Source organism: Weizmannia agrestimuris, assembly GCF_943193165.1.
GTDB lineage: Bacteria > Bacillota > Bacilli > Bacillales > Bacillaceae_C > Weizmannia > Weizmannia faecalis.
This window is the reverse complement of the sequence record NZ_CALPDC010000005.1, coordinates 1-106,398: the sequence shown is the minus strand read 5'-3', so window position 1 is coordinate 106,398 and position 106,398 is coordinate 1. Positions and strand designations below refer to the sequence as shown.

103 protein-coding genes, 1 pseudogene and 1 other annotated feature are annotated in these 106,398 nt (G+C 47.5%); of the genes and pseudogenes, 64 read left to right on the top strand and 40 right to left on the bottom strand.

Features of this window, described 5'->3' with window-relative positions; genetic code table 11:
• The 3 genes and pseudogenes from NFR98_RS04475 to fumC form a co-directional block, all read left to right on the top strand.
• Nucleotides 1-312: pseudogene (locus NFR98_RS04475) on the top strand (DUF4351 domain-containing protein); the annotation flags it as partial.
• Nucleotides 309-584 (top strand): hypothetical protein, encoded by a 276-nt coding sequence (locus NFR98_RS04470; RefSeq protein ID WP_014095817.1) that lies wholly within the window; start codon nucleotides 309-311, stop codon nucleotides 582-584. The pseudogene NFR98_RS04475 and the gene NFR98_RS04470, both read left to right, overlap by 4 nt.
• Nucleotides 585-1,054: 470 nt before the next feature.
• Nucleotides 1,055-2,443 (top strand): class II fumarate hydratase, encoded by a 1,389-nt coding sequence (fumC, locus tag NFR98_RS04465; protein ID WP_014095816.1) that lies wholly within the window; start codon nucleotides 1,055-1,057, stop codon nucleotides 2,441-2,443.
• Nucleotides 2,444-2,498: 55 nt separating this feature from the next.
• On the opposite strand, the gene NFR98_RS04460 is transcribed toward fumC, so the two are convergent.
• The 7 genes from NFR98_RS04460 to NFR98_RS04430 form a co-directional block, all read right to left on the bottom strand.
• Nucleotides 2,499-2,705: an alpha/beta-type small acid-soluble spore protein gene (locus NFR98_RS04460; RefSeq protein ID WP_014095815.1), complete on the bottom strand. Its 207-nt coding sequence runs from the start codon at nucleotides 2,703-2,705 to the stop codon at nucleotides 2,499-2,501.
• Between the two features lie 222 nt (nucleotides 2,706-2,927).
• Nucleotides 2,928-4,022 (bottom strand): ABC transporter ATP-binding protein, encoded by a 1,095-nt coding sequence (locus NFR98_RS04455; RefSeq protein ID WP_014095814.1) that lies wholly within the window; start codon nucleotides 4,020-4,022, stop codon nucleotides 2,928-2,930.
• Nucleotides 4,023-4,331: 309 nt separating this feature from the next.
• Entirely contained in the window at nucleotides 4,332-5,219 is an 888-nt protein-coding gene (locus NFR98_RS04450; RefSeq protein WP_014095813.1) for a helix-turn-helix domain-containing protein, read from the bottom strand.
• 65 nt (nucleotides 5,220-5,284) lie between these two features.
• A complete protein-coding gene (locus NFR98_RS04445) occupies nucleotides 5,285-6,466 on the bottom strand; it encodes a YheC/YheD family endospore coat-associated protein (RefSeq protein ID WP_014095812.1) in 1,182 nt (393 codons plus the stop codon).
• Complete coding sequence (locus NFR98_RS04440; RefSeq protein WP_251459771.1) at nucleotides 6,463-7,824, bottom strand: YheC/YheD family endospore coat-associated protein; 1,362 nt, start codon at nucleotides 7,822-7,824, stop codon at nucleotides 6,463-6,465. The genes NFR98_RS04445 and NFR98_RS04440 overlap by 4 nt, the downstream gene beginning before the upstream one ends.
• Nucleotides 7,825-7,858: 34 nt before the next feature.
• Nucleotides 7,859-8,956, bottom strand: coding sequence for a YheC/YheD family endospore coat-associated protein (locus tag NFR98_RS04435; protein WP_251459770.1), 1,098 nt, complete (start codon nucleotides 8,954-8,956; stop codon nucleotides 7,859-7,861).
• Nucleotides 8,946-10,289, bottom strand: a complete 1,344-nt coding sequence (locus tag NFR98_RS04430; RefSeq protein WP_035182110.1) for a YheC/YheD family endospore coat-associated protein — start codon at nucleotides 10,287-10,289, stop codon at nucleotides 8,946-8,948. Before NFR98_RS04430 ends, NFR98_RS04435 begins: the two co-directional genes overlap by 11 nt.
• Before the next feature lie 282 nt (nucleotides 10,290-10,571).
• Here NFR98_RS04430 and NFR98_RS04425 point away from each other — a divergent pair, with 282 nt between their 5' ends.
• The 5 genes from NFR98_RS04425 (at nucleotide 10,572) to NFR98_RS04405 (ending at nucleotide 14,345) form a co-directional block, all read left to right on the top strand.
• Nucleotides 10,572-11,705 (top strand): DUF445 domain-containing protein, encoded by a 1,134-nt coding sequence (locus tag NFR98_RS04425; protein ID WP_017550233.1) that lies wholly within the window; start codon nucleotides 10,572-10,574, stop codon nucleotides 11,703-11,705.
• Between the two features lie 193 nt (nucleotides 11,706-11,898).
• On the top strand, nucleotides 11,899-12,246 hold the full coding sequence (locus NFR98_RS04420; RefSeq protein WP_026684714.1) for a YlbF family regulator: 348 nt from the start codon (nucleotides 11,899-11,901) through the stop codon (nucleotides 12,244-12,246).
• Nucleotides 12,247-12,363: 117 nt separating this feature from the next.
• Complete coding sequence (locus NFR98_RS04415; RefSeq protein ID WP_026684713.1) at nucleotides 12,364-13,230, top strand: Cof-type HAD-IIB family hydrolase; 867 nt, start codon at nucleotides 12,364-12,366, stop codon at nucleotides 13,228-13,230.
• A 142-nt stretch (nucleotides 13,231-13,372) separates the two neighbouring features.
• Nucleotides 13,373-14,155, top strand: coding sequence for an enoyl-CoA hydratase (locus NFR98_RS04410; RefSeq protein WP_046720966.1), 783 nt, complete (start codon nucleotides 13,373-13,375; stop codon nucleotides 14,153-14,155).
• A 4-nt stretch (nucleotides 14,156-14,159) separates the two neighbouring features.
• A complete protein-coding gene (locus tag NFR98_RS04405; protein ID WP_014095804.1) occupies nucleotides 14,160-14,345 on the top strand; it encodes a YhzD family protein in 186 nt (61 codons plus the stop codon).
• 60 nt (nucleotides 14,346-14,405) lie between these two features.
• Here NFR98_RS04405 and NFR98_RS04400 read toward each other — a convergent pair whose 3' ends face one another.
• Nucleotides 14,406-15,185: a TerC family protein gene (locus NFR98_RS04400; RefSeq protein ID WP_104851297.1), complete on the bottom strand. Its 780-nt coding sequence runs from the start codon at nucleotides 15,183-15,185 to the stop codon at nucleotides 14,406-14,408.
• Nucleotides 15,186-15,415: 230 nt separating this feature from the next.
• Between NFR98_RS04400 and NFR98_RS04395 the strand changes: the two genes are divergently transcribed.
• The 6 genes from NFR98_RS04395 (at nucleotide 15,416) to NFR98_RS04370 (ending at nucleotide 23,040) form a co-directional block, all read left to right on the top strand.
• Nucleotides 15,416-16,309 carry a permease gene (locus NFR98_RS04395; RefSeq protein WP_179234808.1) on the top strand — a complete coding sequence of 298 codons (894 nt, stop codon included), beginning with the start codon at nucleotides 15,416-15,418 and terminating at the stop codon, nucleotides 16,307-16,309.
• A 12-nt stretch (nucleotides 16,310-16,321) separates the two neighbouring features.
• The gene (locus NFR98_RS04390; RefSeq protein WP_017550232.1) at nucleotides 16,322-17,176 is read left to right on the top strand and encodes a TIGR03943 family putative permease subunit; all 855 of its coding nucleotides are present in this window, start codon (nucleotides 16,322-16,324) and stop codon (nucleotides 17,174-17,176) included.
• A gap of 157 nt (nucleotides 17,177-17,333) precedes the next feature.
• On the top strand, nucleotides 17,334-18,569 hold the full coding sequence (locus tag NFR98_RS04385) for a metallophosphoesterase family protein (protein ID WP_225620974.1): 1,236 nt from the start codon (nucleotides 17,334-17,336) through the stop codon (nucleotides 18,567-18,569).
• Nucleotides 18,566-21,553, top strand: coding sequence for an ATP-binding protein (locus tag NFR98_RS04380; RefSeq protein ID WP_017550230.1), 2,988 nt, complete (start codon nucleotides 18,566-18,568; stop codon nucleotides 21,551-21,553). The genes NFR98_RS04385 and NFR98_RS04380 overlap by 4 nt, the downstream gene beginning before the upstream one ends.
• Before the next feature lie 211 nt (nucleotides 21,554-21,764).
• Entirely contained in the window at nucleotides 21,765-22,709 is a 945-nt protein-coding gene (yhaM, locus tag NFR98_RS04375; protein WP_014095797.1) for a 3'-5' exoribonuclease YhaM, read from the top strand.
• A gap of 136 nt (nucleotides 22,710-22,845) precedes the next feature.
• Nucleotides 22,846-23,040: a sporulation YhaL family protein gene (locus tag NFR98_RS04370; RefSeq protein WP_013858718.1), complete on the top strand. Its 195-nt coding sequence runs from the start codon at nucleotides 22,846-22,848 to the stop codon at nucleotides 23,038-23,040.
• A gap of 48 nt (nucleotides 23,041-23,088) precedes the next feature.
• On the opposite strand, the gene NFR98_RS04365 is transcribed toward NFR98_RS04370, so the two are convergent.
• Complete coding sequence (locus tag NFR98_RS04365; protein ID WP_017550229.1) at nucleotides 23,089-23,961, bottom strand: peptidylprolyl isomerase; 873 nt, start codon at nucleotides 23,959-23,961, stop codon at nucleotides 23,089-23,091.
• Between the two features lie 299 nt (nucleotides 23,962-24,260).
• Here NFR98_RS04365 and NFR98_RS04360 point away from each other — a divergent pair, with 299 nt between their 5' ends.
• Nucleotides 24,261-24,353 (top strand): YjcZ family sporulation protein, encoded by a 93-nt coding sequence (locus NFR98_RS04360; protein WP_017550228.1) that lies wholly within the window; start codon nucleotides 24,261-24,263, stop codon nucleotides 24,351-24,353.
• 549 nt (nucleotides 24,354-24,902) lie between these two features.
• Entirely contained in the window at nucleotides 24,903-25,232 is a 330-nt protein-coding gene (locus NFR98_RS04355) for a YhaI family protein (RefSeq protein ID WP_014095795.1), read from the top strand.
• Between the two features lie 14 nt (nucleotides 25,233-25,246).
• Here NFR98_RS04355 and NFR98_RS04350 read toward each other — a convergent pair whose 3' ends face one another.
• Nucleotides 25,247-25,813: an HTH-type transcriptional regulator Hpr gene (locus NFR98_RS04350; RefSeq protein ID WP_017550226.1), complete on the bottom strand. Its 567-nt coding sequence runs from the start codon at nucleotides 25,811-25,813 to the stop codon at nucleotides 25,247-25,249.
• 144 nt (nucleotides 25,814-25,957) lie between these two features.
• Nucleotides 25,958-26,320, bottom strand: a complete 363-nt coding sequence (locus NFR98_RS04345) for a YtxH domain-containing protein (RefSeq protein ID WP_014095793.1) — start codon at nucleotides 26,318-26,320, stop codon at nucleotides 25,958-25,960.
• A 468-nt stretch (nucleotides 26,321-26,788) separates the two neighbouring features.
• Here NFR98_RS04345 and yhzF point away from each other — a divergent pair, with 468 nt between their 5' ends.
• Nucleotides 26,789-26,977, top strand: coding sequence for a membrane protein YhzF (gene yhzF / locus NFR98_RS04340; RefSeq protein ID WP_013858725.1), 189 nt, complete (start codon nucleotides 26,789-26,791; stop codon nucleotides 26,975-26,977).
• A gap of 44 nt (nucleotides 26,978-27,021) precedes the next feature.
• Here yhzF and NFR98_RS04335 read toward each other — a convergent pair whose 3' ends face one another.
• Nucleotides 27,022-27,546, bottom strand: a complete 525-nt coding sequence (locus tag NFR98_RS04335) for a tryptophan transporter (RefSeq protein WP_014095792.1) — start codon at nucleotides 27,544-27,546, stop codon at nucleotides 27,022-27,024.
• A 232-nt stretch (nucleotides 27,547-27,778) separates the two neighbouring features.
• Entirely contained in the window at nucleotides 27,779-28,192 is a 414-nt protein-coding gene (locus tag NFR98_RS04330) for an HIT family protein (RefSeq protein WP_014095791.1), read from the bottom strand.
• Nucleotides 28,193-28,684: 492 nt separating this feature from the next.
• Here NFR98_RS04330 and NFR98_RS04325 point away from each other — a divergent pair, with 492 nt between their 5' ends.
• Nucleotides 28,685-29,431 carry an ABC transporter ATP-binding protein gene (locus NFR98_RS04325; RefSeq protein ID WP_014095790.1) on the top strand — a complete coding sequence of 249 codons (747 nt, stop codon included), beginning with the start codon at nucleotides 28,685-28,687 and terminating at the stop codon, nucleotides 29,429-29,431.
• Nucleotides 29,418-30,632, top strand: a complete 1,215-nt coding sequence (locus tag NFR98_RS04320; RefSeq protein WP_014095789.1) for an ABC transporter permease — start codon at nucleotides 29,418-29,420, stop codon at nucleotides 30,630-30,632. The genes NFR98_RS04325 and NFR98_RS04320 overlap by 14 nt, the downstream gene beginning before the upstream one ends.
• A gap of 308 nt (nucleotides 30,633-30,940) precedes the next feature.
• Here the strand turns inward: NFR98_RS04320 and NFR98_RS04315 are convergent, their stop codons facing one another.
• The 3 genes from NFR98_RS04315 to NFR98_RS04305 form a co-directional block, all read right to left on the bottom strand.
• Nucleotides 30,941-32,122 carry a M20 metallopeptidase family protein gene (locus NFR98_RS04315; RefSeq protein WP_017550224.1) on the bottom strand — a complete coding sequence of 394 codons (1,182 nt, stop codon included), beginning with the start codon at nucleotides 32,120-32,122 and terminating at the stop codon, nucleotides 30,941-30,943.
• 222 nt (nucleotides 32,123-32,344) lie between these two features.
• Nucleotides 32,345-33,739, bottom strand: coding sequence for a hypothetical protein (locus NFR98_RS04310; protein ID WP_026104489.1), 1,395 nt, complete (start codon nucleotides 33,737-33,739; stop codon nucleotides 32,345-32,347).
• Nucleotides 33,740-33,888: 149 nt separating this feature from the next.
• Nucleotides 33,889-34,401, bottom strand: coding sequence for an antibiotic biosynthesis monooxygenase family protein (locus tag NFR98_RS04305; RefSeq protein WP_251459769.1), 513 nt, complete (start codon nucleotides 34,399-34,401; stop codon nucleotides 33,889-33,891).
• Nucleotides 34,402-34,809: 408 nt separating this feature from the next.
• Between NFR98_RS04305 and hemE the strand changes: the two genes are divergently transcribed.
• The 6 genes from hemE to NFR98_RS04275 all read left to right on the top strand — a co-directional run bounded on the left by hemE (nucleotide 34,810) and on the right by NFR98_RS04275 (nucleotide 43,255).
• Nucleotides 34,810-35,865: a uroporphyrinogen decarboxylase gene (gene hemE, locus NFR98_RS04300; protein ID WP_014095785.1), complete on the top strand. Its 1,056-nt coding sequence runs from the start codon at nucleotides 34,810-34,812 to the stop codon at nucleotides 35,863-35,865.
• The gene (gene hemH / locus NFR98_RS04295; protein WP_014095784.1) at nucleotides 35,865-36,815 is read left to right on the top strand and encodes a ferrochelatase; all 951 of its coding nucleotides are present in this window, start codon (nucleotides 35,865-35,867) and stop codon (nucleotides 36,813-36,815) included. Before hemE ends, hemH begins: the two co-directional genes overlap by 1 nt.
• Before the next feature lie 67 nt (nucleotides 36,816-36,882).
• The gene (gene hemY / locus NFR98_RS04290; protein ID WP_014095783.1) at nucleotides 36,883-38,313 is read left to right on the top strand and encodes a protoporphyrinogen oxidase; all 1,431 of its coding nucleotides are present in this window, start codon (nucleotides 36,883-36,885) and stop codon (nucleotides 38,311-38,313) included.
• A gap of 324 nt (nucleotides 38,314-38,637) precedes the next feature.
• On the top strand, nucleotides 38,638-39,210 hold the full coding sequence (locus NFR98_RS04285; RefSeq protein WP_251459768.1) for a TetR/AcrR family transcriptional regulator: 573 nt from the start codon (nucleotides 38,638-38,640) through the stop codon (nucleotides 39,208-39,210).
• A gap of 29 nt (nucleotides 39,211-39,239) precedes the next feature.
• Entirely contained in the window at nucleotides 39,240-41,918 is a 2,679-nt protein-coding gene (locus NFR98_RS04280) for a YhgE/Pip domain-containing protein (protein ID WP_251459767.1), read from the top strand.
• Nucleotides 41,919-42,280: 362 nt separating this feature from the next.
• On the top strand, nucleotides 42,281-43,255 hold the full coding sequence (locus NFR98_RS04275) for a PTS sugar transporter subunit IIAB (RefSeq protein WP_251459765.1): 975 nt from the start codon (nucleotides 42,281-42,283) through the stop codon (nucleotides 43,253-43,255).
• 36 nt (nucleotides 43,256-43,291) lie between these two features.
• Here the strand turns inward: NFR98_RS04275 and NFR98_RS04270 are convergent, their stop codons facing one another.
• Nucleotides 43,292-44,050: a DeoR/GlpR family DNA-binding transcription regulator gene (locus NFR98_RS04270; protein WP_026683736.1), complete on the bottom strand. Its 759-nt coding sequence runs from the start codon at nucleotides 44,048-44,050 to the stop codon at nucleotides 43,292-43,294.
• A 233-nt stretch (nucleotides 44,051-44,283) separates the two neighbouring features.
• On the opposite strand from NFR98_RS04270, the gene NFR98_RS04265 reads away from it, so the two are divergent.
• The 3 genes from NFR98_RS04265 (at nucleotide 44,284) to NFR98_RS04255 (ending at nucleotide 46,191) form a co-directional block, all read left to right on the top strand.
• Nucleotides 44,284-44,445, top strand: a complete 162-nt coding sequence (locus NFR98_RS04265; protein WP_157660070.1) for a hypothetical protein — start codon at nucleotides 44,284-44,286, stop codon at nucleotides 44,443-44,445.
• 3 nt (nucleotides 44,446-44,448) lie between these two features.
• Complete coding sequence (rhaM, locus tag NFR98_RS04260; protein WP_014095778.1) at nucleotides 44,449-44,763, top strand: L-rhamnose mutarotase; 315 nt, start codon at nucleotides 44,449-44,451, stop codon at nucleotides 44,761-44,763.
• 87 nt (nucleotides 44,764-44,850) lie between these two features.
• Complete coding sequence (locus tag NFR98_RS04255; RefSeq protein ID WP_026683737.1) at nucleotides 44,851-46,191, top strand: MFS transporter; 1,341 nt, start codon at nucleotides 44,851-44,853, stop codon at nucleotides 46,189-46,191.
• Nucleotides 46,192-46,232: 41 nt separating this feature from the next.
• Here the strand turns inward: NFR98_RS04255 and NFR98_RS04250 are convergent, their stop codons facing one another.
• On the bottom strand, nucleotides 46,233-47,201 hold the full coding sequence (locus tag NFR98_RS04250; RefSeq protein ID WP_026683738.1) for a DMT family transporter: 969 nt from the start codon (nucleotides 47,199-47,201) through the stop codon (nucleotides 46,233-46,235).
• Nucleotides 47,202-47,732: 531 nt separating this feature from the next.
• Between NFR98_RS04250 and aldA the strand changes: the two genes are divergently transcribed.
• Nucleotides 47,733-49,181 carry an aldehyde dehydrogenase gene (gene aldA / locus NFR98_RS04245; RefSeq protein ID WP_014095775.1) on the top strand — a complete coding sequence of 483 codons (1,449 nt, stop codon included), beginning with the start codon at nucleotides 47,733-47,735 and terminating at the stop codon, nucleotides 49,179-49,181.
• A 33-nt stretch (nucleotides 49,182-49,214) separates the two neighbouring features.
• Here the strand turns inward: aldA and NFR98_RS04240 are convergent, their stop codons facing one another.
• On the bottom strand, nucleotides 49,215-49,778 hold the full coding sequence (locus NFR98_RS04240; protein ID WP_014095774.1) for an SCO family protein: 564 nt from the start codon (nucleotides 49,776-49,778) through the stop codon (nucleotides 49,215-49,217).
• 100 nt (nucleotides 49,779-49,878) lie between these two features.
• On the opposite strand from NFR98_RS04240, the gene NFR98_RS04235 reads away from it, so the two are divergent.
• Nucleotides 49,879-50,268, top strand: a complete 390-nt coding sequence (locus tag NFR98_RS04235; protein WP_035182088.1) for a FixH family protein — start codon at nucleotides 49,879-49,881, stop codon at nucleotides 50,266-50,268.
• 52 nt (nucleotides 50,269-50,320) lie between these two features.
• Here the strand turns inward: NFR98_RS04235 and yhfH are convergent, their stop codons facing one another.
• Nucleotides 50,321-50,458: a protein YhfH gene (gene yhfH / locus NFR98_RS04230; RefSeq protein WP_014095772.1), complete on the bottom strand. Its 138-nt coding sequence runs from the start codon at nucleotides 50,456-50,458 to the stop codon at nucleotides 50,321-50,323.
• Between the two features lie 193 nt (nucleotides 50,459-50,651).
• Between yhfH and lplA the strand changes: the two genes are divergently transcribed.
• From lplA to NFR98_RS04205, 5 genes are all read left to right on the top strand, one after another.
• A complete protein-coding gene (lplA, locus tag NFR98_RS04225) occupies nucleotides 50,652-51,638 on the top strand; it encodes a lipoate--protein ligase (RefSeq protein ID WP_017550211.1) in 987 nt (328 codons plus the stop codon).
• Nucleotides 51,639-51,759: 121 nt separating this feature from the next.
• Nucleotides 51,760-53,307, top strand: coding sequence for a fatty acid--CoA ligase family protein (locus NFR98_RS04220; protein ID WP_251459762.1), 1,548 nt, complete (start codon nucleotides 51,760-51,762; stop codon nucleotides 53,305-53,307).
• A 379-nt stretch (nucleotides 53,308-53,686) separates the two neighbouring features.
• Nucleotides 53,687-54,400 (top strand): AzlC family ABC transporter permease, encoded by a 714-nt coding sequence (locus NFR98_RS04215; RefSeq protein WP_035189409.1) that lies wholly within the window; start codon nucleotides 53,687-53,689, stop codon nucleotides 54,398-54,400.
• Nucleotides 54,397-54,699, top strand: coding sequence for an AzlD domain-containing protein (locus NFR98_RS04210; RefSeq protein WP_014095768.1), 303 nt, complete (start codon nucleotides 54,397-54,399; stop codon nucleotides 54,697-54,699). The genes NFR98_RS04215 and NFR98_RS04210 overlap by 4 nt, the downstream gene beginning before the upstream one ends.
• A gap of 81 nt (nucleotides 54,700-54,780) precedes the next feature.
• Nucleotides 54,781-56,028, top strand: coding sequence for a M48 family metallopeptidase (locus NFR98_RS04205; protein WP_251459760.1), 1,248 nt, complete (start codon nucleotides 54,781-54,783; stop codon nucleotides 56,026-56,028).
• Between the two features lie 128 nt (nucleotides 56,029-56,156).
• On the opposite strand, the gene NFR98_RS04200 is transcribed toward NFR98_RS04205, so the two are convergent.
• A complete protein-coding gene (locus NFR98_RS04200) occupies nucleotides 56,157-56,390 on the bottom strand; it encodes an IDEAL domain-containing protein (protein ID WP_026683745.1) in 234 nt (77 codons plus the stop codon).
• Nucleotides 56,391-56,581: 191 nt separating this feature from the next.
• On the opposite strand from NFR98_RS04200, the gene NFR98_RS04195 reads away from it, so the two are divergent.
• The 4 genes from NFR98_RS04195 to addA all read left to right on the top strand — a co-directional run bounded on the left by NFR98_RS04195 (nucleotide 56,582) and on the right by addA (nucleotide 65,602).
• The gene (locus NFR98_RS04195) at nucleotides 56,582-57,109 is read left to right on the top strand and encodes a competence protein ComK (RefSeq protein ID WP_035182076.1); all 528 of its coding nucleotides are present in this window, start codon (nucleotides 56,582-56,584) and stop codon (nucleotides 57,107-57,109) included.
• Nucleotides 57,110-57,236: 127 nt separating this feature from the next.
• On the top strand, nucleotides 57,237-58,028 hold the full coding sequence (locus NFR98_RS04190) for a TIGR00266 family protein (protein WP_035182074.1): 792 nt from the start codon (nucleotides 57,237-57,239) through the stop codon (nucleotides 58,026-58,028).
• A gap of 361 nt (nucleotides 58,029-58,389) precedes the next feature.
• Nucleotides 58,390-61,893, top strand: coding sequence for a helicase-exonuclease AddAB subunit AddB (addB, locus tag NFR98_RS04185; protein WP_035182069.1), 3,504 nt, complete (start codon nucleotides 58,390-58,392; stop codon nucleotides 61,891-61,893).
• Nucleotides 61,871-65,602 carry a helicase-exonuclease AddAB subunit AddA gene (gene addA / locus NFR98_RS04180; protein WP_251459758.1) on the top strand — a complete coding sequence of 1,244 codons (3,732 nt, stop codon included), beginning with the start codon at nucleotides 61,871-61,873 and terminating at the stop codon, nucleotides 65,600-65,602. Before addB ends, addA begins: the two co-directional genes overlap by 23 nt.
• Before the next feature lie 117 nt (nucleotides 65,603-65,719).
• Here addA and NFR98_RS04175 read toward each other — a convergent pair whose 3' ends face one another.
• The 6 genes from NFR98_RS04175 to NFR98_RS04150 all read right to left on the bottom strand — a co-directional run bounded on the left by NFR98_RS04175 (nucleotide 65,720) and on the right by NFR98_RS04150 (nucleotide 68,085).
• On the bottom strand, nucleotides 65,720-65,938 hold the full coding sequence (locus NFR98_RS04175; protein WP_013858756.1) for a spore germination protein: 219 nt from the start codon (nucleotides 65,936-65,938) through the stop codon (nucleotides 65,720-65,722).
• A 21-nt stretch (nucleotides 65,939-65,959) separates the two neighbouring features.
• On the bottom strand, nucleotides 65,960-66,397 hold the full coding sequence (locus tag NFR98_RS04170; protein ID WP_035189370.1) for a spore germination protein GerPE: 438 nt from the start codon (nucleotides 66,395-66,397) through the stop codon (nucleotides 65,960-65,962).
• A 4-nt stretch (nucleotides 66,398-66,401) separates the two neighbouring features.
• On the bottom strand, nucleotides 66,402-66,581 hold the full coding sequence (locus NFR98_RS04165; protein WP_014095760.1) for a spore germination protein GerPD: 180 nt from the start codon (nucleotides 66,579-66,581) through the stop codon (nucleotides 66,402-66,404).
• A complete protein-coding gene (locus NFR98_RS04160; protein WP_251459756.1) occupies nucleotides 66,556-67,182 on the bottom strand; it encodes a spore germination protein GerPC in 627 nt (208 codons plus the stop codon). The genes NFR98_RS04165 and NFR98_RS04160 overlap by 26 nt, the downstream gene beginning before the upstream one ends.
• A gap of 437 nt (nucleotides 67,183-67,619) precedes the next feature.
• Nucleotides 67,620-67,850: a spore germination protein GerPB gene (locus NFR98_RS04155; protein WP_035182062.1), complete on the bottom strand. Its 231-nt coding sequence runs from the start codon at nucleotides 67,848-67,850 to the stop codon at nucleotides 67,620-67,622.
• Nucleotides 67,851-67,863: 13 nt separating this feature from the next.
• Entirely contained in the window at nucleotides 67,864-68,085 is a 222-nt protein-coding gene (locus NFR98_RS04150) for a spore germination protein (RefSeq protein WP_013858760.1), read from the bottom strand.
• Nucleotides 68,086-68,204: 119 nt separating this feature from the next.
• Here NFR98_RS04150 and NFR98_RS04145 point away from each other — a divergent pair, with 119 nt between their 5' ends.
• Genes NFR98_RS04145 through NFR98_RS04135 form a run of 3 tightly spaced genes read left to right on the top strand, consistent with a single transcriptional unit; the run spans nucleotide 68,205 to nucleotide 70,678 of the window.
• Nucleotides 68,205-69,371 (top strand): DUF418 domain-containing protein, encoded by a 1,167-nt coding sequence (locus NFR98_RS04145; RefSeq protein WP_251459754.1) that lies wholly within the window; start codon nucleotides 68,205-68,207, stop codon nucleotides 69,369-69,371.
• A 10-nt stretch (nucleotides 69,372-69,381) separates the two neighbouring features.
• Entirely contained in the window at nucleotides 69,382-70,257 is an 876-nt protein-coding gene (locus tag NFR98_RS04140; protein ID WP_026683752.1) for a fumarylacetoacetate hydrolase family protein, read from the top strand.
• Between the two features lie 49 nt (nucleotides 70,258-70,306).
• Nucleotides 70,307-70,678: a YisL family protein gene (locus NFR98_RS04135; RefSeq protein WP_014095756.1), complete on the top strand. Its 372-nt coding sequence runs from the start codon at nucleotides 70,307-70,309 to the stop codon at nucleotides 70,676-70,678.
• A gap of 74 nt (nucleotides 70,679-70,752) precedes the next feature.
• On the opposite strand, the gene NFR98_RS04130 is transcribed toward NFR98_RS04135, so the two are convergent.
• The 6 genes from NFR98_RS04130 to NFR98_RS04105 form a co-directional block, all read right to left on the bottom strand.
• Complete coding sequence (locus NFR98_RS04130; protein ID WP_251459752.1) at nucleotides 70,753-71,310, bottom strand: DUF2777 domain-containing protein; 558 nt, start codon at nucleotides 71,308-71,310, stop codon at nucleotides 70,753-70,755.
• A 233-nt stretch (nucleotides 71,311-71,543) separates the two neighbouring features.
• Nucleotides 71,544-72,416 (bottom strand): SDR family oxidoreductase, encoded by an 873-nt coding sequence (locus NFR98_RS04125; protein WP_014095754.1) that lies wholly within the window; start codon nucleotides 72,414-72,416, stop codon nucleotides 71,544-71,546.
• Nucleotides 72,417-72,546: 130 nt separating this feature from the next.
• Nucleotides 72,547-73,404 (bottom strand): DegV family protein, encoded by an 858-nt coding sequence (locus NFR98_RS04120; RefSeq protein ID WP_014095753.1) that lies wholly within the window; start codon nucleotides 73,402-73,404, stop codon nucleotides 72,547-72,549.
• Between the two features lie 286 nt (nucleotides 73,405-73,690).
• The gene (locus tag NFR98_RS04115; RefSeq protein WP_014095752.1) at nucleotides 73,691-73,888 is read right to left on the bottom strand and encodes a DUF3813 domain-containing protein; all 198 of its coding nucleotides are present in this window, start codon (nucleotides 73,886-73,888) and stop codon (nucleotides 73,691-73,693) included.
• Entirely contained in the window at nucleotides 73,888-74,034 is a 147-nt protein-coding gene (locus tag NFR98_RS04110) for a hypothetical protein (protein WP_017550193.1), read from the bottom strand. Before NFR98_RS04110 ends, NFR98_RS04115 begins: the two co-directional genes overlap by 1 nt.
• Nucleotides 74,035-74,119: 85 nt before the next feature.
• Nucleotides 74,120-74,941, bottom strand: coding sequence for a Cof-type HAD-IIB family hydrolase (locus tag NFR98_RS04105; protein WP_014095751.1), 822 nt, complete (start codon nucleotides 74,939-74,941; stop codon nucleotides 74,120-74,122).
• Between the two features lie 164 nt (nucleotides 74,942-75,105).
• Between NFR98_RS04105 and NFR98_RS04100 the strand changes: the two genes are divergently transcribed.
• The 3 genes from NFR98_RS04100 to clpB all read left to right on the top strand — a co-directional run bounded on the left by NFR98_RS04100 (nucleotide 75,106) and on the right by clpB (nucleotide 78,405).
• The gene (locus NFR98_RS04100; protein WP_014095750.1) at nucleotides 75,106-75,414 is read left to right on the top strand and encodes a metal-sulfur cluster assembly factor; all 309 of its coding nucleotides are present in this window, start codon (nucleotides 75,106-75,108) and stop codon (nucleotides 75,412-75,414) included.
• 111 nt (nucleotides 75,415-75,525) lie between these two features.
• The gene (locus tag NFR98_RS04095) at nucleotides 75,526-75,705 is read left to right on the top strand and encodes a YjzC family protein (protein WP_017550192.1); all 180 of its coding nucleotides are present in this window, start codon (nucleotides 75,526-75,528) and stop codon (nucleotides 75,703-75,705) included.
• Between the two features lie 114 nt (nucleotides 75,706-75,819).
• Nucleotides 75,820-78,405 (top strand): ATP-dependent chaperone ClpB, encoded by a 2,586-nt coding sequence (gene clpB, locus NFR98_RS04090; protein ID WP_017550191.1) that lies wholly within the window; start codon nucleotides 75,820-75,822, stop codon nucleotides 78,403-78,405.
• Between the two features lie 61 nt (nucleotides 78,406-78,466).
• On the opposite strand, the gene NFR98_RS04085 is transcribed toward clpB, so the two are convergent.
• Entirely contained in the window at nucleotides 78,467-78,649 is a 183-nt protein-coding gene (locus NFR98_RS04085; RefSeq protein ID WP_017550190.1) for a YjzD family protein, read from the bottom strand.
• Between the two features lie 218 nt (nucleotides 78,650-78,867).
• Here NFR98_RS04085 and NFR98_RS04080 point away from each other — a divergent pair, with 218 nt between their 5' ends.
• Complete coding sequence (locus NFR98_RS04080; protein ID WP_017550188.1) at nucleotides 78,868-79,629, top strand: NADP-binding protein; 762 nt, start codon at nucleotides 78,868-78,870, stop codon at nucleotides 79,627-79,629.
• 6 nt (nucleotides 79,630-79,635) lie between these two features.
• Here NFR98_RS04080 and NFR98_RS04075 read toward each other — a convergent pair whose 3' ends face one another.
• On the bottom strand, nucleotides 79,636-79,902 hold the full coding sequence (locus tag NFR98_RS04075) for a hypothetical protein (RefSeq protein ID WP_026104486.1): 267 nt from the start codon (nucleotides 79,900-79,902) through the stop codon (nucleotides 79,636-79,638).
• Nucleotides 79,903-80,216: 314 nt separating this feature from the next.
• Between NFR98_RS04075 and NFR98_RS04070 the strand changes: the two genes are divergently transcribed.
• The 9 genes from NFR98_RS04070 (at nucleotide 80,217) to NFR98_RS04030 (ending at nucleotide 90,484) form a co-directional block, all read left to right on the top strand.
• A complete protein-coding gene (locus NFR98_RS04070) occupies nucleotides 80,217-81,155 on the top strand; it encodes a beta-ketoacyl-ACP synthase III (protein WP_017551890.1) in 939 nt (312 codons plus the stop codon).
• A gap of 69 nt (nucleotides 81,156-81,224) precedes the next feature.
• Nucleotides 81,225-82,466 (top strand): beta-ketoacyl-ACP synthase II, encoded by a 1,242-nt coding sequence (gene fabF / locus NFR98_RS04065; protein ID WP_017551889.1) that lies wholly within the window; start codon nucleotides 81,225-81,227, stop codon nucleotides 82,464-82,466.
• 367 nt (nucleotides 82,467-82,833) lie between these two features.
• Nucleotides 82,834-83,625, top strand: coding sequence for a DUF2268 domain-containing putative Zn-dependent protease (locus tag NFR98_RS04060; protein ID WP_017551887.1), 792 nt, complete (start codon nucleotides 82,834-82,836; stop codon nucleotides 83,623-83,625).
• Between the two features lie 151 nt (nucleotides 83,626-83,776).
• Nucleotides 83,777-84,808, top strand: coding sequence for an ABC transporter ATP-binding protein (locus NFR98_RS04055; protein ID WP_017551886.1), 1,032 nt, complete (start codon nucleotides 83,777-83,779; stop codon nucleotides 84,806-84,808).
• Nucleotides 84,795-85,721, top strand: coding sequence for an ABC transporter ATP-binding protein (locus tag NFR98_RS04050; protein ID WP_046720957.1), 927 nt, complete (start codon nucleotides 84,795-84,797; stop codon nucleotides 85,719-85,721). The genes NFR98_RS04055 and NFR98_RS04050 overlap by 14 nt, the downstream gene beginning before the upstream one ends.
• 16 nt (nucleotides 85,722-85,737) lie before the next feature.
• Nucleotides 85,738-86,706, top strand: coding sequence for an oligopeptide ABC transporter permease (gene opp4B / locus NFR98_RS04045; RefSeq protein WP_017551884.1), 969 nt, complete (start codon nucleotides 85,738-85,740; stop codon nucleotides 86,704-86,706).
• Between the two features lie 14 nt (nucleotides 86,707-86,720).
• Complete coding sequence (locus tag NFR98_RS04040) at nucleotides 86,721-87,629, top strand: ABC transporter permease (RefSeq protein WP_017551883.1); 909 nt, start codon at nucleotides 86,721-86,723, stop codon at nucleotides 87,627-87,629.
• Nucleotides 87,630-87,647: 18 nt separating this feature from the next.
• Nucleotides 87,648-89,435, top strand: a complete 1,788-nt coding sequence (gene opp4A / locus NFR98_RS04035) for an oligopeptide ABC transporter substrate-binding protein (RefSeq protein WP_251459750.1) — start codon at nucleotides 87,648-87,650, stop codon at nucleotides 89,433-89,435.
• A gap of 296 nt (nucleotides 89,436-89,731) precedes the next feature.
• The gene (locus NFR98_RS04030; protein WP_014095736.1) at nucleotides 89,732-90,484 is read left to right on the top strand and encodes a YjbA family protein; all 753 of its coding nucleotides are present in this window, start codon (nucleotides 89,732-89,734) and stop codon (nucleotides 90,482-90,484) included.
• A 36-nt stretch (nucleotides 90,485-90,520) separates the two neighbouring features.
• Here the strand turns inward: NFR98_RS04030 and trpS are convergent, their stop codons facing one another.
• A complete protein-coding gene (gene trpS, locus NFR98_RS04025) occupies nucleotides 90,521-91,513 on the bottom strand; it encodes a tryptophan--tRNA ligase (RefSeq protein ID WP_014095735.1) in 993 nt (330 codons plus the stop codon).
• Between the two features lie 61 nt (nucleotides 91,514-91,574).
• Nucleotides 91,575-91,817, bottom strand: a binding site (T-box leader).
• A 112-nt stretch (nucleotides 91,818-91,929) separates the two neighbouring features.
• Nucleotides 91,930-92,268, bottom strand: coding sequence for a DUF3899 domain-containing protein (locus tag NFR98_RS04020; RefSeq protein WP_014095733.1), 339 nt, complete (start codon nucleotides 92,266-92,268; stop codon nucleotides 91,930-91,932).
• A 405-nt stretch (nucleotides 92,269-92,673) separates the two neighbouring features.
• Here NFR98_RS04020 and NFR98_RS04015 point away from each other — a divergent pair, with 405 nt between their 5' ends.
• The 9 genes from NFR98_RS04015 to pepF all read left to right on the top strand — a co-directional run bounded on the left by NFR98_RS04015 (nucleotide 92,674) and on the right by pepF (nucleotide 103,485).
• The gene (locus NFR98_RS04015) at nucleotides 92,674-94,344 is read left to right on the top strand and encodes a peptide ABC transporter substrate-binding protein (protein WP_104851314.1); all 1,671 of its coding nucleotides are present in this window, start codon (nucleotides 92,674-92,676) and stop codon (nucleotides 94,342-94,344) included.
• Nucleotides 94,345-94,472: 128 nt separating this feature from the next.
• Entirely contained in the window at nucleotides 94,473-95,405 is a 933-nt protein-coding gene (gene opp3b, locus NFR98_RS04010; RefSeq protein ID WP_046720953.1) for an oligopeptide ABC transporter permease, read from the top strand.
• On the top strand, nucleotides 95,402-96,421 hold the full coding sequence (opp3C, locus tag NFR98_RS04005; RefSeq protein WP_026683766.1) for an oligopeptide ABC transporter permease: 1,020 nt from the start codon (nucleotides 95,402-95,404) through the stop codon (nucleotides 96,419-96,421). The genes opp3b and opp3C overlap by 4 nt, the downstream gene beginning before the upstream one ends.
• Before the next feature lie 18 nt (nucleotides 96,422-96,439).
• Entirely contained in the window at nucleotides 96,440-97,501 is a 1,062-nt protein-coding gene (locus NFR98_RS04000) for an ABC transporter ATP-binding protein (protein WP_014095729.1), read from the top strand.
• 1 nt (nucleotide 97,502) lies between these two features.
• Nucleotides 97,503-98,444, top strand: a complete 942-nt coding sequence (locus tag NFR98_RS03995; protein WP_013858788.1) for an ABC transporter ATP-binding protein — start codon at nucleotides 97,503-97,505, stop codon at nucleotides 98,442-98,444.
• Between the two features lie 279 nt (nucleotides 98,445-98,723).
• The gene (gene spxA, locus NFR98_RS03990; RefSeq protein WP_013858789.1) at nucleotides 98,724-99,119 is read left to right on the top strand and encodes a transcriptional regulator SpxA; all 396 of its coding nucleotides are present in this window, start codon (nucleotides 98,724-98,726) and stop codon (nucleotides 99,117-99,119) included.
• 359 nt (nucleotides 99,120-99,478) lie between these two features.
• The gene (mecA, locus tag NFR98_RS03985; protein ID WP_014095727.1) at nucleotides 99,479-100,138 is read left to right on the top strand and encodes an adaptor protein MecA; all 660 of its coding nucleotides are present in this window, start codon (nucleotides 99,479-99,481) and stop codon (nucleotides 100,136-100,138) included.
• 282 nt (nucleotides 100,139-100,420) lie between these two features.
• Nucleotides 100,421-101,605, top strand: coding sequence for a competence protein CoiA (locus NFR98_RS03980; RefSeq protein WP_235430809.1), 1,185 nt, complete (start codon nucleotides 100,421-100,423; stop codon nucleotides 101,603-101,605).
• Between the two features lie 65 nt (nucleotides 101,606-101,670).
• Complete coding sequence (gene pepF, locus NFR98_RS03975) at nucleotides 101,671-103,485, top strand: oligoendopeptidase F (RefSeq protein ID WP_017551875.1); 1,815 nt, start codon at nucleotides 101,671-101,673, stop codon at nucleotides 103,483-103,485.
• A gap of 273 nt (nucleotides 103,486-103,758) precedes the next feature.
• Here the strand turns inward: pepF and NFR98_RS03970 are convergent, their stop codons facing one another.
• The 3 genes from NFR98_RS03970 to NFR98_RS03960 form a co-directional block, all read right to left on the bottom strand.
• Nucleotides 103,759-103,947, bottom strand: coding sequence for a hypothetical protein (locus tag NFR98_RS03970; protein WP_014095724.1), 189 nt, complete (start codon nucleotides 103,945-103,947; stop codon nucleotides 103,759-103,761).
• 460 nt (nucleotides 103,948-104,407) lie between these two features.
• Entirely contained in the window at nucleotides 104,408-105,265 is an 858-nt protein-coding gene (locus NFR98_RS03965) for a ClpXP adapter SpxH family protein (RefSeq protein WP_014095723.1), read from the bottom strand.
• Nucleotides 105,262-105,663 (bottom strand): globin domain-containing protein, encoded by a 402-nt coding sequence (locus NFR98_RS03960; RefSeq protein ID WP_014095722.1) that lies wholly within the window; start codon nucleotides 105,661-105,663, stop codon nucleotides 105,262-105,264. Before NFR98_RS03960 ends, NFR98_RS03965 begins: the two co-directional genes overlap by 4 nt.
• Nucleotides 105,664-106,398: the final 735 nt, after the last annotated feature.

Below are 106,398 nucleotides of genomic sequence, written 5' to 3'. Positions count from 1 at the left end.
GGTTTCTTTGATTATTATTTAAAATTGAACGAAAAAGAGGAGGCGGAAGTAATGGAAAACATTAAAATGCTGGATCCGGACGAAGCGGAGCAAGTATTGAAGCTGCCGAATTCCTATTTTGACCGCGGGTATAAGAAGGGGAAAGAGGAAGGCAGAGAAGAAGGAAGGGAAGAAGGGGAAGAAAGGTTAAGAAGATTTATTGTTAACTTGTTGAAAAATCAAGTGGATGTGAAGGTCATTGCCCAAGCATCCGGCTTGAGTGAAGATGAGATCATGAAAATCAAAAGGCAGATAGAAGGGGAAAAGCCTTGAACCCGAGTTATGACGAAGCAGAGCAAGTATTAAAGCTGCCGAATTCTTACTTTGATCGCGGGTATAAGAAAGGAATTGAAATAGGAGTAGAGAAGGGAAGAGAAGAAGGAAGGGAAGAAGAAAGAAAAGAATTGTTACAAACGATTCCAATTGCCATCAAAATGTTGCTGGCAGGTACGGAGCTTCAATTAATTGTAGAAAAAACCGGCCTGAGCCAGACAGAAGTGGAAAAAATAAAACAGCAACTGGAGACAAAGCAGGACAAGTATTGAAGCTGCCGAATTTTTATTTTGATTTCGCGAATATATGAAATAAAATAAATGCACACCATTGCGAACAGGCTGCTCAGGGCGGTAGCGACCCGCAATGCATTGAAAAAACGGCCGGCCTGAGTCAGCAGGGGTGCCGTTCAAGCGGTCGTTAGCGGGGAATGATGTCTGTTACAATCCGGCAAATCCGGAGAGTGGCAGGCATTTTTTCAGGACTGTGATACCGGCAAACGGTAAATGTACGGCATTGGCCGGCTCGTGAACGGATATGCCGCTTTTTTGGTGCAAGTTTCATTCCTGAAAATTGTTTTCAAAAAGGAATTGATCAGCGACTCGCGAGCGTTGAGGTGTTGCTTTGCGGGAATTTATAGTAAAATAAACTTGCAGCTACATACCGGCAAGTTTTTTAGGCTTGCCACCGTTTCCACCGTTTTGCAAAACTCAATTGTAAGCACATACAGGAGGGGAAGAAAGTGGAGTACCGAATTGAAAAAGACACACTCGGAGAAATGAAAGTGCCGCGGGACAAATATTGGGGGGCACAAACGCAGCGCAGCAAGGAAAACTTCCCGATCGGCGGGGAAAAAATGCCGATGGAAGTGATCCGCGCTTTTGCCCATTTGAAAAAGGCGGCTGCCGTCAGCAACAATCGCCTCGGCAAATTATCGGATGCCAAAATGAAGGCCATTGTCCAGGCTTGTGAAGAAGTGCTGGACGGGAAATTTGATGAACATTTTCCGCTTGTTGTCTGGCAAACAGGCAGCGGCACCCAGTCAAACATGAATGTGAATGAGGTGGTGGCAAGAAGGGCAAACGAAATTCTTTCCGGAGAAAATAGTGCTGAACACGTCCATCCGAACGATGATGTGAATATGTCGCAAAGCTCGAACGATACGTTCCCGACTGCAATGCATATTGCCGCCTACCATGAACTACAGACAAGGCTGTTGCCGCCGCTGGAACAGCTGAAAGAAACGCTGCTTGAAAAAGAAAAAGCATACATGAAAATCATCAAAATCGGGCGCACGCATTTGCAGGATGCAACCCCGCTTACTCTCGGCCAGGAAATCAGCGGCTGGCGTGCCATGCTGGAAAAAAGCGAACGCATGATCAAAGAAAGTGCAAAACATATTTTGAACCTGGCGATCGGCGGCACGGCTGTTGGTACCGGCATTAATGCGGACCCGACTTTCGGTGATAAAGTTGCGGAAGAACTGGAAAAACAGACCGGCTACCCGTTTGTTTCTTCTGATAACAAATTCCATGCGCTCACAAGCCATGACGAAATCGTTCATGTCCACGGGGCATTAAAAGGCCTTGCTGCAGATTTAATGAAAATGGCCAATGATGTCAGATGGCTTGCAAGCGGGCCGAGAAGCGGAATCGGTGAGATTACGATCCCGGCCAATGAACCGGGCAGCTCGATTATGCCTGGCAAAGTCAACCCGACCCAGTGCGAAGCGTTGACGATGGTAGCGGTCCAAGTATTCGGGAATGATGCCGCAATCGGGTTTGCCGCGAGCCAGGGCAACTTTGAATTAAATGTATTTAAACCGGTAATTATATACAACTTCCTGCAGTCCGTCCATCTGCTCGGCGATGCGATGAAGTCATTTGGTGAAAGATGCGTGCGCGGCATCGAACCGAATGTAGAAACGATCCGGGAAAATGTCAATCGTTCCCTCATGCTGGTGACGGCCTTAAATCCGCATATCGGTTATGAAAAAGCGGCCCAAATCGCGAAACTTGCTTTCAAGGAAGGTACGACGCTGAAAGAAGCCGCCATTAAAACAGGTTATGTAACCGAAGAACAATATGAGGAGTGGATTGTGCCGGAAAAAATGGTCAATTTAAATCACTGAAAAAAAGGGAGGCGATTGCCCCCCTTTTTTTCAGCCATTTTATTGGTTTGTTTTATTACGAATGGAAAGTACCACCAAGTTGTTGTTCAGCCATTTGCACAAGGCGTTTTGTAATTTCTCCCCCGACAGATCCGTTCGCGCGGGATGTCGTATCTGCGCCGAGGTTTACGCCGAATTCTTGTGCAATTTCGTATTTCATTTGGTCGAGAGCCTGCTCAGCACCGGAAACTAACAATTGGTTTGAATTGCTGTTGTTTGCCATCTGTGTCATCTCCTCGTTGTAAGTTTTTGGTTGGGTCGGCTGGAATTGCACCAGCAAGCGGGGAATTCCCCGCCACCTTCTTGGTTGAACCCAGCGGAATTTGATCGATGTACTACGTATTATGGAGGAAAAAATTTTAATTATACTGGTTCCTGGATGGTAATCGCTGGTGATTTTTGCAGTGAAAAAATGCCGGCTGCAACCAGCAGCCGGCATTTCTATTCACCCAATCCTTAATTCTGTTTCAGCATCAAAGAAATGGGCTTTGTTCATATCAAGCCCGAGCGTAATTTCGTCACCCGGTTTGACAACCGTCCTGGAATCGATGCGGGAGATAAACTCTTGCCCGTTGATTCTGGAATAAAGCATTGTTTCAGCGCCATGAAGTTCGGAAACATCAATCGTGGCTTTGATGGTAGCGCCCGGCATTGTCTCAATGAAAACAGGTTCATCGTGGATGTCTTCGGGGCGGACGCCGAGGATGACATCTTTCCCGATATGGCTTTTCAAGTGTTTCATTTTTCCTTCCGGCACATCAATCTGAACCGATTCGTTTAAGTGGAATTTGCCGTTATCCAGTTTACCGCGGAAGAAGTTCATCGCTGGTGAGCCGATAAAACCGGCGACGAACAGGTTAGCAGGTGAGTCGTATACTTCACGCGGCGTTCCGACTTGCTGGATGACACCATCTTTCATGACGACAATCCTCGAAGCCATCGTCATTGCTTCCGTCTGGTCATGCGTCACATAAATGGTCGTCGTTTGCAAACGCTGGTGAAGCCGGGCAATTTCGGCCCGCATTTGCACCCGCAATTTTGCGTCCAGATTTGATAAAGGTTCGTCCATGAGGAAGACTTTTGCATCCCGTACAATCGCGCGGCCGAGGGCAACCCGTTGCCTTTGTCCGCCTGATAAAGCTTTTGGTTTCCGTTTTAAATATTCTTCAAGGCCAAGAATTTTTGCGGCTTCCTGTACCCGCTTGTCAATTTCCGCTTTCGGCACTTTGCGGAGTTTCAGCCCGAATGCCATATTGTCGTATACCGTCATATGCGGATAAAGCGCGTAGTTCTGGAATACCATCGCGATATCACGATCTTTCGGCGCGACATCGTTCACCCGTTTGCCATCCATGTATAAATCGCCTTTTGAAATTTCTTCAAGCCCGGCAATCATCCTGAGCGTCGTCGATTTCCCGCAGCCGGAAGGACCGACAAATACAATGAATTCCTTGTCATTAATATGTAGATTAAAATCGGATACAGCGGTTACATTATTGTCGTAAATCTTATAAATATGCTCAAGCGCAAGTTCTGTCATCGTAAAATCCTCCCCCGTTATAAGTTGTCTTTATTATAAAGAAAACCATTTCATAATGGGAACGTCAGGATGCACAAAAAATTCAGGGCGATTTTCGGCACTCTGCCCACACGATTTTCCCGGTTGACGCAGTGAAATGAGAGAGCCGGGATCCTGGCAATGTAAAAGCAGCTCGTTTTCCATTCTTCTGGTTGCCGCATTCATTACAACATGGGAGCTGATGCCGGCATGCCACTCTTGATACAACCATTTTTTGTAAAATAGGCCTATTCCATCTCAAGGCAGATCACGTAAGACTTATCGGAAGGGTTAGCCGCCAAAGGTTTCGAGACAGGCGAAATACGCAAAGATCGCATCTGTAAAATGTTTTAAATTCAAACCCGTTTTTTCTTCGAATTTTTCAATCCGGTACTGCAAGGAATTGCGGTGGATGAATAATTGTTTTGCCGTCAGGCTGGCATTCGCAAAATTTTCAAGATACCGTTTGATCGTTTGCCCCATTTCCCGGTCTTCTTCAAACAGCCCGTGCAGGGATTGAAAGAGCAGGCCCTTTTCACTTTCAGGCAAATTAGACAGCAAATAAAGGGGAAGCAGGGAATGAACCGTGAACAAAGCGGACGTTTTCCGGCGGCTTTTGGCAAATTCGAAAAGCCGGCGTTCGAATGAGAAGTGGTGCTTTAATGCTGCCATTTCCTGAAATTCGCCTAAATACAGCAAAACAGGGGTGTAGAAATCCCCTTCAAACGCACGGAGGGATGCCGTCAGATCGTCTTTGGTTGCAATTGTTTCACTTTTTTCTTCAATCACAATGCCTTCCAGCTGATTGGTCACAATCACCAAGACATCAGGCACAAACATGTTTTTGATAGCTTCCTGAACGCCGGATACATCCGACCCTGCTTTTGCCAGCGCAAATTGTGTAACGCGATATACGCCGTCATGGACAGGGGCATCGGCATCCGGCAAAAACAGGTAGTCATACCATTTGGATGCTTCGCTCGTCGTGCCGGCAGTATTTTCTTGAAATTTTGGGAATAATGTCTTTAACAGCAGCGTTTCTTCCGGTGTCAATTCGACCGGATCAATCCCGAAATACTTTTTTTCTTCTTCCATCCAAAACCACAACAAAGGTTTCGCCGCAATCGGTTCATTTGCAATGCAAGCATTTGGATACCTCGTTTTTAATCTTTCCAGCATGTTTGGACCCCTCAGTTTTTCATTGGATATAGTCTATTTTACTCAATTTTTTTAAAGGGAGGGAATCATTTTGCCAAAAATCCGGTAACGGCATAAAACAAATCGGCAAGTTTCTGGGTTTTTGCTGTTTCAATTTCAGGTTCATCAAAGGACATTGGTTTCGCATTCAGTTCAAACAAATAAAAGCTGTCTTCATTGCCGGGTGCGATGTCAGCGGTAAATTCCCCGAAAAAGCCGTATGATTCCGCTAAAGCATTGCCGCATGCTGAAATGAGCGGTGCAAGCTTTTTTTCAATCTCCGTTTTTTCCCGGGAAGATAGCACCAGCGTTTCCCCGCCCTTTGCCGTATGGGTTGTCATGCCGCCGGGGCGGGCAACCCGCACGCCGATGCCGGTAACCCGGTAACCTGTTCCGTCGTAATGGACGTGGACACGGTAGTCATATTTCCGACCATCAAGCAATAATGTTGGCACGGTTTCTTGGACAATGTACGTTTCTTTTTCCGCAAGCAGGCCAATCTCCTGCCACACATCCGAAAAGCTGGCGGGCAAGCGGGCGGATTGGGGCGTGTAAAATGTCCATGTCTCACAGGGTCCCTCTACAATGCGGCGGATGCCGTATCCTTGCGAACGGGCGGCGGGCTTGATATAGACATCCTTGTGCGTCAATAAAAAAGCGTGCAAGCTGTCTTCATCAGAAATAAGCGCCGTTTCCGGAAGAAAACCAGCAATCGCCGGGTCCTGCTTCAATTTTTCGTACACATCATATTTATTTAAAAAATGCGGGTTGAAAAAAGGAATCCTTTTTTGCCGGAGAAGCGTGGTGAAGCGGTGGAAATCTTCGCCCGATTCTTCCTCCCGCTTCCGGATCCGGTTATAAACCACGTCCGGAAGCGGGAACATTGCCCTGTGCCATTTTTCTTGTTTTATATCCCAAAACACACCGGTAATATGTGCTGAAATATCGGCAAGGCTGAATAAAAAAGACAGACCGCCCTGTTTTTCCTGCAATGCTTGTTGAATGGCGATAAAAAAATCACGATCTCCGCTGATGGCTTTCTTTGATTTACTGATAAGTATCCCGATAAGGGGGCCGGCCGATGCTCCTTTTAACATCAGGCGGTGAGGCGTTTCCTCACCGGGTTTCGCGGAGAAAGGAATCAGTTCCGCTTCTTTTCCCCAAAAAAGCGGGGACGGGGTAGTGCGCTTAAACATTTTTTCCTTGCGGTCAAACCAGATGACGGTCATGGGAACATTTCCCCTGGTGACTGCACCTGCCGTTCCGTCAAATAAACGGCAAATGATAAGCTCATTTTGCGCGTCAATAAATCGCACGCCTTCATGAACGGATGGTTGAAAATGGAGCGCCCGGGCTTTGAATTGGCTTCAAACAGCCATACTTTTCCGTCCGTACTGATGCCGAGGTCAAACCCGATTTCTCCAATGATTCCTTCGACATGTTCATCGATGGCACGGGAAAGTTTGAGGGCGGCTGTTTCCAGTGCATGCCGGTACATCTCCTGTTGTTCCGGGTTTTCCGTAAGCTCGGGAAGTGTTTTAATTAATCCGCCGCTTCTCACATGCGTTGTCGGGCTTCCCGGGCCGGCCACTTTTGCCGCGATTGCTGTAACGACCCAGTTTCCATCCCCGTCTTTATTGGTATGGACCCGGAAATCAACCGGCCGCCCTCCGTCTGTTACGAGAAAAATGCCCTGCTGGACAAGCAGCCGGTTCCATTGCTTTTTGGAAAAAACACGGTTCATTAAGTTTTCAAGGCTGCTGAATTTTAACAATCGGTTGCCAGTGTCCCGGTACCGGCAATAATACGCACCGGAAGCATGGTGGTAAAGGATTTGATGGACGCCGAGGCCAAGGCTGCCATTCACCGGTTTGATATAGACCATCCCGTAGTCAGACAGCATCCGTTCAATTTGATGAAAAGAGGTGAGCGGGTTTGTTTCCGGCAAATATGGGCGCACATCCGGATCTTGAAACAGCCGCTCGTTAATTTCTAGTTTGTTGAAAAAACCGGGATTGTACCATGGAATGAAATATTCATTTTCCAATTTTTCTTTAATTTTCTGCGCATTTACAAGTTTTTCACTCTTCCGGTTCGGGAGCCGGTCGTAAATGGCATTGGGAAATGGAACTTCCTGTTTTTCCCAGCCCGCTCTCCCGTAAAAGTAGCCGGTGATCACACCCTGTTCCCAATCTATATGCTGTTCGCCGAATAAAAACGGCACAACACCGGCGTCCGGCTGGGCGGAAAGAAGTTTTGCAAACCACGCCGACCTTGTGCCGGCCGGCCGGTTTTCAAAAGGGGTGAAGCCGGCCGTAAAAATGCCGACAAGCGGGCCGAGCATCAGGATATCGCTGTTTTGGAAACAGTGAAGAACCGTTAAAAAGGCGGGCATTCTTAGCTCACCGGCAAGTGCGCTTGAGACGGAAAAAACATTGCGGCCATTTGGATGCGGTTCGATTTTTGCGGCAGCGATTTTAGAGCCGAATGCCACTTTGCCGGTGTGTTCAAGTATCGGAAGGCTTTGCGGCGTGTACAGGATCGGGTCGGATGCCTCAAAAAACTCGATTTTATATTTTTGGGCCATTTGCAAAACACCTCGTTTCATTTTCAGCTTCGTGCTATACAGTTTCGATATTTGCCCGCGCACGGCTTTCGGTTTCCTGTAAATGCCGGCAATAGGCAAGCGGGGCTTCAGCCATTTGCCCGGTTTTTTCCGGATGGAGAAGGCTGACCATTTTCCTGCCCGGTTTCGAATTGATGTCGAGTATCCAGATCGATTGGTCTCCCGCAATGAGCAGATCGATCCCCAGCTCAAACAGCGGTTGAAAAGTTTCTTCTAAAACAGCCGGCAAGGTGCTGATGATGTCAGAGATTTCCTGGCTGATATAAACGTGATTAAAATGCGGCGTTTCGCGTTGCCAGTTCTCGTATGTTGAGAGGCTTGCCCCTGCGCTCAAATTGGTTAGAATGCCGTTTTCCATGCCGGTACGGATGCCCCGCGCCACTTCCTGCCACTCGCCGCGGCTGTCTTTTTGCAAAAAGATGCGCAGATCAAAAGGCCGGTTTTTCCGGTCCATATTGTCAATCCTTGCCTGAATGAGAAAATCATGCTTTCCAAGCAGCGTGTTGAGCCACGCTTGAAATGGATCCAAACGGTCGAAGTTCCGCGATATAAGACTGCCGTTTTTCGTCGTACTTACAAGCAGGCCGCCCGTTCTCTTTTCGAGGGAGTACACTGCATATCCATGCGCACCGTTTGTCGGTTTTAAAATAATGGAGAGGTATTTGTTCAGCTCTCGCAAAACCGTTCCTGTGCTGTCCGCCTTTACTGTCTCCGGCAAATACGGAGAGATCTCCGGAATTTCCTTCAGGCGGTCATAAATCATGGTTTTATTCGGCAGCCCGTATCCGAGAAAGGTAAGGTCTTTCCGTTCTTTCAGCCATGCGACAATTTTTTTGGCATCTTTTGATGGCTGGTCTTCACCGTAAAAGCAGCGGTCATAAAGGAATTCCGGAATTTGGAAAACTTCTTCTTTCCATATGCCGCTTGCAGTGTCAAAATGGAGTCCTTTTGCTTTCTGCGTGCCGGGCAGTAAATCAAGGGGGGAGAATGAATAAAGATCGGTCCCGTATTTTTTTGATTCATGTGCCATTTGGTCAAAATATTCCTGCCGGGAAGCAGGATCCAGCGTTAGAATGCCTAATTTATCCGGCATGTTCCATTCCCCTTTCAGTCCATAGAAATAAACCGTAACGGTAAAGTGCTTTTACGGATGGGCGGATGCCGCCGCGGGATACGCCAAACGCGGCCTTAGACGGCTTAACGTTTGCTTCAATTACCCACGGTTTTCCTTCCCGGTCCACGCCTATATCGATCCCGAATTCCGCAAAATGCCCGTTTCCGGCAGAACAGAGCGTGATGGCGGCGGCTTCCGCCAGCTCGTGCATGAGTTCCAGCGCAAGCCGGCCTTTTTCCTTTCCGAAATGATGGAAGATCAGCGGCGCCGGTTTTGCCGGAAGCCCTCCTTGTGAGAGGTTTGATACAATCGCATCATCTGCCGCTGTTCTTGCGAGGGATGACGCGATCTGCCAATCGTTTTTTGCGCCGGTTCTCCAGACAAGAAACCGGAAATCGGTTTGCCTTCCATCTGCCGAAAGCAATGGAATGCCTTGTTGAAGGATATACGGAAGGTTTCCGGTGAGTTGGTCCATTTTTTTAACGGTGTCTTCCACATTTTCCGCAACTTCCGGCAAACTGTTTTCCTTGTGCGTATTATGGTCAAGGAGGAACCGGCCTTCTTTTTTTTCAATCCGGATGATGCCGCGCCCCTGGCTTCCGTTTTCGGGCTTGACATACAGGACGCTTGATGCCTCAAGTTTTTCCGCAAGGCACGCTGGCCCGTACCGGCAAGTTTCCGGTAAATACGGCCGCAAAAATCGGTTTGCATAAAGGCATTCGTAAACTTCCATTTTTGTTAAATACTTGGCGTTAAAAAAATCGATTCCCTTTTCTTTGTACGCCGCTGTTTTTTTCTCAAACTGACGGCTTTTTTCAGCCAGCCTGGAGTGAATGCGGTTATAGACGATGTCCGGTTCCGGCACTTCCCTTGTTTTCCAACGGTCGTCGGAAAACGTGCAGCCGGTACCGGCACGGGAATCCAAGCCTTCTACAAAAAGGTAGCCGCCTTCTTTTTCGAGCAGGTTGTGCAGTTCTTCGCAAAATGGCCGAATGTTTTCGGAAGGGGCACTTCCAGTGAGTTCTGTTAGGACGGCAATTACCGGGCCAAGTTCAAGCGCTCCCTGCCGGCAGAAGGCTCTCATCCGTGCGGGCGGAACAGGGAGCTTCAGATGTTTGTAACCATCCGCAGAGAGCATCATCACCGTTTTGCCGGATGCATCGGTTTCTACTTTTGCCGTGGCTGTTTTTCCCCCGAACCGGATGGTGAGCTCGCCGTTTGAAATGTGCAAAAAGGAAAGGAGCGCCCGTGGAATTTCCGCCGCCGCGCCTTTCGTTTCATCATCATGCCGGAATGCAATGGTTGATGCCAATCCGTTCCCTCCCTTCCTCCTGAAAACACGGGCACGAACACGGTCCATTTTTGACTTTATTGGGCTTTTGCTGATATCTTATGATTAGTACAGAAAATCGGTTCAAAAAAAATAGCTGATTTTAGAAATACCCGGCCGCAAAAAAGGGTATTTTTTCATTAAGTTTGCGGTTTTCCGCAGCATAGAACCAAAATCAACGGTTGTGTCCGCATAGCGGGCTGGAAACTTCCCGTGCTTCTTTGGAAAAAATTTCACAACGAAAACAATGAGGGATGATTGTGTATGCATGCATTTTTGGAAATTTTGTTTATGACTGTCGTGGGGGCAGTGATCGGCGGATTCACAAATTATCTGGCCATTAAAATGCTGTTTCGGCCGTATGAGGCGATTTATATTAAAAATTGGCGGCTTCCGTTCACGCCCGGGTTGATTCCGAAAAGGCGCGAAGAAATTGCGAAACAGCTCGGCGAAATGGTGGTGCGTCATCTGGTCACCCCGGAAAGCATCGAAAAAAAGCTGTTGTCGCCCGGGTTTCGGAAAGAGACGGCCCGATGGATGACGGATACTTTTTTGAAATGGCTGGAGATGAGTTGGACAGCCCCGCAAATGGCTCGTTTTTTTAAAGTGGATTTGTCGGCGGAGCGTGTGCAAACCGGGATCAAAGCATTCATCCGCACCCGTTACGGGCAGGCAAAACAACATATCGCACCTCAAACGCTTGAAGCACTGCTGCCCGAAGCCGTGATCAAAAAAGCCGAAGAAAAAATCCCTGTTTTGGCGGATTTGATCATTGCAAGGATTAGTGAATACATTTCGAGCCCTGCAGGCCGCACGAAAATTGAAGGGATGATTAGCCATTTTCTCGATGACCGCGGCATGATCGGCGCGATGGTGAAACGTTTTATCGGAAATACTTCGATTGCCGATAAAATTCAGCCTGAGATCATCCGGGCGCTCCAGGAACCTGGAATGAAAGCAACCATGGCGGAAATGCTGGAAAGGGAATGGAACGGCCTGAAAGCAAAACAGGCCGGGGAACTTTTGCCGGATTTGCCGGATGAAGAAATAAGCGGATGGCTGGAGAAAAATGTATTGTCTCTCCTCCCTGTCGAACGTTTTTTGGACACACCCGTCCAGGCATTTGTTGCCCGGTACCGGAATAAAATTGAAGAAGAATGGATCCCTGTATTGGCGGAAAAAGCGCTGCACCTTATTAGCGAAAACGTGCATTTGATCATCCGGAAGCTGCAGGTAGCGGATCTTGTGCGCCAGGAAGTGGAATCTTTTCCGATTGAGCGCCTGGAAAGTCTGATTCTTGGCATTACCGCCCGCGAATTTTCAATGATTACGTATCTTGGCGCGTTACTGGGCGGCCTGATTGGGATCGTTCAGGGGGTGATCGTGCTGCTTGTATAAAGGAAGCAAGCTCCGGCGCATTGTTGGCATAAGGCCGGCCTGATCCTGCTTTTCGTGCAGGAAAGAGAAAACAGGAAACCTATGTATTCCGGCATTTCTGTGACAGGTTTCAGGCGGCCCGGCCGCTGCTTGTGTAACGCGTCAAAACCGTGAAACCATCCGTGACGAATAAAATTTGATAAGGAGGAGTTATATGCCATCCCATTTAAATGAGTACGCGCGTATGCTTGAAAAAGGAATTCGGGAAAGCCATGAATTTGCTGCATTGAAGCAGGCGTACGAAAATGTTCGGTCAAACGGCCAGGCGAGAGCATTGTTTGACCGTTTCAGGCAGCTTCAACTCAATTTGCAAGATAAACAAATGCAGGGGCTTCCGGTTACAGAAGAAGATGAAAAACAGGCGCAGGCTGCCATGCAAGCGGTCCAGTCAAATCCCGCCATTATGCAGTTGATCGGCGCTGAACAGCGGCTAAGCGATCTGCTCAGCGAAATCAACCAGGTGCTGATGAGGCCTGTCGAAGATTTGTACGCCGGAAAATAGAAGAATGGAGCCGGAAAGTTCTATTTCCCCCTTTTTTCTCATACATCTGTAAAAGAAAGCAGGCTGTGTGAGAAATCAGCCCGGCAGCCGGGAGCATCATGAAGAGGGGGAGCATCCATGATCTATAAAATGCTGGCGTTAAATATTGAGGGAACATTGCTGCAGGATAACGGCCGGCTCGGCAAAACAACGAAAGAAGCAATCGAATATGCAGGTGCAAAAGGCATTGCGGTGACGCTCATTACGTCAAAAAATTTCGCTTCGGCCCACCGGATTGCCAAATGGCTGAAGCTGCATTCTTCCTTAATCACGCACCAGGGCGCTTATATTGCCAGTGAACTGGATAAACCGATTTTTGTCAGAAGGATCAGCGAAGAGGCCACCCGTGACCTTGTGCGCTTTTTGGAAGGGTTTCACGCCCAAATCCGCCTTGTTTCCGAGCGGTTTACATTGTCTAACAGAGTGAAGCATCCGAATAAGTTGATGGGAAAAGTCATTTATCAAACGTCCAATCCGTTTTCTTATGCAGAACAATATGTGGACGATTTATCGGCAAAACTGGAACAAACGCCGCTTTCCCCGCCCAAAATCGAAGTGATTTTTTCTGACGGAGAGGACATTCAGGCAGCTAAAAAAGCGATTGCCAATATGTTCCATGAAGTGGATTGTATTTTTTGCGGAAACGGGAAGCTGGATATTGTGCCGGCTGGTATTTCCAAGCTTCGCGGGCTTTTATATGTATGCGACCGGATGAACATCCGTCGTGAGGAAGTGGTCGTAATCGGTTCGGGCCTTGATGATCTCCCGCTTGTCGAGTGGGCTGGGCTCGGCGTTGCGATGGGAAATGCGCATCCCGCTGTCAAAAACGCGTCAGACTGGGTGACCCGTTCTAACAATGAAAACGGGGTGTCTTATATGGTAAAAGAGCATTTCCGGAAACAGCAGCCGATCGACTTTTTGAAAAAAATGAAACTGCTGAAATAAGGATGGAAGGGGCTGTTTGCTTTAGGCGGCAGCCTCTTTTTTTTGATGAATTTTTAAAAAAGCTGTCATTTTGTATTGGAAATTGCCGAATATTTCGCTATCCTAGTAATAGGAAGAATAAAACAAAGGGAGAGGGATCTCGGTGATTTCAACATATGAGACGATCAAAGTGGAGGAAAAAGACGGGGCAGCCTATTTGTATTTCAACCGCCCGGACGCAATGAATGCGCTGAACTTGGAGATGATTAAGGAACTGGCGGACACGTTGAAAGCGATTGCGATGAAGGATGACATTCACATTCTCGTCTTGTCCGGAAACGGCAAAGCATTCTCCGCAGGCGGGGACATTAAAGCCATGCTGGCGATGGAGGAAGAGAAAGGGTTCACCTCTTTTATGAACCAAATAAATGAAGCCGTTTCCATTCTTGTGGGCATGCCGAAACTCACCATTGCGGCGATTAATGGGGCTGCTGCAGGATTGGGCTTAAGCCTTGCCCTAGCCTGTGATACCATTATCAGTGATTTGGACAGTAAAATCGCGATGAACTTCATCGGGATCGGCCTTGTGCCGGACGGTGGCGGCCACTATTTGCTGCAGCGCCGGATCGGCCAGGAAAAGGCGAAAAAAGTGATTTGGGAAGGAAAAGTCATGTCCGCTGAAGAGGCAGCCGAAACGGGCATTATCGATGAAGCGGTGCCCGATCTTGCGCTTGCCGTTGACCAAAAAATTACAGAATGGCAGAAAAAACCGGTCCTCGCGATGATCAAAACGAAAAAAATCTATACGGAACTGAACCGCCCTGATTTCAATAAATCATTGGAACTGGAAAAACATGCACAGTGGAAAATGCGCCAGACGAAAGACCACAAGGAAGGCATCCGCGCTTTTGTAGAGAAGCGGGCGCCGCAATTCAAAGGGGAGTGAAAACATGCGCGACTATAAACTGACTGCCTTTGAACCGACAGGAGAAAAGATTCTCGATGAAGGTTTTGAAGCACAGGATGATACGGAAGCGAAGAAAAAAGGGGAGGCGCTTTTAAAAGAAAAAGGCGTCGATGAGAAAACGCACCGTTGCGTATCGCCTGAAGGAAAACTGATTTTGTTCCACCGCTAAAAAGAACCCGGGCCAACCTAGCCCGGGTTCTTTTAATGGGAACGGCGCATGCGCTCGCCATTAATGGATATGGACACGCTGCTGCACATCCTGCTTTACATCCTTTTTTATATCCCGTTTTACTTGCTTAACCTGCTTTACCGCCGCCCGACGGTTCGAAAGCCAACCAAGGAACAACACCAAAACCGTAAGTATGCCGCCGATCGTATACGTTACCGGCCCGTGTGAGATATTCAGCCATTTCAGGATTTGTTCATCTTTAAAGAGCATTTCTGCTGCCGTCCAGGCGAGGATGCCGGACCCGACATAGGCAATCCAGCTGTAACGGTTCATCGCTTTTACAATCATCTTTGAACCGAAGATCATGACCGGAATACTGATGGCAACGCCGAGCGCAATCATGCCGATATGCCCGTTTGAAGCACCGGCCAGCGCCACCACATTGTCAAGGCTCATAATTGCATCCGCCATAATAATCGTACCAATCGAAACCAGCAGCCCATTTTTTGCCTTTACATGGACATTTTCATCTCCGCCGCCGAGCACTTTATATGCGATCCATAGAAGCAAAAGCCCGCCAATGACATTTACATAAGGAATTTTCAGCAAAGCAACGATTGCCATTGCCAGCAGAATTCTTAAAATCACCGCACCGGCTGTCCCCCAGAAAATCGCTTTGTTTTGTTGTTCGCGCTGCAGTTTCCGGGTTGCCATGGCGATCACAACCGCATTGTCGCCCGATAAAATGATATCGATCATAATGATCTTAAGCAGCGCAACAAAAGCTCCGGCAGAAACAACCAACCCAAAGTCAAATATAGATACCGGCAATTGCTTCATTCCCTTCACGTTCTCAATACTAGTTCATTTGACACTATCATAACACAGTCCGATCCGAAAAGTAATAGAATCGCATCGATTTCATCAAATTGGAAATCATTTTTTTCCATCGTTTCCCTGCTTACCCGCCATTTCCTGGTTTTCTTCATTTACGCCAATGAAGACTTATAGTATCCTTATTGGGAGAGTTTTTTGTGAGTGTGATAGAAAAAGGAGTGCGATATGCCGTTATGGTCCAGTCCTTATTGCAAATGAATACCATTTTTATCAGCATTATCATCGAGGCGTTGCCTTTTATTGTGCTGGGTGTGTTCATTTCAGCGGTGATCCAGATGTTTGTCACTGAGGAAATGATTGCAAAAGTTATGCCGAAAAACCGCTTTTTATCCATTGCGTTCGGCACCGGGATGGGCGCGCTTTTTCCAGCCTGTGAATGCGGCATTGTCCCGATTACGGAAAGGCTTGTCCGGAAAAATGTCCCGCTTTCTGCCGCCATCGCTTTTATGCTGACGGGGCCGATTATCAACCCGGTTGTCATTTTTTCTACGTTTGTCGCGTTTGGCGATTCCTGGAAAATGGCACTGCTTCGCTGCGGACTGGCGATTTTTACTGCTGTTTTAACCGCGATTGCGATTTCATATTTTTTTTCCGAAAACCAGCTTCGCGAATTTGTGGAGGCCAAATTGCACCACCACGGGCATGACCACGAAGCACATGATAAACCGAATTTTCTGCAAAAAATCACCGGTACGATCGACCATGCGATTGATGAGTTTTTTTCCGTCGGGAAGTTTCTCGTGTTTGGCGGCCTGATTTCTGCCGCAATGCAGACCTTCTTCCGGACGAGCACGCTGCTGTCGCTCGGGCAGACAAAAATGGCGGCGATTCTGATTATGATGCTGCTTGCTTTTATTATGTCGATCTGTTCCGAGGCGGATGCCTTCATTGCTTCGTCTTTCAACGGGATGTTCGGGACGTCGGCCATCCTTGCGTTTTTAGTATTTGGCGCGATGGTGGATATAAAAAATCTGCTCATGATGATGCATTCCTTTAAAAGAAAATTTGTCTTTTCGATGATTGGGCTGATTATTGTTTTTGTGTTTACGGGTGCATTCTTGATATAGAAGGTGTTTAAAATGTTGCGATTTATCGTTTTGTTCGGCTTCGCGTATTTTTTTATGAAGCTGCACGCGACAGGAGATATTAGCAAATATATTAATATGAAGTATGCGTATTTGTCGTTTTCCATGATTTTTGCGATGGGTTTTTTATGTTTGTACCAGCTCGTGAAATGGGTCAGGGCGGGAAACGAGGCGCATGACCATCATCACGCCGCCCACCACGGCCATTCGCATGAAACGGATGAAAATACATGGTACAAAAAAATGTTTACGTACGGTATGATTTTAATCCCGGTTGTAACGGGCATTTTTCTTCCGGTGGCCACCTTGAATTCCACCGTTGTCAAAGCAAAGGGCTTCCACTTTTCGATGATTGACAATGACAAGGACCAATATGCCAATCACCAGATTTTACGGCCGAATTCCAGCCTTTACTATGATAAGGACCAGTATACAGAAATGGAAAGTTCGGATTTGAAAAAGTACAGTAAATTGCAAAGCATCGTCCTCGATGATGACCATTATTTCCACGGGCTTGAAACGATTTATAATTATCCGGGGAATTTTATCGGCAAAAAAGTGGCGATTAAAGGGTTTGTCTACCGGACGGATGATATTAAAGCGAATCAGCTGTTTGTGCTCCGGTTCGGCATTATCCACTGCATTGCCGATGCCGGCGTATACGGGATGCTCGTTGATTTTCCGGACAATATGGCAAACGTGAAAGAAAATACATGGATTGAGGTTGAAGGAAAACTGGATACGACGTACTATACGCCGTTTAAAGAGAATATCCCGTATTTAAAAGTAACAAGTTACCATAAAAGCAGCGAGCCGAAAGATCCATACGTATACCGGCAATACAATTAAAAAGGTTTGGCATGTTCAGCCATTTTTTTGTTGCCTGAACGTGCCAAACCTTTTATAATGAAGATAGAACATATATTCTATGAAATGCGTTTGATTACGAACAGGTTGGATTTCACAAAAAATGGAAAAATGCCGGTTATTTTTTTACGAAAGAGGGATGTCGTTGAAAAGGATTCGCTTTGTCCATGCGGCCGACCTGCACCTTGACAGTCCGTTTGCGGGGCTCCGCAAGCTTCCGCCGGCGCTGTTTGAACGGGTAAAGGAGAGCACTTTCCGGGCATTTAAAAATCTATGTGACCTTACAATTGAAAAAGAAGCGGATTTCCTGCTGATATGCGGGGATTTATACGACGGGGAAGACCGCAGCCTGAAAGCCCAGGTGAGGCTGAAGAAGCAGTTTGAGCGGCTCCAAGAGGCTGGCATTTCCGTATTTGTGCTGCATGGCAATCACGACCATCTAAGCGGGTCATGGACAAAATTGGACATGCCCGCAAATGTCCGGATATTTTCCGAGCGTGTTGAAGCCAAATCTTTTACAGCTAAAAACGGGTCGAAAGTCCATGTGTACGGGTTCAGTTACCCGAAGCGGCACGTGCTGGAGAACAAAACGGATGAATACAGGAAAACAGGAGATGCTGATTTTCACATCGGCATGTTGCACGGTTACCTTGAAGGCGGGACGAAAATGCACCAGCCTTATGCGCCTTTTGCCTTGCAGGATTTGCTGGAAAAAGGGATGGATTACTGGGCGCTTGGCCATATCCACAAGCAGCAGATTTTACATACGCATCCCTATATCATTTATCCCGGGAATATTCAGGGGAGAAACCGGAAAGAAACGGGTCCGAAAGGCTGTATGGTTACCGAAATGGATCCGCTTGGTACGCATACCGCATTCTATGAGACGGCGGACATTTTATGGGAAAAACGTACCGTTTCCGTAAAAGGCGCAAATGATTTTAATCGTCTGTACACAGTTTGCCGCAATGCCCTTGAAGAAGAAAGGAAAGAGGCACAGGGCGTATTTTTGCAATTGGATATAAAAGATCCGGATCTGCTCGATGATGAAGCGCTTGGAAAAGTGAAAAACGGCGAACTGATGGAAGTGCTACAGGAAGGCGAAGAAGCAGACCGCAATTTTGTCTGGGTACACCGCATCACACTGCCTGAAGATGCCTTTGTCTCCGCACGGGATGACGGCTTTATTTTGCAGGAAATGAAGAAAACGCTGGCACAATTGGAAGAAACCACAGTAGATGAAGCGGTCTCCCCGTTGTACAGCCATATGGTTGCGGGCCGCTACCTGGACTTGGACGGAGATGAAAAGCAGCGGCTTCTGTTGGAAGCGGAAGCGGCTGTTTTTGAGAAGTTGAAAGGCAGGGGGAAACGATGAAAATACGGGAGGTCCATATTTACGGTTTTGGCCGGCTTGTTGATTTTCATATGGAAAATCTTTCGGATCTGCAGGTCATTTACGGGGAAAACGAAGCCGGCAAATCAACCTTCATGGCTTTTATCGAAGCCGTTTTATTCGGGTTTCCTTCAAGACAGCAAAACGGGCAGCACTATGAGCCAAAATTTTCACCGGTGTACGGCGGGAGGCTTGTCCTCGAAACAGAAAAAGACGGAAAAATAACGGTGGAACGGATAAAAGGAAGAGCAGCCGGAGAAGTGTCCGTCACTTTTGCAGATGGCAGAACAGGCGGCGAAGAGGTACTTGCACAAGTTTTAAACGGGCTGAACCGGCAAATGTTCCAGTCCATTTATTCTTTTAATCTGCAAAGCCTCCAGGAAATCCGCAAATTAACAGGCGATGATATCAGCCGCTATTTATTTGCTGCAGGGACAATCGGGACGGATGCGCTGCTTTCGGCGGAACGGGAACTCGAAAAGGAAATGGAGGCGCGTTTTAAACCGAACGGGCGGAAGCCGGTCTTGAACGTGCAACTCCGGAAACTGCAGGCCATGGAAAAAGAACTGAATCACCTGAAAGCGGAAAACGGCCGTTATGGCGAATGGAAAGCCCGGCTGGCAACGATTGAAGCAGCACAGGAAGAAGCGGAGGCGGAGCTGGAAGCCTTAAGGGGAACGGTTCAGCAGTATGAACATCTCACAAGCCTTTGGCCGCTTTATGCAGAAAGAAAGCATATCAAACTGCAGCTGGCGGAAATCGGTCCCGTCCGCTTTCCCGCTGACGGAATCCGGCGCCTCGACGCGCTGATGTCGGAATGGCGCGCTTCTACCGGGCGCCTGTCAGCCGTTAAAAAACAAAAACAGGTACTGGTGGAAAAAATGGAAGGAGAGCAGCCGGATCCGCTTTTCGTCCGGCATGAAGGGGAGATTAAAAAGCTGCTCGATGACTGGCCGCAATACCGCGGGTGGCAGGCGGAAGCAGAGCGCCTTCAATCTGAACGCGAAATCCTAGACAGCCAAATCTCCGAATTATCGGGCATGCTGCATCTTACGGCATCGCAAGTTGAAAAAGTACCGCAGCTTGACTTAAGCATTGCGGCAAAAGAAAGGCTCAGCACCCTTATCAAGGCGTATGACCATCACCGTTCCCGCAACGATGCTTTACAGGCACAGCTTGAGGACTTGCGGGCTCGGATGAATGCTGTTGAGCAGCAATGCGCACTTTTGGAAAAAGAGCTCGTATCCGAAGAGGCTTTTCGCGATTTATCGGCAAAGCGGCAGGAAAAGGAAAAAAAATCATTGCTTGAAGCCGATATCAGGCGCGGGAAACAGCAGCTTTCCCGCCTGAAAAAAATGGCGGATGAGGCCCGGAAGCCCCCGGTCCTGTTTTTTGGCCTTGCATTATTGTTTCTGATGGCCGGCGTGTGGAGTTTGCTCACAGGGCAATACCTGTTTCTGGGCGTTTTTGTGCTTGGTGCAATCGTGTCAGGCTACCATGCTTTGAAGGGAAAGCGGAACCCGTTTGAAGAAGAAATCCGAGCGCTCGAACAGGAACTGGAGGAAGAGGAAAAAGAGCTGCGGAATTGGAAAGACGGGGACACGGATTGGCATGAATATGAACGGCAGAAACAGCTGCGCGAAAACTGGAAACAGCTCATTCTGAAGCTTGAGGAAGGCGAACAGAACGGCCGGCAAATGCAAAACCGGAAGCAGCGTCTGGAAGCGGAAGAAAGACAGCTGCTGGCAGAAATCAGCCATTTCAGGCAAACTTTGCAATTGGGTGATGGCTTCCGGCCCGGACAGCTGCCCGATGCGTTCCAACTTTTGACGGACTTAAGCGGGAAATTGCGCGAGCGGTCGCGTATCGAAAAGAAACTGGCGCAGCTTTCCGCCTCTCAGTCGGCATTTGCAGAAAGGATGGAAAACCTGTGGTCCCGGCTCCACGTCAACTGGCCATTACGCCAGGAGGGTATCTTGCTGTTGCAGCAGGCGTGTGCGGAACAACAGGAAAGAAAAATCCGCCTGCAGGAATGGGAAAAGAAATGTGCCGAGCTGGAAGAACAATTGCAGCTGCTTGAATCGGAAGCGGAAGCAACAGATAAGGAGATTAAAAAACTTTTTGCCCTTGCCGGTGCCGCGAATGAGGAAGATTTCCGGAAAGCCGGTAGCCTTTTTCAGCAATACGAAAAGTTGACCGGTCAGCTCGAAATCATAGATTTACGGATCAGCCGGGAAGACCTAGAACGGCTCGAAAGGATAGAAGATGTATCCATATTTGAGCAGGAAAAGCAAAAGCTGGAAGAGAAAATTGCGGAAAAGGCGAACGCGCTTCGCAGTATGAGAAAAGAAGCGGCGGAAATCCGGTTTGAACTGGACAGGCTGGAAAAAGGCGGGACGTTTACCGAAAAACTGCATGAATATTACAGCGCGCTTTCAGATTTCCGGGAAGAAGCTTTCGAATGGGCACGGTTTGCCACGGCGAAACGTTTGCTTTCCGGCATGATGAAGCGGCTCCGGGAAACCCGCTTTCCGCAAGTCCTGAATAAAGCCGAAGCGTATTTGCAATCTTTAACAAACGGATCGTATGTCTCCCTCCATATGGGCGGGGAGGATGGCCGTTTTTACGTTAAACGGCGTGATGATGTGCTGTTTGCTGCAAATGAGCTGAGCCAGGCAACGGCGGAACAGCTGTATATTGCTTTGCGTTTTTCCCTTGCGGAGGCGCTCGGCGGAGAATTCCCGTCACCGGTTGTCATTGATGACGGTTTTGTTAATTTTGATATTTACCGGACAGAGAAAATGGCCCGCTTGCTCGACCAGGTGAGCGAATCGAGGCAGGTGCTGCTTTTTACATGCCAGCAGCCGATGCTCCGGTTTTTTAAAGGCCATGAGGTGAAAACCTTGGGGGCTATACACGGTCAAGAGCTGACAGGTTCTGGAAACATCAGCCGTATTCAGCCGTAAATAAGAGGGGCGGGCCGAATGTCTGTATTTCGACACGGTGGTGAAACGCACAAGCAGTAAACCAGTTTGTCCTGGCCGTAGTCGTCTTTTTCCTAATTTCAACACGGCGGTGAAACGCACAAGCAAAGCCGGTTTAGATCAAAAGCGGATTCCGGCCGGATTATGGTATACTTTAAGACAAATCAATCAGGGGTTAGATCGGAGGATTATTATGGCAAAAGGGCTACTCTACTATGAGGTGGGCGAACAGTTTGACGCGTTTTTGCTCATCAAACACGCAACAAAAGGAATTGCGAGCAACGGCAAACCTTTTTTAACATTGATTTTGCAGGACCGGACCGGGGATATCGAAGCAAAACTCTGGGATGCGACCGAACAGGACGAACAAACATATAAACCGGAGACGATTGTAAAAGTAACTGGGGACATTTTAAATTACCGCGGGCGGCTGCAGCTGAAAATCCGCCAGATCCATCCGGCACAACCGGGGGACGGTGTCCGGATTTCCGATTTTATCGAAACGGCCCCGTTATCGCAGGAAGAAATGATGGGGAAAATCACCCAGTACATTTTTGATATGAAAAATCCAAATATCCAGAGGCTGACCCGGCATCTGCTGAAAAAATACCAGAAGCGGTTCCTTGTCTATCCAGCTGCAACGAAAAACCATCACGAATTCGTATCGGGGCTGGCGTACCATGTTGTCTCCATGCTCGACCTTGCCAAGGCAATCGCGGGCCTTTATCCTTCACTCGACCGGGATTTGTTGTATGCCGGTGTCATTTTGCATGATTTGGGAAAGGTGCAAGAACTGTCCGGCCCGATCTCAACAACTTATACGGCTGAAGGGAATTTGCTCGGCCATATCTCGATTATGGTCACAGAAATTGCAAAAGCAGCGGAGGAACTCGGAATCCACGGGGAAGAAGTCATGGTGCTGGAACATATGGTGATCTCCCACCACGGAAAAGCGGAATGGGGAAGTGCCAAGCCCCCGATGATTAAAGAGGCGGAAATTCTCCACTATATTGATAATATTGATGCGAAAATGAATATGCTTGACCGTGCGCTCCGCAATGTCAAACCGGGCGAGTTCTCGGACCGGATTTATGCACTTGATAACCGTTCTTTTTACAAACCAACGTTTCATCAGTGAGATTCATAGAAACGCAAACGTTTGGAAAGCGCCCGTCTGGTGAAAAACTTTTAAAATGCCTTTCAAAATGAAAGGCATTTTTTAATGGATTCTGCCATACATTATAGCAGGGACAAACCGAAAAGGAGGGGAAAACATGGATTTCCCAATCTGGATTTATTTTGTTGTGGCAGGCATTGTCATATGTGCGTTTATGGCGGTGAAAACAGCCCGGGAAGAACACGAACAGGAACAGGAATGGATTGAAAAAGAAGGGGAAGTTTTTATTGAAAGGATGCATAAAGAAAAAGAATTGCGCAGCGGTGAAGCTGAAAAAGCCCATGAAGCATAACGGCCGTAAAAAAACCGCCCCTAACCGGAAGGGCGGTTTTTTGCGGCATTATTTGCTTGATGAAGTCCCAAGCAGGGTGTCAAAAGTTGTTTTCAAATCTTCATCTTTTACTTTTATGTCAGCCGCTTTTAATTCTTTCTTCAAAACGGACTGGATTTTTTCTGTTGTCACTTTTGATTCTTTATATTGTTTGACGACGTCTTTTTTCATTTCGCTGTACGGTTTTTTCTGTTTTTCACCGGTCAGCTGAATAATATGGTAGCCGTAAGAAGTCTTAACAGGGCCGCTGATTTCATTGACTTTCAGTTTATAAGCAGCATTTTCAAAATCGCTGTCCATTTCGCCTGCACCGAACCAGCCGAGGTCTCCGCCTTTAGAAGCAGTTGCGGTATCGGTTGAATACTTTTTGGCCAGCGTTGCAAAGTCGGCGCCTTTATCCAGTTGTTTCTTGATATCTTCCGCTTTCGACTTGCTGGAAACAAGAATGTGGCGCGCTTTGATTTTCGGTTTTATGTCATTGTTATAATAATTTTTTAACTGCTTTTCCGTTGGATGTATGGTTGCCTCTGCCGCTTTTTGTTCAAGCAGTCCGACTTTCACACTGTTGCGGAAATCTTTTTCACTTGCATAACCGTATTGCTGCAGCGCTGTATTAAATGAGCTGCCCAATTGTTTTTTTGTATCGTTTACTTGTTTGTCAATTTCGCTCTTTTTGACAGTGTATTTTTTGGAAAGGACTTTTTCAATGGTAAGCTGCTGGAGCACAGTTGAACCATATTTATCCTTCATTGCATTATATAACTCGTCTTTGGTAACATTTCCGGCGTTCGTCTTCACGACGGCGCTATTGCCGCTGTTGCCGCATGCTGCAAGTCCGAACATGCTGCCTGCCAAAACAAGGGATAGTACCCATTTCTTCATTCAAGAACAACTCCTATTCATTTTGTCTTGCAAGAGAGATTTACAACCACTACTATAACATAAATTGAAAGAGAAAAGAAAGGGATTGCCGGGTTTCTTATGGAATTTTCACACCATGCCAATCTTCTTTTCATATGGGGCAGGCGTTTGTAGAAGGCAGGATGGATGTTTGCTGCATATGATATTGCATGGGGTTCCATTGTGAATTTGTGAAATTTAGGCCGGCAAATAGACGGGTGCCTTAACCAATACAGGGGTGGATGAATAATATACTGATGAAACAAGAGGAGGTGGATGGAATGAGCGGAGGAGCAGCTTACGGAGGCGGCTTTGCCTTGCTGGTTGTGTTGTTCATTTTATTGATCATTATTGGTGCATCCTGGGCTTGGTAAAATTTGGGGTCGGCAGCTGCCGGCCTTTCTTGTTGTGTTGTTATTGAGTGCCAAGGTAGGAGGAAAACAGTAAAATGGTCATGAGGATGTTGATCGTCCGAAAAACTCCCGGCCGGTGTTCTTCCGGTATTTCTTTTTTTGTACATAGATGGCTTGTCAATACGTTGATAAAGTATAATATAAAGAAAGCGTAACTGTAAAAAAAACAAGCACATACATGCCGGCCGGCCCCCCTCCCGAAAATTTGCAGTAAAATAAAGGCGGAGCGCGCCGGTTTAGAATCTGGGTTCGTAACGTTCCGCCTGTCTTTCGGATGGCAAATGTGTAATGAACGCTGGTCTTTTCCATGCAAGGTGGATGAACGATTATTCATTTTTAACAGGCACTGCCTTGAACCGCTCGTGGCGAATGCCGCGGGGAAGTTTTTAAAGGCCGGCCGGACAATGGGCCTTGCCGGAAAACACGCCCCTGTCTAAAACTGAAGCATCCCATGACCGGGGTCGCGCTGTTCTCAGCAGAATCATAAAAACATATAAACGAGGGAACTGAATGGAATCGATTGAACAAAAGCTGGAAAGACTGGAATTTTATCAAACATTGCTTTTAAAAATGATCGGGACCAGCCAATATCCGTTTTTCAGGCTGATTATGGAAAAACAGCTTTCAAAACAGGATATTGAACAATTTTATGCGCTGTGCGATCGTTTGAGCGATGAGCTGAAAGAACAGAAGGCGGACAAATTTGTATATTTTTATCCGCTTTTTCAAAAGTTTAAGGAATCCCTGCATGAAAAACTGCAGCCGGCGGAAGTGATTGCCGCCTGTTTGCAACAAGGGCTGTATCCTGACTTAATGAAGGCATTGAAACGGAATTTGTAGCTGCCCGAAACGGGTCAGAAGCGGTTCAGCGAAGGTTTTCCCAACAGTTCCGTTTCAATGACATCATCCAGCTCCCCATTGAAAATGGAATTTTCTACAATGTCCATAAAATCTTGACCATAAATCTGGCGTACGATCGCAGCCAGTTCCATCATGTCCGGAAATTTGCCGTAAAGATCGTAAAGCGGCATCGTGCCTTGTACGACGGTGCTTTTTTTCGGGTTAAACGCTTCCAATGACTTTAAAAAAATCTCTCTTCCTTTATTGGTTAATTGAATATACGTGTTCCGCTTGTCGTTTTCCTTTTTCGAGAATTCGAGCAAGCCGCGCTCCTCAAGCTTTTTCGAAAAATTAAAAGCTGTTGATACGTGCATCACCCCGAATTTTGCCACGTCCGAAATCGATGCGCCCTTTAAATGATAGGCAATCCATAAAATATGATGTTCATTGATGTTCAGATCGAAAGGCTTAATCCATTGCTGCCAGTCTTTTTCAATCGTTTTCCAGAGCGCTTTCGACAATTGCGTGACCCTTTTGCAAAATAGAAGATACTCATTGGTCGTCAATATTTGTTCCGTCATATTTTTCCCATCACCCCTTACCCTATATATTATCATTATGCCAGTAAAATAAAAAGTAATAAAAAACAATTTACTAAATTTTTTTGAAAAGAATAGCAAAGAAAAAGCCCGGAAAGCGGCAACCGCTTTCCGGGCAGCGAAAAGTCAGGAAGATTTTTTCTCCATTTGTTGTTCCATGTTTTCAATCGTTTTCCGGATTTCCTTGATTTCATTTTGCAGGGCGTCTTTGTTTGGCTCAATGCTTTTTTGCCATTCTTCGATACAGTGTTGGATTTCTTCCATTACGTTCGTGGCGACTTTTTTGCCTTCTGTTGAAAAATCTTCGACGGATGCTTTTAAGTCTTTTACATTTTCGGCGATCCTTTTGACCGATTCAATGAAATCACCGGAATTATTTTTGATGGCTTCCCGTATTCTTTTTCCGGAAGCGGGTGTGGTGAAAAGGACGGAAACAGCGCCTGCTGTTGCTCCAACCAGTAATCCGTAAAATAAACTGGATTTGTTCATGGAATGCACCTCCTGGAATGGTCTTTTATCCTCATGATATAGAATTTGCCAGTCTTTTGCAAAGTTCTCTTTCTTTTTTGCCGGGCTCGTCCAAAGCGATATTCCAAGCCTGGCGCGGATGGTCCTTCACAGGCGGTATGAAGGACAAAAGAGCGGCCGCCACACATCCAACTGTCTTTCATCAGCCCGATGAAAGACAAAACCTGGCTCCCGCGCTGTGGAGTTGTCTTTCACAGGCGGTATGAAGGACAAAAGAGCGGCCGCCATACATCCAACTGTCTTTCATCAGCCCGATGAAAGACGAAACCCGGCTTCCCCGCCGTGGAATTGTCCTTCACAGGCGGTATGAAGGACAAAAGAGCGGGTTCGGCGCGTGCCTTCTGTTTGTTCTTTACCCGCGTCTGGTACATGTTAATCCGCATCAGGGCATATGATGTAATAGTCCAGGCAGAAAAGAGGGGGAGTTCGTTGGGGCGTGTTGCATTCTGCTTTTTAATGGCCGGCGTTGTCCTGTTTGCCGCGATGGTTCGGCACATGCTGCTGTACCAGAAAAGAAGAATTTATCCGCCGCGGAAAATCATCAGAAAAAGGATTGCATTTTTCGGAACGGCCGGAATGGTTTTCCTGCTTCTTGCCGCTCTGTTTCATTTATTTTAAGCTGTGCAAGCGAAAAAAAACCGCCGGAAACCCGGCGGCCATTTTCACGCTTGCATGCTGTGGGCGGCATTTGTGCGCTTTGCAACGGTTGAGATGATCGGAAAAAGAATAAACATCGCAACTGCATTGAGCACGGTTGCCGGCAAAACGACGGTGCCAAACAAAATGGCAAAAGGCCCCGGCAACCCGGCAATAAAGAACGCGGATCCTAAGAAAATGATGCCTGAAATCAGTGTGCCGATGGCCGTGAATACAATCAGTGCCGGCAGCTTTTTTGCCAGTTTTCCGGAAGCGAGAAGCAAACCGTAAAAAGCAAAAGAAGTGATACATTTATCGATGATGTTCGGGAAAAAACCGCCCGGGAAGCTGGTGGTCAGGCCGGAAATGATGCCGGTCAGTACACCAAGCAACAGTACGTATTTTTTCTCCCTGAACAAAATAATGCCGATAAACATCATGGTAAGCATCATATCCGGTTTCATCCCGAACACGAAGCCCGGAATCACCGTGTGTAATACCGTGCCGATCCCAACAAGCAACGCCAAGCTGACAAGTGATTTTGTCTTCATCTGTCTCCACTCTCCTATTCTCATCTCATCTGGTGCTTTCCCGACGTACCCTCATGGCCGGCGGCGAAAGATTAACCTTATTATAGCATGCAGTTGGAAAAAGTGACGCATGTTTTGATCAAATTGGGCGCAACAAAAAATGGCAGCCCAAATGGCCGCTGAAAAAAATAAGCGCGAACCCGGCTGCAAAAACGCAAAAATGGGCTTATTCAGTGACACTGCCCGGTGCAACTTATATTTTTTTGGAAATCTCCGCGGCGATTTGCTGGAGGTCCTCCTGGCTGTAATCTTTTTCATGTGTTTTCCAGACTGCCCCGAAGCCGTCTCCTTTTCCATATCGCGGGATCAGGTGCATATGATAATGGAATACAGACTGGCCGGCAATCTCGCCATTATTGTTCAACACATTGAGCCCCACAGGCTGGAATGCCGCTTTCAATGCATTGGCTACGACAGGGACGGATTCAAAGAAATTGCGGGCAATCTCCGGCGTCAGTTCGTAGACATTCTCTTTATGTATTTTCGGGACAATCAGGGTATGGCCTTTTGTCACCTGGCTGATGTCAAGAAAAGCGTATACATGCTCATTTTCGTACACTTTTGCACTCGGGATTTCACCGTTTATAATCTTGCAAAAAATACACATTTTGATCAACCTTTCCATTTTTTTGATTTCATTATAACGGATGAAAAGGCGAAAGAAAAGGAAACGGGGCGGAAATCTGCGTTTCCGCCCCGTTCTGCAGGGTTTTTCAACTAGCCGAAAAGCACCTTTGATCAACACTTCATTTACGAATGATATGGTTGATAATGGGCTTCCTCAACTTTTTCCAACGCGATCATCCCCTTATTGGGTAACGTTTAAAGTGCATCGCCTTTAAACAGATTCACCGCCAGCACCTCATGTAAAGGGTGCCTGGAAGTCGGTTATGGCTAATGTAAAGCATCGTTACTGGTCTTTGACAACCACCCCGATTGCTTGTTTTTCCCCTGCAAGTATAGGATGGGCAAATGGTTGGAATCTATACATGCGCATTGCAAAAATTTTTCAGGCGCGTAGTTGGCATTCAGTCACGAACGCTTTCATGGTACAATAAAGGGTACAGATCAGAACTTTTGACATAAAGGGGTTCTTTAGATGACATTATTGGAAGTGGCGTCCTTAACAGGTGGATATACGAAAAAACCTGTGATTCAAGATGTTTCATTTACAGTAGAAGCGGGGCAGCTGATCGGGCTGATCGGCTTAAACGGCGCCGGAAAAAGTACGACCATCCGGCATATTATCGGGTTAATGGAACCGAAAAAAGGGCGGATCACGATCAACGGCAAAAACTTAAACGCGGATCCGGACGCTTATCGAAAGCAGTTTTCGTACATACCGGAAACCCCGATTTTATATGAGGAACTGACGCTGGAAGAACATTTGAAACTGGCGGCAATGGCATATGGCATCGATGAAAAAACTTATGCGGACAGAACCGTGCCTTTATTAAAGGAATTCCGCCTGCATAAAAAGCTCGGCTGGTTTCCGGCCAATTTTTCAAAAGGCATGAAGCAAAAGGTGATGATTATGTGCGCCTTTTTAGTCGAGCCGAGCCTGTACATTATTGACGAGCCTTTTCTCGGCCTCGACCCGCTCGGCATCCAGTCACTGCTGGATTTGATGGGCACGATGAAGAAAAAAGGGGCGGGCATCCTGATGTCTACCCATATTCTTGCAACGGCAGAACGGTATTGCGACGGATTCATCATTTTGCATAACGGGCGGATCCGCGCGAAAGGAACATTGGAAGAGCTGCAGCAGCAATTTTCGATGCCCGGCGCAACATTGGATGATTTGTATATCCAATTGACAAAGGAAGATGACGATGAACGAAATTGACCGCCTTTGGAAAGAAAGATTTGCTTCCTACTTACAAAACCTAAGGCGCTATACACGGTATATTTTTAATGACCATTTGCTGTTTGTGCTGATTTTCGGGCTCGGTGCCGCTGCTTTTTATTACAGCCGCTGGGTGAAGCATCTCAGTCCAGATTTTCCCGTTGCCCTTGTAATGGGCCTTTTGCTCGGGTGGTTTCTGGCGGCGAGCCCGGTGTACACGCTGTTAAAAGAAGCGGACCGGGTGTTTCTTATCCCGATGGAAATGCGGATGCGCCCGTTTTTTAAAAAAGCGATCCTGTTTTCCTTCAGCATTCAGGCTTATCTGCTTCTGTTTGTGCTTGCCGCTTTGATGCCGATGTATGCGGCTGTTACGGGGCACGGATTCGGCCGTTTTTTTGGTCTGCTGATCCTGCTGCTCGTGTTAAAAATGTGGAACCTGCTTTTGAGCTGGAACGTGTATAAACTGCCGGAGCCGTATGCCCCTGTTTTCGACTGGATCATCCGGTTTGCATTAAGCGCCGCGTTTGTGTTTCTCGTTGTCAATGAGGCAAACCTCTTTCTTGTGGTCATTCTGGCTGTCGTTATGCTCGGCTTGTTTCTGTATTTTTACCGGCTCGCCCAAAAACGGACACTCAGATGGGATGCGCTCATTGAACGCGAAGAAAGGCGGCTAATGGGTTTTTACCGGTTTGCAAATCTGTTTGCTGATGTGCCGGAACTAAAAGGGCAGGTCAAACGGCGCAAATGGCTCGATCCGCTCCTCGCTGGCATCCGATACGGCCAGGAACATACGTATCAATACTTATTTGCCCGCACGTTCCTCAGGACAAGCCAGTATTTCGGGCTTTTTGTCCGGCTGACTGCAATCGGGGCCGTGCTGTTGTTTTTCAGCCATGAACGGGTGCTCGCGCTCGTTCTTGCCGTCGTGTTTATTTATTTGACAGCTTTCCAAATGATCCCGATGATCGGCTCCCACGATTTAAAAATCTGGTTGCGTCTCTATCCGGTGCCTCGCAAGTTGAAAGAAACGTCTTTTATCCGGCTTCTTGCAGTCTGCCTGTATGTGCAGACGGTCATTTTTGCAGCGGCGGCCGCATTGAACGGCTTGTGGATGAACGGTCTTTTCGTCCTTGTGGCAGGCGCTGTATTTTCCTGGCTGCTTGTCGCCTGGTATGTCCCCGGAAAAATTCGGCGCCAGTAACGCCGGCGTAAACTTAAAAAATGGCACAGGCTCTCCTTGTAAGCGGCGGTTCAGTTGCGCAGGTGGCAGCCTGCCCGTAAACATGAAAAACGGCACAAGCTGGAGAGCCTGTGCCGTTTTTCATGTCCAATCTTTACTGTCATCGGGCTGTACCGGTTTTAGCACCACGCCCATCTGCGGCGTTTTAAGCCACTGGCCACCCCGGTTTTTGCTAAAAAACGGAACCCCACGCCTGCAGCGGTTTTTCAAAACGCCCGGATTGCCGGGGAAAATAAAACCAGGCCGGCAACGTTGATGCTTGAGCATTTTCAGACGTTCTGGTACCGGATGGCTGCTGCACCCAAAGTTTTGGCGGCAATAAGCATCGCTTTTTCATGGATGTCAAAGCGCGGATGGTGATGCGGATAGGCCGGGTCGGCTTTTTCCGGGTCCGCCCCTGTAAAGAAAAAGACGCCTTTTACATGCTGTAAATAATAGGCAAAATCTTCCCCGATCATTGACGGGTCGACTTCTTCCACATTGGTGACACCTTCGATTTCTTTTGCGCAGTCGGCCAAAAATGCTGTTTCAGCCTCATGGTTCACAACCGGCGGATATCCGCGGAAATAGTGATAATCATATGTGCAGTCCGCCGCCAGGCATGTGCCTTGGATGATCCTTTCGATTTCTTTTTCCACCCTGTCCCGCACATCTTCGTCAAATGTCCGGACCGTGCCCGTGATTTTCGCCGTATCGGCAATGATATTGAAAGCATCGCCGGATGAAAAGGACCCGACCGTTAAAACCGCGGACCGGATCGGATTAATCCGGCGGCTGATGACTTGCTGAAGATTCGTGACAAGTTGCGCCCCGACGACGACCGCGTCTTTCGAAAGATGAGGCTGGGCGCCGTGCCCGCCATGGCCCTGGATCGTCACTTCAAACCGGTCGGCAGCCGCCATAAACGGCCCTCTCCGGTATTGGATATGGCCAACCGGAACCGTTGCCCATAAATGCGTGCCGAAAATGGCATCCACACCTTCGAGGCAGCCGTCTTCGATCATGGCTTTTGCCCCGCCTGGCGCGTATTCTTCGGCATGTTGATGGATGAAAACATACTCGCCTTCCAATTCATCTTTCAATTCATGTATCGCTTTGGCGAGCATCAGCAGTGTCGCCGTATGCCCGTCGTGTCCGCATGCGTGCATCACACCCGGCACCTGTGATTGATAGGGCACATCATTTTCCTCCTGGATCGGCAGCGCATCAAAATCGGCTCGGAGCGCGATGGTTTTCCCTGGCTTTGCGCCTTTTACACGGGCGACGACACCGTTTCCGCCGACATGTTCGCGCGGCCGGATGCCGAGGTTTTTGTAAAAATCAGCAATATAGCGGGCTGTTTCCACTTCTTTAAAGGACAATTCCGGGTGCATATGGAGATATCTTCTTGTCTCCACCATTTCCGGGTACAAACCGTCCAGTTTTTTATGTATTTTTTCCAACACTGTCATCTGCGATTCCCCCAACCTGTTATTTTTACTATTATACCATAATTGTGAAAAAGTCTGCTGCTTTATCGCGGTAACAGCGAAAAGAAAGCGGCGCCTCGGATGCAGGCTGCCGCTGTTGACGCCTTACTACATCATTTACCGCACCGTGTCTAAACGGGCCGCTGTTGGCCTGTGCGAATGGGAGATCGCAGCTTCAGCCGCCCCGTTGGACATGGACATGGGTCAAATCAGAAACATTGCGACTATCGTTGTCACAATGAGACCGGTGATGACAGGAATTACATTTCGCCTTGCCAGTTCAAACGGGTCGACATTGCAAATGGCGGCAGCTGGAATTAATGCCCAGGGAATGATTGTTCCCCCGCCGACAAAGATTGCGGCAATTTGCCCGAGTGCGGTCAGGGTGGCGGCTCCCGACCCGATCGCATGGGCAAACAGCGCTGCAATTGACCCGGCAAGTGAAATGCCGGAAAATCCTGATCCGTCAAGGCCGGTAATGATGCCAACGCCGGCTGTTGTCAGTGCGCCGATTTCTTTTGAGACCGGCATAACTGATGCCAGGGCGCTGCCGAGATCATTCACAATTCCTTGGGAAGCGTCCGGCAGATCGGCATGGATCATCGTATGAAAACCATCTCCGCCAAGATAGAAAAACGCGGCAATTGGAATGACGGGGCCGAACACCTGGAAACCGAACTGCAGACCGTCTATCAAATATTTTGTTACTTTTTCAAGGCCGTTTTTATGGGAACCGGCCATTGTAATGAGCAGCAGGATCATGATCGAGGTGCCGCCAACGAGTGCGGTTGCCGCATCCCCCTGCAAATGAAAAAGAACCATGGCAACGATGTCAAGGATGAAAAAAACAGGAATGAAAAGAGCAAAAAGTTTTTTGTATACCGGCTTGAGCGTGGGGACTTTTGCATCAGGCGGTGCGGTGCGGCCGGCCGGTTTCTCCCCGGTAGCAAGCAAGCCTTTTTTCATATCGCGTTTAAGCAGCAGAAAAGCGGTCACGGTCGTTACCACGCCCATCACGATGACGAGTGGCACGCTCGCTTCTATTACGGACGATACAGGAATGCCGGCACCGTCAGCTGTCAGTTTCGGCGCCCCTTGGATGACATAGTCGCCGGAGAGGGCGATCCCGTGCCCGAACAAGTTCATTGCGACAGCTACACCGATCGCCGGCAGCCCGACCCGGAGTGCAACCGGCAAAAGCACAGCCCCCATCAGTGCGACAGCAGGGGAAGGCCAAAAGAAAGTGGAGATAAACAGCATGAAAAAGCCGATGACCCAAAAAGCGAGATTCGGTCCTTTTATCAGCTTTGCGAACGGGGCCACCATCACATCATTGATCCCGGTATCAAGCATGCTTCTGCTCATTGAGACGATAATGGAAATGACAAGAATGATGGGCAGCAATTCTTTGATCGCAAATACAAAACTCGTAAAAATACCGCTGACAGACGCAGTGAACGACCCCGTTGCAATCCATGCAATGATAAAAATACCGGCAATACATACAAAGGACGTATCCTTTTTCAGTACCATCATCAGGATAATGAAAAGAATAAACATCAAATACACAAAGTGAATGGCAGTCAAATCGATGCCCATTTCCATTGCCCCCTTCTTGATGCAGCATATGGCGAGGGCAAGAAATGGGTGACTGTCACGATCAGAGTGCTTATAGCAATATTATCTGCGTAAATCCAAATGGTCACAGCAACAGATCCCGGCTACCTGAGCAGGCGGCCGGGATCTGTTTATCCTTCTTCTTCATCTTGTGGGATGACATATTCTTTTGTAAAAGCAGGGGCATCGTACGTGCTCTTGTTTGTGCCAATTTCCGTCAGATCCAAGCTGTGGATGAGCAAATAATCAATGGAACGCTTCCATCTTTCGAAACTTTCTTCGTCTTTCCAGCCGGTAATGGCGATATACGTATCCCCTTTTACCGGGCGGAGGAGCCGATATGCTGCAAAACCGGGCTTGTTTTCTATGGCCGGGGTGTTTTTTTTGAAGTGGAATTCATAAACCGGTTTTCCTTCATCCGGAATCGGAAGATGGGTAAAAATGAAGAATATGCCGTCTTCCAAATTTCCGCTGGAGGCAGCCAGCTGATAACGGCGCGGCGAGGCAAAAACGGTTTTCCCCTCCGTTTCGTGCAACAACAGGGCATGTTCCGGGTTTTGCAACAGCACCATCTTTTCATCGGGATACTTTTCCTTTATTTTTAAGAGAAAATCATAAGTACCCGTTGTGACGTAGACATTCATTTCTATCACCCCTCTCTACTTCCAGTTTAACCTATATCTTTCCGCTGTTCAATTTGTAAAGTTTTGCAAAATAAAGACGGCGGCCGAAAGCGAATAGAAATAGGAAGCGGCTCACGCCTTTTCATCTTTTCTGTCTGTGCCGGAGAGGCGATGGGGGAAGGAAGCGGCACAAAATGGAATAATAATGAAAAAACCGGGTAAAAATCGGACATAGCCTGTATTTCGCGTACAACCCTAAGGAAAAGCAAAATACGGCAAATTTGTGACAGTTGAAAGAGCTGGCTGCACAATGCTTTTTAAAACGATTATAGTAAAAAAAGATATTACCCTTTCAGGATAAAATAGTTTTTATTTGAAAAGAATTATTATAAAATAAATGGTGACTGTGTGGCGTGAGGAGGATAACATTTGAAGAAAAAAATCCTAAACGATTCCCTTTTAAAAGCGGCCAGGGGAGAACAGACAGGCCGCGTCCCCGTCTGGTATATGCGGCAGGCCGGCAGATCCCAGCCTGAATACCGGAAGCTGAAAGAAAAGTATTCTCTGTTCGACATCACGCATCAGCCGGAACTGTGCGCATATGTGACAAGGCTGCCGGTAGAGCATTACGATGTGGATGCCGCCATTCTTTATAAAGATATCATGACGCCGCTCCCCGCCCTCGGTGTGGAAGTTGAAATCCTCAAAGGAGCAGGCCCTGTCATACATAACCCGGTTTCTTCGTTAAAAGATGTGGAAAAATTGGGGGAGTTGCATCCGGAAGAAGATGTTCCCTATGTTCTGGAGACGATCCGGCTGTTAACGGAGGAACAATTGGCGGTTCCGTTGATCGGATTTTCCGGCGCGCCTTTTACTCTGGCCAGTTATATGATTGAAGGCGGGCCTTCAAAAGATTATAGAAAAACAAAAGCGTTTATGTATACAGAACCAAAAGCGTGGTTTGCGCTGATGGAAAAACTGGCGGATATGATCATCGTGTATGTAAAAGCGCAAATCAAAGCCGGAGCCAGCGCCATTCAAATATTCGATTCATGGGTGGGTGCTTTAAATGCAGCGGATTACCGCTATTATATGAAACCTGTGATGGAACGGATATTTACCGCGCTGCGAACAGAAAATGCCCCGTTCATCTTGTTCGGTGTCGGGGCCGGGCATCTGGCGCTTGAATGGAACAGCCTGCCAATTGATGTGGTTGGCCTCGACTGGCGGCTGCCGATCCAAAAAGCGCGCGCGCTCGGCGTGACAAAAGCAATCCAGGGCAATCTTGACCCCGCCGTGCTCTTGTCCCCGTGGGAAGTTATTCAAGAAAAGGCGGCCGCCATACTGGACGAAGGCATGGCGCAGCCGGGTTACATCTTTAACCTCGGGCACGGCGTCACCCCTGATGTCCGTCCGGAAACATTAAAAAGGCTGACAACGTTTATTCATGAATACAGCGAAAGAAAACAACAGGAGGAAGCATAATGGAAAAGAAAAAAATCGGACTGCTTGTCATGGCGTACGGCACGCCGTATAAAGAAGAAGATATTGAGCGTTACTATACCCATATCCGGCACGGGAGAAGGCCCCAGGATGAGATGCTGGAAGATTTGAAACGCCGGTATAAAGCAATCGGAGGTCTGTCCCCGCTTGCCAAAATAACAGAAAACCAGACATATGCGCTTGAAGCGAGGCTGAATGAACGGACGGACGGAGCGGAATTTAAAGCTTATATCGGCTTAAAACATATTGAACCTTTTATTGAAGATGCCGTCAAACAAATGCATGATGACGGTATTGAAGAAGCGGTATCGATCGTGCTTGCGCCACATTACTCGGCTTTTAGCGTGAAATCGTACAACGAAAGGGCGAAAGAAGCAGCGGCAAAACTGGGTGGGCCCGCCATCCAATCGGTCGAAAGCTGGTATGATGAACCGAAATTTGTCGATTTTTGGGCACAGCAACTTCAGAAAACGTATGCTACAATGAGTGAAGAAGAACGTGCGTCTTCCTGCCTGATTGTATCCGCCCACAGCCTCCCGGAAAAAATTTTGCAGTACGGCGACCCGTATCCGGAACAAATCCGGGAAACAGCTGATCTGATTGCGGAGGCAGCGGGCGTCCAGGCGTATGCAGTCGGCTGGCAAAGTGCAGGCAATACGCCGGATCCGTGGCTCGGCCCCGATGTGCAGGACCTTACAAGAACGCTGTATGAAAAACATCATTATAAGGCTTTCATTTATGCTCCGGTCGGGTTCGTTGCGGAACATCTGGAAGTTTTATATGATAATGATTATGAGTGCAAGGCAGTTTGCGATGCAGTCGGCGCATCGTATTATCGCCCGGAAATGCCGAATGACAACCCGGCTTTTATTGATGCGCTGGCTGAGGCCGTTTTGAAAAAAACAAAATTCGGTTTACTGCCGCAAGAATAGGCAGCCGCCGGAGATTTTTAACGTATTTCCATAAAACATGACATTATTGCCAAAGAAGGTGCTGACCATGGCCGGAAACAGAAAAAAAGTAGCTGTACTTGGCGGCGGAATCACCGGCTTGACAGCTGCTTATTATTTGCGGCGCCTTGTTGAGGACCAACAGCTGCCGCTTGATGTGATATTGTTGGAAAAAGGGCGCCGGCTTGGCGGCAAAATCCAGACGGTCAGGCGTGCCGGATTTGTCATTGAACGCGGGCCGGATTCTTTTCTGGCAAGAAAGCAAAGCGCTTTGCATCTGGCAGAAGATCTCGGGCTTTCGCCTTCCCTCGTATCCAATGCGACAGGCAAATCTTATATTTTATTAAACCAACAGCTCTATCCGGTGCCAAGAGGGTCTGTGATGGGCATTCCGACAAGATTAGCGCCTTTTTTTGCTTCTCCTTTGTTTTCCGTTACCGGCAAAATCCGGGCGCTCTGCGATTTGATACTGCCCCGGAAAAATACCGGTGAAGACCAGTCAGTCGGGGATTTTGTCCGCTACCGGCTCGGTGAAGAAGTGCTGGAAAACCTTGTTGAACCATTATTGTTCGGGGTATATGCCGGGGATGTCGACGAGCTGAGCGTGCTGGCAACGCAGCCTCAATTTTTCGAGGCTGTCCAAAAGCACCGCAGCCTGATCCTCGGCATGAAAAAAGTAGCAGCGGAATTTGCGCAAGACTCCAGGCCTACCCGGAAAAAGGGGGCTTTTTTAACCTTTCAAAACGGCCTTGAAACGCTCGTTGAAGCACTTGAGGAAAAAATCGGCGCTGAGGCAGTCATGAAGGGTGTGACGGTGGACGCGATTGAAAAAAGCGCGGGCGGCGGGGATTACAGGATCACATTGACAAATGGAACCCACATGAAAGCGGATTATATTATTTCAGCCCTCCCCCATTTTTCGCTCCCCCATATTTTTTCAAAGTATGCTTTTTTTGCGCCGCTCGAAAAGGTGCCATCCACGTCCGTCGCAACCGTATCGATGGCGTTTCCGGAGAGCGCGGTAAAAAAAGACATTGACGGGACAGGCTTTGTGGTGACGAGAAACAGTGATTATACAATTACAGCCTGCACGTGGACGCATAAAAAATGGCCGCACACCGCACCGGAAGGAAAAGCGTTGCTGCGTTGTTATATCGGCCGGTCGGCGGAAGCCGCGGTCGTCGATCTCGCAGATGACAGGATCCAGAAAATCGTGCTGGAAGATTTGAATAAAATCATGGAAATTACAGCAGAACCGGAGTTTACGGTTGTTTCCCGCTGGAAATATGCAATGCCGCAATATACGGTAGGCCATAAAGAAAGAATGGATAAGATTTTAGCGGCAGCCAAACATGAATTGCCGGGCATTTCTTTTGCCGGCAGCTCGTTTAACGGGGTCGGCGTGCCGGACTGCATCTCCCAGGGAAGGGCGGCGGTTGGCGAGATGCTCCGGTACTTCCAACTCAAGGCTGAATTTTAATAGACAGTGAAGAAGCGGTAGGGTGCATTCGACTGGCACCTGCCGTTTTTATTGTCCCGAAACGGGAGTCAGGCATGTATAAATTTTTCCGGCGCGTTGCCAGGTAAGTATGCCGCATCAGCGCGCACTCCCCAATGGAGAAATGCTTTATTTGAAGAAGCGGGCAAGCTGAAAAATGAAAAGCTTGAATGATTCGTTTTGGCAAGAAGCAGATTCACTGAATGCAATTACTTGATGTTCAAGGGGAAACGTGGTATATTACTTTTTGTGCAAAAATGACCAAAAAACCAAAATAGTCAATTGTTCTCGAGGGAGGTGGAAAGCTTGGAAACGGACCGCAGGCTGCAAATATTAAACGCTGCTACAAAATCTTTTGCCCAGTATGGTTATAAAGCGACAACAATGGATTTGATCGCCAAAATGGTCAACGTTGGAAAGGGGACCATTTACAATTTTTTTCGCAATAAAGAAGAATTATTCCATGAAATCATTGCCCGCCTGATTGATGAAATGGAGCAGGTGGCGGAAGCGTCAATGGATCCGGAAGCTTCTTTTTATGCCAATCTGCATTCCGCCCTGTTCAGCATTCTTGAATTCCGCAAAACCCATCAGCTGACGCTTAAATTATTCGAAGAGCAGAAAGAAATGGGAACGCCGGCCGTCAATGACATGGTCGAGAAAATTGAAGAGAAGATCATTGACTACCTGAAAGGAATGCTGGAACGGGCGATACAGGCGGGGAAAATCAAACCGTGCAATCCGGAGTTGGCCGCTTTTATCATGTTTAAACTGTATGTCGCCATTATTTTTGACTGGGAAAAACACCATGATTCTCTGTCGAAGGAAGAAATTGCGGAGGCGTTTGAACTGTATTTGTTAAAAGGGCTGCAGAACTGATTTTTCGGCTGGAAAAGGAGGTATTTTAGATGGACAATTTATGGTTCGCGGAAATACGGAGTATTTTACGTTCGCCGAAAAAGCTGATTGAAACGGCAGCCATTATTCTTGTGCCAATTTTATATGCCGGCATGTTTATCTGGTCTTTTTGGGATCCGTACGGGCATCTCGAAAAATTGCCGGTTGCCGTTGTAAATGAAGACAAAGGGGCACAAATGGAGGGGGAACATCTCGCCCTCGGGGATAAGCTCGTCAAAAATTTAAAAGAAAAGGACAGCTTTGATTTTCACTTTGTCGATCAGCAAACGGCGGAGAAAAAACTGAAAGATAACCAATATTATATGATTATAGAGATCCCTGAAGATTTCTCTAAAAACGCAACCACTTTACTGGATAAAAACCCACAAAAATTGCAGCTGAACTATATTCAAAACCAGGCAATGAACTATACTTCTTCCAAAATTGAAGAATCTGCAATGACAAAAATAAAATCGAGCGTTGCGGAACAGGTGACAAAAACGTATGCGGAAGAAGTATTCGGCAAAGTGAAAGAAATGGCAAACGGCTACCGGTCTGCCGGAAACGGGGCAAAAAGCCTTGCCAAAGGAAGCGGCAAACTAAAAGACGGCGCTGTTGTCTTAAGAAAAGGAACGGAAAATTTGTTGACCGGCGCTACCGCCCTGAACGACGGCATCGGCCGGGTCCATAACGGGGCGGCTGATTTAAACAAGGGCGCTTTGAAACTGTATAACGGTTCACGCACGCTCGGCGAAGGGATCGCCCAGGCTGACAGCGGCGCCGTTTCCTTGAAAAACCATTTGGCCCAATTGGCGGCAAGCTCGGTTACTTTTTCAAACGGGCTGTCGGAGGCAAAATCGGGTGCGGATAAGGTAGCAAATGGTTCAAAAACGCTGGCCTCGGGTATGAACCAGCTTGCCTCGGCAAGCGGCCAGTTGCTTGATGCGTCGAAACAGCTTCAAACAGGAGCCGGCAAGGTGGCAGACGGGAGCGCCAAAGTAAGTAACGGCTTAAATGGGGTAAACAGCCAGCTTCCGGCGTTAACGAGCGGCACCGCCCAAGTGCAAAACGGCGTGAAAAAGCTGCAACAACAGCTGCCTGAAAAGCTTGCAGCGGGCATTGCAACCCAGATGGAGAAAAACATGGAGACCAGGCTTACCGGCCTTCAGCCGCAAATCGATGCGATGAGCAGCAGTATGTTTGACCAGCAAAAAAAACAGGCGGAAAACCTGCTCAGCCAGTTAAAACAAGTGCTGCCGGCCGAAACATATCAGACGGTTTCCAACCAAGTCTTGAGTAATTATAAAGATGAAAAGAAAAAAACATTCCAGCAAGCATTCCGAGAGCAGGTCATAAAGCAGCTTTCGGCCTCGTTAACCAGCGGGTCTGCATCTTCACAAGCCGCTTTGCAAAGCCAGATTCAACAGGCGATTAATCCATATTTCAAGAAACTGAACGACGGGCTTGCAAATGTGGGCAGCGGGCAGCAACAAGTGCAAACCGTTATTGGCGAACTCGCCAAAGGCGCCAATAGTTTGAATGACGGCGCACAGCAACTTGCAAGCGGCCAAAATGCATTCGTCAAAAATGCAACCATTTTTAATGAAAAACTGCAACAAGCTGCATCCGGCGCAAACAGCCTCGAATCCGGGGCAACGGCGGTTGCATCCGGGCTCGGGCAGCTTTCCGGCGGTTCAGGCCAGCTCGTAAACGGAACGAAACAACTGGCAGAAGGTTCAAGCGCGCTTGCAGAAGGGACCGGAAAACTGGCAGAAGGTTCAAATGAATTGACGAACGGTACACAATCACTTGCGAACGGCTCAAGCGTGCTCGTAAAAGGCACGTCCCAATTATTAAATGGCGCAGGCCAGTTGCAAAGCGGAAGCAAGCAGTTGAACAACGGTGCGGGCAGCCTTGTTTCCGGCACGGGCCAATTAAATGCCGGCGCAGATAAACTGAGCAATAAACTTGGCAAAGCGGCTGACCAGGCCGGGGTCATCAATCCGACCGACGCCACTTATAATATGATGAGCAGCCCGGTCCGGCTGAACCATGATGCTGTGACAAAAGTGCCGAACTATGGTACCGGCCTTGCTCCGTATTTCTTATCGCTCGGGCTTTTTGTCGGCGGATTATTGCTGACAATTATCTACAATGTAAAAGCCCCGGCAATCATGCCGAAAAACGGGGTAACCTGGTTTCTTGGAAAATTCGGCGTCATGGCACTGATCGGCATCTTACAATCGCTTTTGGCAGATTTCATTCTGCTTGATCTGCTGAAATTGCATGTGCAAAGTGTGCCGCTGTTTATCATTGCAACCATTGTGACGAGCCTGACTTATATGGCGATCATCCAATTTTTGGTTGCGGCATTCGCGAACCCGGGCAGGTACATTGCGGTCATCATTTTGATTTTGCAACTGACGACAAGCGCAGGCACCTTCCCGCTTGAATTGATTCCAAAGCCGCTTCAGGCTGTTCATGATCTGATGCCGATGACCTATTCGCTGCAAATGTTTAAAGCGGTGATTTCAAGCGGCGATTTCAGCTACATGTGGCAAAATGTTGATAAGCTTTCGGTCTTTTTTGCAGCGTTTATCTTTCTTTCCCTTCTGTACTTTGTTGTGAAATTTAGACATCTTCACAGGATGGCAGAAAAGGAAGGAGCAGCCTCTCCGGTAGAAGCATAAGAGATTTGCTGTAAAAGCAGCAGGACGAAGCCATTTTGGCCGATCCTGCTGCTTTTTTATTGCAAAATATGACGAACAGGATAAATTGCTTCAGGCAACACGTAAAGGAGGAATGGTTAGTCCGACTATAGTTGTATTTGTAAATGGAGCTGCATGCCGGTATTTTATATTTCAAGGGCTTGCCGGACATTGCTGTAAAAGACAGGTTTCCGCCATTTTCCATGTGAAGCGATCACAAAAGCAGCCCCTTTTTCGGAAACAATGATAAAACTTTCACAAACTTGTCATGAACGGGTATAAAAGCGCTTTCTGCAGGGGCTTATAATAAGATTAGAGATGGTGTAAAGGAAAGGGTGAGAGAGGTGGGCTACGAACGATTGGCCAGTAAACTGGTGCAGCTTTCGGGAGGCGGGGAAAATATTCAAGCGGTTTTCCACTGTTCAACAAGGCTCCGCTTTAAATTAAAAGACCCGGGGCGGGCAAAAAAAGCGGCGGTAGAGGAGCTTGACGGGGTGATTTCGGCCGCTGTTTCCGGCGGGTATTTTCATATTGTGACAGGGATAAATGCCGGGGAAGTGCACAATGACATGTTAAAATATCTGCATCTAGTCCGGATGGAAAGCGGGCAACGGGAAGAAACTTCTGGCTTTGAAAACCCGGTCATGCAGCCGGGCAGATTAACCGGACGCCCGGATGCGGCAGAAATATCCGGCCTTGAGGATCAATTGTTTCATCAGATGATGGACACGGCGACATCCATTTTGAATGCCCGGGGCGGAGGCGAGCCGGTTATGGTCGTTTTATTCGGGTGCAAAAACAAAGAACCGGCCGTTGCCGGAGGTATCCCGCATAAGAAAACGGAAGAACCGGTGCGATATCAGAAAAAGGAAATGATCGCCAGCCCGTTTACAGGGGAAACGATCCCGCTTGAGCAAGTCAATGATCCTGCATTTTCTTCCGGCATACTCGGCAAAGGGGTCGGCATTAAGCCTTCTGTTGGCAAGCTTTTTGCGCCGATCAGCGGGACGGTAACGGCGGTGTTTCCGAGCGGGCACGCGATCGGCATCACGTCCAAAACCGGCATTCAAATTTTGATTCATATCGGTATTGATACGGTCCGGCTCGAAGGAAAATATTATCATGTCCATGTGAAAAAAGGCCAGCCGGTTGAAAAAGGTGAAATGTTAATCGAATTTGATATTCCTGAAATCGAAGCAGCCGGGTACGATTTAACTTCCCCGGTTGTGATCACGAACGCGGACAATTATGTTGAGGTGCTGGAAACGGACCGGAAAAAAGTTGTTGCCAGTGACCAGCTGATGACGATAGTCAGTTAAAAAACAAACAGGGTGCCACATACGGCGCCCTGTTTGTCAGTAAACAATATCCACCTGATGATCTTTGAAAAAACGGAGCCATTCATCACTCGGTTTTTCATCTGTGACCACAAAGTCAACAGCCGAAAAATCCGCAAAATGGACAAAGGCAATTTTGTCGAATTTGCTTTTGTCCGCGAGCAGAATGACTTTATTTGCCTGTTTGAGCATTTCCTTTTTAATATGGCTTTCCGCTTCATTCGAGTCGGTGATCCCCCGCACCATGGAAATGCCTTTACAACTGAACAGCGCCACATCGACATTGTATTGGCGCACAGCATGTTCAGCAACAGAACCGACCAGCGAATTGGAACGTTTCCGCAGCGCTCCGCCTGTTGACAGAAGCTGAATGTTTGACTGGGCCAGTTCGCTTAATGCGATGGCAGAATTGGTTAAGACGACAAGTCCCTCTTTCGTTCTGTTCAACTCTTTTAACGCTTCCAACACGGTCGAGCTCGCATCCGCCACAATCGTATTTCCGTCTGAAATGAGCGGCTGCAGCTTGCCGGCAATGTTTTGCTTTGCTTCCATATTGACGGTGAATCTTGTCTGGTAGGGGAGATCTTCATTTGTATGGAGATTGAGCACAGCACCCCCGTATGTCCGCGTCACAATTCCTTCTTTTTCAAGCTTCTCCAGATCTCGCCTGATCGTCTCTTCCGTTACTTGAAACTCCTTTGCCAAATTGGCAACATACACTTTTTTCTCCCGGTACAGCGTATTTAAAATTTTATCTCTCCGTTCAAAAGCCAGCATGTCCCCAACCCCGTTCCTGTCCTGTATCCTTTTCTCTGATAAGCCCATTTTAGCAAAAATCGTCCGTTTAAAAAAGAAAACAACAAAAGTACAATAAAATAAATAAAAAAATCTTTTTTTATATTGATTTATGTTTGTTCTTTCGCTAGTATAGGAAATGTGAAGAAGGGTTTTCACAAACCAGTTAAAGAAAGCGGTTTCTTAACCAAATTTTGAAGTGCACGCATGGCGGCTTGTTTGTCCCGCTGCCCAACAATCAATATAACATGGAAGGAATAAGGGCGGCGGAAAAAGCCATACAGATTGCTTTTGATGGTTTGTATATCGGACTGCTGGCGGATTTTTCATCTGGTAATAAGATAGAAGATTTTAAAATAAAGGAAAGCGAGGGGTAAAACGTGATCAGAAAAGCGAGTGTAATGTTTGTGCATAAGGATCAATATGAGGAATACAAGCGCCGGCATGACCATATCTGGCCGGAAATGTCAAAAGAATTAAAGGCGCACGGGGCCCGTAATTATTCGATTTTTTTGGATGAAGAAACGGGTCGGTTATTTGCTTATTTGGAAGTGGAAGATGAAGCGCTCTATGAAAAAATGGCAGATACAGAGATTTGCAGAAAATGGTGGGACTATATGGAACCGCTAATGGAAACTAATCCCGATAACAGCCCTGTGTCTGTTGCATTAAAGGAAGTTTTTCACCTGACCTAACAGCCATTCCATTCAGAACTCCAGCAGTTCACATTGTAAGCGATATCAAATCCTTCATATAAATGATAACAGAAAGGCGGAGAAGAAATGGCGAGAATAGGAAGCAAAAGCACGACCGGCTGGAAAGCGACAATTTCGGTTGCCATGGCCAATTACATTGAAGCCGGTTCCATTATCGCAGCAGCCAGCAGTTTGACGCTCTGGCAGGCTTACCTGCACTTAAACAGCATTTCCGTGGGCTTGTTAAGCGCCCTCAGTGCCAACGCATTTGGCGCGGCAATCGGAGCACTGTTCGGCGGGTATTTAACCGATAAATACGGCAGAAAATTTATCTACACGTATGATTTGCTTGTATATATGCTTGGTGTGTTTTTGATTGCGGTTTCCGTCAACTTTCCGATGCTGTTAATCGGCACCATTATTACCGGGGTAGCCGTAGGAACAGGGGTGCCTGCTTCGTGGACATATATTGCGGAAGAAGCCCCGCATTCAAAGCGTGCGGCCCATGTAGGTACGGCGCAATTGGCATGGTCAACGGGGCCAATGATCACGTTTCTGCTCGCCGTTTTGCTTGCGCCGCTTGGCCTGCTCGGCAGCCGGATTATTTTCCTCCATCTATTAGTCATCGCATTCATCACTTGGTATATCCGCCAGGGGCTTGAAGAATCAGCCATCTGGAAAGAAGATAAAGAAAAAGAAAAAACCGACGCCCAGCTGGGGAAAAAATCAAGAAGCTCCTTGAAAGAATTATTTCGTTTAAAAGTAAACCGCCAGGCCCTCTTTTTACTGATCGGCATTTATCTATTCTGGAACTTAACGGCAGGGGCAATGGGGTACTTTATGCCCTATATTTACCAAAATGTTGGCGGCCTGACGAACGAACAGGCGAACTTGCTGCAAGCTTTCCTCTGGGCGTTAACGGTGCTGACAACCTATGTTGTCTTTATGAGGCTGGGTGACCGTTACAGCCGGCGTTTCCTCTTTGGTTTAGGGGCGGTGATGGGCATTGCCGCATGGCTTATTTTGACTTTTACAGGGATGAATTGGTTCTCCCTTTTTGCCTTTGTTATTCTCTGGGGAAGCGCTGCCGGATTCGGCGCCCAGGCGTTTTACGGCTTGTGGGCGAGCGAACTGTTTCCGACCCGGTACCGCGCGGGCGCACAAGGGTTCATTTATTTCCTCGTCCGGTTCGGAATTGCCATCTGGTCTTTTCTGCTTCCGACCATTATGGACACGCTCAGTTTTAAAGTAGCGGGAATTGTAATGATCGTATTCCTTGTCATCCATTGTATCATCGGAATCGCGCTCGCACCGTCTACACAAGGAAAAACGCTGGAAGAAATTGAAAAAGAACGGTTCGGGACCGTTCGGGACGGGGAAAAACGAGCCGTTACACCAACAACTGCAGCGGAACATTTGAATCAGTAAACCAAAAGGCACAAGTGCGGATCACACTTGTGCCTAAAAGATTATCTGTTTTTTGCCCGGCTGACCCTGAGTTCGGGCTGTTTGCTTCCGGCTGGCAACAACGTCATCAGCGAACCCGCGACGATCAGGATAATCCCGACCGTAACAGCCGGCGTAATCGCTTCTCTCAGAAAAATGAGGGCCAAAATTGGCGCCAGTGCAGGCTTAATAAAGAAAACCATCGAAGCCATTGATGCACTTGTTACATCCATCGCAAGGAAGTAAAACGCAAACCCGAGCCCGGTGACAAAAATGCCGATATAAATCAGGCTTGGCAGCGTATGCCATGCAATTCCGCGGAACACGGGCACATTTGCAAATACGCCGAGGCCAACGGAACGCAGCCAGCCCGCAACAAATCCAATTTTCGAAATCAATACAAGCGCAAGAATTTCAATGCTGCCGGTAAAAAAGCTCAAACAGGTTAAAATGACACCATCACATTTAAACTGCTGGCTGCCTTTTCTGCCGACAACACTGTAAAGCGCAAACGTAACCGCCGAAAGAAGCGCAACAATGATGCCAAATGGACTTTGGATTTCAAACGGGTTGACGATAAACAAAATGCCGACCAAGCTGATGCCCAATGCAACCAGCGTCCGCTTCGAAAGACGCTCTTTTAAAAGAAAATGGGCGAGCGGAATAACAAACAGCGGGTTGCAACTGAACAAAATCGCAACGGTGGAAGCTTTCGTATAAACAATGGCCAATTGGTAAAATGTCATGCTAATAACAACACATAAAAAGCCGGTTACAACAAAAAATAAAAAACTGTCCTTTGTCATGTGAAAATGATATTTTTTCATATGCTGAAACGCCAATGGCGACAATATAACCGCGCCAATAAAAAAGCGAAGCAGGTTCAATTGGATCGGATGAAACGTACCGGCAACCATTTTTATGGCAATTTCCATCGTGCTGAAAAATATAGCAGACAAAACAATGTATAAAATTCCTTTTTTCATGCTCATTACCTCGATCTCTTTCAAAATGTTTAAATGGTTATCCGGTCATCTGATGATCAACAAAAAACGGCAGCGCAAATTCCCCTATTCCAGTTTTATTCCATCTCTTATTATAATGCTCTTCCATTCATAAAGAAAAGGACAACTATGTGAACAATAGAACAAATTGGTGTCTGCCGCCTGAAGAATTCGTTTCCTTCTCCTTTCATCTTATTTTTCCTTCGATTTTCGCTTGTTTCCTGATGGATTTGTTTTGCAGAGGAACGAGAAAGCCCATGCAGCCCGCAACCCGGTTTCGGACTTGGGAGAGAAGTCCAGCGAATATGAACGATCACGAAAACTTGTAAGAATGGCGGAACTTTAAGTATCTGAAAGTGCCACCTTTTTGACGATCTGTTGAATCAATAGACAAAGAACAGCAAAAAACAAACAACATCATAGTTATATAAATTATGTTTGTTTTATTTGACACCCCAACATAGCCACATTAAAATAAAAGAAGAAACAAAAAATTTCAGATTGAAAGGCTGGGAGAGGATGAAAACGGCTACAAAAACATACCAAATGTATATTGACGGGGAATTTACAGACGCTGCTTCAAAAGAAACTTCCCAAGTTATAAACCCGGCAACAGAAGAAGTGATTTCCGAAGTCCCGAAAGCAACAATCGAGGATGTCAGAAGGGCAATCGATGCGGCAGAACGTGCCCAGAAATCATGGGAAAAATGTCCTTCTTCTGAACGGGCCAAATACTTAACTGCGATAGCACAGGAAATCCGCCGCAACGCCGATGCTTTGGCGCGCGTCATTTCAGAAGAAGTCGGAAAAACGCTGGAACTTTCCACAACCGAAGTCCATTTTACAGCCGATTATATCGACTACATGGCCGGCTGGGCGCGGCGGTACGAAGGGGAAATCGTGCCAAGCGACCGCCCGAAAGAAAACATTTTCGTCTACAAAGCCCCCATTGGCGTCATTGCTGGCATTTTGCCATGGAACTTCCCGTTTTTCCTCATCGCCCGTAAAGCAGCGCCGGCGCTGATTACCGGAAATACGATTGTGATCAAACCGAGCGGGGAATCGCCGAACAATGCGTTGGAATTTGCAAAAATCATTGACAAAATCGGCCTGCCGAAAGGGGTTATCAATATTGTCACAGGCAGCGGAAGCACGCTCGGGGATGAACTGTCCCGCAACCCGAAAGTTGGCATGGTCAGCCTTACCGGCAGTTACAGTGCAGGAGCGGCCGTGATGCGGGCAGCCGCGGACAATATTACAAAAGTTTCGCTTGAATTAGGCGGGAAAGCCCCGACGATTGTGATGGACGATGCCGATATCGATCTTGCTGTCAAATCGGTTGTTGAATCGCGTGTGATCAATACCGGGCAGGTTTGCAACTGCACAGAACGCGTATATGTTCAAGAAAGTGTCGCAGATGTGTTTATCAGCAAAATCGTCAAAGCCATGCAGGACGTCAAATTCGGTGACCCGCTTGCCGAAGAAGGGCTGGATATGGGGCCGCTTGTCAGCAAAAGCGCACTGGAAAGCGTCGATCAAATGGTGAAAAGAGCGGTTGAAGGCGGCGCCAAAGTGTTAACCGGCGGCAAACCGGCTGGCAGGGACAAAGGCTACTATTATGAGCCGACCGTGCTTGTCAATGTCGATAACACAATGGAAATCATGCGCGAGGAAATTTTCGGGCCGGTTCTCCCGATTGCGACGTTTAAAACACTTGATGAGGCGATTGAACTGGCAAATGACTGCCAATACGGCCTGACTTCTGCCATTTTCACTTCCAATGTAGACACAATGATGCGTGCCAGCAATGAATTGAAGTTTGGCGAAACGTATGTGAACCGTGAAAGCTTTGAAGCGATCCAGGGCTTCCACGCCGGCTGGAGAAAATCGGGCGTCGGCGGTGCAGACGGCAAACACGGCCTCGAAGAATACTTGCAAACGCATGTTGTATATGTACAATACAAATAATCAAAAGCGCCGGCCGGCAGCCGGCGTTTTTGATTATCGCAGTTTCTCAATTTCTTTCATGATTTTTTCAGCATCAAAGTCCGCACTTCCGTCAAAGTCTTTTATAAGCTCACCGTCTTTATTGACGACATAAAAACTCGTGCCGTGGACAACCTGGTCATTTCCATCCGATTTGGCGACCGGGTTTTTAAAATTTTTCATCGCAAACTTTTCAATTTTTTTCTGCGAGTAGCCGGTAAGGAAATGCCACATGGAAAAATCGCTGTGAAATTGGTTGGCAAATTGTTTCAGCTTTTGCGGCGTATCCACTTCGGGGTCGATGCTGAAAGATACAAGCTCCACATCTTTGTAACCCGCTTTTTTAATTTTCTCCTGCAATTCGCTCATATGCATCGTCATCGGGGGGCAAACCGTTTTGCAGCTCGTAAAAATAAAGTCGGCCACCCATACTTTCCCTTTTAAATCGTCCAGACTGAAAGATTTCCCATCCTGGTCCTTAAATTGAAAGTGTTCAACCGGGTCCCCTTTTGGCGCACAGGAGGAAAGCGCCGGAAGCAAAAATACGAACAACACGAGAAGTGCAATCTTTCTCTTCAAATCAGCCTCCCCCTTTACGGATGTAAGCGTTATTTTGTATGATCATTATAACATGTATTTTCAGTATAAACGGTAAAAACAGAAAAAAGAGGGTGAAGTGGTGAAAAAGTGGATTCTGGCGGGCTTGTTCCTGATGGCCGTATCGCTCTTTGCCGGATGCGGAAAACAGGAGCAGGCGGCTGTAAAACCGGCGAAAATGGTAAAAGTGCAGCTCATCGTGCCCAAAACCGCTAACGCCGGCACAAGCATCCCGTTAAAGGCGGTTGTCACACAAGGAAAAGAAAAAGTAGACGATGCAGACGAAGTGAAGTTTGAAATTTGGAAGGAAAATTCGGATAAAAACAGCTCGATGCTGGAAGCGAAGCATGATCAGCACGGCATTTATACCGCAAAAACGGTCATCAAAGAACCCGGCACATATACGGTCCAGGTGCACGTGACAGCGCGGAAAATGCATGTCATGCCTAAAACCGCTTTATCCGTAAACTGAAAAACAACCGGGCAGCGTGAAGGCGTTTTTTATCTTTGCGCTGCCCTTTTTGTTATTCATGGCTTTTCACATGCAGGCAGTTCGGGCATGTATTGCCATAGCATTCCGACTGCTCATCGATTTTTTCACCGCATTCTGTGCAATATTTGTCAGGCAGGTTTTTGAAAAAGTCTAAAATATTTTGTACCATTTTCACGACTCCTTTGTTATATAACTGTTTATTATATTTTTAATTGTATTATAACAGTTTTTAAATGTCAATGGCGAAATGGTGAATTTTTTAGAAAAATAGAGAAAAGATCAAAGATTGCCCACGGGCATCCCTTGTTCTATAATGAAAATGAAAGGGATTGCTTTACATTTTGCATAAAGGAGGCGGCATTATGCTGTTTATTGATAATCAGGGCATTACCGACCCGCGCATCAACCTTGCCATCGAAGAGTATGCCCTGAAAAATCTCGATATCAATGAAACTTATTTACTTTTTTACATAAACCAGCCGTCGATTATTATCGGCCGCAACCAAAACACCATCGAAGAAATCAATACGGATTACGTGGACAAAAATGGTGTCATCGTCGTCCGCAGGCTCTCCGGCGGCGGCGCGGTGTACCATGATCTCGGCAACATCAATTTCAGTTTCATCACAAAAGATGACGGCGAGTCCTTCAGCAATTTCCGCAAATTTACCGATCCGGTTGTGCAGGCATTGCGCAAACTCGGTGTAAACGCGGAATTAAGCGGGCGCAATGACATCCAAGTTGGCGACCGGAAAATTTCGGGGAACGCGCAGTTTTCCACAAACGGGCGCATGTTCAGCCACGGCACGTTGATGCTCAATTCAGAACTTGATAAAGTTGCGCAGGCTTTAAAGGTCAGAAAAGAAAAGATCGAATCAAAAGGGATCAAGTCAGTGAGGAGCCGCGTCGCCAACATCTCCGAATTTCTCGACCATCCAATCTCCATGTCGGCATTCAGGCAATTGCTTTTGGAAAGCATTTTCGGTGGCAAGGAAATACCGGAGTATAAGCTGACCGAAAAGGATTGGGAAAAAATCCGCCAAATTTCGAAAGAGCGGTACCAGACATGGGAATGGAACTATGGCAAATCGCCGAAATTCAATCTCCGGCATTCCCGGCGTTTTCCGGTGGGAACGGTCGATGTACGGCTTGAAGTGAACAAAGGGATCATCGAAAACTGCAAAATTTACGGCGATTTCTTCGGCATCGGGGAAGTAAAGGATATAGAAGAAAAGCTGGCCGGCTGCCGTTATGAGCGCGCCGGTATTGAAAAAGCGTTGGAAGGCATAGATATCCGGCATTATTTTGGCAACATAACGAAAGAAGATTTTATCAGCCTCATCTATTAAGAACGCGCAAATTCCCGGGTTCCAATGGCAATCCGGGAATTTGTATTGAAATATTTTAATTGTTTTTATATAATAAATGGGTAGAATGAATGATTGTTCACTCAGAAAGGGGAGGGAGAAATTGAATTTACCGTCCAGTTTAAAAAAGACGGCGGAAATGAACGCGGACAAAACAGCTTATATTTTTATGGATCAGCCTGTTACGTACAAGGAACTTGACACGGCCGTTTCAAAGTTTGCGGACGGGCTGAAAAAACTCGGGCTCAAAAAAGGGGATCATATGGCCCTTCTGCTTGGCAATTCACCGCAATTCATAATTGCCTTGTACGGGGCGATGCGGGCCGGCGTGACCACGATACCGGTCAACCCGATTTACACGCCGGAGGAAATTCGCTACATATTGGATAACGGCGATGTGAAAGCAGTCGTGGCGCTTGATTTATTTGTACCATATGTGGATAAGATCGATGCCCTGCTGCCGAAAGTGGAGCATTACATCATTTGTGAAACCGATCCGGCAAAAGCGGGAAAATATACGCACCCAAAATTGAAATCGTTTTCACAAATACTGGCGGAAAGTTCGCCGTCCGTCGAAGAAGTGCCGCTTTCTGAAGGGGATACGGCGGTTATTTTGTATACGTCCGGAACGACCGGAAAGCCAAAGGGGGCGATGCTTACGCATAAAAATTTATATTCAAATGCGAGCGATATAGGCTCCTATTTGAAAATGAGCGCGGATGACCGGGTCATTACGGCTTTGCCGATGTTTCACGTTTTCTGCCTGTCGGTTGCTGTGAATGCGCCGCTCATCAGCGGGGCAACGCTGCTCATATTGCCGAAGTTCAGCCCGAAAGAAGTGTTCCGGGTGGCAAGCCGCTACAAAGCAACGATATTTGCCGGCGTGCCGACGATGTACAATTATTTGTTCCAATATGAAGGCGGGGATCCGAAAGACTTCGCCACGCTCAGGCTGTGCATATCCGGCGGCGCTTCGATGCCGGTTGCGCTTCTGAAAAACTTTGAAAAAAAATTCAATGTGCTCATTTCGGAAGGATACGGATTGTCGGAAGCCTCCCCGGTTACCTGCTTCAATCCGCTTGACCGCCCGCGCAAACCGGGATCGATCGGCACCAATATTGTCCATGTTGAAAATAAAGTCGTGGATGAGCTTGGAAATGAGGTGCCTGTCGGCGAAGTCGGCGAACTCGTAGTACGCGGGCCGAACGTGATGAAAGGGTACTATAAAATGCCGGAAGAAACGGCGGCTGCGATCCGGAACGGCTGGCTGCATACCGGCGACATGGCGAAGATGGATGAAGAGGGTTACTTTTATATCGTAGACCGCAAGAAAGATATGGTCATTGTCGGCGGTTTTAATGTGTATCCGCGCGAAGTGGAAGAAGTGCTTTACGACCATCCGGATGTCGTGGAGGCAGCTGCAGTGGGCATCCCTGACCCCAATCAAGGGGAAGTCGTGAAAGTATATGTCGTATCGAAAAACAAAAATCTGACGGAACAGGCATTGCTCGATTATTGCAAAGAACGGCTTGCCAAATACAAAGTCCCGAAAGAAATTGAATTTCTGGATGAGCTTCCGAAAAACACAACCGGAAAAATTTTGCGCAGGTCTTTAAAAGAACAATTGCAAAAACAATCGGCCCGGCCATAAAAAATCGGGCTACGGAAAAGCCAAAGGCGCACGGTTTTCTGGAAAAATTGCAATATGGAAGTAGGGACTGCTGAAAACGATTAAAAAATCGGCAGTAAACAGCAAAAAAAGCATGCAAAGCCAATCAGAATAAATCCGCCGCGGAACGGGAATCCGCTCGAAAAAGCCCAAAAGAAACGGCGGGACACCACCATTCATCGTGTCCCGCCGTTTTTTTGCATCTTTCTTGATAAAACAACACTTTTTCAGTGCCCTTCGGAACGAAAAGCCAGATTTTTGGCATCTTGTTAGAAAAACAGACAAGGCGTATAATAGGAAAATATAAGAATATTGGATCATCATTTCGAAGCTGGGGGGATAAAAGTTGGAAGCAACATCCATGGCGGAGGAAAAAACAGGCAGTTTTAAACCCGGGCTGCAGGCAGGCGCAAGCATTGCGATCGGATACTTTCCCATTGCGCTCACATTCGGCCTGTTGTCTAAAACAACCGGCCTGACGCTGATAGAGACTGTGCTGATGAGCCTGATTGTTTATGCCGGCGCCAGCCAGTATATGGGTTTAAGTTTGATTGCTGCCGGCACAAGCCCGTTTGTCATTATCCTGACCACCTTTGTCGTCAACATCCGCCATTTTCTTATGACTGCCGCCTTGAACCAAAAAGTGGAAGAACCAAGCAAATGGAAACGCGGATTGTTTGCGTTCGGCATTACGGATGAAACTTTCTCGGTGCTCGCCATGCGGAACGGAAAAATACCGCTCGGCTACGGATTTGGCGTCACTTTTATCGCTTACGCCAGCTGGGTCGTGAGCTCCGGGATCGGGTATGTGATCGGAGCCAACCTGCCGCAATTTTTGCAGGCAAGCATGACGGTTGCCTTATATGCGATGTTTATTGGCCTCCTTGTCCCGTCTTTGAAAAAAAGTGTGAAAGTCCTTTTCCTTGCCGCCCTTTCAGCAGCGTTCAACAGCATTTTTATCGGGTACGGCGTCATGGAGGAAGGCTGGTCCATCATCGTCTCCACTTTGTTGTCGGCTGTTTTGGTCGAAATGGCGGAAACATACAAACGGAAAAAGCGGGTGAAAGAAAAATGAGCACCATCCTCCTCGTGATTATCGGCATGGGCATCGTGACGTTTTTGCCGCGGATGCTGCCGCTCGTCCTTTTGCAAAACAAAACGCTGCCGCCATTTTTGGAAGGCATTTTAAAAAATGTTCCGTACGCCATTTTAGGCGCCTTGATTTTTCCAAAAGTGTTTTTGATCCAAAAAGATCCGCTGTTCGGGGTAATCGGCGCGGGAACGGCCATCCTCCTCGCGTTCATCGGCGCGAATGTCATCATTGTCGTGCTCGGGGCGATTGCGGTGTTGAGCTTTTATTCTTTTCTGTTTTAAGGCAAAGCCGTATTGGCTGTTCTAAATGCCTTTTTCCTTGGCTACATATATAGAAGAGGACAAGGAAGGAGTGCATGTGGAGTGAAGATGAAGTGGGCGCTGCGGGCGATTGCGGCATACATCCTGTTCGGCCTTTTGATGTACTGGTATTTGTTTTATTACGCCGATGCTGCTCTTCCCGCCCAATATAAAGGGACAGCCGCAGATCCCGCTACTTTTATGAGCGGCCGCCAATTGTTTTTAAGCGAAGCATACGCAAAAATCAGGAATCTGCTTTTTTTCCTATCCGTGCCGTATGAATGGCTGTTTTATTTTTTGGTACTTGTGCTTGGCATTTCCAAAATGTTTGAACAATGGGCAGCGGCAGTTTCACGCATCCGCCTCATTCAAACCGCGGTTTATTTCTTTTGGTTTTCGCTTGCATCCTTTTTGTTTACCTTTCCGTTCGGTTATTTGTCCCATCGTTTTTCAAAAGCGTACGGCATTTCCACCCAAGATTTTGCAGGATGGATGAAAGATGAACTGACCGATTTCTGGGTAAACTTTGCCATCATGTTTGCTGTCGTCGCGGTATTGTACGCCTTGATGAAAAAATTCCGGCGAAAATGGTGGCTCCCGGCCTGGCTGCTTTCCATTCCTTTTACGGTATTCATGATGTTTATCCAGCCGGTCGTGATTGACCCGCTGTATAACGATTTTTATCCGTTAAAAGATAAGGCGCTGGAGGCGAAAATTCTGGCGCTTGCGGAAAAAGCACAGATTCCCGCTGATCATGTGTACGAAGTGAATATGTCGGAAAAAACAAACGCCCTGAATGCTTACGTCACCGGCATCGGTTCCAACTCAAGAATCGTACTCTGGGACACGACCCTCAACCGTATGGATGATAAAGAAATTTTATTTGTGATGGCACACGAGATGGGGCATTATGTAGAAAAACATATCTACTTCGGCATCGCGGGCTATATTTTGATGATGCTCATCGGGCTGTGGCTGATTGCCAGGTGGATGAATGCGGTTGGGCGGTGGAAAAAAAGCGGGCGGTGGATGTCCGGGATTTCCAGCATCAGCTCGCTGCCTTTATTTTTGCTCATTTCCTCGGTTCTCCTCTTTGCGTCAAGCCCGCTTACCAACTGGGCATCGCGCTACCAGGAGATGCGGGCGGACCGTTATGCCGTACAGATGACGCATGATAAAAAGTCCGGGGTTGAAACGTTCCAAATTTTAACAAAAGCGGGTTTAAGCGAAGTCAATCCACCGCTTCTTGTCAAAATATTTCGCTATGACCATCCAACAATGCTGGAGCGGATCCGCATGCTGGAAGAATAAGGGATACTGAAAGTGCAGTAGGCGCGGCCTGTTCCGGGCAAAAATCTTTTGGCCGCGCCCTGCATTTGCCATTTTTATGCAAAAGAAAAGCCGTGCAAACGGGCCGGGCCTGTTTGCATGGCCTGTATTTAACCAAATTGCAGGTTGATTTTTTTCAGTTCGTTTGTTAAATGCATGAACTGCTCCTTATCGCGAAGATCAAGTACATGGTCAATTTTTCTTAACAACGCTTCTCTTTTTTTGTTCAGCAGGATCTCATTCAGCAACATGTCCGTGTAAATGTGTTCCACAAATTTCTCCATCTGAATCCGGGACTTCGGGCTTTCTTTCGGCACGTCAGAGAAAGATTTTTTGTTTTCCATGTATGATCACCTTTTTCCGCTTTTTTTTATTATACAGAGCATTTCAATAAAAAGCAATGTAAAAATTGAATTTTTCTGAAACGGTAAACAAGGAAAAAAATGCATATTTTTAGAAAAACGACTAGAAATGTAGGAAATTTGTACTATAATAGAAAGTGAATTATGAGAAAAATAGAATGGGGGAATACTTTATGCAACATGGAGAATTGGACATTCATCCAAATACGATTGCGCTGATTCCTTGCCAGGAGGGAGGAGAAACAGGGACAAAAATACTGGAAGTGGATCGGGAACGATTTGTGCCAGAACTTCCCCTGAGTATCGTGAAAAAAAGCTGTCAATACTTTGGAAGCGATTACGAAGGAAGGAAAAATGCGACAAAAAGCTTGATTCATGTTCGGCACAAGCCGCCGATCCTCGTTGATCCTCATACAGCTACCATAATTTTTCCAACAAAATCGCCCAGCCAGCCGGACTGTATTTGGCTGATCTCCGGGCATATTAAAGACCACACCCCAGAAGGCAAAAAAACTGAAGTGATTTTTTCAAACAATCAATCACTCGTATTGCCAATCAGCTACGGTTCGTTTATTAACCAGTACCATAAAGCAGCTGCTTTGCAGGTTGCTTATGAAATTAATATCCGACGCTCCCGCATGCAATTTTTGAAACAACAGGGATACAGGGCGATGGAAGACAGCGGGCTGTATTGGATTTAAGCTTGGCAGGGAGGGGGCCCCTGCCTTTTCGTCCAATAAAACGAACGCCTGCCCGGGAAATAAAAATGAAACATTGCGAACGGCAAGTCCGTATACAGGGGGTAGTGCAATTTGAGGAGGTTTGGAAATGAACAACCACGATATTGATTTTAAACTGGTCGGGGATGACATGCAGTTTGTCGAAGTCGAGCTCGACCCGCAGGAGACCGTCATCGCCGAGGCCGGCAGCTTGATGATGATGGAAGACGGCATCCGGATGGAAACGATTTTTGGCGACGGATCGGGCAGCCAGGGCGGAGGCATTATGGGAAAACTGTTCTCTGCAGGAAAACGGCTGATCACCGGCGAAAGTCTTTTTATGACCGCCTTTACGAACGAAGGCCGTGATAAAAAGCATGTAGCGTTTGCAGCGCCTTATCCGGGCAAAATTGTACCGATGGATTTAAGTGAACAAGGGGGAAAAATCATTTGCCAGAAAGATGCATTTTTGGCAGCGGCAAAAGGGGTTTCAGTTGGTGTTGAATTTCAGCGGAAACTTGGAACAGGGTTTTTCGGCGGGGAAGGATTTATTATGCAGAAGCTTGAGGGAGACGGCCTTGCCTTTATTCATGCAGGCGGCACGATCCAGAAACGCGAGCTCGCACCCGGCGAAACATTAAAGGTGGATACAGGCTGCCTTGTCGCCATGTCACGGACGATCGATTATGACATTGAATTTGTCAAAGGGATCAAAACAGCCCTGTTTGGGGGAGAGGGCCTGTTCTTTGCCACTTTACGCGGGCCGGGATCGGTCTGGGTGCAGTCCCTGCCATTCAGCCGCCTGGCCAGCCGCGTATTTGCCGCAATGCCGGCAGCGGGCGGTTCGAAGGATGAAGGCAGCATGGCAAAAGGCTTGTTTAATTTGTTTAACGGGGATTAAGAGGTGTAAAAGCACTGCATTTTGCGGGACGTTTCCCGGAACAGGCAGTGCTTTTTTTTGGCATATGAAAAAATGATACGCCCGGACGGAAGCGGGGAGAGTGCCCCGACGGCGGTTGCGTGGACCGGCCGGATGGGGAGGGCATCCGGATTGGATGGGAAGGACTTTTCCGGGGGCGGGAAAAGGCAGTATTTTACTTGGAAGCGGGGCATCCCCCGGCAGAAAAAACAGGAAGCATATTTTTTTGGCAAAAAGCTTGATTCATAGAAAAATATCCGTTACAATAAAAGAACAAATGTTCCTTGTCCGGCATGTTTCCGGATATGGAGCCAACTGAGCCCATCAAAAGGAAGTGAACCAATTGTCCCTTCGATTTATTACCGGGCGCCCCGGGACAGGAAAGACAGCTTTCATCCACCGTGAAATCAGGCAGAAACTGCTTGGCGATCCGGGCGGGGCACCGCTCATTTACCTTGTTCCGGAGCAAATGACTTTTTTATCGGAAACACGGCTTGCGCATGACCCTGAACTGGGCGGGATGATCCGCGCCCAGGTGTACAGTTTTACGCGCCTTGCCTGGAAAATATTGCAGGAAGTCGGCGGGATCAGCCGTACCCATGTATCGAGCAGCGGGTTAAATATGCTCATTCGGAAAATTTTGGAAGACCAAAAAGAAGAACTGTCGGTTTTCACGCGGGCGGCGGATAAGACCGGCTTTATTGACAATGTCGAACGCATTCTGACTGAATTCAAACGATTTTGCGTTTCACCTGCACAGCTTCAGGAAAAACGTGCGTCAATCGAGGAAGCGGACGGGGAAAGAGTGCTTTCCGACAAGCTGCACGATTTGGAATGCGTATATCAGGCATATGAACAAAAGCTGGAAGGCAAATACATTGATTCGGAAGATTACTTAAGGCTGCTTGCTTCTGCCATTGAAAAATCCCGCTATCTGGACGATGCGGAAATTTATATAGACGGCTTCCATACTTTTAACCCGCAGGAATACTTGGTGATCGGGGAACTCCTGAAAAAATGTCGCCGCGTGACGGTTGCGCTCACAACGGACCGGGCTTTCCGCGGGATGCAGCCGGATGATTTATACTTGTTCCGGATGCCGGGAGAAGCCTATGCCCATATTTATGAACTGGCGCGCGCCTTTCAAATTGAAACGGAAGAAGACGTGGCGCTGTATGAACCGGTCCGTTTCCGGCATGAAAGTTTGCGCTTTTTGCAGTCCCGGTTTGAAGAACTCCCGTTTCCTTCTTTTCCGGGGGAAAGCAGCATCGAAATCTGGCAGGCGAACAACCGGCGGGCAGAAATCGAAGGCGTTGCCCGTTCCATCCGTGAAGCGGTTATGGAAGGCAGCTGCCGCTATCGTGACATTGCCCTCCTTGTTCGCAACGGGGAGGCCTATCAGGATTTAATCGAAACGGTTTTTTACGATTATGATGTGCCGTATTTTATTGACAGAAAACGGCCGATGCTGAACCATCCGCTCATTGAACTGATCCGTTCGACTTTGGAAATCATCCGCGGCAACTGGCGTTATGAACCGGTTTTCCGTGCCATCAAAACAGAATTGCTGTTTCCGCCTGGAGATACCCGTATGCTGCGTGAAAAAATGGACCGGCTTGAAAACTATTGTCTGGCTTACGGCATCCAGGGGGAACGGTGGACGAGTAGAAAAAGATGGGAATACCGGCGGATCCGCGGCCTCGAACTAGAAAACCTGCCACAAACGGATGAGGAAAGAAAAATCGAACAGGAACTGAATGAACTCAGGCTTCTCGTCACGGCGCCGATTTTGCGCCTGTCGCGGCGTTTGAAGCGCGCCCGCACTGGAAAAGCGCTTTGTGAAGCGTTGTATCTTTATCTCGAAGAATTGGAGATTCCGGAAAAACTGGAAGCGCTCCGGCTTGAAAAGGAAGAAGCGGGGGATCTTGTCGCTGCCAGGGAACACGACCAGGCATGGGATGAAGTCATGGGCGTTTTGGATCAGTATGTTGAAATCCTTGGCGATGAACCTGCTGATGTTGGGAAATTCTCTGCCATTATGGAAACCGGGCTTGAGTCATTAAAATTTTCGATCGTTCCTCCGGCTTTGGACCAGGTGCTCGTGGCGAATCTGGAGCAGTCCCGGCTGTCTGATGTCAAACTGGCGTTTATCATTGGGGTCAATGACGGGGTCATGCCGGCGAAAATTTCCGAAGATGGCGTTTTAAATGATGAAGAGCGTGAATATTTAAGACTTACCGGGCTTGAAATTATGCCCGGCAGCAAAAGGCGCCTGCTCGACGAAGAATTTATCTTTTACCGGGCATTGACGACACCTTCTGAAAAACTGGTACTATCTTTTCCGCTTGCCGATGAAGAAGGGAAAGCATTGCTGCCGTCCCCGTTCATCAACCGGATAGAGGACATGTTCCCGGCACGCGGCGGCGGATTATGGGTGAATGACCCGGCGGAACTGGAAGAGAAGCAGCAAGCTGCATACATTTCCCATCCGGCGGCTGCCATTGCTTTTGTCACTTCGCAGCTGCAGTTGAAAAAAAGAGGGTATCCGATGGCCGACTTCTGGTGGGATACGTATAACTTTTATATGGAGCACCCGGAATGGAAAAATCGGGCGGCCCATGCTTTTTCCAGTTTGTTTTACCAAAACAAAGCCCGGAAGCTCTCCGAAAAAACGAGCCGGGAACTGTACGGCGACCATATCCTTGCCAGCGTATCGAGAATGGAGCAGTTTTTCACCTGCCCGTTTTCCCATTTTTCGACATACGGGCTGAGGCTGCGGGAACGGGATGTATTTCGTCTTGATGCGCCGAATATCGGAGATCTTTTCCACGGTGCATTGAAATGGATTTCCGACACCCTGCAGCGCCAAGGCATTCCGTGGTCAGAGATCACAAAACAGCAAAGCATGGAGCTCGCAAAAGCGGCTGTGGACGATCTTGCCCCGAAATTGCAGCATCAAATCCTGCTCAGTTCAAAACGCTACCAATATATTAAAAGGAAACTGGAACAGGTTGTCGGAAGGGCTTCATATATTTTAAGCGTCCATGCGAAACGGAGCGGCTTTGAACCGGTCGCGATGGAACTCGCTTTTGGGCCGAAAAAAGAGCTCCCACCGCTTTCGTTTACATTGAAAAACGGGGCGAAAATGGAGCTGCAGGGCCGGATTGACCGCGTCGACAAGGCGGAAAGTGAAAACGGTGTGTACGTCAGGATCATCGATTACAAATCAAGTGCGCACAAGCTCGATTTGACAAATGTGTATTACGGCCTTGATTTGCAAATGCTCACCTATCTGGATCTCATTATGACGTATTCGAAACAGCTGACAGGGGAAGAAACGATTCCGGCAGGCGTTTTGTATTTCCATCTTCATGACCCGCTGATTTCGGCGGAAAAAATGTTGTCGGCTGAAGAAATTGAAGAAGAAATTTTAAAAGACTTCCGGATGCGAGGACTATTGCTGGACAGCCCGGAAGTGATCACATTGATGGACCGGTCGCTTGAATCCGGCAACAGTGCGATTGTGTCGGCAGGTTTGAAAAAGGACGGCCAATTAACGGCCCGGTCCGAAGTGGCAAGCAAAGAAGACTTTGAAGCGATCCGCAGCTATGTGCGCAATATTTACACAGAGGCTGGTAATGCGATCCTGTCCGGTACGACGGATATCGCGCCATATAAAATAAAAAAACAGGCGGCGTGCACATTCTGCCCGTTCCGTTCGGTCTGCCAGTTTGACCAGTCGATGGAAGAAAACAATTACCGCCTTATTCACCCGGAAAAACCGGAAGAAATCCTCGCCAAAATGAGAAAGGAGCGCAGAACAGATGAAAACAGCCATTCCGGATAAACCGGCGAATGCCGTCTGGACGGATGACCAATGGAAAGCCGTCATGGCAAAAGGGCAGGACATCCTTGTCGCAGCGGCTGCCGGTTCAGGAAAAACAGCCGTGCTCGTGGAAAGGATTATCCAAAAAATATTGGATGAACACGATCCGCTCGATATTGATGAACTGCTCATTGTCACCTTTACCAATGCTGCGGCTGCGGAAATGCGCCATCGCATCGGTAAAGCGATCGAGGAGGCGATCAGCAGCCGCCCGGATTCGCATCATTTACGGAAACAGCTGAGCCTGCTGAATAAAGCGCCGATTTCCACGCTGCACGCTTTCTGCCTTGAAGTGATCCGAAAATATTATTATTTGATTGACATCGACCCCGGATTCAGGATCGCTGATGATACAGAAGCCGAACTTCTGCGCGATGAAGTGCTGGATGACCTCTTTGAAACGGAGTATGCGAAAGCGGGAAATGACCTGTTTTACCGCACAGTCGATACATTCTCAAACGACCGCAGTGATGACGAGCTCCAGCATCTGATCCGGAAGCTTTACGATTTTTCCCGTTCCCACCCGGATCCGTCTGCATGGCTCGATAAAATGGTCGAGCTGTATGATGCCGGGGATGTGGAAGAGGTGGACAGCCTGCCGTTTATGGCAGCGGTGAAAGCTGATATTCACCTCCAGCTGCAGGCTGCAAAAGACATGCTGGAGGAAGCGTATGGACTCGCCTTAGAGCCGGGCGGGCCTGCGCCGAGGGCGGAAAATTATCTCAATGACATGAAGATTACAGACAGATTGCTTGCGGCAATTCACGGTCCATGGCAGGGGCTTTATGAAGAAATGAATGCATGGCAGTTTACACGCGCCAAAGCGTGCAAAGGGGATGCATATGAAGCGGAACTCGTCAAAGCAGCCGATGATTTGCGGAAATCTGCAAAGAAAACACTTGAAGATTTAAAAAAAGACTTTTTCTCAAGGAAGCCGGCATCGTTCCTGAAAGACATGCAGGAAATGCGGCCGGTGATTGCGGAACTTAGAACGCTCGTCAAAAAATTTGCAGAGGCTTATGGCGCGGTAAAAGCGGAAAAAGGGATCGTTGATTTTTCGGACTTGGAGCATTTTTGCCTGGACATTCTTGCTGAAAAAAATGAAGATGGCAGCCTCACCCCGTCAGAAGTGGCCAAAGCTTACCAGCAGCAATTTAAAGAAGTGCTGATTGATGAATTTCAGGATGTCAACATGGTACAGGAAACGATTATGAACCTTGTGGCAAAAGGGGCGGGATTTGACGGCAACCGGTTTATGGTTGGAGACGTGAAACAAAGCATCTACCGGTTCCGGCTTGCTGAACCGAACCTGTTTTTAAAAAAGTACCGGGATTTTGATCCGGAAGGCCGGGATACAGGTCTCAGAATCGACTTGTCGAAAAACTTCCGCAGCCGCAAAGAAATTCTCGACGGTACGAATTTTATTTTTAAACAAATCATGGGCCTAAAGGTGGGCGAGATGGCATATGACAGCCAGGCTGCACTTGTGGCAGGCGCCTCTTATCCGGAAAGGGATCATCCGGTCAAAGTGGCATTGATTGACCAGGCCGATGAAGCGATTGAAGAAGACATTTCGGATGAAGAAACGCTGGACCGGGCCGAACTGGAACAATCCCAGCTTGAAGCCCGTTACCTTGCCCGTGAAATAAAAAAACTGATCGACGAAGAACAGGTTTACAATCCGAAGACCGGCACATTCCGCCCGATCCGGTACAAAGATATCGTTATCCTGATGCGTTCCATGGCATGGGCGCCGACCATAATGGAAGAGTTGAAACAGGCGGGCATCCCGTTGTACACCGAACTTTCAACTGGGTATTTTGACGCGACGGAAGTATCCATCATGCTTTCTTTATTAAAGGTAATTGACAACCCGTATCAGGACATTCCGCTTGCAGTCGTGCTCCGTTCTCCGATTGTCGGGCTCGATGAAGAAGCGCTTGCCCTTATCCGCATCCATGAAAAGCGGGGTCCGTATTATGAAGCGGTGAAAAAATTTATAGCAGACCGGCCGGATCCTGAGGAAGAAGAAGCGCATGAGAAAGTGTCCAGATTCATGGAAAAATTGTCGGTGTGGCGGTCTGTTGCAAGGCAGGGGGATTTGTCCTCCCTCATTTGGCAGCTGTACCGGGACACGCAGTTTTATGACTTTGCCGGCGGACTGCCCGGAGGAAAGCAGCGGCAGGCCAATTTGCGGGCTTTGTATGACCGGGCGCGGCAATATGAAGAAACATCTTTCAGGGGGCTGTTCCGGTTTTTGCGCTTTATCGAACGCATGCAGGAGCGCGGGGATGACCTTGGAACAGCGAGAGCATTGAGCGAACAGGAAGATGTCGTCCGCCTGATGACCATCCATGCAAGCAAAGGGCTCGAGTTCCCGGTGGTGTTCGTGGCCGGTCTCAATAGGAAATTTAATATGCGCGATATTAGCCAGGCGTTTCTTCTTGATAAAGATTTCGGGTTCGCCTCAAAGTATATTCATCCGGAAAAACGGATCACATACCCGTCTTTGCCGCAGCTTGCTTTTAAAAGAAAGAAAAAGCTGGAAATGCTGGCTGAAGAAATGCGCGTCTTGTATGTCGCACTCACTAGGGCAAAAGAAAAACTGTATTTGGTCGGGACGGTGAAAAATCTTGGCAAGCGCCTGGAAAAATGGGGGAAAACGAGGCGGCAGGAAGGCTGGCTGATGCCAGACCATGTGCGCGCAGCGGCCGGCACTTACTTGGACTGGATCATTCCTTCGCTCAGCAGGCATGCGGACGGAACAGTGCTTTTCGGGGATGACGGCCGGGTGGTGCTGGATGATCCATCCAAATGGCAGATCGCCGTTTTGCCGAAAGAACAGTTTGCCGATATCCAGGAACCGGAACAAGTTGGGGAAGTGGACTGGCAGCATCAAGTGAAAGCCGGCCTCCCGGTTGCGGCGGAATCCGCTTATAAAGCGCAAGTTTTCGAGCGTTTAAGCTTCCGGTACAGCAATGAGCCGGCAACATTCCGGCGTGCCAAACAATCGGTATCGGAATTGAAACGGATGCATGAAGAGCATGACGAAACAAATGGCACCCGGTTTATTCCGAATGCGGAAAAACATATCTTTGACCGCCCCCGTTTTATGCAGGAAAAATCGATAACGCCGGCTGAACGCGGGACAGCGATGCATATGGTAATGCAGCATATTCCGTTTGATGCGCCGCCGACTTATGCTTCCGTTGAGGCGCTGGTTGAAGAGATGGTGAAACAGGAGCTGCTCACGGAAGAACAGGCGGATGCCATTGCGGCTGAACAGCTTGTCCGCTTTTTTGAAACGGATATCGGCCGCCGTATTCTGGCAGCCGGCCGGGTGATGCGGGAAATGCCGTTTAGTTTGTCCGTTCCCGCAGCAGAAATTTACCGGGATGCATCCCTTGCGGAAGAACGTGTTCTTATTCAGGGCATATTTGATTGCGTGGCAGAGGAAAAAGACGGCCTCGTATTGCTCGATTTTAAGACAGACAATATCCACGGCAGGTTTAAAGGTGGATTTGAAGAAGCAGAGCCTGTCCTACGCAAACGTTATGAAGTCCAGCTGGCCCTTTATTCAAGGGCGCTGGAAACCATTTTAAAGAAAAAGGTAAAAGCGCAATACTTGTATTTCTTTGATGGTGGGCATCTTCTCCAAATCCAATCATAAATGGGCCCCCTTTAAGGGAGCCCATTCTTGCCATAGCTATAGCAACACATAAAAAATTTATCTTTCCATTTTGAAGGCAGCGAGGTAGCGGAAAATTTGCCTGCCCTCTTTGCCTTTCTAATGGTTTCCTGCAGATGGCTGATCGACAACACTGCCGTTAGCCGTATTGTTTGCACTGAGCGCGTTGTTTGTAATGACAAATGCGGAAGTGGAAAGAGAACCGGAGCCGGTAGATGTTTTCGAACTTGTTTTCGGTGAGATGACAGCCGTGTCTCCAAAATGGACAATGCCGCTTCCAACATTATAGATTTGTAAGGGGCCTACAATGGCCGGCATTTTGATCACCTGCTTTCCGGATTAATCTGGCATAACATTGCTTTCCTGGCTGACGGCAACGGTGCGCGGGGGAACACGGCCGCCAAGCTTCAGAATATTCGGGTCTAGCTGACGGGTATGGTGGACCCTTGATTCAAGGGCGATTGATTTAGTGCTCCCGATTTGCATGACGGTTGAAGTCGACATCCCAATGATATCTACATTCGAAACTTTTATGACCGGATTTTCTTGGTAAACTTGAAACCGGATTTGTTCTGTTACTGGCGGAATCGGAACGGCCAGGCTGAAAATGGGAAAAGTTTGAAACGGCGCTTCAAATCCGTAGTACAATTCCTGCTGGCGCTGGATCGCAAGGACGGTGGCAGACATCTGGATCCGCTCGGAGTCTCCAACAATAACGTTCGACCCAAATATGACGGTTTTGACCCGGAGCGTATCCACAAAGGAGTTTCTTTGCATCCTGTTATCCCCTCGGTACAAACGGCACGTACGGGCTGATAATCAGGGATTCCGGCGGCGTATCAAAGGCCGCTCCCTGCTGAATCGTTTCCGTATCGCCAATGAGGAAAACCGAGGCACTCGAAATCCCGATAATTTGGACATAATCGACACAGATTTCACGGTTTGTGACGTTCAGTTCCATCGCTGGCACCTCCGTTCATTTGCGGCGGCAAATGGGAAATAAAAACTTGTACGGCATGCGCCATATCCGCCTTGATTTGCCCAAGCAATTTGTCAAACCATTCGCCTTCAACGGGCCCGGTTGGATTGAGCTGGTTGATATAATAATCAATGCGCTGCGGAAGTTGGTTTTTTAAGTCATTTTTTATAAAATTATGATATTCTTGATTTAGGCGGACTTTGAATTGCCGCTCATTGTCGGTGATCGTTGTTGGGAGTTCTTTTTCCAAATATTCCATCAGTTTTTCGGCAAGCGCCTGTTTTAAAGCAGCACGGTGTTCATTGTTGGCATGGGGGATGCCCTGCGTTTGGGGGATGGCTGCATCCTCTATACTGGACAGGTCAGACGGATTAATGCCGATATTCAAGGTGCCATCCAGTGTTTCGATTTTCAGCTGGTCAAATGCATATTCGATCCGGTCAACCCGGACAGGCGGCCTTGCTTTCAGCTGCTCAATCTCCTCTATGAGGGAGGCAAGCGTCTTTTCCATTTTCGCCAACTTCGTTTCATGGTGTTGAAAGTATTGGTAAAGCTGCCGGAGTTCGGCAAAAAGGTCTGGCATTCAAAAACCCCCTTCTGGCTTAAAGCCCGGCAGTGACCGCCGGCTTGGATCGGAACGAAACAATCAGCCTTGAACTTAAAGCAAAGATCGGCGTGCAGTGTCAATGCTGAACCTGGCGCAGGCTCCGGAAAGACGTGCAGGTTCCGTACACGTGTACATACCAGAAGTCGCTGCCGTCTAAATGTGTCAAGAAAGAACATGCCGGTTTCAGCACACGCGATCTACCCTACATCTGTCCGGAAAGAACATGCCGGCTTCAAACACGACGCCGGGAAAACCGGGTCCGCGCATCCTGCAGCCAGGAATGTATCAAGGCCGCGGCTTTTAGAATGACGCCCGAAACAAAGTGGTGCTTCAAGCCCGAAATGGCGCATAAGCCGGAAAGAACATGCCGGTCATGTTCAGGCATAACGCCGGGAAAACCGAGCCTGCGCTTTCTATCTTGAGCTTGAAGCGGAAGCGCCGGACTGCATCGGAACGGTCACATTCGGATTGTAAGGCTGGTCTGCAGCGGCAGTAGGAGCCGGTTCGGAAAAATTTCCGGTATTATACAAATAAGCTGCCGGCTTGATGATGCCGGACGTGCCAATTTGGAAGACGGAAGAATTGGTAATGCCGCCGATCTTGATCATGCGGATGTGGATGCTTTGTTGCACGTAAAAATTCATCTGTTTTCACCCGTTACAAATTAAAATAGTTTCCCTGGTCAATGGCATCAAAATCATACGTGTTGGTATTGGACTGGTAGTTTGTAATGGACAGGTTTTCACCGGTATTAAAAGATCCCGCCCCGGCAAACGTTTTGGAACTGGCAACCGGCTGAATTAGGAATACGTCACCGACATTAAAGACGCCGCTTGATCCGATGCTGATAATTTGGACGGCGCCGACAAAACCGGGCATGGCGCGCACATCCTTCCTTGGTCAGTGGCAATTGGCTTTTTCATATTTTATTGTATGAAGCAACCGAAAAAAGGGTGATTTATCCGCCTAACAGGCAAAAACAAAAAAGGAGCGTTGCAATGGCTGAATGGGCGCCAATCCGTGAAAAACGGCGGAATCCTGCAATTGACATACTGAGGGGATTTTCCCTTTTTGGCATTCTGATGGTCAATATGCTTTCTTTTCTGTCCCCTTATCTTTATATAAATCCGTATGACTGGTTCAAAGCGGAGGATCGGGCAATCGTGACATGGATTGAGGTATTTTTCCAGTCCAGTTTTTATCCCATTTTTGCGTTTCTTTTCGGATATGGGCTGATGGTGCAAAAACAGCGGGCGGAAAGGGCAGGGGTCGAGGTTTATCAGTTTCTTTTCCGGCGCCTTTCCGTTTTGCTCGTTCTCGGCCTTGCCCATGCATGGCTCATCTGGCCGGGGGACATTTTAGCGGCTTATGCAGTCTTTGGCATGATGCTTTTGCCTTTTCTGAAACTGGGAGGAAAAGTTTTGATGTTTGGCGGGGCTGCGCTCTTTTTTATCCCGCATTTACTCATAAGCTTTTACCTGATGGTGATGGCGATCCGGTCGCCGGACGCTTCACTTTTGTATACCGACTGGCGCAATGCCACCGCTTCATTGCAGGTGTATGCAAACGGGAGCTTTATCGACATTACGAAAAGAAGGTGGCTGGATTGGTATGCGGTATACGGCCCTTCCGGCACATGGCATGCTTTTCTGTCTGTTTTTCCGCTGATAATGGCGGGAGCGGGCGTTTGCAGGGAAGGCTGGCTTACAAAGAGGAGGATTCCGGCAAAAAAATGGCTGCTGTTTTTTTGTTGCTGCTTTGCTTTTGGCCTGTTTTGCAAACTGTTGCCGGTTATTGTCGCCCCCATCCTGCCTTTTCTGTACATCCGGGAGACGATCGGCGGCGTCATCTTAAGCGGTGCTTATGTTGCACTCATTGAGCTCTGTGTGAAGCACCGGCTGGCGGATTTTCTCAGGCCGGTTGCAATGGCCGGGAGGATGTCGCTTTCCAATTACATCAGCCAGTCTGGTTTAGCCTCTTTGATCTTTTACGCCTACGGTCTCGGGCTTTACGGAAAGCTGTCTGTGTCAAGCGGGGTATTGCTTGTTGTTTTGATTTTTCTTATGCAAGTGCTGGTTTCCGACATTTGGCTGCATCGCTTCCGCTACGGGCCGCTTGAATGGAGCTGGCGGCGACTCAGTTATCGAAATGACAAAAAAGGATGAGGTGTATACGATGAAATTCATGAGCTTTGTTTGGCAAGACCAGGTACAATACGGTGTGCTTTATAATGAAACAACGATTTTAAATTTACGGGTCTTGGATGGTTTTCCGCCATCTTTGCTTGAAGGCATCCGGGCGGGCGAGGCGTTTACCGGCCGTGTCCGGGAAGCATTGAAAAAACCGGAAGCAACCCTTGATGGCGCGCTCGTTCCGCTTCACGAGGTTTCCTGCCTTCCCCCGATTCCGAATCCGGTGAGAAACATGTTGTGTGTCGGCAAAAATTACCGGGAACATGCGATTGAAATGGGGAGCGCGGAAGATATTCCTGAACATATTATTGTGTTTACAAAAGCGACGACAACTATTAATGCACATGAAGCGTCGGTTGATTCACATCGGGCGGTTACCCGCGAATTGGATTACGAAGGGGAGCTGGCAGTCGTGATCGGGAAGGAAGGGAAACAGATTGCAAAAGAAAATGCCCTTTCCCATGTGTTCGGGTATACCATTTTAAACGATATCACAGCGAGGGATCTTCAACGGAAGCATAAGCAATATTTTATCGGGAAAAGCCTGGACGGATCCTGCCCGGTTGGTCCGTGGGTTGTCGATCGTTCCGAAATCGAAAATCCGAATGCGCTTGATATCGTGACAAAAGTAAACGGGGAAGTCCGCCAGCAGTCCAATACATCCCGCTTCATTTTCCCGGTTGAGAAGATTATATCCGAATTGTCGAAAGGGATGACGCTTTTACCCGGGGATATCATTGCAACGGGCACTCCAGCCGGCGTCGGCAACGGGTTTCATCCGCCGCGTTTCTTGAATCCGGGTGATGAGGTTGAAATTACGGTTGAAAAGGTGGGAACTTTGCGAAACACCGTCAAATAAAGTAAGATGGGTATAAGACAGATAAAGAAGCAAAGGAGAAGATCGAACGATGTTAACCCGGACAGATGCGCATGTCACAACATGGGTCATTGCGATCCTTTTGTTTATTTTGGCCTTGTTCCTCCATCGCGCAGGAAAAGAAAAGGCGTTTAAAACGGTCCAGATGGTTTTAAGGCTGTTTTACATACTCGTCATCGTCACAGGTGCGCTGCTCTTTTTCCATAACCAGCGCCTCGATCCTGCCCTGTACGGCCTTAAACTGCTCGGCGGGATTCTCGTGATCGGGATGATGGAAATGATTACGCTGCGGCTTTCTAAAAGAAAAAGTACGGGAATTCTCTGGGTTTTGCTGATCATCTTTTTCGCCGCCGTCCTGTATCTTGGGCTGCGCCTGCCGATGGGATGGCATCCTTTTTATTGACGCCCATGCGGTACCGGTGCAATTTTTCAGGATAGAAATGGAGAGGGGAGGCAAGGGTCGGCTTGCCTCCCTTTTTACATTTTTTTCAAAAGCATGCGCCTTCCGTCACTCCATGTACACTCGAACCACTCGTCCGCTTGTTTGCCCAACCGGAAATGGTGGTGGGCGGATAAAATAGCCTCTCCGTTATCAAACAGCATGAAATTCACGCCTTCTTTTTTCTCCAGGTTGACGAGGCATGACAATACGTTATGACAGTAGATACAATCATAAATAGAAAAGCCTGCCCCGTTTAAGAAAGAGACGAAGCGGTGAAACAGGCCGTCCTCCCACTCTCCGAAGAGCATCTCAAGCGAAAAATTGACCGGCTTCGGAATCCGCAAGCTTGCTTTTTCTTCAAGAAGAAGCATTTCTCCGTCCGACATGACGGTTTGATCTTCTGTTAATATGCCTTTTTTCCAACGCCCGGAATGGAAGATTTCAATTTTTTGGCCAACAAACTCCTCAAGCATCGATGCCTCATCAGATATATCATCAAAAAACACCCATTCTTCATTCAGCTTCTCGATTGAACCGGTTAAAAAAGCGCGGGACTGGCATTCCATGATTTTTAATCTGAACTGTCCGTCCATTTGCGGCCCTCCTTCCCGAGCATCATTTCCTTATTTGTTTTTGACAAGGGAAGGGGTTTTCATACCTTTTTAAGCAGAAAGAAAAGGATCCGGAGCTAGAGATTTTAGCCCGTAAAAATGTTCACTGTTTTGCATCAAGAGACTTTGGTCCGGGGAAATGTACGCCGGTGCCGTGCGCGCCTTTTTTAAGCAAAAAGAAAACCGGAAAGGAATGTGCCTTTCCGGTGTGCGCGTCAGCCGTTGATCACGGTGCCGCCGTTTACGTGGATGACTTGCCCGGTCACATAGCTTGAGTCGTCGGACGCAAGATAGACATAGGCAGGTGCCAGTTCGGACGGTTGGCCGGGGCGTTTCATTGGGACGTCGGAACCGAATTTTTCAACCTGGTCTGCCGTAAAGGTTGACGGGATTAGCGGCGTCCAGATCGGCCCCGGGGCCACGCCGTTCACGCGGATGCCTTTTGATACGAGCGCCTGTGACAAAGAGCGTATGAATGCTGCGATGGCGCCCTTTGTTGCCGAATAATCAAGCAGCTGCGGGCTGCCTTGATAAGCCGTAATCGAAGTCGTGTTAATAATGGAGCTGCCTTCTTTTAAGTGCGGCAGTGCGGCTTTCACCATGAAAAATTGTGAAAAAATATTGGTCCGGAATGTTCTCACAAGCTGTTCTTCCGAGATATCCAGAATGCTTTTTTGCGGGTGTTGTTCGGCCGCATTATTCACCAAAATATCGAGCCGGCCGAATGTGCTGACCACTTTTTCCACTGCGTCCCGGCAATGCTGTTCGTCCCCGATATCGCCCGGGATGATCAGGCATTGGCGCCCCTCTTTTTCCACCAGTTCTTTTGTTTGTTTTGCATCCTCATTTTCATTCAGATAGCAAATGGCGACATGCGCGCCCTCTTTTGCAAAATAAATGGCGACAGATTTTCCGATCCCGGAATCCCCACCGGTAATGAGCGCAATTTTTCCATCTAGTTTGCCGCTTCCTTTGTAGTTGTCTTTTACATTTTTCGGCTGCGGGTTCATTTCCGTTTCAGTGCCGGGCTGCCTGTTCTGGTGCTGGGCGGGTAAAGTTTTCTTGGAAGCATTTTGTTCGTTCGCCATTTTTACCACTCCTCGTTCAATTTTTAAACGGAACGGCAATCCGGAATTTGGATTGACCGACCATCACCATTAGTCTATACCCGTCCAAAATTTCTATTAACCGGTATACCCGGAAAAAAGTTGGAAGGCGTTATGGCAGCTCATTCAGGAAAAAGACGGATATTGTGCCAGGCCCGGCGTGCGACCCGATCACGGCGCCGATTGTGTTGATCAAGAATTGTTTTGTACCGAAACGTGCTTCAATCAGCTGTTTCATTTCTTCTGCAGCCGTTTCATCATCGCCGTGGCAGATGCCGATCAGCTGGTGTTCAAGGTCTGTGCCGCGTTCTTCCATGATATCGAGCATACGGTGCAACAGTTTTTTCCGCCCGCGGATTTTTTCAATCGGAATCAGCTTCCCGTCCTCTACATCGAGGATCGGTTTAATATTCAGCAAGCCGCCGAAAAATGCGCTTGTTTTCGATAGCCTGCCGCCTCTGGCAAGAAAATCAAGATCGGGGACTGTGAAAATATGCTCCATATGTTTGCTGCGGAATGCGGCATCCCGGATGATTTCCTCTTTTCCTGCCCCGTTTTTCCGTAAATCGGCGGCTGCTTTTACAACGAGGCCGTAACCGATCGAAGCACATTTTGTATCGAGTACCGTTAAATCAAGATTGGGATAGGCTTCTTTCACTTGGTCGGCGATCATGGCCGCCGTTTGGTACGTGCCGGACAGCTCGGACGAAAAAGCCAGGTAAATACCGGTATCTCCTGATTTGGCAAGATCGGTAAAAAGTTTTTCAAAATATTGCGGTGACGGTTGCGACGTTTTTGTACCCACCCCCGCGCGAATCAAGCGGAACACTTCTTTCGGGTCAATGCCGACAAGGTCGTCATAGGATTTGTCCTCTACATACACGGTCAACGGAATCAAGTGTACATGGTTTTCTTTGAAAAAAGACAGCGGCAAGTCGCTGGCACTGTCAGCAAAAATTTGAATGCCCATCGTTTTCACCCTCACAATCAGTTCTGTCTTTAGTTTACCGATTTTCCCCGTTTTGCACAATTTCAAGCAGATGCTTCAAGTGAGGAAAAATGAATCTTGGGGCGCTGCCGAAAAGAAAACCCGTTTCAGGAAGACGATAAGCAAAACCGATGCAGAAGACAACAAGCGAAACCACATGGCAAAGACAGCAAGCAAAACCGCTGCAGAAGGCAACAAGCGAAACTACATGCCAAAGACAACAAGCAAAACCACATAAACAAAAGGAATAGCTGCCGGAAGTCGGCAGCTATTCCAATTTTCCAAGTTCATGCTGCATGTCGCGCAGCTGTGCTTTTTCTGCAAGTGTCGTGTTGGCATATGCACTGGATAAGGCGTTTTTCGCTTTTTGCACCATTTCGTTTTTTTCTTGTTCCGTTCCGAAAGCAGCCGTCTCTTTCGCCAGTTCGACAAATTGCCTGGCCTCTTGAAACAGTCGGTTCGCCATTATAAGATGCCTCCCGAATTGCCTTCTTCGCTCCTGTTCGCTTCTGCTTCGGCCAATGTGGAGTGATACGGGAAACGCTCGCTATACTTTTTCACTGCATCTTTTCCCTGATGGACAAAACGTTTCGATTTGCTGCTTCTGCCCAAACGAAACACCGCCTTTACGGGAAGGGTGCACGGGGTGCCGCGCCCATTTATAGTGTTGGAATTCCCGGCGCTGATTATGCGTTTTTCAGGAGATGGCTTTCAAATTCAGCGCTTCTTCAAGAAAAAGGCCAATGCCGTCTTCCGTATTGGAAAGGGTGATTTCATTTGCGATTGCTTTTAAGGCCGGAATGGCATTTCCCATCGCAACCCCCGTCCCCGCGTATTCAATCATTTCCAGGTCGTTGTCTTCATCCCCGAAGGCAATGATCCGTTCTTTCGGTATTCCGTAGGCGTCGGCGACTTTTTTCACGCCGGCCGCTTTATTCAGCCCGGCTTTAATGATCTCGATGATGTGCCACGGTGCCCCCCAGCGCCTGTGGTCGATCACTTCGGCATGGACATCGCTTAAGTAGCTGCGGATCAACGGCACGTCTTCCTTTGCTGCATGGATCAGCATGGACGTCGGCTCGTCTTTTAAAAAGCGCATTAAATTTCCGGTTGTGACATGCGGGTTTCCAATTTGAAAAATATTGAGCAGTTTTTCGTCGTGATAATGGAGGTACACCTCATCTTTCACTTCTGCTACAATATTATACAGCCGGAAATCGCCGCATGTTTCAACGATCGATTTTGCTACTTGAAGCGGCATCGGTTCATGATAGATGCCAAAGCCCGTATTTTTCGGATGGTGGACAAAAGCGCCGTTAAAATTGACAATCGGCGTATCGAGTCCAAGTTCTTCATAATACGGCTGGCTGGAGCGGAAAGGGCGGCCGGTAGAGATGATGACCTTATGGCCGGCTTTGATTGTTTTTTGCAGAACGGATTTTGTTTTCGGGGAGATGGTCTTTTCATCATTTAACAATGTGCCGTCAAGATCCAATGCAATTAAATAAGGTTGAGGCATTTGAATTTCTCCTTTTTCTCGAAATGATTCAGTTTACATGCAATTTTCGTGATGATCCATTATACTAAATAATATAACATTTTCCCAGCTTAAAAACCTGCTGTAAAGCATTTTTATCTTGCATACCGTTTTGTTATGATAGTTACGGAGGAGGTTTGAAAACCATGGATGAAGCATTGAAAGAAAACATTATGGGCGCGCTTGAACAAGTGATTGACCCGGAAATTGGCATAGATATTGTAAACCTCGGGCTTGTGTATGATCTCGACCTAGATGAGGAAGGCTGCCTGACGGTGACCATGACCCTGACCGCAATGGGCTGCCCGCTCGCGGGAATTCTCGTTGACCAGGTGCAAATGGCGGTACAGGACATTCCTGAAGTGAAGGACACCCATGTCAATATCGTCTGGAACCCGCCGTGGACAAAAGACCGCATGTCGCGTTATGCCAAAATTGCGCTCGGAATTAACTGATTAAACAGCCCCCTCTTCGTCGTTGTATTTTTTGGCTGGCAAAAATAAGCGCTCATGCTTTAACAAGATCAGCCCAAACTAATGCTGACGATAAAAAAAGGGGGCGTTACTTTGGGGCAAAGCAACCTGTTTCACCCCGGAAGCAAAGCACCGAATAATGGGGTTTATGTAGAAGTTGGCGAAAATGGCGACCCGGTCGTAAACCCGAAAAGCGCCCATCTCCACAGAGGCGACCGCTTTCCGGAAACAACGAACGATGCCCGCCATTGGAGGCGCAAACGCAAACCTTAAAATCAAAACGGGGAGAAATCCCCGTTTTTTTGCTGCCGTCAAAGGAAAAACGGTAAAATAAGGACAGGTGCCCGCGCCGCGTTAAACGGTACGCGCCATTCGGAGGTGGAATGGATGGATATCAACCGCATGACTTTTACGGTACAGGAAGGGTTGGCGGAAGCCCAGCAGCTGGCCGCTCAAAAACATCACCCGGAACTCGATATTGCCCATTTATGGAAAACGTTAATGGAAAAGCCGGACAGCCTGCTTCCTGAGATATATAACGGCCTTGGCTTAAGCAAGGAAGAAATTGGAAAAATTGCAGATGGGATTCTCGCGAAAAAGCCGGAAGTGACCGGGCAAAGCGCGCCGTATTTGTCTGCGGCGCTGATCGAGCTGTTCAGACTCGCGGAAGAAGAAATGCGCGCGCTCCAGGACGAGTACATTTCGGTTGAACATCTGGCCCTTGCTGTCATGGATGTCGAACACGATGACCTGTCCCGGTATTTGAAAAGCAGGATCACGAAACAGCAACTGCTTCAGGTGATCAAAAACATAAGGGGGAATCAAAAAGTGGCCTCGCAAAACCCGGAAGCAACCTACAATGTTTTAAAAAAATACGGCACTGACCTTGTTGAAGCCGTTAAAGCCGGAAAAATCGACCCTGTTATCGGCCGGGATGCGGAAATCCGGAACGTCATCCGGATTTTATCACGGAAAACGAAAAACAACCCTGTTCTGATCGGCGAACCCGGCGTTGGGAAAACGGCCATTGTCGAGGGGCTTGCCCAGCGGATCGTCAGGAAAGATGTCCCGGAAGGCTTAAAAGACAAAACGATTTTTTCACTCGACCTCGGGGCGCTTGTTGCAGGCGCCAAGTTCAGGGGGGAATTTGAAGAACGGCTGAAGGCGGTATTGCAGGAAATTAAAAAAAGCAACGGGCAGATTTTGCTGTTTATCGATGAACTGCACACGATTGTCGGCGCCGGCAAAACAGAAGGGGCAATGGATGCCGGCAATATGCTGAAGCCAATGCTTGCCCGTGGTGAACTGCACTGCATCGGCGCGACGACCCTGAACGAATATCGGCAGTATATTGAAAAAGATGCGGCCCTCGAACGCCGTTTCCAGCAAGTGCTCGTCCAGGAGCCGGATGTGGAGGATACGATTTCGATTTTAAGAGGGTTAAGGGAACGTTTTGAAATCCACCACGGCGTCCGCATCCATGACAAAGCGCTTGTCGCTGCAGCAACATTATCAAACCGTTATATTACCGACCGTTTTTTGCCGGATAAGGCGATCGATCTTGTCGATGAAGCCTGCGCAAACATCCGTGTTGAAATGGATTCTATGCCGACGGAACTCGATGAAGTGACAAGGCGTGTCATGCAGCTGGAAATTGAAGAAGCCGCTTTGCAAAAAGAAACGGATGAAGCAAGCAAAGCCCGCCTTGGCATTTTGCAAAAAGAGCTTGCCAATTTGAAAGAAGAAGCGAACCGGATGCGCGCCAAATGGCAGGCTGAAAAAGCGGAATTGCAAAAAGTACAGGAAAAACGGGAATTGCTTGAAAAATACCGGCGCGATCTTGAAGAAGCGGAAAACCGGTATGATTTGAACAAAGCGGCTGAACTTCGGCATGGCAGGATTCCGGCCGTTGAAAAAGAATTAAAACAGCTCGAACAGCAAATGGCGGAAAAAGAAGGCAGCGGGCGGATTTTGCGCGAAGAAGTCACAGAAGAAGAAATTGCAGCGATTGTCGCGCGCTGGACAGGGATCCCTGTGGCAAAACTTGTGCAAAGCGAACGCGAAAAACTGCTAAAGCTGGAAAGCATTTTACATGAACGCGTCATCGGCCAAGATGAAGCTGTCCGCCTTGTCAGCGATGCGGTTTTAAGAGCCAGAGCCGGCATGAAAGACCCGAACCGCCCGATCGGATCCTTTATTTTTCTCGGCCCTACCGGCGTTGGGAAGACAGAACTTGCCAAAGCGCTGGCACAGCATTTATTTGACGATGAAAATCATATGATCCGGATCGACATGAGCGAATATATGGAAAAATTTGCGGTCTCGCGGCTGATCGGGGCGCCGCCGGGATATGTCGGCTATGAAGAAGGCGGCCAGCTCACTGAAGCGGTGCGGCGGAAACCGTATTCCGTCATTTTGCTGGATGAAATTGAAAAAGCCCACCCGGAAGTGTTCAATATCTTGCTCCAGGTGCTCGATGACGGCCGTATCACTGATTCACAGGGACGGACGGTTGATTTTAAAAATGCGATCGTGATCATGACGTCAAATATCGGGTCGTCCTATTTGCTCGATATCAAAGGCGATGACATCAGCGAAGAGACGAAAAATGCGGTGATGGCACAGTTGCACGCGTCGTTCCGGCCCGAATTTTTAAACCGGATTGACGATATCATCTTATTCAAGCCGCTCACGCTGGAAAATATGATGGGCATCGTGGATAAAATGATGCACGAATTGGCTGCACGCCTCGCTGAACAATCGGTCGGGCTTCAGCTGTCCGATGAGGCGAAAAAATGGATTGCGGAATCGGCCTATGATCCGGTGTACGGGGCACGGCCGTTGAAACGGTTTATCCAGCATCAAATTGAAACGAGGCTTGCAAAAGAAATCATTGCGGGAAAGGTGAAGCCGCATCAAACCGTCACGCTTGATGTGAAAGACGGCGTGCTTCAAGTGACAACCGAATCGTGATAAAAAACCGGGAGGCACTGCGAATCAGCGCCTCCCGGTTTCCGGTGAGGGGTGTTTTGATTTAATGTTCGGGACTTGTGTTTTTCGGCAATGCTGCATTGACAATAAATGCAGCAGCGGAAATGACAAGCGACATAATGGCCATCGTTTTCATGCTGTAATGCGAATTTGACATGGCGCTGCCAACGTAGCCAAGCATTTGGCTCAGTAAAAACACCCAAAAAATCGTTACGATGTATTTCATACTTTCACCCCGATTGAAAAACACTTTTTAAATCACCCTTTATCTTATCACAGCCGCAGTCATTGGAAAAGGGAAACCCGGTTGCCGTGGGTGAATTTTTTCCCGAAGGATGGAACGAAAAATGGGCACAGCGGCCTTTTGTCCGTTTTGGATCGTCCGGAAGTATCTTTACGGCGGGAAAAGCATATGCTTGAATAAAGATGAATGGAGGGCCGGCCATGAATCAAGCACTTGTCATTGGTGCCGGGGCGTTTTTCGGATTTGAGCTGTGCAAGGCACTGCTTGATGCGGGGTATCCGGTTATAGCGGCTGATCAAGAAACGGATCCCGGATTTTTGATGGAAGAAAGATGGATGGAAATCGGCAGAAATGCCAATTTGGATTACCAGCCTCTGAGCCGGTTGTCGCCGGAAAAATGCACATGCTGCATTCCGGTATACGATTATTATGTCCGGGATGCCCGTGAAGATTTACAAGATGCATGCCGCTTTTTAGAACCGTTTAAAGCGCAAATCGAACGTGTGGCGCTCATTCTTCCAAACCATCTGGCAGTGGGCGCGGAACAGGCAGAATGGGTTCCCGGCGTGCTTTATGATTGCGCGCGCGTTACCTTTTTTGTTCCGACACTGTTCGGCCCCGGTCAGCCCGGGAGCCTTGCTTTTTCCCAAATGATTAACGGGAATCCGGAACCGGACTTGAAATATGACGACCGCGATGCCCTTTTTGCAGCAGATGCCGCAGTGGCCATTGTCTCCGAGCTTGAAAAAGGGGAAACGGGGAAAGCCTTTTATTTACAAAGCCCTGACGGAAACGGATGGGAGCCTGTCGCCCGGTTTTTAACGCAGGATACAGGCAGCCCCACGCTTCCTTCGTGCAGGCTTGAGGCAAAAGGTGAACAGGAACCGATGATCGTCCGGCCGTCCGTTTCCTGGCAGGCCGCGATTCAACAGCAAATCGCCTGCCAACGGAAGAACAGCTAAAGAACGCTAATCTTCCTTTTCAAAATGGGAAAGCCACTTTTCAAAAACCGGCGTGATTTTCCGGAACAACGGCTTAAACTCCTCGAAAATGCCAACGACTTTGTCAGCTTGATCCAGCAACGCTTCCATATCCACATTCCGGAAAAAAGAAAGGTCAAACAAGCCGCTGTTTATTTCTTCATCTGCTTCTTCCTGCCCGGTTCCGTGCGGCTCTTGCCGCTTTTGCGGGAAAAACATCCGGTCAAAAGGGTGGATTTTTTCATGTTCTTCCATTTTTTCACTTCCTTTCCTTCTTTTTTGCCAGGATGAGGGCGGTCCGGATCTATCATCAGCATATGACAGAAAAACTGAATCGGCTTGCATCAATGGCCCGGATCTTATAGCGGAGGAAAACAAGCACCATGCGATCCGCGCGGCCCCGCCCTATTGGTAGCACATTTTTTCATCCCGCCATTGTGGGCATGGCCCGTATTTTCTTCTATTCGTGACAAGCAAACAGGGCTTTGTTATAATTAGGAGCAGGTCATAATATTGTGCGATAAGGAATTATGCCGCTTTGATTATTTTAGTGAAAGAAGGAATGCAAAATGAATGCTGGCATTATCGGTGTCGGAAAATATAATCCTGAAAAGGTTTTAACAAATGCAGACTTTGAAAAAATGATGGACACGTCGGATGAATGGATCCGGACGAGAACCGGGATTGAAGAACGGCGGATTGCAGCGGATGATATGGAGACTTCCGATATGGCATATGAAGCGGCTGTAAAAGCGGTGAAACATGCAGGCATTTCCGCGGAAGAGCTCGACTTAATCCTTGTTGCGACCGTGACGCCGGATCAGCCGTTTCCGACGGTATCGAATATGTTGCAGGACCGCCTCGGCGCAAAAAAAGCTGCCGCGATGGATATCAGTGCGGCTTGTTCCGGTTTTATGTACGGGCTTGCGACGGCCAAGCAATTTATTGAGACGAAAACGTATAAATATGTTTTAATTGTAGGTGTTGAGAAATTATCCAAGATCACGAACTGGGAAGACCGCAGTACGGCGGTGCTGTTCGGCGACGGGGCGGGCGCAGCGGTTGTCGGCCCGGTATCGGAAGGCAGGGGCATCCTTGCTTTTGAACTCGGTTCGGACGGTTCAGGCGGAAAATATTTGTATGAAGATAAAGATGGGCATCTTGTTATGAACGGCCGTGAAGTGTTTAAATTTGCCGTCCGCCAAATGGGCGAATCGAGCTTGCGCGTGATCGAAAAGGCTGGCGTCAGGAAAGAAGACGTCGATTTCTTAATCCCGCACCAGGCCAATATCCGGATCATGGAATCTGCGCGGGAAAGGCTCGGCCTGCCGGTGGAAAAAATGTCGAAAACGATCCACAAATACGGGAATACTTCGGCAGCATCCATACCGATTTCATTGGTGGATGAACTGGAAGAAGGAAAGATCAAAGAGGATGACCTCATCCTGATGGTCGGCTTCGGCGGCGGACTGACCTGGGGAGCCGTACTGATCAGATGGGGAAGATAACACTCTTAAATGCAGCATACAGATTGTAAGAAATACGGTCTTCTTATACCAGGAAAAGGAGATGGCATAATGGAAAAAAGAAGAGTGGTTGTTACGGGAATCGGGGCTGTCACGCCGGTCGGAAATGACGCGCGGACAGCCTGGGAAACTGTGCTGGACGGGAAATCCGGCATCGGCCCGCTGACAAGGCTGGATGCGGACCAGTTTCCGGCAAAAGTGGCAGCTGAAGTGAGAGACTTTAACATCGAAGAATTTATTGAACGAAGAGAAGCCCGCAAAATGGACCGTTTTACCCATTATGCGGTTGCATCTGCACTGATGGCGGTAAAAGATGCCGGACTTACGATCAACGAACAAAACGCAACCCGTGTCGGCGTCTGGATCGGTTCCGGTATCGGCGGCATGGAAACATTCGAAAACCAGTTTGAAGTATTCCAAAAGCGCGGATATCGGCGTGTGAGTCCTTTCTTTGTGCCGATGATGATTCCGGACATGGCAGCAGGCCAGGTCTCAATCATTCTTGGCGCAAAAGGGATTAACTCCTGTACCGTCACTGCGTGTGCAACGGGAACAAACTCAATCGGTGATGCCTTTAAAGCGATCCAGCGCGGCGATTGCGATGCCATGATTGCAGGCGGGACGGAAGCGCCGATTACAAGAATGTCGTTTGCGGGATTTTGTGCCAATACAGCGCTGTCCACCAATCCGGATCCGGAAACGGCAAGCCGCCCGTTTGATTTAAACCGGGACGGGTTTGTCATCGGCGAAGGCGCAGGCATTTTGGTGCTTGAAGACTTAGAACATGCTTTAAAACGCGGGGCTAAAATTTATGCGGAAGTGGTCGGCTACGGGTCAACCGGGGATGCCTACCATATTACCGCGCCTGCGCCCGGCGGGGAAGGCGGCGCGCGCTCGATGCAAATGGCGCTTGATGACGCCGGCCTTGCCCCGGATGAAATCGGCTATATTAATGCCCATGGGACAAGCACGCCGTATAATGATAAATACGAGACAATGGCGATTAAAGAGGTTTTCGGCGACCATGCTTACAAACTGGCCATCAGCTCGACAAAATCGATGACAGGCCATCTGCTCGGGGCAGCAGGCAGCGTGGAAGCCATTTTTACTGTGCTTGCGATCAAAGAAGGCATTGTTCCGCCAACCATCAATATTCAAACGCCTGATCCGGAATGCGATTTGGACTATGTTCCGGATAAAGCGCGCAAACAGGAGCTGAACGCAGCGATCAGCAACTCGCTCGGTTTCGGCGGGCACAACGCAACCCTTGCTTTTAAAAAATACGAAGCCTGATCCAAAAGGGGTATCCCGATTAAAAAGGGATACCCCTTTTGTAATGAAACGAAACCAGATATTGCAAATTATTTTTCAAGGATACTTTTCCTCAATGGAAAGAAAAGCCGAGTCGCGAAAACGTGATTTAAAATAACATGCCGTTCCGATATAACGTTTTTGCATGGGGATCAAACCGGTATATCGAATGCCGTGCCGGCGGTTTTAAAAGTTCGGGGATCCCTTTTTTCAGGCGGAAAGGTGAATTTTACAATCGAAAAAACGCATTCCGGGACGTGCGGCAGTCTGCTCTGGCTTTTGAAAAAATTTATTTTCTAAAATCCGGTCTTCCGCAATAAAATAAAGCAAACGGGAGGGGGAAACGGCGATGGGGATCATTCGGACGGATGTGTGGATGGAAGAAGCTTTCTCAAAACCGGAGCTGTTTTTAGAAACAATCAAACAGGGAAGGGAAGATCCGGAAGATTTTTACCACTACTTGCAGCGTTTCGGCATGTACCGACCTTCAAGGCAGGCAGAACAGATTTTTACTGCGTTGAAAAAAGCGGGTGCCTGGGAGAAAATCGGGGAGTATCATGCAAAATACAAAAAGCTTTGGAACGGGCCAGATCCGGACATTTACATTTTTCCAGTCAGGAATGGAAACGGTTTCAACTTTGGCCGCAGCCGCGGAAAATCGGGCGTAACACTGCCGGGTGCCGTTTTTTTATTTCTTGCGCCGGTGCGGGACCGGAAAGAATGGGAAGCGCTGTTTGTCCATGAATACCATCATGCGGCAAGAATGAGCAGGTTGAAAAAACCGCCGCGTGATTATACTTTGCTCGATTCCCTCGTGTTTGAAGGCCTCGCCGAACATGCCGTGCTCGAGTATGTCGGAGAAGAATATGTATCGGAAACATCAAAACGCTATTCCGAAAAACAGAAAAAACATGCGTGGCAACAGTTTTTTAAAAAATATCTTGCAGCCGGAAAAGAAGAAAAAATCCATGATGACCTTCTTTTCGGCAGAAAATACGTCCCGCCGATGATGGGATATGCGCTCGGATACCATTTGATAGAGAAGTATAAAACGGCCCATTCTTTTTCTACAATAGCAAATCTCGGCCGCCGTTCCGAAATATTTGCAGAAGGAATGTTTACCAACCCGCCGGAATCCTAAATCCATAAAGTACCAAAAAAATACAAATATAATTTTAATTGAAAAAGTGATTGCGTTTCTTTTAATTTTGTAATATTATTTAAACAATAAATTAATAAGATTTTAATCTATTTTCGTTGTTTTCTACTTTTACGAAGGGAGGTTTTGTATATTGGAAAAACCACCGCTTTTGCAAATTGAGGATTTGACTGTTTCTTTCCAAATCCAGGATACATACTATCCGGCGGTCGATCACGTCTCTTTAACCGTCAAGGAAAATGAAGTGGTGGCGATTGTCGGGGAATCCGGCTGCGGAAAAAGTGCACTCGCCCTGGCAGTGATGGGGCTGCATCCGGAAGAAAAGACAAAAGTTGAAGGGCGCATTCTCTTTAAAGGGCAGGATCTCGTGCCGCTCGGGACAGGGAAACTGAATGAAATCCGCGGGGCGGAAATGGGCATCATTTTCCAGGATCCATTGACCGCGCTGAACCCGCTGATGACGGTCGGGCGGCAAATAGAAGAAAGCATGGATTACCACACCAAACTATCCGGTTCCGAAAAGAAAAAACGGACGCTTGAATTGTTAAGCCGGGTCGGGATCCCTTATCCCGAAAGAACATATAAGCAATACCCGCATGAGCTTTCCGGCGGCATGAGGCAGCGGGTGGTCATTGCCATCGCTATCGCCTGCCAGCCGTCACTTGTTATTGCGGACGAACCGACAACCGCGCTTGATGTCACGATCCAGGCACAAATTATGGATTTGCTGAAAGATTTGCAGCGCCAGATGAAGACGGGCATTATTCTGATTACCCATGATCTCGGCGTCGTTGCCGAAATGGCCGACAGAGTGGCCGTCATGTATGCAGGTGAAATTGTCGAAATTGCGGATGTTACAACACTCTTCAAAAATCCGTTACATCCTTATACCCGTTCTTTGCTGAATTCAATCCCGTCCGCGACGGAAGCCAAAGAAAGGCTGCATGTTATCCAGGGCATTGTTCCTTCACTGAAGAACCTGCCGCGCTCGGGATGCCGCTTTAAATCAAGGATTGGCTGGATTAGCGATGCGGCGCACGAAGAAAATCCGGTTCTTCGCGAAGTGGAAAACGGCCACTGGGTGCGCTGTACCTGTTACAAACATTTTTATTTCCCGGACGAAAAGAACACCAAGACAGGGGATATGTATCATGCCACTTCTTAAGGTCGAAAATCTGAAAGTCTATTACCCGGTACGGGGCGGGTTTTTCCGCCGGGTGGTCGATCATGTAAAAGCGGTCAATGATATCAGTTTCGAACTGCAGCCGGGGGAAACGTACGGGCTTGTCGGCGAATCGGGCTGCGGTAAAACGACAACGGGCAGAACGATCGTCGGGCTGAATCATGCCACCGCGGGCAAAATTGTGTTTGAAGGCACGGATTTGGCCCGGCTCAGCCGGAAGGACTTTCAACATTATCGGAAAGATATCCAAATGATCTTCCAGGATCCGTATTCTTCCCTGAATCCGAAAAAGCGCGTGGCGGATATTATCGCTGAACCGATTCGCAATTTTGAGAAACTGCCCCGCGAACAAGAGCGGGAAAAAGTCCGCGAAGTCATGGAAAAAGTCGGCCTGAGTCCGGACTCCATGTTTAAATACCCGCATGAATTTTCAGGAGGGCAGCGCCAGCGGATCGGCATTGCCCGGGCGCTGACATTGAATCCGAAACTGATCATTGCGGATGAGCCGGTCTCCGCCCTTGATGTTTCCGTCCAGGCGCAGGTGCTCAATTTTATGAAAGACATCCAAAAAGAATTTGGGCTTACCTACCTGTTTATTAGCCATGACCTTGGCATTATCCGCCATATGTGCGACCGAATCGGCATCATGTACCGCGGGCGTTTTGTGGAAGAAGGGACGAGCGACGAAATTTACGAGAATCCGCAACATATCTACACAAAACGGCTGCTGTCCGCGATTCCAAACGGGGATCCGGAAAAAAGAACAGCACAAAAACAGTACCGGGAAAAAATCAACAATGAATTCCGGCAAGCTTTCAGGGATTATTTTGACGAGGAAGGGAAGCCGTACCATCTCAAGCCGGTTTCGCATACCCATTCCGTAGCACTGCCGTAAAGAGGGGGGCACAGTTATGATTAAATTTATATTGCGCAGAATTCTCATCATGATCCCTCAATTAATTATTTTGAGTATTTTGATTTTCATGCTGGCAAAGGCCATGCCCGGCGATGCACTGACCGGCCGGCTGGCGAGCAATCCGAAAATGGATATTCATACGCTTCATGAAATGAAAGAAAAATTAGGGCTGAATGATCCGGCTTATGTACAGTACGCCCGCTGGGTGAAAAATCTCTTCAAAGGCGATCTTGGCATGTCTTACATCCACCAGCAGCCTGTAACAGAACTGCTTGCCGGGCGGCTGTGGAACACGATTTTGCTGTCGGCGGTGATTCTGATCCTGACGTATTTGATCGCCATTCCGCTTGGGATCGTGGCCGGGCGATGGACGGATTCATGGGCGGATAAGCTGATAACCGGTTATAACTATCTCAGCTATGCAACTCCGCTGTTTATCTTTGCATTGATTATGCTGTTTGTGTTCGGTTTTGTCCTATCATGGTTTCCGACAAGTGGCAGTGTCAATATCCAGGCCCGTGACGGCACGTTTGAATATTTCATGAGCAAGGCTTACCATCTGATTTTGCCAGCCTTATCCGGATCCCTGCTCGCAACGGTGGGCACGATCCAGTATTTGCGGAATGAAATCATCGATACAAAAATCAAAGATTTTGTAAAAACGGCGCGGGCAAAAGGCGTGCCTGAATCGAAGGTGTATACGCATCATATTTTAAGAAATTCGCTTTTACCGATCGCCACCTTTTTCGGTTATGAGATTACCGGATTAATCGGCGGGTCCGTCATTTTGGAATCGATATTCGGTTATCCGGGGATTGGGCAGCTGTTTTTGCAATCGATTATGCAGCGTGATTACAGCGTGGTCACGGCGCTCGTCATGATTTCCGGCGTGGCGACCTTGTTCGGCACATTATTATCAGACATTATTTTAAGCGCTGTGGATCCGCGTATCCGGATTGAGTAACGGGGGGTGAGAGGATGAAAGCAGTCATTTCAACACAACAGCCCGCAACTGCCGAAACAGAAAAAAGCCCGTCCGGATTTTCGATTATCTGGCGGGAACTGATCAAAGATAAAATGGCCGTTATCTCCATGATCGTGCTGGGGCTGATTCTAGTTACAGTTTACGGCATGTCATTGATTTTAAACGAAAATGAGATTGTAAAGGTTGACCTTTTATCCATTTACGCTCCGCCCTCAGCTGAACACTGGCTCGGCACCGATTACGGCGGCCGGGATATATTCGGACAACTGATTATCGGTGCAAAAAATTCGTTTACAATCGGGCTTGCGATTACATTGATTACCGGTGCGATCGGGCTTGCGGTCGGATTAATTGCCGGTTACTTCGGCGGGATCATTGACAATATCATCATGAGAATCATTGACTTTATTCTTGTCCTACCGTTTCTCATGCTCATCATTGTCCTCGTGACAATCGTACCGAAATATAATGTGTTTTCTTTTATTCTCATTATGAGTGCATTCCTTTGGGTCGGAAAAGCGAGGTTGATTCGCTCCAAGACACTGGCGGAAAGGGAACTTGACTATGTCAGTGCTTCCAAGACGCTCGGCACGCCTGACTGGAAAATTATCCTTTTCCAGGTTCTGCCGAATTTGAGCTCGATTATTATCGTGAACTTGACGATTAACTTGGCAAGCAATATTGGCATTGAATCGAGCCTGACCTATCTCGGCTTCGGGTTGCCAGAAAGCACACCGAGCCTTGGGACTTTGGTTAGTTACGCCACAAACCCGGATGTGCTCCAGCATAAATGGTGGATTTGGTTACCTGCATCGCTCCTGATTCTGGTGATGATGCTGTGTATAAATTTTATCGGCCAGGCGTTAAAACGCGCAGCCGATGCAAGACAAAGACAAGGATAAAAAAGAGGGGGCTTAGCAATGAGGAAAAGAAAATGGTCAAGCGTATTCAGTTTGCTGGTGATGCTCGTATTGGTGCTGTCAGCCTGCAACAATTCACCGAGCAGCGGAAGCAAGAAAGACAAGGCAGTGAAAACGGAAGATTTAACAAGCAAGTTTCCGAATACCGTCAAAAACAACAAAAAAGCGATTGACGGCGGGATTTTGAATTACGGCATCGTTTCCGATACGCCGATTGAAGGCACATTCAACCTTGCTTTCTACGAAGGGCAACCGGATTTTGAAGTCATTAAATTTTTTGATGATTCGCTGTTAAAAACAGACGAAAACTATGAATTTACGAATGACGGCGCCGCCACGTACAAATTGTCCAATGACAACAAAACAATGACGATTAAAATCAAAGACAATGTCAACTGGTCTGATGGGAAGCCGGTAACCGCCGAAGACCTCGAATTTGCATACCTGGTTATCGGAAATAAAGACTATACCGGTGTGCGCTACGGCGATGCTCTGTTCCAAAATATCGTCGGCATGGATGAATACCATAAAGGAAAAGCGAAAAACATTTCTGGTGTTAAAGTAATCGATGATAAAACGATTTCCATTACCTGGAAGAGTGCCAACCCTTCCGAAAAAACAGGCGTCTGGACAACACCGCTTCCGAAACATTACTTAAAAGATGTGCCGATCGCAAAAATGGCACAGTCGGATAAAATTCGGTTACATCCTTTAGGCTTCGGTCCGTTTAAAGTTAAAAAAGTGGTTCCGGGCGAGTCTGTTGAACTTGTCAGAAACGACCATTACTGGGCAGGAAAACCGAAACTGAAAGGTGTCGTCATCAAAGTGGTCAATCCGAAAGTGGTGTTACAAGCCTTGAAAAAAGGCGAAATTGACTATGCTGCTTTCCCGGTAGACCAATACGAGGCTGCTAAAGGTGTAAAAAACTTCCAGCTGCTCGGCACGATCGATTTGGCTTACAGCTATATCGGATTTAAACTCGGCCACTGGGATGCAAAGAAACAGGAAAACGTCATGGATAACCCGAAATTCCAAAATAAAAAACTGCGCCAGGCGATGGCGTATGCGCTCGATAACAAGTCAGTCGGCGAAAAAATCTACCACGGTTTGCGTTTCCCGGCGACGACTTTAATTCCGCCATCTTTCCCGGAATGGCATGACAAGTCCGCAAAAGGGTACACGTATGATCCGAAAAAAGCAAAGAAACTGCTTGATGAAGCCGGTTATAAAGATGTCGACAAAGACGGGTACCGTGAAGATCCAAACGGCAAAAAATTCGTCATTAATTTCCTTTCCATGAGCGGCGGGGATACGGCCGAGCCGCTGGCAAAATTCTATATGCAGTGCTGGAAAGATGTCGGCTTAAATGTCAAACTTGTTAACGGTCGTCTTGCTGAGTTTAACTCCTTCTATGACATGGTGCAAAAGGATGACCCGAAAGTGGATATCTATGCAGGTGCCTGGGGAACAGGTAGCGATGTGGACCCGTACGGCTTGTACGGTCGGAACGTTATGTTTAACTACACCCGCTTTGTCAGCAAGAAAAATGATGAACTGTTGGAAAAAGGGCATTCTCCGCAAGCCTTTGACACAGCATACCGCAAAAAGGTTTACAATGAATGGCAGAAGTATATGAATGAGGAAGCGGCAGTCATTCCGACCGTTTACCGTTATCAATTGTATGCGGTGAACAACCGCGTGAAAAACTTGGCTGTATATCCGGATGAAACACAAACGGATTGGAGCAAGGTGAGTGTCACATCCGAAAAAGCGGACACCCAAGAATAATCCATAAAGGCCCTGTCTTTGGCAGGGCCTTTTTCCTTTCCGGCTTGCCGGGATCGGGAGAGCAGAGCGTCTTTTTAAAGCAGAGCCTTTATCCTTTCCGACTTACCGGGGGAGGGAAAACGAAGCGTCTTTTAAAGCAGGCCTTCTTCCTTTTCGACGCGGTGGGATTGGGGTTCTTCTTTTTACAAGCGAAGTGCAATCTTTATTTTCTACACAGCGGAATCCGGAAAAGAAGGAATAATTTAACTGCCCCCTGCCTATACTGAATGACAAACAGAGTATACGGGGGGTTATCCATGCTGTATCTTCACGATATATGGGTCAACTGGTTCGAGGGGGAGGAAAACAGTTATAATGTCTGCCCATTCCATGAGTGGCGGAGGGACGATGTGATTGAACTGCTGGACCAGGTGCCGCTTTTATTTGTGGACACGCTTTTATACGAGTACATTGAAAACGATTTGGCTGAACTGCCGCAAACTTTGCTGAATGATGTTTTCCAGAAGGCGGTTTTGCGCAAAAACCATGAACGAATCCAGCTGGAATATTGTTTTGTCGTGACGGATGGAAAAGGGATTTTGGCGGTGGATACGATCGGCTATACGCTACCGATCCGCAAAAGCCGGCTGATTCCGAGGCAGGAACAGCTTGTCTATGAAATGATCGAAGGGCATGAACCGGTGTCCTATCCGTTTGAAAACCGCAGCAATCCGAAAGAACATCATATTTTATCCCCGTCGCCGGAGTGCATGCAGGGGCTGACAAGAAGGGAACGACAATTAAAGCAGCTGTTATTTATGGCGCTCGACCAGCTCTATTCCTCGAAAAATACGGCGGAAGTGCGGTACTGGTATACAGAGTGGTGCCCGGAGCAGTATGAACACATCCAGTTTATGCCTTTTGAAGATGCGTGGGAGCGGCTTTATGCAGAAACAAAAACAGGCTGGTCCAAAAAGCATGAACAGTTGTGCGAAAATATGATCAAAGGGCAGCCTTTTTTTGAAAAACTATGGGAACTGGAACACAATGAAAAAAGCGAACTGATGTAAAAACGAGTTGCGAAACCTCCGCAACTCGTTTTTTTCTTAATGGCGTTTTTTTCTGCCCAATCCCATCGCATTTTCCATTTTTCTCAGCATATTTCCGGCTACAATACTGGCTTTTTCCGCGCCTTCATCTAAAATCCGATCCAGTTCCTCCGATTCAATCAGTTTATAATACCGTTTTTGGATCGGGGCAAGCCCTTCATTCACTACATCAACGAGATCCGCTTTAAACGCGCCATAGCCGACGCCGTCATATTTCCGTTCGAGCTCTTCAATGGTCAAGCTGCTGAAGTTGGAATAGATGTCGAGCAAATTGGAAATGCCCGGTTTCCGCTCTTTGTCGTATTTGACCACGCCTTCTGAGTCTGTAACCGCGCTTTTAATCTTTTTGTCGACCAGTTTCGGGTCATCAAGCAGCGAGATAAATGCTTTTTTATTCGGATCGGATTTGCTCATTTTTTTCATCGGGTCCTGCAGCGACATAATCCTTGCTCCGGAATTGGAAAGCTTAATATCCGGCAGCGTAAAAATTTCGAGGTAACGTTTATTGAACCTTTCCGCCAAATCCCTTGTCAGCTCGAGATGCTGTTTCTGGTCCTCACCGACCGGCACAAGATCCGTGCTATACAGTAGAATATCAGCGGCCATGAGCGGCGGATATGTGAGAAGCCCGGCCGATACGCTTTCTTTCCCTGCAGATTTGTCTTTAAACTGCGTCATTCTTTCCAACTCGCCGACATAGGCAACGCATTGCAGCATCCATGCGGCCTGGGCGTGCGCCGGCACTTCCGACTGGATAAAGAGCGTCGCTTTGTTCGGGTCAATGCCGACTGCCAGATAAAAAGCGGCAAGGCTCCTGATGTTTTTGCGGAGTTCAAGGCGGTCTTGCGGGACGGTAATGGCGTGCTCGTCAGCAATGCAAAAATAGCAATTAAAGCTGTTCTGCAATTCCACAAACTGCTTCATTGACCCAAGATAGTTCCCGATGTGGATCGTTCCACTCGGCTGAATAGCTGAAAAAATCGTCCTCATTTTTTCTTCCTCCTAAAGCATGGATATTTTTCCAGAAAAATAAAAAACCCATTCAACCAAAATTAGGGACGAATGGGATAAATCCGCGGTGCCACCCTAAGTGCCCGGCAATACGGGCCGCTTAGTTCCAATGCCAATTGGAGCCTGGTTAACGCAAGGCGTACGCCGGAAACTAATGAGGCGGCCGCCCGTTCATCTCCGGAGCTCGAAAGCCCATTCCACCTGCAGGCATGTTTGTTTCCACCAGCCACAAACTCTCTGAAAAGCCATAAACAGATGTACTCTTCTTTCTCATCGCTTCTATATACCAGTATCATTATAATGAAAAGATGGAAAAATGTCAAAAACCGCTGTCCGCCAAGGCCCATTTTATGCAGGATTCCGTCTTTGCCTGATCGTTTTAAACGGCCAGCATTTTAGGACGAACTTTGCAGAAAAAGGGCGATGGCCATCAGCACCATCATGGACACCCCGGTAAGAAAAGGCATGGAAACACGCAAGGTAACCAGCTTCGACAGCGGGCGGACGTCCTCCTCGTTAAATTTAGAAGACATTCTTTGAAACCCGTAAACAAACGCGTCAAAAAAACCGGTCCGCGCCATGAAAACCGATGCGGCAAAAAGAATCAACAGTGCCCCGATCGTAAATGAAGTATTAATATAGCTAAGCAAATCGATCCGCTTATACACCAAAAAAGAAAAAAACAAAACAAGCAACTGGGAGGCCAGCAACCAGCAGACAAGCTTTTTGAACATACGCTCACCTACAAAATGATTTTCATTCATTATACAGGAACAAAAGAAAAGATGAAATAGCGGAAAATCTAAACCTAAATTAAAGTTAAATTAAATTTATTAAAATTAATGAAAAAATTATAAATACAACGGAACGCGGAAGTTAAGCGTTTGTTAACGCTTTCAAACAAAAAACATTGTTAAAAAACCTACCAAAGTTTATTCATTTTAATAGTTTTATTTAAAATTTTTTCAACCATTTGTAAGGGGTTACAATATTGAGATGACAATATCTTTTTGGTTTATTACTCCTTTTACGTAATTAAAAAAGATTAAAAAAACATGTACAAGAAAGTGAAATGTTAGTATAATTAAATTCGAAAAGTCACTAGCTTTTCAGAAAAATAAAAAAAGGGTGGTTAGCTGATGAAGAAGTCAAAATTTTATGTGTTTATGACGCTGGCTTTTGCCCTGTCGCTCGTCCTCGGCGCATGCGGCGGCGGAAGCAAAAACAGCAGCTCAGGTTCAAGCAGCGGTTCATCCAAAACCAAGCAAGTGCTGAATATGGATGAAACGGCTGAACTTCCGACAGGGGATCCGACACTTGCAACGGATGTGGCAAGCTTTACCGTTTTCGGTAATACAATGGAAGGCCTTTATGTCGTTGGGAAAAATGATGAGCTGAAACTCGGGATTGCGAAAGAAGAACCGACAGTCAGCAAAGACGGCAAAACGTATACATTTAAGCTCCGTAAAGACGCAAAATGGTCAAACGGTGATCCGGTTACAGCAAAAGACTTTGTTTACTCTTGGCAAAGGGCTGTGAATCCGAAGACAGGGTCGCAATATGCTTATATGTTCTTTGGTGTCGTTAAAAACGCTTCGGATATCAATGCTGGCAAAAAAGATCTAAGCACTTTAGGGGTAAAAGCGATTGACGATCATACATTGCAAGTCCAGCTTGAAAAACCGGTTCCTTACTTAAAATCATTGCTGGCTTTCGGCACATATTTGCCGCTCAACCAAAAATTTGTTGAGTCAAAAGGCAGCAAATTCGGGACAAACAGCGACAATATGCTGTTCAACGGCCCGTTCGTGCTGAAAGACTGGAACGGTACAGGCCTGACATGGAAATACGTGAAAAACCCGAATTACTATGACAAGAAACATGTGAAATTGAGCCAAATCAATGTCCAAGTTGTAAAATCGCCAAGCACAGGCGTCAACTTGTACAATACGGGCAAAATCGACCGGACTGTTTTGAGCGCCGAATATGCGAAACAATATAAAAAGAACAAAGAAGCTGTGACAAATCCGGAATCAACCGTTTTCTACTTCAAATACAATGAAGTTAGAAACGGAAAGAAAACCGCTTTAGCAAACAAAAACATCCGGATGGCACTGGCGATGGCTTATGATAAAAAATCGTATGTCGACACGGTCTTGTCTAACGGTTCGATTCCGGCAAACGGGCTCGTTCCGAAAGACTTTACAAAAGATCCGAAAAACGGCAAAGATTTCCGTACGGAATCCGGTTCTTACCTCCAATATAATCCGACAGAAGCAAAGAAATATTGGGAAAAAGGGTTGAAAGAACTCGGCAAGAAGAACTTAACGCTTGAAATTCTCGGTGATGATACAGATAACGCAAAAACAACAGGCGAATTCTTCCAAAACCAATTGGAAAAGAATCTTCCTGGGTTAACGATCAAACTGAAAAACGTACCATTCAAAAACCGTTTGCAATTGGATACAAACCAAGATTATGACATCCAGGTTGCCGGTTGGGGTCCTGACTACAAAGACCCGATGACCTTCCTCGACTTGTTTGTAACAAACGGCGATAACAACAAATCCGGCTATTCGAATAAAGAATACGATAAGCTGATTGATGAAGCGAAGAACAAATACGGCAATGATCCGGAAAAACGTTGGCAAATCATGCTGCAAGCTGAAAAAATCCTGATGGACGATGCGGCGATCGGCCCGATTTATCAACGTGCTACATTACGCCTTGTTAAACCGTATGTAAAAGGGATCGAATACCATACATTCGGGCCGGATTACACGTTTAAAGATGCATATGTGCAAAAGTAAGAAAACTGCATGACCTCAATTAAAAAGGTAAAAGAGAGTATTTTCTTTCCGAAATACTCTCTTTTCACCGTTAAGCGGATTTTTATGTGAAAAATTTAAACATTCCTTTTCTTTGGGAGGTGTCACGTGTGACGAAGTACATTGTGCAAAGGATTATTTATTTGTGCATTACCTTATTGATTATTGCTTCTTTTACGTTTTTCCTGATGAAATTTTTGCCGGGGACCCCGTTCCGGAACCAGCAAAAATTATCACCGGAACAGGTTCATATCCTGAACCAGAAATATGGGCTGAATGAATCTTTGCCTGTCCAGTATAAAAACTATATGGTGAATTTGCTGAAAGGGGATCTCGGCGTTTCTTTCCAGTTTGACAACCAGCCGGTTACGCAGCTGATTGTGGAAAGGATGGGACCGTCCTTGCAGTTGGGGATTCAGGCCATGATTGTCGGCACGTTAATTGGCATATTACTAGGCGTACTGGCGGCAATGTTTCAAAACACATGGATTGACTACGGAAGCACATTTCTTTCGGTCCTCGGTATATCCATTCCCTCGTTTGTATTTGCTGCAGTCCTGCAATATGTGATAGGCGCGAAACTGCAATGGCTGCCGGTTGCAGCTTGGGATGGGTTCGCCTCTTCCATATTGCCCACGATTGCGCTCGCTATTTTTCCGGTTGCAACAGCTGCACGGTTTATGAGAACGGAGCTGATTGAAGTGTTCGGTTCCGATTACATTACGCTGGCGAGAGCAAAAGGGAATTCTTACGGGCAAATCGCCTTTAAGCACGCGATCCGGAACGCGCTGATTCCGCTTATTACGGTGCTTGGGCCGCTTGCCGTTAACTTGATGACCGGATCGATGGTTGTGGAACAAATTTTTGCTGTTCCCGGGATTGGCGAACAATTTGTTAAATCCATTCAAATGAATGATTACCCGATTATTATGGGGACAACCCTCTTTTTCTCATTCCTGTTAGTTTTGATTACATTAGTTGTCGACATTTTATACGGTGTCATTGACCCGAGAATTCGATTGGCCGGGGGGAATAAATCATGAACAACAACGTAGAGACATTGCCGAAAGAATTATTTGAACCCGCAGCCCCGGATCGTGAACAAAGTGAGTTGATCGCCAAACCGCAACTGTCCTTTATGCAGGATGCATGGATGCGGATCCGCAAAAACAAAGGTGCGGTTGTCAGTTTGTTTGTGATTGTAATTTTAATTTTGATGGCGATTATTGGGCCGCATCTTTCCAAATCGGGTCCGTACGCACAAGATACTTCCAGGGCGAATTTGCCGCCAAGAATTCCTGTGATTGAAAAGCTCGGCATTTTTGATGGGTCCCAGACGGTTGGCGGGCAAAAAGTGAACATGTATGAACAAAACCATATTCATACGTATTACTGGTTCGGCACGGATGCCCTCGGCCGCGACTTGTTTGCAAGGGCATGGCAAGGAACGAGAATTTCCTTATATATTGCCTTCCTTGCGGCGTTGATCGATATGCTCATCGGCGTTTCTTACGGCCTCATATCCGGATACAAAGGCGGGCAGGTCGATAACGTGATGCAGCGGATTATTGAAATTTTGTCCGGTATTCCGAACTTGATTGTCGTGATTTTAATGCTTTTGATCTTTAAACCGGGGATCTTTTCGATCACGATTGCGATGGTAATCACCGGCTGGCTGAATATGGCACGGGTTGTTCGCGGCCAGGTGTTAAAGCTGAAAAATATGGAGTATGTATTGGCGGCAAAAACACTTGGCGCTTCGAACATGCGGATTTTATTTAAACATCTGCTCCCGAATTTGACCGGGGTGATTATTATCAATACCATGTTCACCATTCCAAGTGCAATTTTCTTCGAAGCCTTTTTAAGTTTCATCGGGATCGGGCTCCAGTCCCCGGCTGCATCGCTCGGGACATTGATTGAAGACGGTTATAAGACATTCCAGTTCCTGCCGTATTTGATGGCAGTGCCGGGCACGATTATTTGTTTGCTGCTTGTCGCCTTCAACCTGCTGGCAGACGGTTTGCGTGATGCATTTGACCCGAAAATGCGCGATTAAGAAATGAGGTGAAGCCGAATGGAAAAGATTTTGCAAGTGAAAGACCTGAATATATCCTTTCACACTTTTGGCGGTGAAGTAAAAGCGATCCGCGGTGTGAGTTTTGATTTATATAAAGGGGAAACATTGGCCATCGTAGGGGAATCCGGTTCAGGAAAATCGGTGACGACGAAATCGATTATGCGACTGTTGCCTCCGAACAATTCGGAAATCAAGTCGGGGCAAATCCTGTTCGGCGACGTCGACATTGCCAAAGCGTCAGAAAGAAAGATGCAATCGATCCGTGGGAAAGAGATTTCAATGATTTTCCAAGATCCGATGACGTCTTTAAATCCGACCATGACAATCGGGAAGCAGATTATGGAGCCGCTTTTGAAACACCAGAAGATGCATAAAAGTGAAGCAAAAAAACGTGCCATTGAGCTTTTGAAGCTTGTTGGCATCCCGAATGCGGAAATCCGTGTCAAACAGTATCCTCACCAGTTTTCCGGCGGGATGCGGCAAAGGGTCGTCATTGCGATTGCTTTGGCGTGTAACCCGAAAATTTTAATTGCGGATGAACCGACAACGGCACTTGACGTTACGATTCAGGCGCAAATCCTTGAACTGATGAAAAAACTGCAGTCTAAAATTGATACATCCATTATTTTTATTACGCACGATTTGGGCGTGGTGGCGAATGTGGCAGACCGTGTTGCCGTTATGTACGGCGGAAAAATTGTCGAGATCGGAACCGTGGATGAAATTTTTTATAATCCAAAACATCCGTACACATGGGGACTGATCAGTTCGATGCCGAGCCTTGATGTCAAGGATGAAGAACTGTACGCGATACCGGGCACCCCGCCGGATTTATTGAACCCGCCAAAAGGGGATGCCTTTGCGCCGCGCAATCCGTACGCACTTAAAATCGATTTGGAGCAGGAGCCGCCGATGTTTAAAGTGTCGGACACGCATTATGCCGCAACATGGCTTCTGCATCCGGATGCCCCGAAAGTAGAGCCGCCGGAAGCCGTGAAAAAGCGGATGTACAAGTTTAAAGGAAATGTGCGCCCGATACCGGCTGAGGAGGGGAAGTAAGATGGCAGTGAAAGAAAAACTGATCGAAGTCAAACATTTAAAACAATATTTCAATGTTGGAAAAGCAAATGAAGTCCGTGCTGTCGATGATCTTACATTTGATATTTACAAAGGCGAAACCCTCGGACTTGTCGGCGAATCCGGCTGTGGCAAATCGACAACCGGACGGACGATTATCCGCCTTTACAATGCAACGGCAGGAGAAGTTTTGTATGGCGGCAAAAATGTCCATGCCAAAATGTCCCATAAAGAACTGAAACAGTTTCGCCGGAAAATGCAAATGATTTTCCAGGACCCGTATGCTTCCCTCAATCCGCGCCTGAAAGTGGCCGATGTCATTGCGGAAGGAATTGATATCCACGGGCTTGCAAAATCAAATGAAGAACGGATGCACCGCGTTTATGAACTGCTGGAAACAGTCGGCTTAAGCAAAGAACACGCCAACCGCTATCCGCACGAATTCTCGGGCGGGCAAAGGCAGCGGATCGGAATCGCCAGGGCACTTGCGGTCGATCCTGAATTTATTATTGCTGACGAACCGATTTCCGCGCTGGACGTCTCGATTCAGGCACAGGTCGTGAACCTGTTGAAAAAACTGCAGAAAGAACATGATTTAACGTATTTGTTCATTGCCCACGATTTGTCGATGGTGAAATACATTAGCGACCGGATCGGCGTCATGTATTTCGGCAAGCTTGTGGAACTGGCCGATGCCGATGATTTGTATAACCATCCGCATCATCCGTACACACAGTCATTGCTATCCGCCATCCCGCTTCCGGACCCTGATTATGAACGGACACGGCAACGGAAAATTTACGACCCGTCCGTCCATCAATACAAGGAAGGCGAAGAAGTAAAAATGCGCGAAGTGGCACCGCACCATTTTGTTTACTGTTCAGAAAGGGAACTCGAGCAGTACAAAAAAACTTATCATGGCTAATCATTCTCAATGGGAAGAAGAACGCATGCCGGTTGAAATGCGTTCTTCTTCTCACTTTTTTTATAAAAAAATGAAGAATAGGGGTTTAAATAGAGAGAATTGGGGAAAAAGAAGACTATTAAACCGGGGGAAAAATACAACAAACTATTTTTCAAAAAAATATATTCAATCACGCGGATATAGTGTATAATACATAATAGAGATTGTTTGATTAAACTTATTTTAATGTGAGAATCAAATGGGAATCCAAATATAAAAATTTAGGAGTGTGAATGCTAGATGGTCACATTATACACTTCACCGAGTTGCACATCATGCAGAAAAGCAAGGAACTGGCTTGAAGAAAACCATATTGAGTATAAAGAACGCAACATTTTTTCTGAACCGCTTTCACTGGATGAAATTAAAGGGATTTTGCGGATGACGGAAGACGGGACGGACGAAATTATTTCCACCCGTTCGAAAACATTCCAAAAATTAAACGTCGATCTGGATGCCCTGCCGCTCCAAGAATTGTACACATTGATCCAGCAAAACCCCGGTTTATTAAGAAGGCCAATTATCGTGGATGAAAAACGGCTGCAGGTCGGCTATAACGAAGATGAAATCCGCCGCTTTCTGCCGCGGAAAGTGCGGACCTTCCAGCTAAGGGAAGCACAACGGCTTGTCAATTGACAACTTTTAATATTTCTTTTGCCGGATGCCTTTTATAAGCGTAAACCGGCAAATCACCTCCCAGGTTCCGGCCCGGGAGGTTTTCTTCACCTTTTTGTCATAAAATTGTCAAATAACGAATATGTATTTAGAAAATTTTGTCTTGAATTTCTGCAGCAAATCGGATACAATACAAAAAAGATGTAAATGATCTTTTTTGCCGGATGTTTAAGAAATGGGCCGGCGTGGAATTTTAAAAAGGAAAGTTTTTTTATTTCCATTTGCCAGTATTTTATCATAAAATAAAAGTACAAGGTTACCTATACCTGAATGGGGGAACATGTCCCTTCACTACATCTGCAAGAAGGGAGAGTTGATGTATGGAAATCGAAAGAATCAATGAGAACACGGTGAAGTTTTATATTTCGTACGTTGATATAGAGAAACGCGGGTTTAATCGTGAAGAAATCTGGTATGACCGGGAAAGAAGCGAAGAATTGTTCTGGGAAATGATGGATGAGATTCACACGGACGACGATGTATTTGACCCGGAAGGCCCGCTTTGGATACAGGTGCAGGCGCTCGAAAAAGGGCTGGAAGTGCTTGTCACGAAAGCGCAGTTGTCGAAAGACGGACAGCGTTTTGAGTTGCCGATTCCGGATGAGAAGCTGAAAGAACTGCCAATCGGCGACCAGCTTGAGGAATTTTTCAGCGAGAACTTCCAAACGCCGATGCAGCAGGTTTTCACGGATGGCGATCCGCTCGAACAGGTCTTGTATTTCAAGGACTTTGAAGATTTGCTGGCGCTGGCCAAAAACGTCCGGATGGAAGACGTCAGCACGAAGCTGTACGTCTTTGAAGGCAAATATTATCTGTATGTCCGCTTCCCGGAAGATGTAACGGAAGAAGCTAATGACTTTAAGTTAAGCCAGCTGCTGGAGTATTCCGATCTTTCCTCTGTCACCAGCCATCGTCTGCTGGAATACGGAAAGCCGATCATTGACAGCAATGTATTTGCAAAATTAAACTCGTACTTTTAATCGATAAAAATCGGTGCGCAAACGCATCGATTTTTTTGTTTATCCGGAAAAAATTCATCCTGGCAAACAGGATTTTTCGCCCCGGGTGGTGAATGTATTCAATACGGCTGTGTATGGCGTTTATACAGATAAGGGCCCGGAGATACAGGCCGGCCAACTGTAACTTACAGAGAGGCCGGCACTGCATACGGTTGAATGCCACGGCCAAACAAAGCGGGACTACAGTTAAAAAAGGAGAGAATGCCGTTGCTTTCTGCGCTGAACGAGCGGGGGGAGCTGATCATGCTGACAGATCGCTTTACAAGATTGGATCTAAAGCAGTTAAAAACCTCCCATACGTTTTACTGCCGGGATTGCCGTGAACCCCTCATTTTAAAAATCGGCAACCGTGTCACCCCCCATTTTTCCCATTACCGCCATTCCACTTGTGCCACATTTTCTGAACCGGAAAGTCCGATGCATTTGCAAGGCAAGAAAGATTTGTTTTTATGGTTGAGGGGGCAGGGGCTCGATGTTTCCCTCGAACAATATTTTCCTTCCATCCGGCAAAGGGCGGATCTTGTGGTGCGCAAATACCGGCAGCTTTTTGCCATTGAATACCAGTGTTCCCCGATCCCGTTTGAGCGGCTGATGGAGAGAACGGAAGGGTACAGGCACCTCGGCATTTTGCCTGTTTGGATACTGGGCGGTCTGCCTTTCCGGTCCTCAGGGAAAGAGGCGGAAAGCGGATATCGTTGTAGCGATTTTCAGTTGTCTTTTTTGCGTCATACCCGCCACCACTTTTATCTATTCAGCTATGCTCCCGGCAAAAAGAAGGTCTGTCTCTTGTCCCACATGATGCCCGTATCCGCCAAAACGTTCCGCGCCTGTTACGCGGAAAAGCCGCTGTCTGCCTTTTCTTTTCCGTTTTCAGATGACCAGTTTTCACTTGTTTCTGCCCCTGTGCCGCTCCCTGAATGGTTTGCGGAAAGGCGGCGCTGGATCGGCCTGAAGATTCAGTTTGGAAAAGCCTTTCAAGACCCGTTTTTACGGCACGTTTATGAAGCGGGAATGCACCCCATGTCCCTGCCGCCGTTTATCGGCCTGCCGCTTTTGCACATGGCTGCCTGTAAACAGCACCCGGTCGAGTGGCAATTTTATGTATGGTTGGATGCCCTTTTCGCATTGCGGACAAAAGCGGCGGTTTCACTGGACGAACTGCTACGGCTGTTTACCGTGAGGATGGAAAAAAAGGAAATTACATTCAGAAAGTCACCGTATGTACGCGAAGGGAACGCGGCTAAGGCGATGATTTATGAGTATGCACAGCTGCTCGTACAATTAGGGCTCTGGTCAAAAGGAAAAGCAGGCTACCATATGAATAAAAATGTTTTTGCGCCAAAAAATACAGAAGAACTTGAACATATGGAGCACCATCTGTCGTCAGCGCTCGGGGCCGGTGTTTCAAACGGGAAAGCGGAACAGTAGCGGGATCGGGGGAGTTACGCTAAAATGAAAAAAAGGAATTTTTTGAGAAGAGTGGAGGAAAATTGATGGAAAACGGAAAAAAAGTACACGCGTTGCCAAGCAGGGACGAGGTTCGTGAAGCATTAACCTGGAGGCTTGAGGATATTTTTCCAAGCGACGATGACTGGAATAAAGAATACGAAGCCGTAAAAGAAAAGCTGGCCGATGCCGCTTCTTATCAGGGGAAACTTGGCGAAAGCGCTGAACAGCTTTATCATGCGCTAAAGTTCCAGGATGAAGTGACAGAAAGGTTCGGCAAGCTGTATACATACGCGCATATGCGTTATGACCAGGATACAACGAATGCCTTTTATCAGGGGATAGACAGCAAAGCGAAAAGTCTTGCCGCCCAGGTTGGGAGCGCGTTTGCGTTTGTGGTGCCGGAAATTCTTTCGATTGAAGAAGCGAAACTGAACGAATTCCTGGAAGCTTATGAGCCGCTGCAATTGTACCGGCACGCATTGGAAGAAATCAATGAGATGCGCCCGCATATTTTATCGAAGGAAGAAGAAGCATTGCTCGCACAGGTTTCAGAAGTGTTGAATACTTCCAGCACCACTTTCGGCATGCTTAATAATGCCGACCTTGAGTTCCCAACTGTGATCGATGAAAACGGCAATGAAGTGCAGATCACGCACGGCCGTTTTACACGCCTGCTGGAAAGCAAAGACCGCCGCGTGCGCAAAGAGGCATTCCAGAAATTGTATGCGACCTACAAAAAATTCACCAACACGTTTGCGAGCACGCTCAGCGGCCAGGTGAAAAAGAACAATGTTGTTGCGCAAATCCGCCATTACCGTTCGGCGCGTGAAGCTGCCCTTTCGGCAAACCATATTCCTGAAAAAGTGTACGACCAGCTTGTGGAAACGGTGAACAAGCATCTCGGTTTGCTGCAGCGGTATGTTGCATTGCGCAAAAAAGTGCTGCAGCTTGATGAAGTGCATATGTACGATCTGTATACGCCACTTGTCCAGGACGCCGATATGGAAGTGACATATGAAAAAGCGAAAGAGATCGTGCTCGATGGCCTCCATCCGCTCGGCGAGGAATACCGGAGCATTTTGCAGGAGGCGTTTGAAAACCGCTGGATTGACGTGGTGGAGAACAAAGGCAAACAGAGCGGAGCCTATTCTTCAGGCGTTTATGGGACCAATCCGTACATTTTGCTGAACTGGCAGGACAATATTGACAATGTATTCACTCTCGCGCATGAGCTCGGCCACAGCGTCCACAGCTATTACACGCGGAAGAACCAGCCGTATCCGTACGGGGATTATTCCATTTTTGTCGCGGAAGTGGCTTCCACGTGCAATGAGGCGCTGTTGAATGACTATCTGTTAAAAACGATCAAAGACGAGAAACAGCGGATTTACTTATTGAATCATTATCTGGAAGGTTTCCGCGGGACGGTTTTCCGCCAGACGATGTTTGCTGAATTTGAGCATCTGATCCATCAAAAAGCGCAACATGGCGAAGCGTTGACGGCGGAACTTTTGACAAATGAGTATTATAAGCTGAACCAAAAATACTATGGTTCGGATATCGCCATTGACCAGGAAATCGGGCTTGAGTGGGCACGCATTCCGCATTTTTATTACGATTATTATGTCTATCAGTATGCGACCGGCTTCAGCGCCGCGACCGCGTTAAGCAAACAAATCCTCGAAGAAGGGGAACCGGCCGTCAAACGCTATATCGGCTATTTGAGCGCCGGCAGCTCGGAATATCCGATTGAAGTATTGAAAAAAGCAGGCGTCGATATGGCATCGCCTCAACCGGTCGAAGATGCGTTAAAAGTTTTTGAAGAAAAATTAACGGAAATGGAAAACTTGCTCGGATAAAGAAACAGCGGCGGAATCTTTCCGCCGCTCATTTTGTATGGGACACTTTTTGTAGATAAGGGAGCAGGCCCGCGGCGTTGTTTTTTAAGCCGCTTGACGCCTGTTAAATCTTTTAAAACGGCTGCATTAAAAGTATTTGAAGAAAAATTAACGGAAATGGAAAACTTGCTCGGATAAAGAAACAGCGGCGGAATTTTTCCACCGCTCATTTTGTATGGGACACTTTTTGTAGATAAGGGAGCAGGCCCGCGGCGTTGTTTTTTAAGCCGCTTGTTACAAGTGGCGCCTGTTAAACCCTTTAAAACGGTTGCGGCGGTTTACATGCAAAAGCAGCGCGAAGATGGCCGCGAACAAAAGCGTGGACGTGAGAAAAAGAGGGAGAAGCTTCATTAGGCCGAGCAGATTCAGGCAGAATAAAGCGCAGAAACCGGCGGCAAGTGCGATAAGTTTACATTTTTTCATATCCACCAGGCTCCTTTCATCAGGTTTACACAGTCCCGGTCTTCCGTTATTTACACAGCTTCAGTGCTATTTTATGAACAGGCTGACGCGGTATGCAAAATTTAAATTTGACAGATGTGTGAACTCTTTAACAAGTACTTGCATACCGGATAGGGGGATGTTATTATATAGATGTGAAGTTGATCACAAGCAAACATACCCCTTTGTTTGACCGTGAAAAATTTCTCCCATCCCCTTTGTTCGTGTTGAAAGAGGCCTTGCAAACGCAAGGCCTCTTTCTTTTTTAGGGTTTGGCAAGGATGTTTGGAAAAATAAATGCAAGCATTTTATGGAAAATCCAGGACGCGAAAGCCGATTCAACACATGGAGAAGACAAACGCACGCATTTTCGCAAATCAAACTCAAAATCGGATTCGCTCAGCAAGCCTAAAATATAAAAATCCCCTGCCATAGACAAGGGTCAGTTGATATATTTCCAGAATGAGCCGTGCTTTCCTTCGATTTTCCGAACCTTTTGCTGAAGAACGAGCTTTTTCAATTCTTTTTCGGCTTCATGGACCGGCAGATCGTATACCACCGCAATTTCCTTTGATGCCACAAACCCGAAATACTTCAGAAATTCCTCCAATGGGGGGAGCGGCAATGGTGAAGGCTCTTTGCCCAGCATCTCCTGAAGAACTTGTACATAAATATCATAAGAATAGAGTCCGGAAATTTTTAATCCTTCATCTTCAATATGTTCATTAAAGAAAACAAGCGACGGGCTTTCGGTTACTTCCATTTCCGACGTAATTTTCAAATCGCACTGAAAAGCCTTCGCTGCGCTTTCGGAATGGATGTCATGCAAAAATTCGTCGACATCGATGGAAGCGCCTTTTGCACAATCCACTAAAATTTGGATATCCGATATATTTCGTTTTTCAAGAAAGACGAGCTCCTGTACTTTCCGCAAAAACCGCAATCCCTGTTTCTTTCCCTGCAGTTCGGCCGCTTTTATCGCAATCGACACGATATAAGGCGACGTAATCGGGTTTTCAATCCATAAACTGCCGTCGCAGGACATGCCGGTGCGGCTCGCCGTTTTTTCCCAGTAATCCGCAATCGCTTCCCGTTTTTTCGGAATGTCGTTCAGATTGGATAATTTTCCGATCAGCACATGGCGGAGGCGGAAATAGACGCCATACTCGAGACGCAGCTTTTTTAAAACCGGTTCCAGCGCCCAGCATTCCGGGCAAAGCGGATCGATAAAAACGTAGATTTCCAGCGGCTTTTTTGAAAAACAGCTGGAATGTTTCATTAAATCAATCATGTTTTTCAATTTGCGTCACCTGGCACATCATCCGGAGTATTGACCATATGCTGTGCGGTCAGGACAAGCCTTTGAAAAAAGAAGTCGCGGAATTCGCCGTCAATCCCTGTTTCGTCCATTGCGGCACTCATGCAGGACAGCCATGCTTTGGCGCGTTTAGGCGTAACTTCATGTGGCAGGTGCCGCGCCCTGAGCATCGGATGCCCGTGCTCTTCCGTGTACAGCGGGGGACCGCCCAAAAACTGCGTTAAAAACTGCTTCTGCTTCCTGGCAACTTCCGTTAAATCATCAGGAAAAATCGGGATTAAATCCGGATGTTTGGCGACCCGCTTGTAAAACGCATCAACAAGCCGGCCAAGTTTTTCTCCCCCAATGATCTCATATGGCACAGTTTTCTTTTCCACCATAGAATAACTGCTCCTTTATCTCGTTTTTATCTTGCGTATATTTAAAATCGACGGAAAGGTTTGCTCATTAAAATTTTTGTCGACATATCTGCCATTTGTTCTTTATTTTATCAAGGGGGCCGCAATAACTCAAACAATCCGCTTTATTTGGCAAACTTTCACAGCTTCCTATGACCTGCAGCAATAGGTGTCATAATATTTATTTTGGAAAACCTGCGCGATCGGCCTGATGAAAGACAATTCATTGGGATGTAAACGTGGTAATGATATTTATCGGGGCGGGGAAGGACAAAATGTATGCGTGTGACCGGGGAAATGTCCTTCATTGCGGCGGGATGAACAAGAGGTATGCGTGTGAGGCGGCGAACTGTCCTTTTGAACCTGTCAAAAGGACAAAACAGGATGCACCCGGGCTCGAAATGTCTTTTTGAAATTGTCAAAAGGACAAAACAGGATGCACCCGGGCCCGAAATGTCTTTTTAAAGCCGCCAAAAGGACAAAAGGAGTGGCGATTGGGCTCGAAATGTCTTTTTGGGAGTCAAGTCCAGGTTATTGTGTAAATTTATGGGCAAATGTTTTCAACCACCCTTTCATTTTTTCGGCTTAACTTCCATGGATTTTTTTCTTCATCTCCGGGAAGGGATGTCAAATGCCTTTCAATTTGACATCCCTTCCCGGAGATGAAATCATCCATGATGGAAGTTAAGCTGAAAATGCTGCTAACTATTCTTTCCC

Coding starts and splice junctions, on each gene's coding strand:
- NFR98_RS04165 (WP_014095760.1), bottom strand. CDS start 66,581: ATGGAACTGAACGTCACAAACCGTGAAATCTGTGTCGATTATGTCCAA.
- NFR98_RS04255 (WP_026683737.1), top strand. CDS start 44,851: ATGGCGAGAATAGGAAGCAAAAGCACGACCGGCTGGAAAGCGACAATT.
- yhaM (WP_014095797.1), top strand. CDS start 21,765: ATGGCAAAAGGGCTACTCTACTATGAGGTGGGCGAACAGTTTGACGCG.
- NFR98_RS04100 (WP_014095750.1), top strand. CDS start 75,106: ATGGATGAAGCATTGAAAGAAAACATTATGGGCGCGCTTGAACAAGTG.
- NFR98_RS04120 (WP_014095753.1), bottom strand. CDS start 73,404: ATGGGCATTCAAATTTTTGCTGACAGTGCCAGCGACTTGCCGCTGTCT.
- NFR98_RS04390 (WP_017550232.1), top strand. CDS start 16,322: ATGTTGCGATTTATCGTTTTGTTCGGCTTCGCGTATTTTTTTATGAAG.
- NFR98_RS04330 (WP_014095791.1), bottom strand. CDS start 28,192: ATGTGTATTTTTTGCAAGATTATAAACGGTGAAATCCCGAGTGCAAAA.
- NFR98_RS04310 (WP_026104489.1), bottom strand. CDS start 33,739: ATGGGCATCGATTTGACTGCCATTCACTTTGTGTATTTGATGTTTATT.
- opp4A (WP_251459750.1), top strand. CDS start 87,648: ATGAGGAAAAGAAAATGGTCAAGCGTATTCAGTTTGCTGGTGATGCTC.
- fabF (WP_017551889.1), top strand. CDS start 81,225: ATGGAAAAAAGAAGAGTGGTTGTTACGGGAATCGGGGCTGTCACGCCG.
- NFR98_RS04160 (WP_251459756.1), bottom strand. CDS start 67,182: ATGCCAGACCTTTTTGCCGAACTCCGGCAGCTTTACCAATACTTTCAA.
- aldA (WP_014095775.1), top strand. CDS start 47,733: ATGAAAACGGCTACAAAAACATACCAAATGTATATTGACGGGGAATTT.
- NFR98_RS04405 (WP_014095804.1), top strand. CDS start 14,160: ATGCGCGACTATAAACTGACTGCCTTTGAACCGACAGGAGAAAAGATT.
- NFR98_RS04250 (WP_026683738.1), bottom strand. CDS start 47,201: ATGAGCATGAAAAAAGGAATTTTATACATTGTTTTGTCTGCTATATTT.
- NFR98_RS04000 (WP_014095729.1), top strand. CDS start 96,440: ATGGAAAAGATTTTGCAAGTGAAAGACCTGAATATATCCTTTCACACT.
- NFR98_RS04215 (WP_035189409.1), top strand. CDS start 53,687: ATGGCGGAGGAAAAAACAGGCAGTTTTAAACCCGGGCTGCAGGCAGGC.
- opp3C (WP_026683766.1), top strand. CDS start 95,402: ATGAACAACAACGTAGAGACATTGCCGAAAGAATTATTTGAACCCGCA.
- NFR98_RS04105 (WP_014095751.1), bottom strand. CDS start 74,941: ATGCCTCAACCTTATTTAATTGCATTGGATCTTGACGGCACATTGTTA.
- NFR98_RS04015 (WP_104851314.1), top strand. CDS start 92,674: ATGAAGAAGTCAAAATTTTATGTGTTTATGACGCTGGCTTTTGCCCTG.
- NFR98_RS04060 (WP_017551887.1), top strand. CDS start 82,834: ATGGGGATCATTCGGACGGATGTGTGGATGGAAGAAGCTTTCTCAAAA.
- NFR98_RS04400 (WP_104851297.1), bottom strand. CDS start 15,185: ATGAAGCAATTGCCGGTATCTATATTTGACTTTGGGTTGGTTGTTTCT.
- NFR98_RS03960 (WP_014095722.1), bottom strand. CDS start 105,663: ATGGTGGAAAAGAAAACTGTGCCATATGAGATCATTGGGGGAGAAAAA.
- spxA (WP_013858789.1), top strand. CDS start 98,724: ATGGTCACATTATACACTTCACCGAGTTGCACATCATGCAGAAAAGCA.
- NFR98_RS04030 (WP_014095736.1), top strand. CDS start 89,732: ATGCTGTATCTTCACGATATATGGGTCAACTGGTTCGAGGGGGAGGAA.
- clpB (WP_017550191.1), top strand. CDS start 75,820: ATGGATATCAACCGCATGACTTTTACGGTACAGGAAGGGTTGGCGGAA.
- NFR98_RS04170 (WP_035189370.1), bottom strand. CDS start 66,397: ATGCAAAGAAACTCCTTTGTGGATACGCTCCGGGTCAAAACCGTCATA.
- NFR98_RS03980 (WP_235430809.1), top strand. CDS start 100,421: ATGCTGACAGATCGCTTTACAAGATTGGATCTAAAGCAGTTAAAAACC.
- mecA (WP_014095727.1), top strand. CDS start 99,479: ATGGAAATCGAAAGAATCAATGAGAACACGGTGAAGTTTTATATTTCG.
- hemH (WP_014095784.1), top strand. CDS start 35,865: ATGGAAAAGAAAAAAATCGGACTGCTTGTCATGGCGTACGGCACGCCG.
- NFR98_RS03995 (WP_013858788.1), top strand. CDS start 97,503: ATGGCAGTGAAAGAAAAACTGATCGAAGTCAAACATTTAAAACAATAT.
- pepF (WP_017551875.1), top strand. CDS start 101,671: ATGGAAAACGGAAAAAAAGTACACGCGTTGCCAAGCAGGGACGAGGTT.
- NFR98_RS03970 (WP_014095724.1), bottom strand. CDS start 103,947: ATGAAAAAATGTAAACTTATCGCACTTGCCGCCGGTTTCTGCGCTTTA.
- opp4B (WP_017551884.1), top strand. CDS start 85,738: ATGATTAAATTTATATTGCGCAGAATTCTCATCATGATCCCTCAATTA.
- NFR98_RS04280 (WP_251459767.1), top strand. CDS start 39,240: ATGGACAATTTATGGTTCGCGGAAATACGGAGTATTTTACGTTCGCCG.
- NFR98_RS04190 (WP_035182074.1), top strand. CDS start 57,237: ATGAACAACCACGATATTGATTTTAAACTGGTCGGGGATGACATGCAG.
- NFR98_RS04450 (WP_014095813.1), bottom strand. CDS start 5,219: ATGCTGGAAAGATTAAAAACGAGGTATCCAAATGCTTGCATTGCAAAT.
- NFR98_RS04455 (WP_014095814.1), bottom strand. CDS start 4,022: ATGACAGAACTTGCGCTTGAGCATATTTATAAGATTTACGACAATAAT.
- NFR98_RS04345 (WP_014095793.1), bottom strand. CDS start 26,320: ATGAACAAATCCAGTTTATTTTACGGATTACTGGTTGGAGCAACAGCA.
- NFR98_RS04460 (WP_014095815.1), bottom strand. CDS start 2,705: ATGGCAAACAACAGCAATTCAAACCAATTGTTAGTTTCCGGTGCTGAG.
- NFR98_RS04150 (WP_013858760.1), bottom strand. CDS start 68,085: ATGCCCGGTTTTGTCGGCGCCGTCCAAATTATCAGCATCGGATCAAGC.
- NFR98_RS04385 (WP_225620974.1), top strand. CDS start 17,334: ATGTCGTTGAAAAGGATTCGCTTTGTCCATGCGGCCGACCTGCACCTT.
- NFR98_RS04115 (WP_014095752.1), bottom strand. CDS start 73,888: ATGGCGAACCGACTGTTTCAAGAGGCCAGGCAATTTGTCGAACTGGCG.
- NFR98_RS04155 (WP_035182062.1), bottom strand. CDS start 67,850: ATGAATTTTTACGTGCAACAAAGCATCCACATCCGCATGATCAAGATC.
- NFR98_RS04440 (WP_251459771.1), bottom strand. CDS start 7,824: ATGGCCCAAAAATATAAAATCGAGTTTTTTGAGGCATCCGACCCGATC.
- NFR98_RS04210 (WP_014095768.1), top strand. CDS start 54,397: ATGAGCACCATCCTCCTCGTGATTATCGGCATGGGCATCGTGACGTTT.
- NFR98_RS04020 (WP_014095733.1), bottom strand. CDS start 92,268: ATGTTCAAAAAGCTTGTCTGCTGGTTGCTGGCCTCCCAGTTGCTTGTT.
- NFR98_RS04040 (WP_017551883.1), top strand. CDS start 86,721: ATGAAAGCAGTCATTTCAACACAACAGCCCGCAACTGCCGAAACAGAA.
- addA (WP_251459758.1), top strand. CDS start 61,871: ATGAAAACAGCCATTCCGGATAAACCGGCGAATGCCGTCTGGACGGAT.
- NFR98_RS04355 (WP_014095795.1), top strand. CDS start 24,903: ATGGAATCGATTGAACAAAAGCTGGAAAGACTGGAATTTTATCAAACA.
- NFR98_RS04320 (WP_014095789.1), top strand. CDS start 29,418: ATGAACGAAATTGACCGCCTTTGGAAAGAAAGATTTGCTTCCTACTTA.
- NFR98_RS04050 (WP_046720957.1), top strand. CDS start 84,795: ATGCCACTTCTTAAGGTCGAAAATCTGAAAGTCTATTACCCGGTACGG.
- NFR98_RS04420 (WP_026684714.1), top strand. CDS start 11,899: ATGCCATCCCATTTAAATGAGTACGCGCGTATGCTTGAAAAAGGAATT.
- NFR98_RS04305 (WP_251459769.1), bottom strand. CDS start 34,401: ATGAATGTCTACGTCACAACGGGTACTTATGATTTTCTCTTAAAAATA.
- NFR98_RS04435 (WP_251459770.1), bottom strand. CDS start 8,956: ATGCCGGATAAATTAGGCATTCTAACGCTGGATCCTGCTTCCCGGCAG.
- NFR98_RS04070 (WP_017551890.1), top strand. CDS start 80,217: ATGAATGCTGGCATTATCGGTGTCGGAAAATATAATCCTGAAAAGGTT.
- NFR98_RS04140 (WP_026683752.1), top strand. CDS start 69,382: ATGAAATTCATGAGCTTTGTTTGGCAAGACCAGGTACAATACGGTGTG.
- NFR98_RS04195 (WP_035182076.1), top strand. CDS start 56,582: ATGCAACATGGAGAATTGGACATTCATCCAAATACGATTGCGCTGATT.
- NFR98_RS04130 (WP_251459752.1), bottom strand. CDS start 71,310: ATGGACGGACAGTTCAGATTAAAAATCATGGAATGCCAGTCCCGCGCT.
- NFR98_RS04075 (WP_026104486.1), bottom strand. CDS start 79,902: ATGGAAGAACATGAAAAAATCCACCCTTTTGACCGGATGTTTTTCCCG.
- NFR98_RS04135 (WP_014095756.1), top strand. CDS start 70,307: ATGTTAACCCGGACAGATGCGCATGTCACAACATGGGTCATTGCGATC.
- NFR98_RS04445 (WP_014095812.1), bottom strand. CDS start 6,466: ATGACCGTCATCTGGTTTGACCGCAAGGAAAAAATGTTTAAGCGCACT.
- NFR98_RS04395 (WP_179234808.1), top strand. CDS start 15,416: ATGGTCCAGTCCTTATTGCAAATGAATACCATTTTTATCAGCATTATC.
- NFR98_RS04325 (WP_014095790.1), top strand. CDS start 28,685: ATGACATTATTGGAAGTGGCGTCCTTAACAGGTGGATATACGAAAAAA.
- NFR98_RS04415 (WP_026684713.1), top strand. CDS start 12,364: ATGATCTATAAAATGCTGGCGTTAAATATTGAGGGAACATTGCTGCAG.
- yhfH (WP_014095772.1), bottom strand. CDS start 50,458: ATGGTACAAAATATTTTAGACTTTTTCAAAAACCTGCCTGACAAATAT.
- NFR98_RS04175 (WP_013858756.1), bottom strand. CDS start 65,938: ATGCCGGCCATTGTAGGCCCCTTACAAATCTATAATGTTGGAAGCGGC.
- NFR98_RS04425 (WP_017550233.1), top strand. CDS start 10,572: ATGCATGCATTTTTGGAAATTTTGTTTATGACTGTCGTGGGGGCAGTG.
- hemY (WP_014095783.1), top strand. CDS start 36,883: ATGGCCGGAAACAGAAAAAAAGTAGCTGTACTTGGCGGCGGAATCACC.
- NFR98_RS04085 (WP_017550190.1), bottom strand. CDS start 78,649: ATGAAATACATCGTAACGATTTTTTGGGTGTTTTTACTGAGCCAAATG.
- NFR98_RS04270 (WP_026683736.1), bottom strand. CDS start 44,050: ATGCTGGCTTTTGAACGGAGAGATAAAATTTTAAATACGCTGTACCGG.
- NFR98_RS04370 (WP_013858718.1), top strand. CDS start 22,846: ATGGATTTCCCAATCTGGATTTATTTTGTTGTGGCAGGCATTGTCATA.
- NFR98_RS04080 (WP_017550188.1), top strand. CDS start 78,868: ATGAATCAAGCACTTGTCATTGGTGCCGGGGCGTTTTTCGGATTTGAG.
- NFR98_RS04380 (WP_017550230.1), top strand. CDS start 18,566: ATGAAAATACGGGAGGTCCATATTTACGGTTTTGGCCGGCTTGTTGAT.
- NFR98_RS04365 (WP_017550229.1), bottom strand. CDS start 23,961: ATGAAGAAATGGGTACTATCCCTTGTTTTGGCAGGCAGCATGTTCGGA.
- NFR98_RS04200 (WP_026683745.1), bottom strand. CDS start 56,390: ATGGAAAACAAAAAATCTTTCTCTGACGTGCCGAAAGAAAGCCCGAAG.
- lplA (WP_017550211.1), top strand. CDS start 50,652: ATGCTGTTTATTGATAATCAGGGCATTACCGACCCGCGCATCAACCTT.
- NFR98_RS04335 (WP_014095792.1), bottom strand. CDS start 27,546: ATGAAGACAAAATCACTTGTCAGCTTGGCGTTGCTTGTTGGGATCGGC.
- NFR98_RS04315 (WP_017550224.1), bottom strand. CDS start 32,122: ATGACAGTGTTGGAAAAAATACATAAAAAACTGGACGGTTTGTACCCG.
- NFR98_RS04145 (WP_251459754.1), top strand. CDS start 68,205: ATGGCTGAATGGGCGCCAATCCGTGAAAAACGGCGGAATCCTGCAATT.
- NFR98_RS04360 (WP_017550228.1), top strand. CDS start 24,261: ATGAGCGGAGGAGCAGCTTACGGAGGCGGCTTTGCCTTGCTGGTTGTG.
- trpS (WP_014095735.1), bottom strand. CDS start 91,513: ATGAGGACGATTTTTTCAGCTATTCAGCCGAGTGGAACGATCCACATC.
- NFR98_RS04125 (WP_014095754.1), bottom strand. CDS start 72,416: ATGGCGAACGAACAAAATGCTTCCAAGAAAACTTTACCCGCCCAGCAC.
- NFR98_RS04350 (WP_017550226.1), bottom strand. CDS start 25,813: ATGACGGAACAAATATTGACGACCAATGAGTATCTTCTATTTTGCAAA.